This window comes from Pseudomonas sp. LBUM1651 (assembly GCF_059716135.1).
Genome location: NZ_CP166805.1, coordinates 514,149 through 629,491 on the forward strand (window position 1 = coordinate 514,149; position 115,343 = coordinate 629,491).

At 60.2% G+C, this 115,343-nt stretch carries 97 protein-coding genes, 2 tRNA genes, 4 pseudogenes and 1 riboswitch (2 of these 104 cut by a window edge); of the genes and pseudogenes, 68 read left to right on the forward strand and 35 right to left on the reverse strand.

The window, feature by feature from the left end; genetic code table 11:
- Window positions 1-411: the 3' portion of a glycosyltransferase family 4 protein gene (locus tag ACA066_RS02390; protein WP_497697980.1), read on the forward strand. It extends 744 nt beyond the left edge of the window; only the last 411 of its 1,155 coding nucleotides appear in the window; its start codon lies beyond the left edge, outside the window; its stop codon occupies window positions 409-411.
- Entirely contained in the window at window positions 408-1,292 is an 885-nt protein-coding gene (locus ACA066_RS02395; RefSeq protein WP_497697981.1) for a glycosyltransferase, read from the forward strand. Before ACA066_RS02390 ends, ACA066_RS02395 begins: the two co-directional genes overlap by 4 nt.
- 150 nt (window positions 1,293-1,442) lie before the next feature.
- On the opposite strand, the gene ACA066_RS02400 is transcribed toward ACA066_RS02395, so the two are convergent.
- Window positions 1,443-3,305 (reverse strand): O-antigen ligase family protein, encoded by a 1,863-nt coding sequence (locus ACA066_RS02400; RefSeq protein WP_497697982.1) that lies wholly within the window; start codon window positions 3,303-3,305, stop codon window positions 1,443-1,445.
- A 154-nt stretch (window positions 3,306-3,459) separates the two neighbouring features.
- Here ACA066_RS02400 and msbA point away from each other — a divergent pair, with 154 nt between their 5' ends.
- The 5 genes from msbA (at window position 3,460) to ACA066_RS02425 (ending at window position 9,540) form a co-directional block, all read left to right on the forward strand.
- Window positions 3,460-5,262, forward strand: a complete 1,803-nt coding sequence (msbA, locus tag ACA066_RS02405) for a lipid A export permease/ATP-binding protein MsbA (RefSeq protein ID WP_497697983.1) — start codon at window positions 3,460-3,462, stop codon at window positions 5,260-5,262.
- A gap of 176 nt (window positions 5,263-5,438) precedes the next feature.
- Complete coding sequence (hldE, locus tag ACA066_RS02410) at window positions 5,439-6,860, forward strand: bifunctional D-glycero-beta-D-manno-heptose-7-phosphate kinase/D-glycero-beta-D-manno-heptose 1-phosphate adenylyltransferase HldE (RefSeq protein WP_253435453.1); 1,422 nt, start codon at window positions 5,439-5,441, stop codon at window positions 6,858-6,860.
- Between the two features lie 127 nt (window positions 6,861-6,987).
- Entirely contained in the window at window positions 6,988-7,962 is a 975-nt protein-coding gene (locus tag ACA066_RS02415; RefSeq protein WP_497697984.1) for a glycosyltransferase family protein, read from the forward strand.
- 2 nt (window positions 7,963-7,964) lie between these two features.
- Window positions 7,965-8,669, forward strand: a complete 705-nt coding sequence (locus ACA066_RS02420) for a hypothetical protein (protein ID WP_497697985.1) — start codon at window positions 7,965-7,967, stop codon at window positions 8,667-8,669.
- A gap of 64 nt (window positions 8,670-8,733) precedes the next feature.
- Window positions 8,734-9,540: a hypothetical protein gene (locus ACA066_RS02425; RefSeq protein ID WP_497697986.1), complete on the forward strand. Its 807-nt coding sequence runs from the start codon at window positions 8,734-8,736 to the stop codon at window positions 9,538-9,540.
- Between the two features lie 12 nt (window positions 9,541-9,552).
- Here ACA066_RS02425 and ACA066_RS02430 read toward each other — a convergent pair whose 3' ends face one another.
- The 4 genes from ACA066_RS02430 to ACA066_RS02445 all read right to left on the reverse strand — a co-directional run bounded on the left by ACA066_RS02430 (window position 9,553) and on the right by ACA066_RS02445 (window position 13,130).
- A complete protein-coding gene (locus ACA066_RS02430) occupies window positions 9,553-10,518 on the reverse strand; it encodes a metal ABC transporter ATPase (protein ID WP_497697987.1) in 966 nt (321 codons plus the stop codon).
- 33 nt (window positions 10,519-10,551) lie between these two features.
- Window positions 10,552-11,364: an aldo/keto reductase gene (locus ACA066_RS02435; RefSeq protein ID WP_497697988.1), complete on the reverse strand. Its 813-nt coding sequence runs from the start codon at window positions 11,362-11,364 to the stop codon at window positions 10,552-10,554.
- Complete coding sequence (locus ACA066_RS02440; RefSeq protein WP_497697989.1) at window positions 11,361-12,536, reverse strand: NAD(P)/FAD-dependent oxidoreductase; 1,176 nt, start codon at window positions 12,534-12,536, stop codon at window positions 11,361-11,363. The genes ACA066_RS02435 and ACA066_RS02440 overlap by 4 nt, the downstream gene beginning before the upstream one ends.
- A gap of 261 nt (window positions 12,537-12,797) precedes the next feature.
- On the reverse strand, window positions 12,798-13,130 hold the full coding sequence (locus ACA066_RS02445) for a DMT family transporter (protein WP_008027887.1): 333 nt from the start codon (window positions 13,128-13,130) through the stop codon (window positions 12,798-12,800).
- Between the two features lie 103 nt (window positions 13,131-13,233).
- Between ACA066_RS02445 and ACA066_RS02450 the strand changes: the two genes are divergently transcribed.
- Together ACA066_RS02450 and waaA are read left to right on the forward strand one after the other, a co-directional pair.
- Window positions 13,234-14,136 carry a LysR family transcriptional regulator gene (locus ACA066_RS02450; RefSeq protein ID WP_497697990.1) on the forward strand — a complete coding sequence of 301 codons (903 nt, stop codon included), beginning with the start codon at window positions 13,234-13,236 and terminating at the stop codon, window positions 14,134-14,136.
- A gap of 11 nt (window positions 14,137-14,147) precedes the next feature.
- Window positions 14,148-15,425: a lipid IV(A) 3-deoxy-D-manno-octulosonic acid transferase gene (waaA, locus tag ACA066_RS02455; protein ID WP_497697991.1), complete on the forward strand. Its 1,278-nt coding sequence runs from the start codon at window positions 14,148-14,150 to the stop codon at window positions 15,423-15,425.
- Between the two features lie 114 nt (window positions 15,426-15,539).
- Here waaA and ACA066_RS02460 read toward each other — a convergent pair whose 3' ends face one another.
- Entirely contained in the window at window positions 15,540-16,973 is a 1,434-nt protein-coding gene (locus ACA066_RS02460; protein WP_497697992.1) for a TolC family outer membrane protein, read from the reverse strand.
- 196 nt (window positions 16,974-17,169) lie between these two features.
- Window positions 17,170-17,275, forward strand: a riboswitch (TPP riboswitch).
- 168 nt (window positions 17,276-17,443) lie between these two features.
- Here ACA066_RS02460 and thiC point away from each other — a divergent pair.
- Both thiC and cytX read left to right on the forward strand, forming a co-directional pair.
- Window positions 17,444-19,333, forward strand: coding sequence for a phosphomethylpyrimidine synthase ThiC (gene thiC, locus ACA066_RS02465; RefSeq protein WP_497697993.1), 1,890 nt, complete (start codon window positions 17,444-17,446; stop codon window positions 19,331-19,333).
- Between the two features lie 135 nt (window positions 19,334-19,468).
- Window positions 19,469-20,761 carry a putative hydroxymethylpyrimidine transporter CytX gene (cytX, locus tag ACA066_RS02470; protein ID WP_497697994.1) on the forward strand — a complete coding sequence of 431 codons (1,293 nt, stop codon included), beginning with the start codon at window positions 19,469-19,471 and terminating at the stop codon, window positions 20,759-20,761.
- On the opposite strand, the gene ACA066_RS02475 is transcribed toward cytX, so the two are convergent.
- Window positions 20,730-21,476 carry an RsiV family protein gene (locus ACA066_RS02475; RefSeq protein ID WP_497697995.1) on the reverse strand — a complete coding sequence of 249 codons (747 nt, stop codon included), beginning with the start codon at window positions 21,474-21,476 and terminating at the stop codon, window positions 20,730-20,732. The genes cytX and ACA066_RS02475 overlap by 32 nt on opposite strands.
- Before the next feature lie 206 nt (window positions 21,477-21,682).
- Between ACA066_RS02475 and ACA066_RS02480 the strand changes: the two genes are divergently transcribed.
- From ACA066_RS02480 to ACA066_RS02520, 9 genes are all read left to right on the forward strand, one after another.
- Complete coding sequence (locus ACA066_RS02480; RefSeq protein WP_214380393.1) at window positions 21,683-22,300, forward strand: NUDIX domain-containing protein; 618 nt, start codon at window positions 21,683-21,685, stop codon at window positions 22,298-22,300.
- Window positions 22,291-22,743, forward strand: coding sequence for a DUF1249 domain-containing protein (locus tag ACA066_RS02485; RefSeq protein ID WP_497697996.1), 453 nt, complete (start codon window positions 22,291-22,293; stop codon window positions 22,741-22,743). Before ACA066_RS02480 ends, ACA066_RS02485 begins: the two co-directional genes overlap by 10 nt.
- Window positions 22,744-22,841: 98 nt before the next feature.
- Entirely contained in the window at window positions 22,842-23,657 is an 816-nt protein-coding gene (cpdA, locus tag ACA066_RS02490; protein WP_497697997.1) for a 3',5'-cyclic-AMP phosphodiesterase, read from the forward strand.
- Window positions 23,658-23,843: 186 nt separating this feature from the next.
- Window positions 23,844-24,452, forward strand: coding sequence for a YqiA/YcfP family alpha/beta fold hydrolase (locus ACA066_RS02495; RefSeq protein ID WP_497697998.1), 609 nt, complete (start codon window positions 23,844-23,846; stop codon window positions 24,450-24,452).
- A gap of 42 nt (window positions 24,453-24,494) precedes the next feature.
- A complete protein-coding gene (parE, locus tag ACA066_RS02500; protein ID WP_214380396.1) occupies window positions 24,495-26,399 on the forward strand; it encodes a DNA topoisomerase IV subunit B in 1,905 nt (634 codons plus the stop codon).
- On the forward strand, window positions 26,399-27,388 hold the full coding sequence (locus ACA066_RS02505; protein WP_497697999.1) for an esterase-like activity of phytase family protein: 990 nt from the start codon (window positions 26,399-26,401) through the stop codon (window positions 27,386-27,388). The genes parE and ACA066_RS02505 overlap by 1 nt, the downstream gene beginning before the upstream one ends.
- A complete protein-coding gene (locus tag ACA066_RS02510; RefSeq protein ID WP_084320924.1) occupies window positions 27,385-27,909 on the forward strand; it encodes a retropepsin-like aspartic protease family protein in 525 nt (174 codons plus the stop codon). The genes ACA066_RS02505 and ACA066_RS02510 overlap by 4 nt, the downstream gene beginning before the upstream one ends.
- A 7-nt stretch (window positions 27,910-27,916) precedes the next feature.
- Window positions 27,917-30,184: a DNA topoisomerase IV subunit A gene (parC, locus tag ACA066_RS02515; RefSeq protein WP_497698000.1), complete on the forward strand. Its 2,268-nt coding sequence runs from the start codon at window positions 27,917-27,919 to the stop codon at window positions 30,182-30,184.
- 177 nt (window positions 30,185-30,361) lie between these two features.
- Complete coding sequence (locus tag ACA066_RS02520) at window positions 30,362-31,075, forward strand: PqiC family protein (protein ID WP_497698001.1); 714 nt, start codon at window positions 30,362-30,364, stop codon at window positions 31,073-31,075.
- A 265-nt stretch (window positions 31,076-31,340) separates the two neighbouring features.
- Here the strand turns inward: ACA066_RS02520 and ACA066_RS02525 are convergent, their stop codons facing one another.
- Window positions 31,341-32,870, reverse strand: coding sequence for an AhpA/YtjB family protein (locus tag ACA066_RS02525; RefSeq protein ID WP_497698002.1), 1,530 nt, complete (start codon window positions 32,868-32,870; stop codon window positions 31,341-31,343).
- A gap of 135 nt (window positions 32,871-33,005) precedes the next feature.
- On the opposite strand from ACA066_RS02525, the gene serB reads away from it, so the two are divergent.
- Window positions 33,006-34,220: a phosphoserine phosphatase SerB gene (gene serB, locus ACA066_RS02530; RefSeq protein WP_497698003.1), complete on the forward strand. Its 1,215-nt coding sequence runs from the start codon at window positions 33,006-33,008 to the stop codon at window positions 34,218-34,220.
- A 133-nt stretch (window positions 34,221-34,353) separates the two neighbouring features.
- Here the strand turns inward: serB and ACA066_RS02535 are convergent, their stop codons facing one another.
- Window positions 34,354-36,141 (reverse strand): cyclic-di-GMP receptor FimW-related protein, encoded by a 1,788-nt coding sequence (locus tag ACA066_RS02535; protein WP_497698004.1) that lies wholly within the window; start codon window positions 36,139-36,141, stop codon window positions 34,354-34,356.
- 199 nt (window positions 36,142-36,340) lie between these two features.
- Here ACA066_RS02535 and ACA066_RS02540 point away from each other — a divergent pair, with 199 nt between their 5' ends.
- Window positions 36,341-36,742 (forward strand): lectin OAA family protein, encoded by a 402-nt coding sequence (locus ACA066_RS02540; RefSeq protein WP_084320918.1) that lies wholly within the window; start codon window positions 36,341-36,343, stop codon window positions 36,740-36,742.
- A 57-nt stretch (window positions 36,743-36,799) separates the two neighbouring features.
- On the opposite strand, the gene asd is transcribed toward ACA066_RS02540, so the two are convergent.
- From asd to ACA066_RS02555, 3 genes are read right to left on the reverse strand one after another with little or no spacing between them, the layout of a single operon-like run.
- Window positions 36,800-37,660, reverse strand: coding sequence for an archaetidylserine decarboxylase (gene asd, locus ACA066_RS02545; RefSeq protein ID WP_497698005.1), 861 nt, complete (start codon window positions 37,658-37,660; stop codon window positions 36,800-36,802).
- Between the two features lie 18 nt (window positions 37,661-37,678).
- A complete protein-coding gene (locus tag ACA066_RS02550) occupies window positions 37,679-38,494 on the reverse strand; it encodes a rhodanese-like domain-containing protein (RefSeq protein ID WP_497698006.1) in 816 nt (271 codons plus the stop codon).
- A 39-nt stretch (window positions 38,495-38,533) separates the two neighbouring features.
- Complete coding sequence (locus tag ACA066_RS02555; RefSeq protein ID WP_497698007.1) at window positions 38,534-40,072, reverse strand: HDOD domain-containing protein; 1,539 nt, start codon at window positions 40,070-40,072, stop codon at window positions 38,534-38,536.
- A 166-nt stretch (window positions 40,073-40,238) separates the two neighbouring features.
- Between ACA066_RS02555 and motA the strand changes: the two genes are divergently transcribed.
- From motA to ACA066_RS02570, 3 genes are all read left to right on the forward strand, one after another.
- On the forward strand, window positions 40,239-41,090 hold the full coding sequence (gene motA / locus ACA066_RS02560; RefSeq protein ID WP_253546778.1) for a flagellar motor stator protein MotA: 852 nt from the start codon (window positions 40,239-40,241) through the stop codon (window positions 41,088-41,090).
- Between the two features lie 3 nt (window positions 41,091-41,093).
- Window positions 41,094-42,113, forward strand: coding sequence for a flagellar motor protein MotB (motB, locus tag ACA066_RS02565; protein WP_497698008.1), 1,020 nt, complete (start codon window positions 41,094-41,096; stop codon window positions 42,111-42,113).
- A 969-nt stretch (window positions 42,114-43,082) separates the two neighbouring features.
- Entirely contained in the window at window positions 43,083-43,352 is a 270-nt protein-coding gene (locus ACA066_RS02570; RefSeq protein ID WP_497698009.1) for a hypothetical protein, read from the forward strand.
- A 92-nt stretch (window positions 43,353-43,444) separates the two neighbouring features.
- Here ACA066_RS02570 and rsgA read toward each other — a convergent pair whose 3' ends face one another.
- On the reverse strand, window positions 43,445-44,476 hold the full coding sequence (gene rsgA / locus ACA066_RS02575; protein ID WP_150632404.1) for a small ribosomal subunit biogenesis GTPase RsgA: 1,032 nt from the start codon (window positions 44,474-44,476) through the stop codon (window positions 43,445-43,447).
- A 107-nt stretch (window positions 44,477-44,583) separates the two neighbouring features.
- Here rsgA and orn point away from each other — a divergent pair, with 107 nt between their 5' ends.
- Window positions 44,584-45,126 (forward strand): oligoribonuclease, encoded by a 543-nt coding sequence (orn, locus tag ACA066_RS02580; protein ID WP_497698010.1) that lies wholly within the window; start codon window positions 44,584-44,586, stop codon window positions 45,124-45,126.
- A gap of 184 nt (window positions 45,127-45,310) precedes the next feature.
- Window positions 45,311-45,922 (forward strand): trimeric intracellular cation channel family protein, encoded by a 612-nt coding sequence (locus ACA066_RS02585; RefSeq protein WP_017336246.1) that lies wholly within the window; start codon window positions 45,311-45,313, stop codon window positions 45,920-45,922.
- Window positions 45,923-46,026: 104 nt separating this feature from the next.
- On the opposite strand, the gene queG is transcribed toward ACA066_RS02585, so the two are convergent.
- Window positions 46,027-47,091, reverse strand: coding sequence for a tRNA epoxyqueuosine(34) reductase QueG (gene queG, locus ACA066_RS02590; protein WP_497698011.1), 1,065 nt, complete (start codon window positions 47,089-47,091; stop codon window positions 46,027-46,029).
- A gap of 63 nt (window positions 47,092-47,154) precedes the next feature.
- On the opposite strand from queG, the gene ACA066_RS02595 reads away from it, so the two are divergent.
- The 12 genes from ACA066_RS02595 (at window position 47,155) to ACA066_RS02650 (ending at window position 62,156) form a co-directional block, all read left to right on the forward strand.
- Window positions 47,155-48,654, forward strand: a complete 1,500-nt coding sequence (locus ACA066_RS02595; protein WP_497698012.1) for an NAD(P)H-hydrate dehydratase — start codon at window positions 47,155-47,157, stop codon at window positions 48,652-48,654.
- Entirely contained in the window at window positions 48,642-49,112 is a 471-nt protein-coding gene (tsaE, locus tag ACA066_RS02600; RefSeq protein WP_497698013.1) for a tRNA (adenosine(37)-N6)-threonylcarbamoyltransferase complex ATPase subunit type 1 TsaE, read from the forward strand. The genes ACA066_RS02595 and tsaE overlap by 13 nt, the downstream gene beginning before the upstream one ends.
- Window positions 49,113-49,160: 48 nt before the next feature.
- Entirely contained in the window at window positions 49,161-50,540 is a 1,380-nt protein-coding gene (locus tag ACA066_RS02605; protein WP_497699799.1) for an N-acetylmuramoyl-L-alanine amidase, read from the forward strand.
- Window positions 50,537-52,444, forward strand: coding sequence for a DNA mismatch repair endonuclease MutL (gene mutL, locus ACA066_RS02610; RefSeq protein ID WP_497698014.1), 1,908 nt, complete (start codon window positions 50,537-50,539; stop codon window positions 52,442-52,444). The genes ACA066_RS02605 and mutL overlap by 4 nt, the downstream gene beginning before the upstream one ends.
- On the forward strand, window positions 52,444-53,415 hold the full coding sequence (gene miaA / locus ACA066_RS02615) for a tRNA (adenosine(37)-N6)-dimethylallyltransferase MiaA (RefSeq protein WP_497698015.1): 972 nt from the start codon (window positions 52,444-52,446) through the stop codon (window positions 53,413-53,415). The genes mutL and miaA overlap by 1 nt, the downstream gene beginning before the upstream one ends.
- A 94-nt stretch (window positions 53,416-53,509) precedes the next feature.
- Entirely contained in the window at window positions 53,510-53,770 is a 261-nt protein-coding gene (gene hfq / locus ACA066_RS02620; RefSeq protein ID WP_007902656.1) for an RNA chaperone Hfq, read from the forward strand.
- 12 nt (window positions 53,771-53,782) lie between these two features.
- The gene (gene hflX, locus ACA066_RS02625) at window positions 53,783-55,084 is read left to right on the forward strand and encodes a ribosome rescue GTPase HflX (RefSeq protein WP_046056854.1); all 1,302 of its coding nucleotides are present in this window, start codon (window positions 53,783-53,785) and stop codon (window positions 55,082-55,084) included.
- A 96-nt stretch (window positions 55,085-55,180) separates the two neighbouring features.
- Complete coding sequence (hflK, locus tag ACA066_RS02630; protein ID WP_497698016.1) at window positions 55,181-56,350, forward strand: FtsH protease activity modulator HflK; 1,170 nt, start codon at window positions 55,181-55,183, stop codon at window positions 56,348-56,350.
- The gene (gene hflC, locus ACA066_RS02635; protein ID WP_059405812.1) at window positions 56,350-57,219 is read left to right on the forward strand and encodes a protease modulator HflC; all 870 of its coding nucleotides are present in this window, start codon (window positions 56,350-56,352) and stop codon (window positions 57,217-57,219) included. The genes hflK and hflC overlap by 1 nt, the downstream gene beginning before the upstream one ends.
- 316 nt (window positions 57,220-57,535) lie before the next feature.
- Window positions 57,536-58,723 carry an ATP phosphoribosyltransferase regulatory subunit gene (locus tag ACA066_RS02640; RefSeq protein ID WP_497698017.1) on the forward strand — a complete coding sequence of 396 codons (1,188 nt, stop codon included), beginning with the start codon at window positions 57,536-57,538 and terminating at the stop codon, window positions 58,721-58,723.
- A gap of 55 nt (window positions 58,724-58,778) precedes the next feature.
- Complete coding sequence (locus ACA066_RS02645) at window positions 58,779-60,071, forward strand: adenylosuccinate synthase (protein WP_010464193.1); 1,293 nt, start codon at window positions 58,779-58,781, stop codon at window positions 60,069-60,071.
- Between the two features lie 150 nt (window positions 60,072-60,221).
- Complete coding sequence (locus tag ACA066_RS02650) at window positions 60,222-62,156, forward strand: methyl-accepting chemotaxis protein (protein ID WP_497698018.1); 1,935 nt, start codon at window positions 60,222-60,224, stop codon at window positions 62,154-62,156.
- 137 nt (window positions 62,157-62,293) lie between these two features.
- Here ACA066_RS02650 and ACA066_RS02655 read toward each other — a convergent pair.
- The 4 genes and pseudogenes from ACA066_RS02655 to ACA066_RS02670 all read right to left on the reverse strand — a co-directional run.
- A pseudogene (locus ACA066_RS02655) lies at window positions 62,294-63,244 on the reverse strand (ABC transporter permease family protein); the annotation flags it as partial.
- Window positions 63,244-64,252, reverse strand: a pseudogene (locus ACA066_RS02660) (extracellular solute-binding protein). The pseudogenes ACA066_RS02655 and ACA066_RS02660, both read right to left, overlap by 1 nt.
- A 295-nt stretch (window positions 64,253-64,547) precedes the next feature.
- A tRNA-Leu gene (locus ACA066_RS02665) sits at window positions 64,548-64,634 on the reverse strand.
- Window positions 64,635-64,800: 166 nt separating this feature from the next.
- A tRNA-Leu gene (locus ACA066_RS02670) sits at window positions 64,801-64,887 on the reverse strand.
- Window positions 64,888-65,113: 226 nt separating this feature from the next.
- Here ACA066_RS02670 and rnr point away from each other — a divergent pair.
- The 11 genes from rnr (at window position 65,114) to ACA066_RS02725 (ending at window position 82,020) form a co-directional block, all read left to right on the forward strand.
- Window positions 65,114-67,732, forward strand: a complete 2,619-nt coding sequence (gene rnr, locus ACA066_RS02675) for a ribonuclease R (RefSeq protein WP_497698019.1) — start codon at window positions 65,114-65,116, stop codon at window positions 67,730-67,732.
- Window positions 67,729-68,496, forward strand: a complete 768-nt coding sequence (gene rlmB, locus ACA066_RS02680; RefSeq protein ID WP_497698020.1) for a 23S rRNA (guanosine(2251)-2'-O)-methyltransferase RlmB — start codon at window positions 67,729-67,731, stop codon at window positions 68,494-68,496. The genes rnr and rlmB overlap by 4 nt, the downstream gene beginning before the upstream one ends.
- A 315-nt stretch (window positions 68,497-68,811) precedes the next feature.
- Window positions 68,812-69,234, forward strand: coding sequence for a 30S ribosomal protein S6 (gene rpsF, locus ACA066_RS02685; protein ID WP_003217491.1), 423 nt, complete (start codon window positions 68,812-68,814; stop codon window positions 69,232-69,234).
- Window positions 69,235-69,262: 28 nt separating this feature from the next.
- On the forward strand, window positions 69,263-69,493 hold the full coding sequence (gene rpsR, locus ACA066_RS02690) for a 30S ribosomal protein S18 (protein ID WP_002551829.1): 231 nt from the start codon (window positions 69,263-69,265) through the stop codon (window positions 69,491-69,493).
- Window positions 69,494-69,529: 36 nt separating this feature from the next.
- Window positions 69,530-70,423 carry a hypothetical protein gene (locus ACA066_RS02695; RefSeq protein WP_497698021.1) on the forward strand — a complete coding sequence of 298 codons (894 nt, stop codon included), beginning with the start codon at window positions 69,530-69,532 and terminating at the stop codon, window positions 70,421-70,423.
- A 19-nt stretch (window positions 70,424-70,442) separates the two neighbouring features.
- Window positions 70,443-70,889, forward strand: coding sequence for a 50S ribosomal protein L9 (gene rplI, locus ACA066_RS02700; protein WP_008035347.1), 447 nt, complete (start codon window positions 70,443-70,445; stop codon window positions 70,887-70,889).
- 109 nt (window positions 70,890-70,998) lie between these two features.
- A complete protein-coding gene (dnaB, locus tag ACA066_RS02705) occupies window positions 70,999-72,393 on the forward strand; it encodes a replicative DNA helicase (protein ID WP_017336265.1) in 1,395 nt (464 codons plus the stop codon).
- A 203-nt stretch (window positions 72,394-72,596) separates the two neighbouring features.
- On the forward strand, window positions 72,597-74,900 hold the full coding sequence (locus tag ACA066_RS02710) for a YgiQ family radical SAM protein (RefSeq protein ID WP_497698022.1): 2,304 nt from the start codon (window positions 72,597-72,599) through the stop codon (window positions 74,898-74,900).
- 379 nt (window positions 74,901-75,279) lie between these two features.
- Complete coding sequence (locus ACA066_RS02715) at window positions 75,280-78,555, forward strand: transglutaminase family protein (protein WP_497698023.1); 3,276 nt, start codon at window positions 75,280-75,282, stop codon at window positions 78,553-78,555.
- An 88-nt stretch (window positions 78,556-78,643) separates the two neighbouring features.
- On the forward strand, window positions 78,644-81,130 hold the full coding sequence (locus tag ACA066_RS02720; protein ID WP_497698024.1) for a circularly permuted type 2 ATP-grasp protein: 2,487 nt from the start codon (window positions 78,644-78,646) through the stop codon (window positions 81,128-81,130).
- Window positions 81,130-82,020: a transglutaminase family protein gene (locus ACA066_RS02725; RefSeq protein WP_497698025.1), complete on the forward strand. Its 891-nt coding sequence runs from the start codon at window positions 81,130-81,132 to the stop codon at window positions 82,018-82,020. The genes ACA066_RS02720 and ACA066_RS02725 overlap by 1 nt, the downstream gene beginning before the upstream one ends.
- 154 nt (window positions 82,021-82,174) lie before the next feature.
- Here the strand turns inward: ACA066_RS02725 and ACA066_RS02730 are convergent, their stop codons facing one another.
- Both ACA066_RS02730 and ACA066_RS02735 read right to left on the reverse strand, forming a co-directional pair.
- Window positions 82,175-82,366: a hypothetical protein gene (locus tag ACA066_RS02730; RefSeq protein ID WP_017336270.1), complete on the reverse strand. Its 192-nt coding sequence runs from the start codon at window positions 82,364-82,366 to the stop codon at window positions 82,175-82,177.
- A 68-nt stretch (window positions 82,367-82,434) separates the two neighbouring features.
- Window positions 82,435-83,022 (reverse strand): cytokinin riboside 5'-monophosphate phosphoribohydrolase, encoded by a 588-nt coding sequence (locus ACA066_RS02735; RefSeq protein ID WP_497698026.1) that lies wholly within the window; start codon window positions 83,020-83,022, stop codon window positions 82,435-82,437.
- Between the two features lie 343 nt (window positions 83,023-83,365).
- Between ACA066_RS02735 and azu the strand changes: the two genes are divergently transcribed.
- Window positions 83,366-83,812, forward strand: coding sequence for an azurin (gene azu, locus ACA066_RS02740; RefSeq protein WP_214380421.1), 447 nt, complete (start codon window positions 83,366-83,368; stop codon window positions 83,810-83,812).
- A 355-nt stretch (window positions 83,813-84,167) separates the two neighbouring features.
- Here the strand turns inward: azu and nadE are convergent, their stop codons facing one another.
- The 3 genes from nadE to ACA066_RS02755 all read right to left on the reverse strand — a co-directional run bounded on the left by nadE (window position 84,168) and on the right by ACA066_RS02755 (window position 87,290).
- Window positions 84,168-84,995, reverse strand: a complete 828-nt coding sequence (nadE, locus tag ACA066_RS02745; protein WP_497698027.1) for an NAD(+) synthase — start codon at window positions 84,993-84,995, stop codon at window positions 84,168-84,170.
- A 4-nt stretch (window positions 84,996-84,999) separates the two neighbouring features.
- A complete protein-coding gene (pncB, locus tag ACA066_RS02750) occupies window positions 85,000-86,226 on the reverse strand; it encodes a nicotinate phosphoribosyltransferase (protein ID WP_497698028.1) in 1,227 nt (408 codons plus the stop codon).
- Between the two features lie 152 nt (window positions 86,227-86,378).
- Window positions 86,379-87,290 carry a LysR family transcriptional regulator gene (locus ACA066_RS02755; RefSeq protein WP_497698029.1) on the reverse strand — a complete coding sequence of 304 codons (912 nt, stop codon included), beginning with the start codon at window positions 87,288-87,290 and terminating at the stop codon, window positions 86,379-86,381.
- Between the two features lie 174 nt (window positions 87,291-87,464).
- On the opposite strand from ACA066_RS02755, the gene amaB reads away from it, so the two are divergent.
- From amaB to ACA066_RS02795, 8 genes are all read left to right on the forward strand, one after another.
- Window positions 87,465-88,955 carry an L-piperidine-6-carboxylate dehydrogenase gene (gene amaB, locus ACA066_RS02760; RefSeq protein WP_497698030.1) on the forward strand — a complete coding sequence of 497 codons (1,491 nt, stop codon included), beginning with the start codon at window positions 87,465-87,467 and terminating at the stop codon, window positions 88,953-88,955.
- Between the two features lie 154 nt (window positions 88,956-89,109).
- Entirely contained in the window at window positions 89,110-90,393 is a 1,284-nt protein-coding gene (gene amaA, locus ACA066_RS02765) for an L-pipecolate oxidase (RefSeq protein WP_497698031.1), read from the forward strand.
- A gap of 364 nt (window positions 90,394-90,757) precedes the next feature.
- Window positions 90,758-91,891, forward strand: coding sequence for an ABC transporter substrate-binding protein (locus ACA066_RS02770; RefSeq protein WP_497698032.1), 1,134 nt, complete (start codon window positions 90,758-90,760; stop codon window positions 91,889-91,891).
- 171 nt (window positions 91,892-92,062) lie between these two features.
- On the forward strand, window positions 92,063-92,977 hold the full coding sequence (locus ACA066_RS02775) for an ABC transporter permease subunit (protein ID WP_008035385.1): 915 nt from the start codon (window positions 92,063-92,065) through the stop codon (window positions 92,975-92,977).
- 3 nt (window positions 92,978-92,980) lie between these two features.
- The gene (livM, locus tag ACA066_RS02780; RefSeq protein ID WP_214380427.1) at window positions 92,981-94,264 is read left to right on the forward strand and encodes a high-affinity branched-chain amino acid ABC transporter permease LivM; all 1,284 of its coding nucleotides are present in this window, start codon (window positions 92,981-92,983) and stop codon (window positions 94,262-94,264) included.
- The gene (locus ACA066_RS02785) at window positions 94,261-95,133 is read left to right on the forward strand and encodes an ABC transporter ATP-binding protein (protein WP_497698033.1); all 873 of its coding nucleotides are present in this window, start codon (window positions 94,261-94,263) and stop codon (window positions 95,131-95,133) included. The genes livM and ACA066_RS02785 overlap by 4 nt, the downstream gene beginning before the upstream one ends.
- The gene (locus ACA066_RS02790) at window positions 95,130-95,849 is read left to right on the forward strand and encodes an ABC transporter ATP-binding protein (protein WP_497698034.1); all 720 of its coding nucleotides are present in this window, start codon (window positions 95,130-95,132) and stop codon (window positions 95,847-95,849) included. Before ACA066_RS02785 ends, ACA066_RS02790 begins: the two co-directional genes overlap by 4 nt.
- Window positions 95,850-96,702: 853 nt before the next feature.
- Window positions 96,703-97,467: an SDR family oxidoreductase gene (locus ACA066_RS02795; RefSeq protein ID WP_497698035.1), complete on the forward strand. Its 765-nt coding sequence runs from the start codon at window positions 96,703-96,705 to the stop codon at window positions 97,465-97,467.
- 106 nt (window positions 97,468-97,573) lie between these two features.
- On the opposite strand, the gene ACA066_RS02800 is transcribed toward ACA066_RS02795, so the two are convergent.
- The 7 genes from ACA066_RS02800 to ACA066_RS02830 all read right to left on the reverse strand — a co-directional run bounded on the left by ACA066_RS02800 (window position 97,574) and on the right by ACA066_RS02830 (window position 102,853).
- On the reverse strand, window positions 97,574-98,701 hold the full coding sequence (locus ACA066_RS02800; protein ID WP_497698036.1) for an AGE family epimerase/isomerase: 1,128 nt from the start codon (window positions 98,699-98,701) through the stop codon (window positions 97,574-97,576).
- A gap of 192 nt (window positions 98,702-98,893) precedes the next feature.
- Window positions 98,894-99,466 (reverse strand): HupE/UreJ family protein, encoded by a 573-nt coding sequence (locus ACA066_RS02805; protein ID WP_497698037.1) that lies wholly within the window; start codon window positions 99,464-99,466, stop codon window positions 98,894-98,896.
- Between the two features lie 34 nt (window positions 99,467-99,500).
- The gene (gene ureG / locus ACA066_RS02810) at window positions 99,501-100,115 is read right to left on the reverse strand and encodes an urease accessory protein UreG (RefSeq protein ID WP_307337797.1); all 615 of its coding nucleotides are present in this window, start codon (window positions 100,113-100,115) and stop codon (window positions 99,501-99,503) included.
- Window positions 100,116-100,138: 23 nt separating this feature from the next.
- On the reverse strand, window positions 100,139-100,813 hold the full coding sequence (locus ACA066_RS02815) for an urease accessory protein UreF (protein ID WP_497698038.1): 675 nt from the start codon (window positions 100,811-100,813) through the stop codon (window positions 100,139-100,141).
- Window positions 100,810-101,310 carry an urease accessory protein UreE gene (gene ureE / locus ACA066_RS02820; RefSeq protein ID WP_497698039.1) on the reverse strand — a complete coding sequence of 167 codons (501 nt, stop codon included), beginning with the start codon at window positions 101,308-101,310 and terminating at the stop codon, window positions 100,810-100,812. Before ureE ends, ACA066_RS02815 begins: the two co-directional genes overlap by 4 nt.
- 309 nt (window positions 101,311-101,619) lie before the next feature.
- Window positions 101,620-102,252, reverse strand: a complete 633-nt coding sequence (locus ACA066_RS02825) for a TetR family transcriptional regulator (protein WP_010464134.1) — start codon at window positions 102,250-102,252, stop codon at window positions 101,620-101,622.
- A 172-nt stretch (window positions 102,253-102,424) separates the two neighbouring features.
- Window positions 102,425-102,853, reverse strand: a complete 429-nt coding sequence (locus tag ACA066_RS02830) for a hypothetical protein (RefSeq protein WP_150783180.1) — start codon at window positions 102,851-102,853, stop codon at window positions 102,425-102,427.
- A 387-nt stretch (window positions 102,854-103,240) separates the two neighbouring features.
- On the opposite strand from ACA066_RS02830, the gene ACA066_RS02835 reads away from it, so the two are divergent.
- Window positions 103,241-105,316, forward strand: a complete 2,076-nt coding sequence (locus ACA066_RS02835) for an AsmA family protein (RefSeq protein WP_497698040.1) — start codon at window positions 103,241-103,243, stop codon at window positions 105,314-105,316.
- Between the two features lie 104 nt (window positions 105,317-105,420).
- Here ACA066_RS02835 and ACA066_RS02840 read toward each other — a convergent pair whose 3' ends face one another.
- Entirely contained in the window at window positions 105,421-105,951 is a 531-nt protein-coding gene (locus tag ACA066_RS02840) for a ferritin-like domain-containing protein (RefSeq protein ID WP_084319275.1), read from the reverse strand.
- 126 nt (window positions 105,952-106,077) lie between these two features.
- Window positions 106,078-107,022, reverse strand: coding sequence for a LysR substrate-binding domain-containing protein (locus tag ACA066_RS02845; protein WP_497698041.1), 945 nt, complete (start codon window positions 107,020-107,022; stop codon window positions 106,078-106,080).
- A 108-nt stretch (window positions 107,023-107,130) separates the two neighbouring features.
- Between ACA066_RS02845 and ACA066_RS02850 the strand changes: the two genes are divergently transcribed.
- The 3 genes and pseudogenes from ACA066_RS02850 to ACA066_RS02860 all read left to right on the forward strand — a co-directional run bounded on the left by ACA066_RS02850 (window position 107,131) and on the right by ACA066_RS02860 (window position 109,073).
- A complete protein-coding gene (locus ACA066_RS02850; RefSeq protein ID WP_497698042.1) occupies window positions 107,131-107,769 on the forward strand; it encodes an FMN-dependent NADH-azoreductase in 639 nt (212 codons plus the stop codon).
- Window positions 107,770-108,074 (forward strand): annotated as a pseudogene (locus ACA066_RS02855) (DMT family transporter).
- Window positions 108,075-108,182: 108 nt separating this feature from the next.
- Window positions 108,183-109,073 carry an alpha/beta fold hydrolase gene (locus ACA066_RS02860; RefSeq protein WP_497698043.1) on the forward strand — a complete coding sequence of 297 codons (891 nt, stop codon included), beginning with the start codon at window positions 108,183-108,185 and terminating at the stop codon, window positions 109,071-109,073.
- Between the two features lie 96 nt (window positions 109,074-109,169).
- On the opposite strand, the gene ACA066_RS02865 is transcribed toward ACA066_RS02860, so the two are convergent.
- Window positions 109,170-110,057, reverse strand: a complete 888-nt coding sequence (locus ACA066_RS02865; protein ID WP_497698044.1) for a DMT family transporter — start codon at window positions 110,055-110,057, stop codon at window positions 109,170-109,172.
- 97 nt (window positions 110,058-110,154) lie between these two features.
- On the opposite strand from ACA066_RS02865, the gene ACA066_RS02870 reads away from it, so the two are divergent.
- From ACA066_RS02870 to ACA066_RS02880, 3 genes and pseudogenes are all read left to right on the forward strand, one after another.
- On the forward strand, window positions 110,155-110,949 hold the full coding sequence (locus ACA066_RS02870) for an AraC family transcriptional regulator (protein ID WP_497698045.1): 795 nt from the start codon (window positions 110,155-110,157) through the stop codon (window positions 110,947-110,949).
- Between the two features lie 40 nt (window positions 110,950-110,989).
- Window positions 110,990-111,295, forward strand: a pseudogene (locus tag ACA066_RS02875) (PsiF family protein).
- Between the two features lie 236 nt (window positions 111,296-111,531).
- Window positions 111,532-112,545: an AI-2E family transporter gene (locus ACA066_RS02880; RefSeq protein WP_017336301.1), complete on the forward strand. Its 1,014-nt coding sequence runs from the start codon at window positions 111,532-111,534 to the stop codon at window positions 112,543-112,545.
- Window positions 112,546-112,692: 147 nt separating this feature from the next.
- Here ACA066_RS02880 and ACA066_RS02885 read toward each other — a convergent pair whose 3' ends face one another.
- A complete protein-coding gene (locus ACA066_RS02885) occupies window positions 112,693-113,967 on the reverse strand; it encodes an Hsp70 family protein (RefSeq protein WP_084319259.1) in 1,275 nt (424 codons plus the stop codon).
- A gap of 75 nt (window positions 113,968-114,042) precedes the next feature.
- On the reverse strand, window positions 114,043-114,264 hold the full coding sequence (locus tag ACA066_RS02890) for a hypothetical protein (protein ID WP_497698046.1): 222 nt from the start codon (window positions 114,262-114,264) through the stop codon (window positions 114,043-114,045).
- Between the two features lies 1 nt (window position 114,265).
- On the opposite strand from ACA066_RS02890, the gene ACA066_RS02895 reads away from it, so the two are divergent.
- Together ACA066_RS02895 and ACA066_RS02900 are read left to right on the forward strand one after the other, a co-directional pair.
- Window positions 114,266-115,213, forward strand: coding sequence for a DnaJ C-terminal domain-containing protein (locus ACA066_RS02895; protein WP_497698047.1), 948 nt, complete (start codon window positions 114,266-114,268; stop codon window positions 115,211-115,213).
- A 23-nt stretch (window positions 115,214-115,236) separates the two neighbouring features.
- On the forward strand, window positions 115,237-115,343 hold the 5' end (the start) of the coding sequence (locus tag ACA066_RS02900; protein WP_497698048.1) for a chaperone modulator CbpM. The gene runs 199 nt beyond the window's last position; 107 of the gene's 306 nt are visible here — the first part of the coding sequence; it begins with the start codon at window positions 115,237-115,239; the stop codon falls past the right edge of the window.

The window sequence follows — 115,343 nt, forward strand, 5'->3', positions numbered from 1 at the left end:
GAGATCGAGCGTCTGGGCCTGAGCGGGCGTGCACACCTGCTGGGCTTCAAGGAAAACGCCTTGCAGTACGTTCGCGCCTTTGACATCTGGACCATGCCATCGCTGGCCGAAGGTCTCGGGCTGGCATTGCTCGAGGGCATGAGCGGTCATCTTCCGGTCATCGCCTCCAACGTGCCGGCGATGCTGCCGCTGATTCAGGGGGCGGGCGGTCTGGCGATCACGCCAAAGGATGTGCCGAGCCTGGTCGCGGCACTGGATACTTACCTTGGGCTGTCGGATGACGCGCTCAAGGCCAAGGGTGAACAGGCCTACCGTTATCTCCAGGAACAACACGACATCGAGGTGTTCCGCCAGGAATACCTGAACCTGATCGACTCCGGCTTGAGCAAGGCCCGCAAGGAACAATCATGAGCGACGCACAACCCATCGTCACGGTCATCATCGCGTCGTATAACCACGGTCGTTATATTGAGGAGAGCATTCTCAGCGTCCTCAACCAGACCTATTCGAACATCGAGTTGCTGGTGGTCGATGATGGCTCCAGCGATGACAGTGTCGAGCGGATCAACGCCTTGCAGGCGCAATACGGCTTTGATTTCCGTGTTCAGCAGAACCAGGGGCTGACCAACACCCTCAACGGTGCCATTGCACGCGCAAAGGGCAGCCTGATCGTGCCTTTCGGTTCCGATGACATCATGCTGCCCGAGCGCATCGCCACGCAGGTCGCGCACATGGATGGCAAGCCCGAGGTCGGCATCTGCGCCGGTAACATCGAGCTGATGGACGCCGACGGCATTGCGTACCCGGAGGCGCGCCAGCGCCGCGACGTGCCGTTCCGCCGCCTGGACTTCGATGACATGTTCCTGGAGCGCAAGCCCTATCCGCCGGCACCGACCCTGATGATCCGCCGCGAGGCACTGGAAAAGGTCGGCGGGTTCGATCCGAGCATTCGTCTGGAAGATTTGCTGATCGAGCTGAAGGTGACCCATGCCGGTTACTTCATTGATGGCTTGAACGTGCTGATGGCGCGCTATCGCAAACACGCCACCAATTCCTACAAGAATCACCGCTTCATGATCGACAACATCCTGCGTACCTATGCCTTGTTCAGCGATCATCCGCTGTACGAACACGTGCGCTACAAGTTCCTCAGTTCGATGTTCCTGAAGACCGCCAATCGAGACCGCAAGCTGGCGCGCGAACTGCTGGCGCAGATTCCACTCAAGGCGTGGAACAAGAAGACCTGGCGTGGCCTGGGGCGCTTGTATTTCTCGCCTCTGGAAAAGGATTGAGCTACCGCTCGAGCCCACGCCTGGCGCTAATCCTGGAGCGAGGCTTGCTCGCGATGGACCATGAGCGACGCGTTGATTCAGACAAAACGCGCCTTCGTTAATGTCCTTCGCGAGCAAGCTCGCTCCTACAGGTGCCCTTAAGCCGAGGTATCAGTGAACCTGGGCAGGTGAACGGGTAGCCAGCACTTGTTTGTGCAGGGTATCCACAGCAGATTTCGATGCTGTCACGGCATAGCCTTGCAGCAGCGCCTGGAAATGATCTTCGAACAACCAGCGTCGATCGACGGTGTATCGCTGCATATGACGCAGGTTGCGCTGACGCAAAGACAGACTCAGCGACGAAGGGTAGATGCGCAGGTCAGCCACGTCGATCAGACCGAACTCGCCGTCCTCCAGTACCAGCACGTTACCCAGATGCAGGGAGCGGAAATACACCCCTTGCTCATGCAGCTGCGCCATGAACTTGCCGAAGCGTTCCACCAGCGCCTGACGTACATCCGGTGCCGTGATTCCTTGCAGGACCTGACGCAGGGTATTGCCCGGCAGGGGTGTGTAGTGCACGGCACTGCAGCCATCGTCGAGGCGGTAAAGGTCGAGGATCTGCGGCGTCGGGAATCCCATGTTGCGCAGTCGCTCGCTATTGACGGCAAAGCGTTCGGAGTAGGCGTTGAAACTGCCCGAGGTGTACCAGCGACGAGGTCGGAACAACTTGAGGAAGCTGTCATCGACCAAGCGCAGGACCTTCGGTCCCAGGCCATCTTCTTCAATCACCCGTGCGTTGGTGGTCAACGTTTGCAGGGCCGGTTGCGTCAGTTTCTTGATCGAAACGGCCAGCAGGCGACCAGCGCGCTGGTTGATGCTCAGCGCGGCGATCAGTGCCAGGGGAATCCACAGCAGGAACCAGTGTTCCTTGGGGCGCGAAATGATCCCGCCGCCTTCGGTCAGACCCGCACCGATACCGAACACCAGCCAGGTCGAGGCGATGATGAACAGCGGTTGCACTCGATGGCGCCAGCTGCTCAGCAGGCCCCAGGCCTGGAAGAACAGCCACGGGATAAAACCGAAAATACCGACATAGTAGAGAACGCCCAAGGCGAAACTGTGGGGTTCTGCCAGCAGGTAGCCCACGCCCGGATCGACGTTCAGACTGGCGTCGTAGCCATGACCGATCCAGGGGTGTTCGGCGATTTTTTGCAGGACCATCTGCCAGATTTCGAACCGATAGGAATCGCCTCGTCCGAAAATCATGTTCGAGAAAAGCGCAATCACCGACGCTCCGCCGACCAGTATGATGCCCAGCAATACGATGGACCGGCGGTTCCAGCAGATGAAGCCCAGCCACAGCGCGGCCAGTGTCAGGGCAACCAGCGGTGTCCGGGAGCCGGTGGCGATCACCGCAATGAACATGATCGCCATTGCCGGGATACTCAACCAGAGTATCTGCGGGCGCTTGCAGGTCATGCTCAGGCTCAGCCAATAGGCGCAGAAGAAGCCGAACAAATGCGAGCTCAATAATGGATTGTCGAACGCGCCGCCACCAATCAGGCGTCGGCCCGGTTCGTAGATGTGGGCAAACACGTACAGGTTGTAGATCGACGCGATCAGCCCGACTATCGCGGCGCTGAACAGCAGGGGCTGGACGATATCGCTGCGGTAGCGCACCAGCAGGTAGCACCCGACGAACAGCATCAGCGTGTGGAGCGGTGGCTTGAACTTGCCGGAAAATCCTTCATCGCCCGGGCTCCAGCACAGACTCAACAGCGCCCACCCGGTGAACAGCAGCATCGCAATGAAGATCGGCTCGCGTAGCAACTCTTTGAGCTCACGCGGTCGCAGGCAAAGCGCTATCAGCGCTGGAATGCTGAACAAGCCATAGTAGAGCTTATGAAGCAGGCTGCGGTCCGGCAGGAAGAACAGCGAGCACAGAAGCAAAAGATAGCCGAGTGGAAGCATCCACAGGCAAATGAAATCGAAGACTCGATTGGAGGTACTGTTGAAACCGCTGAGTTGCATGCTGAGAAATTCAATCCTGAAGTTGATCGGCCATTCCGGTGATGGCTATATGATACCGCTTGCGCCGTCTAACAATAACAGCCTTTATGCGATTGCCAGAACCTTGAGGAAGCTGTGCTAAAGTCAGCGTCCTTTTTATCGACATTCGCGTGATATGACCGACTCCAGTCTCTCCGCAAGCCCCTCGAGCTTGAAAATCTACTTCCGTCTGCTCGGTTATGTCCGGCCGTACATCAGCCTGTTCCTGATCAGCATCGTCGGATTTCTGATTTTCGCGTCGACGCAGCCAATGCTCGGCTACATCCTCAAGTACTTCGTCGATGGCCTGTCCAATCCCGAAGCGGTGCTGTTTCCCAGTGTCCCCTTTCTGCGCGACCTGCAACTGCTGCAAGCGGTGCCGTTGCTGATCATTTTGATCGCCGCCTGGCAGGGGTTGGGATCTTATCTGGGCAACTACTTTCTGGCCAAGGTTTCTCTCGGGCTGGTCCACGACCTGCGGGTCCAGTTGTTCAATAACCTGTTGGTTCTGCCCAACCGGTATTTCGACAAGCATAACTCCGGTCACCTGATTTCCCGTATCACCTTTAACGTGACCATGGTCACCGGGGCGGCCACAGATGCGATCAAGGTCGTAATCCGTGAAGGCATGACGGTGATCTTCCTGTTTGCCTCGTTGCTGTTCATGAACTGGCGCCTGACCCTGGTCATGGTCGCGATCCTGCCGCTGATCGCGTTGATGGTCCGTACCGCGAGCAAGAAATTCCGCAAGCAGAGCCAGAAGATCCAGGCGGCCATGGGCGACGTGACGCACGTGGCGTCGGAAACCATCCAGGGTTACCGCGTGGTGCGCAGCTTCGGCGGCGAAGTCTACGAAGAGAAGCGCTTCTTCAATGCCAGCCAGGGCAACACCGACAAGCAACTGCGCATGACCCGTACCGGCGCTATCTACACGCCGCTGCTGCAGTTGGTGATCTACAGCGCCATGGCCGTGCTGATGTTCCTGGTCCTTTTCCTGCGGGGCGATGCGTCCGCCGGTGACATGGTGGCCTACATCACCCTGGCAGGCCTGCTGCCCAAGCCGATCCGTCAATTGTCCGAAGTCAGCTCGACCATTCAAAAAGGCGTGGCCGGTGCCGAAAGCATCTTCGAACAACTGGACGTTGAACCGGAAGTCGATACCGGCACCGTCGAGCGCGATGCCGTGACCGGGCGCCTGGATGTGCAGCATCTGAGCTTCACCTACCCTGGCACCGAGCGTCAGGTGCTCGACGACATCAGTTTCTCGGTCGAGCCCGGGCAAATGGTGGCGCTGGTCGGGCGTTCGGGCAGCGGCAAGTCGACCCTGGCCAACCTGATTCCGCGTTTCTATCACCACGACAAGGGCGAGATCCTGATCGATGGCGTCGAGGTGGAACAGTACAAACTGCTGAACCTGCGCAAGCACATCGCCCAGGTCACCCAGCACGTGACGTTGTTCAGCGATACCGTGGCCAACAACATCGCGTACGGCGATCTGGCCGGTGCGCCCCGTGAAGACATCGAGAAAGCGGCGAAAGACGCTTATGCGATGGACTTCATCGCACAACTGCCCGAAGGCCTGGACACTCAGGTTGGTGAGAACGGCGTATTGCTGTCCGGTGGCCAGCGTCAGCGTCTGGCGATTGCCCGGGCCCTGTTGAAGAATGCGCCTTTGCTGATTCTCGACGAAGCCACCTCGGCCCTCGACACCGAATCGGAACGGCACATCCAGGCGGCTCTGGATCAGGTGATGAAAGGCCGGACAACCCTGGTGATTGCTCACCGTCTGTCGACCATCGAGAAGGCCGACCTGATCCTGGTCATGGATCAGGGCCGAATCGTCGAGCGCGGCACGCATGCCGAACTGTTGGCGCAAAACGGATATTACGCCCGCCTGAATGCCATGGGGCTCGATGCCCCGGCTGAAGATATCGCCTGATTCCTGTCGACGTTCGTTTGTCGTGAACGACTGAAAAGAGTCGCAGTCTGTAGTTTTCGAACGTTTACAGGCTGCGATTTTTTTGCTTTTGGCACCCTCGTTCATGCCATGCGCAAGCCCTGCGCCAACCCTGTGCTAATATCCCGCCCTTGTTCATTTTGTATGTGGGTTGCTCCATGAAGTTGTCCATGCCGCGATTCGATCAAGCCCCTGTATTGGTGGTCGGCGATGTCATGCTCGACCGCTACTGGCATGGCGGTACCTCACGGATTTCCCCTGAGGCGCCGGTACCGGTGGTCAAGGTCGAGCAAATCGAGGACCGCCCGGGCGGTGCCGCTAACGTTGCCCTGAACATTGCCGCGCTTGGCGCGCCGGCCTCGCTGGTCGGTGTGACCGGCGACGACGAAGCTGCCGACAGCCTGGCCAACAGCCTCAAGGGTGCTGGTGTGCGCGCACTGTTCCAGCGTATTGCGCACCAGCCGACCATCGTCAAGTTGCGGGTCATGAGTCGTCACCAGCAGTTGCTGCGTATCGATTTCGAAGAACCCTTTGCCACCGACGCCCTGGCGCTGGGCGAGCAAGTTGATGAATTGCTTGAAGGCATCAAGGTGCTGGTGCTGTCCGACTACGGCAAAGGCGCGCTGAAAAATCATCAGGTACTGATCCAGGCTGCCCGTGCCCGTGGCATTCCGGTGCTGGCCGATCCCAAGGGCAAGGATTTCTCGATCTACCGGGGTGCGAGCCTGATTACCCCGAACCTCAGCGAATTCGAAACGATCGTCGGCGGTTGCGCCGATGAGCACGAACTGGTGAGCAAGGGCGCGCAGTTGATGCACGATCTTGACCTCGGCGCGTTGCTGGTGACCCGTGGCGAACACGGCATGACCCTGTTGCGCCCGGATCATCCTGCATTGCACTTGCCCGCCCGCGCGCGGGAAGTGTTCGACGTGACCGGTGCCGGCGACACGGTGATTTCCACCTTGGCGGCTGCGATCGCTGCGGGCGAAGAATTGCCCCACGCGGTGGCATTGGCCAACCTGGCGGCTGGCATCGTAGTCGGCAAGCTCGGCACGGCGGCCATCAGCGCTCCGGAGCTGCGGCGTGCCATTCAGCGTGAGGAAGGTTCCGAGCGCGGTGTGCTGGGCCTGGAGCAGTTGCTGCTGGCGGTTGACGATGCGCGTGCGCACAAAGAAAAGATCGTCTTCACTAACGGTTGTTTCGACATCCTGCATGCCGGTCATGTGACCTACCTCGAGCAGGCGCGGGCCCAAGGGGATCGTTTGATCGTCGCGGTCAACGACGATGCATCGGTAAGCCGTCTGAAAGGGCCGGGACGTCCGATCAACAGTGTCGACCGTCGCATGGCCGTGCTGGCGGGGCTGGGTGCGGTGGATTGGGTGATCAGCTTCCCTGAAGGCACTCCTGAAAACCTGCTGCGCGAGGTCAAGCCGGACGTGCTGGTAAAGGGGGGCGATTACGGGATCGATCAAGTGGTTGGTGCAGACATCGTGACGGCTTACGGCGGCACCGTGAAGGTGCTGGGATTGGTTGAAAACAGCTCGACAACAGCGATTGTCGAGAAGATTCGCAACCATTGATGAGATTGATGACGCCCGATCCATACTGCGTATGAACGGGTTTTATTGTGAGCTTATAACCGTTTACGAGGATGTTGACGGGTATGACCCAATGCTCTTGCCTGCTTTGTCTCGTGGTAAATGATCTATGAAAGTGATGCTCCTGGTAATGGACGAGCAGCGCGTCATTCTGGATCGCCTGTATGAAATCGTGCAGCAGAACTGCCACGAGTGTGTCGTTCATCGCCTGAGCAAAAAGCAGCAAATGAAGCTGGGTCCGTTTCTCGCCTCCGTCAATTACCAGAACTGTGACCGGGTCGTGATCTTCTCCAGGGTCAAGCGCCTCGTCCCTCAACTTAGGGTCCTGAAATGTATCCCCGGCCTGGTTTTTCTTGAGCATGATGCTTATCAGAATTACATGCCCGAGAGTAAATACTTGCGGGTTTACTCGCGTCTTTACAGCCGTCTGCCAAGTTCTCGCGTGCTGGTTTCCGGCGCTGTCGTAGCGCGTCGGATGCAAGCTGAAAACATTGATGCAGTGTTCGTTTCGAAGGGATATGACGAACAAATGCTGCATAACACCGACAGTGTTCGGGACATCCCGGTGGCCTTTCTGGGCAGTCTGAAAAGCACTGAATACGCGCTGCGCAGGGCGCTTCTTGAATCCCTTTCCCTGCGTACCGGCATGTTGGTGGGCCGCACCAAGTCAGGCGCCGAATATCTGGAAATGCTCAATCGCATCAAGATTTTCGTGAGCGCCGATATCGGCATGAATGAGTTCATGATCAAGAACTTTGAAGCGATGGCGTGTGGATGTGTTTTGCTGGCCTGGAGTCAGGGTGAAGAAGACCAATTGCTGGGCTTCCGGGATATGCACAACACGGTTTTCTATCGCTCCGAAGATGAGGCCGTGGAAAAACTCCGGCTGCTGCAGAGTGACCCGTTGCTGACCGCGCGCATTGCCAGTAACGGCCAGGCGTTCGCCGAGAGCCAGTATTCCTTTGCTCGTGTGGGGCGCACACTCGCTGCCGAGATTCAGCGTGAAATGCGTCCCTGGCAACCACCTTCAGTGTTCACTCGCCTGTGGGTAAAGGTGCGTTACGGTATGCAGGTTCCAGAGTAACCATGGAAAATCACCAGTCCCAAGCCGATGAGCCAATGGCGCTGGACGCACTGCCCGGTGGTCATCAGTCTGTTCCGGGCGGGCTGCCGCAGGAACTGAAGGAGTGCCTGCGCAGGGCGCCCCGGGTGCTGCTGGTTGCCAACAATCCAGCCATTACCCGGGACGATTTCCAGGCGCTGAATATCGGCGCCGATGATGTCGTCGTCAGCTTCAACAACTGTGTCCTGGCGACGCTGCTTTCCCCACAAAGCGTTAATCTCTTCGTACATGGTTTCAATTCGCCGGACGCCTATTTTTTTGGCCTTCCCTACGGGCCTGAAGTGCAGCGGCTTTTCAGGCAGGCTGACGCGCGGTGTTTCACGATGTTAGTCGGATGCACCGGGGCCATGTGCCCCTTGCCAGAGGTGGCGCTCTATTGGGAGCGTATTCCGTTGCCGGCATTGTGGAACTACCCGGTCGATCGTCCAGACGGTAAACGCTATGTCGGGCCCTCCACCGGTTTCAATGCGTTGGTGTTGTTTGACTGGCTGCGTGGACAAGCAGGATATGACTACCAACTTCTGACGTTAGGTTTCTCCAACGAAGCGGGGAAACGCTGGAGCGGGCATGCCTGGGATTATGAGCGGGACTGGCTGCAAAAATCAGACGTCATCGTGATACCTCTGCGGCGTCGTCATTGGTGGCAGAAGTTGTTTCGTCGCGGCTGACTTGTCGCCGGGTGCCAGCGGGGCGCCGCAAGATGAGCCCGATTAGTTTTCAAGGGGGGCTGTAGTGTTGAATATTGCGGTGGCTTTTTTTGGTATCCCGAGAAACTCGCAGATCTGTTTTCCTTCCATTCAAGAAAACGTCTTGGCGCTGCTTCCTTCCGACAGCAACGTAAAATGCTTTTACCACCTGTATAAAATCGACGAAGTGCAGAACTCGCGCTCGGGTGAGCAAGGTGAGCTGAAGGCTGACAACTACGAGCCCTTCGAAACCATGACCGGGCAACTGACCTCGACCGAGGGTGTGCTGGAGCGCTGGAACTTTGAACAAGTGAAAGCGCTGGGCGATACCTGGGCTGATGATTACGCCTCACTCAGAAACCTGATCTATCAACTCAATTCTCTGCATACCGTCACGACCATGATGGAGTCGTTCAATCCCGATTTCGTCATCTACGTGCGGCCGGACATTTTCTTTCACTCACCGCTACCCGCGTATGTGTTCAAGCATCCCGAAGCCCGACGGCTTAATACCTACATTCCCGACTGGCAGTGGTGGGGCGGGCTGAATGATCGTTTTGCCATTTGTGGTCGTGACACATACGTCGCGTACGGCAAAAGGATCGAGCGCATTTTTGATTTCAGTAAAGTGACGGGAAGGAAGTTGCACTCCGAGCGGCTGCTCAAGTTTGCACTGCAACAGGCAGGGGCGAAGATCTGCACCCTGCAGACCAAGGCTTCGCGTGTTCGTATCACCGGAGCTTTTGCCGAGGAGTCGTTCTCACCCACGCGCGGCATGGGCAAGCGCGAGAATCGCTATTTCCATTTTTTTGCGCGGTTACGCACCTTGATGGACAGGCAGCGAACAGGATAGATCGCCCCCGACTTATTTGCGCAAACTTTCCTGAACCAAACGAACCAGTCGCAGGGCCTTGACGCTCAGTTTTTTCAGTCTCCGTCGCGGGGCTTTGGGTACTTCCAGTCCTTGTTGTGCAACCCAGTCCTTCCAGCGAATACGTTCCTCGCGAACGGTCCAGCCTTCCTGTATAGCAAAGCTCTCCGCCAGATAAAGTCCACGGGTACTGGCGGATACAAGCTTGTCGCGCTTGAGCGTGTACAGCTCAGGGCGCGGGACGCCATCTACCAGAGGCATCAAGTACAAGTCCGGACGTTTACGATCCAGCCGGGCCACCAGTTGGTCGCCTTCCAGTCGTTCGTCGACATGAAACAGACTCAGGGACTTGGCTTCCTTGGGCACGTCCAGGCGCAAGTCATAGATCAATTGCAGCGATGCTGTCGGCAGGTGCACATACGCCTGCGGACGCTCAATCAACTGCAGGTTGGCGCAACGCACCGGCCGCGCCGCGCCGGATAACGGCGTCAGGCGAAACGGCAACGCCTCGCGATAATGCAGCGCAGACGAGTAGGGCGCCGGCAGCCAGGTGTCGTTGAAACGTCCACCGAGCCAGCCTTCCGGGGTTTCCAGCAGGCACTCTTCGGCTATCTCCTGAATCGCCGTGTGCAGCGGCAGATTCAGCTCGTGGGCCGGCACGTAACCGGAGATCAGTTTGAGCACCACGTCGCCACGGTCCTGCCGACGCTGGCGTACCAGCACCCAGTAATCGCGATTCTGCCAATGCAGAGTCAGGCGCACCGAGACCCCGAGGTTAGCCAGCTCCAGCGCAAACCGCTCGTTGTCAGCCACCGTCACCGGGCGGCGACGTTGCAGGGTCTGGGAAAAATTGAGCGGCATCCCGACGCTCTGATAGCTCAAGCCTTCAGGAGTCGCTTCGACGAATAACGGCAGGGTCTTGAAGTTGCTCGGGTTCTTTCTGATGAGCGTACGCGGCATGTCGGCTCCTGCTTTAGGCCGCGTGGGGCGGCATCAGTTGCTACGTAGGACCTGGGCAACGGTCGCGACGTTGTGGGCGAGGTGCAGCGGATTGATGGTCCCGACAATAGCACTGGCCACACCCGGATGTTCAAACAACAACTCGAAGCTGGCGCGCACCGGGTCCACACCCGGGCTGAGGCAGACATGACCGCTGGCCAGGGCTTTTTTGACCAGGATGGCTTTGCCGTGTGCAGCAGCATAGTCAATGACCGGCTTCTCGTTCTGTTCGTTCAGATTGTAGGTGACCATCGCGCAATCACCTTGCTCCAGAGCCTTCAAACCGCCTTCGACCGTTTTACCGGAGAAACCATAGCCGCGAATCTTGCCTTCGGCCTTGAGCGCGGCGAGGGTCGCGTAGACCTCGCTGTCGTTAAGGATCGCCAGGTCGTTGCCGTCGGAATGCACCAGCACCAGATCGATGAAATCCGTTTCCAGGCGTTGCAGGCTGCGTTCCACCGACAGGCGAGTATGCGCGGCGCTGAAATCATGGCGGGACTGACCGTCGGCGAACTCTTCGCCGACCTTGCTGACGATTACCCAATCCTGGCGCTGACCCCGCAGCAACGGGCCGAGGCGTTCTTCGCTGCGGCCATAAGCCGGCGCGGTGTCGATCAGGTTGATGCCCAGGTCGCGGGCAAGTTTGAGCAACATGCGCGCTTCGTCATCGCCGGGGATCTGGAAGCCGTTGGGGTACTTCACGCCTTGATCGCGGCCGAGTTTGACCGTGCCCAGGCCCAGCGGTGAAACCATCAAGCCGGTGCTGCCCAATGGACGATGCAGATCGTGCAGGGTGGGTTGGCTCATGGCAGCAGTTGCTCCCAGGCGGGGACGCCCATGGGTGGTTTCGGCAATTCGGGCAGTGGCGCCGGATGGCCTGGCTGGATGCCGTCACGTTGCAAGGAGTTGATCACGCGATCGGCGAAGTCCGGCGCCAGCGCCAGTTTGGTGGGCCAGCCGACCAGGAGCCGGCCTTCTTCGGCGAGGAATGCGTTGTCCGGGCGGGTCAGGCCCGATTGCAGCGGCTCGGCGCGGTCCACGCGCAGGGTTGCCCATTGCACGGTGCTCAGGTCAATCCATGGCAGCAACTGGCCGAGTTCTTTCTGCGCGGTGGCAATCTGCTCGGCAGGTTCGCGGGCAACCCCTTCGGCTTCGGCAATGTCACCACCCATGTACCAGACCCATTGGCCATCGGCGGCCGGATGGGTAGTGACCGTGATGCGCGGTTTGGTGCCGCCGCCCAGGCAGTGGGCGTACAGCGGTTTGAGGCTTGGGCCTTTGGCGATGATCATGTGCAACGGTCGGCGTTGCATGGCGGGCTGGCTCAGGCCCAGCGCTTCAAGCAGCGCTGCGGTGCCGGCACCGGCGCTCAAGACGATGCGCTGGGCGCGGATCTCGCGTCCGTCGATCTTCAGGCCCACCAGAACGCCACCGTCCAGCAGCGGTTCGATGTTCTGACCGGCGAGCAAGCCATCACCCGCCAGATCGGCCAGGCGCTGGATCAGGCTCGGCACGTCGATCACCAGTTCCGCGAGGCGATAGACCTTGCCCTTGAAGCGCTTGTCTTGCAGGGCCGGCGGCAATTGGTCGCCCTTGACCTGGTCGACGCGGCCACGCACGGCTTTGCTGGCGAAGAAACTGGTGAGGTTGCCGGCGATCGTGCCGGGCGACCAGAGGTAGTGGGCTTCGGACAACAGACGCACGCCGGACAGGTCCAGTTCGCCGTCGCCGGCCAAGGCTTCACGCCAGCGACGCGGCATGTCGGCGATGGCTTCCGAAGCGCCGGTCAGGGCGCCATGCAGCGCGTATTTGGCGCCGCCATGGATGATGCCCTGGGACTTGACGCTCTGCCCGCCGCCAAGGCTGGCGCTTTCCACCAGCACGGTCGAAAAACCCTGGCGGCGCAGGCGCGCATTCAGCCAGAGGCCGGCGACACCAGCGCCGACAATCAGAACGTCGGTGGAAATAACGGATGGCATGCAGCGACCTCAGTGTTCAAGACGAGGGCGCAGTATACAGACTCGAAGATTGGAGGTTTTGCTGGCGATCAACTGATGACCATACACAAACCCTGTGGCGAGGGGGCTTGCCCCCGTTCGGCTGCGTAGCAGTCGTAAATCCTGCTGGCTCCGAGTGTCGGGAGAAATGCGGTTGCAGGTTTTGGGGCCGCTTCGCAGCCCAACGTGGGCAAGCCCCCTCGCCACACGTGACCGGGTTGCCAAAGGGAATTGCGTTGGCAGTTAATGACCGGCGGTTTTGGAGAAGAGTTGGATCACTACGACTCCCAACACGATGAGCGCCATCCCCAACATCGCCGGCACATCCAGCTTCTGCCCGTAGATAAACAGCGCCGCAACGCTGACCATCACGATCCCCATGCCGGCCCACACCGCGTAAGCCACGCCCACCGGAACGCTGCGCACCACCAGCGTCAGCATCCAGAAGGCGATGCCGTAGCCGACGATCACCAGAATCAGCGGCAGCGGCGTGCTGAAGCCTTTGACCGCTTTCATCGAAACAGTGGCGATCACTTCGGCGCAGATGGCAATGGCCAGGTAGTAGTAAGCGGTCATGGGTGCATCCTCGTGTGAAGTGTTGCTTTCTGAGGTCGGCATTCTAGTGATTCTCCAGATGCGGTAAAGTCATTACCTATCTGTCCTGAAGATGGGTTTGCCCATGAACATGCAATGGAATCTGGAACAACTGCGGCTGTTCGTCAGCGTAGCGGAGCAGCGCTCGTTTTCCGCCGTGGCGCGGGATCAGCGCAAGGCGCAGTCGGCGGTCAGCAGTTCGATTGCGCTGCTGGAGGAGGACCTGGGCGTGAGCCTGTTCGACCGCAGCAGCGGTCGTCAGCCGAAACTCACCGAGGCGGGTAACGCCTTGCTGGAGGAAGCGCGGGAAGTGCTGCGCCAGTGCGAGCGCCTCAACGGCCGGGCGCTGGCGATGATGCGCGGCCAGGAGGCCCGTCTGCGCGTGGCTCAGGATGAGGCGATGCCGTACCAGCCAATCATTGAAAGCTTCGAGGCCCTGGCGCAGAAGTTTCCCAGCCTGGAAGTGCAATTGACCAGCGCGGCCCAGGGCGATGTGGCGCGCAAGCTGGTGGAGCGCCGGGCCGATCTCGGCTTGTTGTTTTATCACGATCAGATTCCCGAGGCGCTCGAACGGCGCGTGCTGGGCAGCGTCGAAATGGTCACGGTGTGCGGTGTCGGGCATCCATTGGCGACGCAGGCTCGGGTCGACTGCCAGCAACTGGCGCAGCATCGGCAGTTGCTGATGTCGACTCAGTCCAGTGTCTATCCCGGCAGCGAGCCGGCCAGCCCGCAGGTCTGGCGGGCCGACAGTTTCTACGTGATGGCTGAGTGGCTGGTGCGCGGTCTCGGCTGGGCCTGGCTGCCGCGACACGTGGTGCAGTATCCGGCGTATCAGGGGCTGATGATCGAACTGGCCAGTGAATGGACACCGCCAGCGCTGGTGGTGGAACTGGTGTGGCGTCGCGACGAGCCCCTTGGTCCGGCGGCCCGTTGGCTGGCGGAACGTTTTGCCGTGCACTTGCAGGCGATCGGCGAGAAAAGCCGATAAACTCCGCCGCCATGAATAGAACTCTCTACACCGCGCTGTTTTACCTGGGGCTGCCATTGGTAGCGATTCGGCTGTGGCTGCGCTCGCGCAAGGCGCCGGCGTATGCCAAACGCATCGGCGAGCGTTTCTCCCTCGGGCTGCCGGCGATGAAGCCGGGCGGCATCTGGGTGCACGCGGTGTCCGTGGGCGAAAGCATCGCTGCAGCGCCGATGATTCGCGCGTTATTGCAACGCTACCCGACGCTGCCGATCACCGTGACCTGCATGACACCGACCGGGTCCGAACGCATCCAGGCGCTGTTCGCCAGCGAGCCGCGCATCCAGCACTGCTATTTGCCTTACGACTTGCCGTGCGCTGCGGCGCGGTTCCTTGATCGGGTCCGGCCAACACTGGCGGTGATCATGGAAACCGAACTCTGGCCCAACCATATCCATCAATGCGCCAAACGCGGGATCCCCGTGGCGCTGGCCAATGCACGGCTGTCCGAGCGATCGGCCAAAGGCTATGGCCGTTTCGGCAAGCTGACCCAGCCGATGCTCGCCGAGATGAGTCTGTTCGCGGTGCAGACCGAAGCCGAGGCCCAGCGCTTCCGTGATTTGGGTGCCCGCGCAGAGACCGTTGAAGTGACCGGTTCGATCAAGTTCGACCTGACCATCGACCCGCAACTGCTCCGGCGTGCCGCCGAGTTGCGCGGGCAATGGCAGGCTCAGGAACGTCCGGTGTGGATCGCCGCCAGCACTCACGACGGTGAAGATGAAGTGGTGTTGGCGGCGCATCGCCAGTTGCTTGCCGGTCATCCCGATGCGTTGCTGATTCTGGTGCCGCGTCATCCGGAGCGATTCAATTCGGTGTTCGACCTGTGCACGCAACAGGGTTTCGCCACGGAGCGGCGTTCCACCGGCGAGCTGGTGACCGCAGGGACTTCGGTGTTGCTCGGCGACACCATGGGCGAGTTGCTGTTTCTGTACGCCCTGGCCGACAGTGCTTTTGTCGGCGGCAGTCTGGTGCCGAACGGTGGCCATAACTTGCTGGAACCCGCCGCCCTGGCGAAACCGGTGCTCAGTGGGCCACACCTGTTCAACTTCCTCGAAATCGCCGCGCAGTTGCGCAGCGCCGGCGCATTGCAGGAGGTGGAGGACGCCGAAGCCTTGGCGCTGGCGGTGCAGCGACTGTTCGAATTGCCGCGCGATGCGCAGCGAATGGCGGAGGCGGGATTGAAAGTGATGCGCACCAATCAGGGCGCGTTGCAGCGGCTGCTGGATCGGTTGGGCAAGTTGATCGAACGCTAACCGGTGGGGACCTTTGATTTCGAACATCCCCGCGATCCGTAGGAGCTAGGCTTGCCAGCGAAGGCGTCAGTGAGATCGCCTTCGCCGGCAAGCCGTGCTCCTACAGGCTCTGCGTCAAGGCCGGGCTTTGAGTTGCTCCGCCGCAGCCTTCGCCAGATCCGGTGGCAGGAAGTCCTTGTCCGGGTTGTAGTCGGCCTTGAGATAGCGCTTCAGATCCTGCAAATCCCCCGGGTTCAACGTGCCGGCGGCCTGCTTCAGGCGCAGGTTGTCGAGGATGTAGTCGTAGCGGGTGTTGTTGTAATTGCGCACCGAGGTGTACAGCTGACGCTGGGCATCGAGCACATCGACGATGTTGCGCGTGCCCACCTGATAACCGATTTCTGTCGCCTCCACCGCGCTCTGGTTGGAGATGATCGACTGCTTGCGCGCCTGCACCTGCTCCACATCGGTGTTCACCGCGCGGTGCAGGTTGCGGGTGTTTTCCACCACTTGCCGACGCAGGCCTTCACGCTGTTGTTCGGTCTGGTCCAGGCGCGAGTAAGACTCGCGAACCTGGGAGCTGGTCAGGCCGCCGCTGTAGATAGGAATGTTCAGTTGCAGGGCCAGCGTGCGTTGCTCGACGTTTCCGCCGTAGGGCTGGCCGAAGCCGTTCGGGTTGCTGAAGCCCAAGGCATCGTTGTCGCCTTTCTCGTACTTGGCCACCGCATCCACCGTGGGGGCGTGACCGGCCTTGCGCTGCTTGAGGGTTTCTTCAGCGGCGCTGACGGCGTAGTTGCTGGCCAGCAGATTCAGGTTCTGTTTGGCGGCGGTGTCGACCCAGGCCTTGGCATCGTTCGGCGCCGGCGGCAGGATCGGCAAGGTGTGGACGATGCCCTGAATCGAGTTGTACTGACGGTTGGTCAGGGTGATCAACGCTTCAAACGCATCATCCACCTGACGCTGGGCAACGATCCGGTTGGCCCGTGCCGTGTCGTAGCTGGCCTGCGATTGCAGCACGTCGGTCTTGTCCGACAGGCCGACATCGAAGCGCTCGTTGGACTGATCGAGTTGGCGTTTGAACGCCGCTTCCTCAGCCTTGGTCGAGGCCAGATTGTCCTGGCTGCGCAGCACGTTGAAGTAGTTTTCAGCAGTTTGCAGAATCAGGTTTTGCTCGGTCGCGGAGAGTTGCAGCGCGGCCTGCTCATTGACGTCCTTGGCGGCCTGATACTGAAACCAGCGATCAGCGCGAAACAGCGGCTGAGCCAGCGTTGCCTGATAGGAATTGGCGCTGCGGTTGGCAATGGCCGCCGGTTGATCGATGTCGGTGCGCACGTTGGCCACCTGGGCGCCACCCGAGATATTCGGCAGCAGGCCGGCGCGGGCCTGGGGCACGACTTCTTTCTGGGCGCCGTACTGGGCGCGGGCGGCGGCCAGGTCGGCGTTGTTGTCCACCGCTTCCTGATAGACGCTGACCAGATCGGTCTTGGTCGATAAGGGCGCTTCTGCTGCCCAGGCCATTCCATTGGACGCACAAGACACGGCAACGGCCAGTGAGAGTTTGCGCAGCATGAGGCGATCCCTAGAAATTGATATGACGCTGATAATTTAGGCGCCAAGGTACGGCGCGGCCCGTACAGCGTCAAGGCGCGGTACGGCGTAGCGAGTGTAGTTGCGCGTACGTGCGGCAACAATCCTGTAATTGCGCCATTCATCATGGTGTTTACTGCGGTGTTGGCGTTCTTTGCCACTTGTGTCTAGACTGGCCGGGTTCTTGTCGGGGTGCCTTGCTATGAGGCTGAGATCGAATAATTTCGGATCCCGTTGAACCTGATCAGGTTAGCGCCTGCGTAGGGAACAAGATTTCTCGTCACCCGGCGAGTCCTCTTGTGCTTCGTCCGGGATGTTGTTCGACAATCGAACACCCCTCGAGCACTGAGCACAGCACCAACAGCTTTGTCATGGCTGATTGGTCGCGTCCATTCGTTACAGGTTCGCTCCGACAAAATTCCACTGCCTGGATGCTGTCTGGAGAGCCCGTGATGACGATAAAACCAAAAAACACTACGAACCTGAGTGACTCGGCCCAAGTCGATCAACAGTCGGTTCAGCCGTTTACCCGCTCGCAAAAAATCTATGTTCAGGGCTCCCGTCCGGACATCCTCGTGCCGATGCGCGAAATCAGCCTCGACGTGACCCCGACCGACTTCGGCGGCGAGATCAACGCGCCGGTGGTTGTGTACGACACCTCGGGCCCCTACACCGATCCCAATGTCATTATTGACGTGCGCAAAGGCCTGGCCGATGTGCGCTCGCCGTGGATCGAATCCCGTGGCGACACCGAGCGCCTGCCCGGTCTGAGTTCCAACTTCGGCCAGGAACGCCTCGCCGATGCGGAGCTGACCAAGCTGCGTTTCGCCCACGTGAACAACCCGCGCCGCGCCAAGGCCGGGGCCAACGTCAGCCAGATGCACTACGCCCGTAAAGGCATCATCACCGCCGAGATGGAATACGTCGCCATCCGCGAAAACATGAAGCTCGAAGTGGCCCGTGCCGCCGGGCTGCTGGACCAGCAACACGCCGGTCACAGCTTCGGCGCCAGCGTGCCGAAAATCATCACCCCCGAATTTGTCCGTGACGAGATCGCCCGCGGTCGCGCAATCATCCCGGCCAACATCAACCACACCGAACTGGAACCGATGATCATCGGCCGTAACTTCCTGGTGAAGATCAACGGCAACATCGGCAACAGCGCACTGGGTTCGTCCATCGAAGAAGAAGTGGCGAAACTGACCTGGGGTATTCGCTGGGGTTCGGACACGGTCATGGACCTGTCCACCGGCAAGCACATTCACGAAACCCGCGAGTGGATCATCCGCAACTCGCCGGTGCCAATCGGCACGGTACCGATCTACCAGGCCCTGGAAAAAGTCGGCGGCGCGGCCGAAGACCTGACTTGGGAGCTGTTCCGCGACACGCTGATCGAACAGGCCGAGCAGGGCGTCGACTACTTCACCATCCACGCCGGCGTATTGCTGCGCTACGTGCCGCTGACCGCCAAACGCGTGACCGGCATCGTTTCCCGCGGCGGTTCGATCATGGCCAAGTGGTGCCTGGCGCACCACAAAGAGAACTTCCTCTACACCCATTTCGAAGACATCTGCGAAATCATGAAGGCCTACGACGTCAGCTTCTCGCTGGGCGACGGCCTGCGTCCGGGCTCGATTGCCGACGCCAACGATGCCGCACAATTCGGTGAGCTGGAAACCCTCGGCGAGCTGACCAAGATTGCCTGGAAGCACGACGTGCAGTGCATGATCGAAGGCCCGGGCCACGTGCCGATGCAGTTGATCAAAGAGAACATGGACAAGCAGCTCGAGTGCTGCGACGAGGCGCCGTTCTACACCCTCGGCCCGCTCACCACCGACATTGCGCCGGGCTACGACCACATCACCTCCGGTATCGGCGCGGCGATGATCGGCTGGTTCGGTTGCGCGATGCTCTGCTACGTGACGCCGAAGGAACACTTGGGCTTGCCGAACAAGGATGACGTGAAGACCGGGATCATCACCTACAAGATCGCTGCGCATGCCGCCGATCTGGCGAAGGGACATCCGGGCGCGCAGATCCGCGACAATGCCTTGAGCAAGGCGCGCTTCGAATTCCGTTGGGAAGACCAGTTCAACCTGGGCCTTGATCCGGACACCGCCCGTTCGTATCACGATGAAACCCTGCCGAAGGATTCGGCCAAGGTCGCGCATTTCTGTTCGATGTGCGGGCCGAAATTCTGCTCGATGAAAATCACCCAGGAAGTCCGTGAGTACGCGGCCAACCAGCGGATCGAAACCGTCGATGCCGAAGTCGCCCAGGGATTGGCGGAACAGGCCGAGCGGTTCAAGCAGGAAGGCAGTCAGCTTTATAAGAAAGTCTAGCTATAAGCTGCAAGCTACAAGCTACAAGCTACAAGCTACAAGCTACAAGCTACAAGAAGAAGCAGATTGCGGATTGCTTCTAACTTGCAGCTTGCAGCTTGCAGCTTTCCACTGCTCTTATCCGAGACAACCCCCTTGAACATTCAACCCAGCACTTACTCTCCTGACATCGCGGTGCCGACCGACAAACGTGTCTTCGGCGGCCGTGATCTGTTTTCCCTGTGGTTTTCCCTCGGCATCGGCCTGATGGTTTTGCAGACCGGCGCTCTGCTCGCGCCAGGTCTGGGCCTGTCCGGCTCACTGTTGGCGATCTTCCTTGGCACGCTGGTCGGCGTTCTGCTGCTGGCCGCTGTCGGCGTGATCGGCAGTGACACCGGCCTGTCGTCGATGGCCGCGCTCAAACTCAGCCTTGGCAAGCGTGGCGCGAGCCTGCCGGCGGTGCTGAACCTGCTGCAACTGATCGGTTGGGGCTCGTTCGAAATTATTGTGATGCGCGACGCGGCGAGCCTGCTGGGTGCGCGGGCGTTCAGCGAAGGCAGCCTGCTGTCCAGTCCGTTGCTCTGGACCTTGTTCTTCGGTGGATTGGCGACCTTGCTGGCCGTCAGCGGTCCGTTGACGTTCGTGCGGCAGATCCTGCGCAAGTGGGGTATCTGGCTGCTGCTGGTGGCGTGCATCTGGCTGACCTGGAACCTGTTCGCCAAAGCTGATCTGGCCGCATTGTGGGCGCAGGCCGGTGATGGTTCGATGCCGTTCGCCGTGGGCTTCGACATTGCGATCGCCATGCCGCTGTCGTGGTTGCCGCTGATTGCCGACTACTCGCGTTTCGGCAAGCGTGCGAAGAATGTCTTCGGCGGTACGGCGATCGGCTTCTTTATCGGTAATTTCTGGCTGATGAGCCTGGGCGTGGCCTACACCCTGGCGTTCGCGCCGAGCGGTGAAGTGAATGCCTTGCTGTTGGCATTGGCCGGCGCCGGCCTGGGGATTCCGCTGCTGCTGATCCTGCTGGACGAGTCGGAAAAAGCCTTCGCCGATATTCACTCGGCGGCCGTTTCCAGCGGGATTCTGTTGCGCTTGAAGGTCGAGCATCTGGCGCTGGCCATCGGTGTAATCTGCACCCTGATCGCCTACCTGGCGCCAGTGGCCCAGTACCAAAACTTCCTGCTGTTGATCGGTTCGGTGTTTGCGCCGCTGTTCGGCGTGGTGCTGGTGGATCACTTCATCCTGCGCAAACGGAGTGCTCAGGTGGCGTCAGCCGCATTGCGCTGGCCGGCGTTGCTCGCCTGGTTGGGCGGGGTGAGCACGTATCACTTGTTGGCTAATCTGTATCCGGACATCGGCGCAACCCTGCCGTCGTTGATTCTGGCAGGGCTGCTTCAGCTGGTGCTGGGCCGGGCCTTCAGTTACGGCCGGGAAACAGCTCGGGCTTGAGAATGCCGTTCAGGCGCGGGTAAGGGATCTTCAGTTCGACGTGGCCCAGCGCGTAAGGCGCGATGGTGCTCACTTCGTACTTGAGGATCACTCCGCCATAGGTCAGCGCCACGTTCTGGGTTTTCTGGAACGGCCAGCTCTTCACGAACTCCGGTTCCTGATCGAGCTTGGTGCTGATCAGCCAGCTGTTGTGCGCCACCTGCGCCGCTTTCCAGAACGCCTCTTCCTGCCCCGGCACCAACATGTCGGACAAGGTCAGCACTTTATGCTGCTGGCGCGAATAGTTGATGAAACTGCGGCCTGGCGTGCCATGCGCGCCGCCGGTGTCCAGGTAGCTGGAAAATTCCACGATCACCAAGCCGTCATGCTGCTCACGTACTTTCGCTTGCAGGTAACTGCTGTAGCGCGGGCCGGCGGTGCGCAAAAATTCATCGCGATACGCCACCAGCGTCGGTGCCACCGGGGCGTCGGGCGAGGTGCGGGTCATTTGCAGCAGGCGTTTTTCGACGATGCCGTCAAGCTGAGGCTCGGCGGGAAAGCGCAGGGTATCGATGTTCACCAACGGGCAGTCGGGCGTTGTGCAGCCCGGCTTCAGCGTTTCTGCTGCATCGCGGGTGGTTTCCAGCGGCGCCCGGTAGTTGGGCTGGAACAGACTCTGGCAAGCGCCCAGGGTCAGGGCGATTGCGGCCACGGAGGCGATTTTAAAAAGCGACATGGGCGTCCTTCATAAAACAGGGAAAGGCGAAAAGTTACCCGCTTCGACTCTCAACGAAGCAGTCAGTTCGCCACTAAGCTAATTAGAGTTGGTTTAGCCCTCACCGTCTATCCCGCTGACGGGAAAGGGGCTGCATCAAACGTCACGGGCGCGTTAGGATGGCGCGAAGTCGAGGCAGGAGCCTCGCTGCACATACGAGGATTGCCATGACTGATTTTGCCAACGCCATTCCGACCGCCGTCGATATCGTCCGGCGCGAAAAGTGCTACGAGGGCTTTTACAAGCTCGACCGTGTGCACTTGCGCCACGAGTTGTTCGCCGGGGGCATGAGCCGCGAAATCAATCGTGAAGTGTTTGTTCGCCACGATGCCGTCTGCGTGCTGCCTTACGATCCGCAGCGCGACGAAGTGGTGCTGATCGAGCAGTTTCGCGTCGGTGCCATGGGCAAGACCGATAACCCGTGGCTGATCGAACTGGTCGCCGGTCTGATCGATAAGGAGGAAGTGCCGGAAGAGGTTGCTCACCGCGAAGCGCAGGAGGAAGCTGGGCTTGTATTCGGGGCGCTGTGGCCGATGACCAAATATTTTCCATCGCCGGGCGGCAGCAATGAATTCGTGCATTTGTACCTGGGGCGTTGCGAGACAACCGGGGTCGGCGGCCTGCATGGGCTGGAGGAAGAAGCAGAAGATATCCGCGTTACGGTCTGGGCGTTCGAAGATGCCCTGCAAGCCGTACGCGACGGACGAATTGCCAACGCAGCCAGCATCATTGCCTTGCAATGGCTGGCATTGAACCGCGTTGAAGTGAGGGGGTTATGGTCGTAAACAAGTTGCGCGATCGTTATAGGGTGGACCTCGTGGGGCTGCAAGCTTCTTGCGAGGCCAACTACGCGCGCCTGATGCGACTGCTGCCGGACATGCGCAACGAACCGGCAGCGCGGCGCATCGCCGTGACCCACGGCGACCAGATGCTCGGCGTGCTGGCCCTCGAAGTGCTGCAGGTCTGTCCGTACACCACCACCCTGCAAGTGCGCCAGGAACACAGCCTGCCGTGGCTGCCGGTGCCGCAACTGGAAGTTCAGGTCTATCACGACGCCTGCATGGCCGAAGTGATCAGCGCCGAACATGCGCGACGCTTTCGCGGCATCTATCCTTACCCGAACGCCGCGATGCATCAGCCGGACGAAAAGGCCCAACTGAATATGTTTCTGGGGGAGTGGCTGAGCCATTGTCTGGCGTGTGGTCATGAGTACGCTGTTGTTCGCTGAGTGTGAACTGCGTCAGGTTCACAGGTTTCCTCTTTTGATCGTCCCCCAGCATAATTGCGGCACTCATCCAATCCCGTGTTCAGCCCTGGGAGAACGCCTTGCCGAGCGTATCCACATTAACCACCACCGATTCGGCGCTGCTGGTGCAGCTATCCGACAGTCATCTGTTTGCCGAGGCCGACGGTACGTTGCTGGGCATGAATACGCGCGACAGCCTGCAAAAGGTCATCGAACTGGTCAGGCTGCAACAGCCGCAGATCGATCTGATCATCGCCAGTGGCGATCTTTCCCAGGACGGGACGCTGGAGTCGTACCAGCAGTTTCGCGAACTGACCCGCCAGCTCGATGCGCCGGCGCGCTGGATTCCCGGTAATCACGATGAACCACGGATCATGGCCGAGGCCGCGGTGCAGAGCGCGCTGCTGGAGCCGGTGGTGGACATCGGAAACTGGCGCATTACCTTGCTCGACTCGGCTGTGCCGGGGTCGGTGCCGGGGTATTTGCAGGATGAGCAGTTGCAGCTGCTGGCCCGCTCGTTGAGCGAGGCACCGGAGCGGCATCATCTGGTGTGCTTCCATCATCATCCGGTGTCGATCGGGTGTGAGTGGATGGAGCCGATCGGGTTGCGCAATCCTGAGGCGTTGTTTGCCGTGCTGGATCGGTTTCCGCAGGTGCGTGCAGTTTTGTGGGGGCATGTGCATCAGGAAATTGATCAGGATCGCAACGGTGTACGCCTGATTGCCTCGCCATCGACCTGCATTCAGTTCGAGCCGGGCAGTGAGGATTTCAAGGTCGGTGAGCAGGCGCCGGGATATCGGTGGTTGCGGCTTCTGCCAAATGGACAGATTGAAACCGGCGTGGAGCGTGTCACCGGGTTCGATTACACGGTCGATTACGGCTCCAACGGCTACTGAATATCTGCGGTGCTGCCATCGCCAGCAGGCTGGCTCCCACATTGAATCTGCGTCGTGCACAAATCCCTGTGGGAGCCAGCCTGCTGGCGATGGCGTCCGCTCAGAAGACATGAATTTCGCGGATATCCCGATTCCCCCGACACGCTGTAAACTCCGCCTTCTTTACCCGACGCACAGGGAGTTCAAATGTCCGGTTCGATCCTTTATATCCACGGTTTCAACAGCGCGCCTTCGTCGAAAAAGGCCACGCAGTTGATCGAAGTGATGGAGCGTCTGGGCTTGAGCGATCACCTGCGTGTTCCGGCCTTGCATCACCATCCGCGCGAGGCCATCGGTCAGCTGGAACAGGCGATTGCCGAGCTGGGGCGGCCATTGCTGGTCGGCAGCTCACTCGGCGGCTACTATGCGACTCACCTGGCCGAGCGCCATGGCCTCAAGGCCCTGTTGATCAACCCTGCCGTCAGTCCGCACCGGATGTTCGACGGGTTCCTGGGGACGCAGAAAAACCTGTATACCGATGAGGCCTGGGAATTGACCCACGACCACGTGACGGCCCTGGCCGAGCTGGAAGTGCCGGCGCCCCGGGACCCGCTGCGTTATCAGGTGTGGTTGCAGACCGGCGATGAAACACTGGATTATCGCCTCGCCCAGCAGTATTACCGGGCCTGTGCCTTGCGCATTCAGGCCGGCGGCGACCATGGTTTCCAGGGTTTTGCCGGGCAATTGCCGGCAATGCTGAGTTTTGCCGGCATCGGCGCAGATTTGTATCAGGCGATCGATTTCACAGCACTGTGAACCTTCGCCTCTATTTCATAGAACATTTGACGACGAGACCCCATGGCCACTCCCAGCGCTAGCTCTTATAACGCAGACGCCATCGAAGTCCTCTCGGGCCTCGACCCGGTGCGCAAACGCCCCGGCATGTACACCGACACCAGTCGGCCGAACCACCTCGCCCAGGAAGTCATCGACAACAGCGTCGACGAAGCCTTGGCCGGGCACGCGACCTCGGTGCAGGTCATCCTGCACGCCGACCACTCCCTGGAAGTCAGCGATGACGGCCGTGGCATGCCGGTGGACATTCACCCGGAAGAGGGTGTTTCCGGGGTCGAGCTGATCCTCACCAAGCTTCATGCTGGTGGCAAGTTTTCCAACAAGAACTACCAGTTCTCCGGCGGTCTGCACGGGGTGGGTATTTCGGTGGTCAACGCCTTGTCGACCGAAGTCCGGGTGCGCGTAAAGCGTGACGGCAACGAATACCAGATGACCTTCGCCGACGGTTACAAGAAAACCGAACTGGAAGTGGTCGGCACCGTCGGCAAGCGCAACACCGGCACCAGCGTATTCTTCGCACCGGACCCGAAATACTTCGATTCACCGAAGTTCTCCATCAGTCGCCTCAAGCACGTGCTCAAGGCCAAGGCCGTTCTGTGCCCGGGGCTGCTGGTCAGTTTTGAAGACAAGGCCACCGGCGAAAAAGTCGAGTGGCATTACGAAGACGGCCTGCGTTCCTATCTGGTCGACGCGGTCAGCGAATTCGAGCGCCTGCCGGACGAGCCGTTCTGCGGCAGCCTGGCCGGTAATAAAGAAGCGGTCGACTGGGCGCTGCTGTGGTTGCCGGAAGGTGGTGACAGCGTGCAGGAAAGCTACGTCAACCTGATCCCGACGGCGCAGGGCGGTACCCACGTCAACGGTTTGCGTCAGGGTTTGCTGGATGCGATGCGCGAGTTCTGTGAGTTCCGCAGCCTGCTGCCACGCGGTGTGAAGCTGGCGCCGGAAGACGTCTGGGAACGCATCGCCTTCGTGCTGTCGATGAAAATGCAGGAGCCGCAATTCTCCGGCCAGACCAAAGAACGCCTGTCGTCCCGTGAAGCGGCGGCGTTCGTTTCCGGTGTGGTCAAGGACGCCTTCAGCCTGTGGCTCAACGCCCACCCGGAAACCGGCATGTTGCTGGCGGAACTGGCGATCAACAATGCCGGTCGTCGTCTGAAGGCCAGCAAGAAGGTCGAGCGCAAGCGCATTACTGCGGGTCCGGCGCTGCCGGGTAAACTCGCCGACTGCGCCGGGCAGGACCCGATGCGTTCCGAGCTGTTCCTGGTGGAAGGTGACTCCGCCGGCGGTTCCGCCAAACAAGCGCGGGACAAAGAGTTTCAGGCGATCCTGCCGTTGCGCGGCAAAATCCTGAACACCTGGGAAGTCGACGGCAGCGAAGTGCTGGCCAGCCAGGAAGTGCACAACATTGCCGTGGCGATCGGTGTCGATCCGGGCGCGGCGGACATGAGCCAGCTGCGTTACGGCAAGATCTGCATCCTCGCCGACGCCGACTCCGACGGTCTGCACATCGCCACGCTGCTGTGCGCGCTGTTCGTCCAGCATTTCCGCCCGTTGGTGGATGCCGGTCACGTCTACGTGGCCATGCCGCCGCTGTACCGTATCGACCTGGGCAAAGAGATTTACTACGCCCTCGACGAAGCCGAACGCGACGGGATCCTCGATCGTCTGGTTGCCGAGAAGAAGCGCGGCAAACCGCAGGTCACCCGATTCAAAGGCCTGGGCGAAATGAACCCGCCACAACTGCGCGAAACCACCATGGACCCGAACACTCGGCGTCTGGTGCAGCTGACCCTGGACGATTTCGAAGCGACTTCGGAAATGATGGACATGTTGCTGGCGAAGAAGCGCGCCGGTGATCGCAAATCCTGGCTCGAATCCAAAGGCAACCTGGCCGAGGTTCTTGGCTGATGCGGGTTGGCTTTGCCCTGGCGTGTGCGTTACTTCTGACCTCTGTTTCGGCGTTTGCCGAACCGGCACCGGAGTTGCGCCTGTTATCCGAGCATCCCGTGGAGGGCATGCGCGGTGGCAATCTGTCGGGGCTGGCCCAGTGTGGCAAAAATCTGTGGACCATTTCCGATCGCGATGACGATCAGATCTACCGACTCGAGACCAACGACACGGTCTGGCAGGCTGAAACCGTGCGCATCGGTGTGCCGCCATTACCGGACGGCGGTTTGCCCTGGGGCTTGCGTTCGCGAACCTGGGCGTCGTCGTTTGTACGTGGCGGGGACCTGGATTTCGAAGGCATCACCTGCGACAGCGCCGGTAATCGCTACATTGTCAGCGAATCCCATGCGGCGATTCTGCAAGTGCCGCCCGTTGGGCCGACGTCCTGGCTGAAGATCTCGCCGATGCTGGTTCGCGAAGCCCGGGCCAGTGGCATGTTGTTGCACTTCAACGCATTGTTCGAAGGCCTGGCGATCAATCCGGCCGGCGATCAGTTGTGGTTGGCCGCCGAGCGCGAGCGCCGTGGCCTGCTGTTGATCAAGCGCCAGCAAACGGTCTGGGATTGCGACGGCGGCTGTGTGCTGCTGAGCGAAGCCGGGATGGAAATGCAGCCGGCGAAATTTCCCAAGGCCAGAGCGGTGTCGCGGGATTTTGCCGATCTGTCCTTGTTCAACGGCAAGCTGTTCACCCTTGAGCGCAATGCGTTCGAGATTTGCCGCCGTGACGCGGTGACGGCCAAGGTCGAGCGTTGCTGGTCGTTTGCTGATGAGGCGTTGCAGGAGAATCGTCGTTATCCACAGGGCTATGGCCTGACGGAAGCGCTGATCGTGGACGCTGACGGGGCGTGGGTCGGTATCGACAACAACGACGGTGCCCGTGTTGATGGCGAATATCGCCCGATCGTATGGCGCTTCGCCGCGCCGGAAGGTGGCTGGAGCGCCAAGCCATGACCCCGCAAACGCCAGGAAAACGCGCCGGTCGGGTGTTTATGGTGCTGGCCTGGTGCGCGGCGCTGTTTCTGGCGACGCGGTTTTTCGGCCAATGGGAGGAGCGTCAGCAGAATCCCAACGTCGTCGTCAGCTCGGAACAGGGCGAAGGTTTTATCGAAGTGAAGCTGGCCAGCAACACCCAGGGGCACTTCGTCGCCAGCGGCCAGATCAACGGCCAGCCGGTGGATTTCATGCTGGATACCGGGGCAACCGACGTGGCGATCCCGGCGGAAATGGCCGAACGGCTGAAACTTGAACAAGGCTTCGGGGTGACCCTGAGCACCGCCAACGGTCGTACCGAGGGTTATCGAACCCGTGTCGACCGACTGCAACTGGGCGACATTGTGCTGCGTGATGTGCGCGCCATCGTCGTGCCAGGCCTGGATGGCAAGCAAGTGCTGCTCGGTATGAGCGCGCTGAACAAACTTGAATTTACCCAGCGCGGTGGCACCATGCTGCTGCGCCAGACAACGAACCGATGAGGCCCGCATGAGCGACTCCCTTGATCTCAGCCTGGACGGTGTAGAACGCCGGTCACTGGCTGACTTCACCGAAAATGCCTACCTCAACTACTCCATGTACGTGATCATGGACCGTGCCTTGCCGCATATCGGCGACGGCCTGAAACCGGTACAGCGCCGCATCATTTATGCGATGAGCGAGTTGGGGCTGGACGCCGATTCCAAGCACAAGAAATCGGCGCGTACCGTCGGTGACGTGCTCGGCAAGTTCCACCCGCACGGCGATTCGGCCTGCTACGAAGCCATGGTCCTGATGGCCCAGCCGTTCAGCTACCGCTACACGCTGGTCGACGGCCAGGGTAACTGGGGTGCGCCGGATGATCCCAAGTCCTTCGCCGCCATGCGTTACACCGAAGCGCGGCTGTCGCGTTATTCCGAAGTGCTGCTCAGCGAACTGGGCCAGGGTACTGCGGACTGGGGCCCGAACTTCGACGGCACCCTCGACGAACCACTGGTGTTGCCGGCACGTTTGCCGAACATCCTGCTCAACGGCACCACCGGGATCGCCGTGGGCATGGCCACCGACGTACCGCCGCACAACCTGCGGGAAGTCGCGACAGCGTGCGTGCGTTTGCTCGATGAGCCGAAAGCCACGGTCGAACAGCTCTGCGAACACATTCAGGGGCCGGATTATCCCACCGAAGCGGAAATCATTACCCCGCGCGCCGACCTGCTGAAAATCTATGAAACCGGTCGCGGTTCGGTGCGCATGCGCGCCGTGTACCACATCGAAGACGGCGACATCATCGTCACCGCGCTGCCGCATCAGGTGTCTGGCGCCAAGGTGCTGGAACAGATCGCGGCCATGATGCAGGCCAAACCGTCCAAGGCCCCGCAGATCGCTGACCTGCGCGACGAATCCGACCACGAAAACCCGTGCCGGATCGTGATCATTCCGGGCGCACGGAAAAACTTTGACCACGACGCGCTGATGCAGCACTTGTTCGCCAGCACCGAGCTGGAGTCGAGCTACCGGGTCAACATCAACATCATCGGCCTGGACGGCAAGCCGCAGCTGAAAAACCTGCGGGCATTGCTGGTCGAGTGGCTGGAATTCCGGGTGCAGACCGTGCGTCGTCGCCTGCAATTCCGCCTCGACAAGGTTGAGCGTCGTCTGCACCTGTTGGACGGTTTGTTGATCGCCTACCTCAACCTGGATGAAGTAATTCACATCATCCGCACCGAGGAGCATCCGAAAGCCGCACTGATCGCGCGTTTTGCCCTGAGCGAAATCCAGGCCGACTACATTCTCGACACCCGTTTGCGTCAGTTGGCGCGACTGGAAGAAATGAAGCTGCGCGCCGAGCAGGATGAACTGCTCAAGGAACAAGCCAAGCTGCAAGCCCTGCTGGGCAGCGAAGCCAAGCTGAAAAAACTGGTGCGCACCGAGCTGATCAAGGACGCCGAAACCTACGGCGACGACCGTCGGTCGCCAATCGTCGAGCGCGCCGAAGCCAAGGCCCTGACCGAACACGATCTGCTGCCCAACGAGAAAGTCAGCGTTGTGCTGTCGGAAAAAGGCTGGGTTCGCTCCGCCAAGGGTCATGAAATCGACGCAACCGGGCTTTCCTACAAGGCCGGGGATGGTTTCAAAGCCTTAGCGGCCGGGCGTTCCAACCAGTTTGCGGTGTTTATCGACTCCACCGGTCGCAGCTATTCGGTGGCCTCGCACACATTGCCATCGGCCCGAGGGCAGGGCGAACCGTTGACCGGTCGTCTGACGCCGCCGCCAGGGGCGACCTTTGAATGCGTCCTGATGCCAGAAGACGATTCGCTGTACGTGATCGCCTCCGACGCCGGTTATGGCTTCGTGGTCAAGGGTGAGGACTTCCAGGCCAAGAACAAGGCCGGTAAAGCGCTGCTGAGCTTGCCGAACAACTCGAAAGTCATTCTGCCGCGCCCGGTGGCTGATCGTGAGAACAACTGGCTGGCCTCGGTGACCACCGAAGGTCGCCTGCTGATCTTCAAAATCAGCGATCTGCCACAATTAGGTAAGGGCAAAGGCAACAAGATCATCGGGATTTCCGGTGAGCGTGTGGCCAGTCGCGAAGAATATGTCACGGACATCGCCGTATTGCCGGATGGCGCTACCCTGGTGCTGCAGGCCGGAAAACGTACCTTGTCACTGAAAGCGGACGACCTCGAACACTACAAAGGTGAACGTGGACGTCGTGGCAACAAACTTCCACGAGGCTTCCAGAGGGTAGATGCGCTGCTCGTCGAAAACCTCAATTAAGCGTGCTAGAGCGCTCGATCTGCGATTTAACGCGTAGATCGACGCTTTGCCGCTGGAGTCGGAACGCATATTCACGGATGATATGGCCTTTCCAAGCGCCGGCGTGGCCGAGCGTTCTTCATATTTTTTGAGTATTTTCACTGTGGTTAGCCTTGTGGCGACCACCTGGATGGGACGATGACTGCTCTGCGCCTTCCTTTTATTTTGATGCTCGCCGGCGTTCTTGGCCTGGCGGGTTGCAGCGTTCACCAACCGGTGTCGCTGTATCAGCTGGACAGCGGAAGTCCGGCTCAGCCTGCGCAAAGCGCGGGCATGGCGGTATTGCTCGGCCCGGTAACGGTCGCCGACTACCTGCAACGTGAAACATTGCTGCAGCGTCAGCCGGATGGCAGCCTGCAAGCTTCGGTGGATGGTCGTTGGGCAGGTAGCCTGTCATCCGATATCGATCAGCTGTTGTTGCGTCAGGTCGCGGGTCATCTGGACAGCCAGCGTGTGGTGCTGGCGCCGGCAACGGTCGGCTTCACGCCGGACGTTCAGGTGCTGCTGACCATCACGCGCCTGGATTCGGGTGAGTCGCAACCGGCGATCCTCGATGCACAATGGCGTTTGATCGACCGTCGCGGTCAGGTTCGCGATAACCGCATCATTCATCTGCAGGAACAACATGCCGGCGGTACAGCCGCGCAGGTTCAGGCTCAGGGTGTGTTGTTGCAGAAACTCGCCGAACAGCTGTCGACCGCGCTCAAGCCACTGGCCAACCAGCCACCGATTGCTGAAGCGCCAAAAAAACCGGCTGTCAAGCCTGTGGCACCGGCGGCGGAACAGGAAAAGCAGCCGAAGATCCCGATGGCTTCGCCGATTCGCACCGATATGGAAGTATTCAGGTTCTAAACCTGGATTGATTTGAAACAGAGCCTGCAGAGATGCGGGCTTCGTTGTTTCTGTGGGGTGAGATCTTCAGTGCTTCTGATGGCCTCTTCGCTGGCAAGCCACGCTCCTACAGGTTCCGTGCCGTACACACACACACACACACACATCGCGTGAGCGACACAACATTTGTAGGAGCATGGCTTGCCAGCGAAGGGGTCGGAACAGGCAACAAAAAAGCCCGCAGACAATCACTTGTCTGCGGACTTCTTCACATCAGGGCTAGCGGTTACGCCCGACGCTCATGCATCCGCGCCAGTTGCCGCTCCAGCATCGACGGATAAGGCTCCATCAACCGCTCTACACAGCACGCACCCTCAGGGCTGGCAATCGGACGGATCCGCGCACGCTGGCGAATCAGCGCGTCGTCACTGATCTTGCGCTCCACCAGCAGCAGATTGCGGCTGTGTTGCGACAGCGCCAGGGCGTCCTGGGCGGTTTCGGTCAGCAGCAGGTCAATCTGGCTCAGGCCGAACAACTCGTCGCCCAGGGTCAGGCCCAGCTGCAGTTGCAGGGTGATGCCGCTGTCCGCGACTTCGATCTGCAACTGATGGCCCAGCGCCCGCAGCAACTCACCGCAGCAAATGGCGTTGGTCAGGTAATCGTCGCCGCTGGCTTCGGTGTGGAACACCATCAGCGTGCTGCCATCGTTCAGGCTATGCAGTTCACCCTCATAGAGCGACGCGGCCTGGTCGAGGCAGTCGCGATAGCGTTTCAGCAATTCCTCCAGACGCGCCCGGGGCAGGCGGCGCAGTTGATCCTGAGCGCCCAGTTGCACGGCCAGCACCGCGCTGTGTTGCGGCACGTTCGATACCTGCGGTTTGACCACGGGCTTCAGTGCGCTCGTTACCGACTCGTCACGCAAATCGGCAAACGCATCATCGTCATCCTCATCTTCTACGGTGCTGACGATGTGCCGTGGCGCAGGCTTGAGGCCAGCAACAGGTTTGGTTTCATCAAAGCTCGGGTCCCGCAGATTGCGCACTTCGAAGGACGGCTCGTCGTCGGTGTCTTCGTAATCGCTTTCGTCGTACTCGGGTTCCGGCTCAGGCTCGGGCTCGGCCGGTTCCGGCGCGAAGTTGGCGTGCAGCTGACGAGCCAGGTCGCCGATTTCGTCCTGACGCCCGGTTGCCGGGGTGTATTCATCGATATTGCGCAGCCACACACGCAATTGCAGCAGCGGCGTGGAGATGTGCCGACCCAGGCGCAGGCTCAAGGCCAACGACAAGGCCAACAGAATCGCACTCAAAATGCCCATGCTTTGCAGGCTGATGGTCATCGGCTGCTGGAACTGATCCATGTCCAGGCTGATGCGCAGTTGCCCGGCAGTCACGTCCTGAAAGGTGATCTTGCTCTGGTACATGCCCTCGGCTTCGCCCAGCAGGCTGTGCTTGGGGCGCTGACCGGCTTCGGCGAGGATGCGGTTATCCACGCTGTAAATGGCAGCGTGGGCCACCAGCTTGTTCTTGGTCAGGTTGTTGAGCAGCACGTTGAGGCTGAGGATGTCGTTGGACACCAACAGCTCCGTGGCGGACGTGGCGGTCTGCGTGGTCAGGCTTTCGCCCAGGGCATCCGCCTGCTCGTGCATGGCCTGCTTGAACTGCAAACCCATCACGCAGGCGTAGATCACCAGGGCCAGAGCGACCAGGATCACGTTATGGCTGGCGATGCGCAATGCAATCGGTACACGGCGGTGGCGCAGTGCACGGAAGATCAGCAGAAAGAAGTTATCGGTTTTTACTGGCGTGGGCCGGTTCACTTGAGCTCGGCTCTTTTGTCCGTGAAGTTGACGCGCAGTATAGCGACAGGCCCTAGACCGGCAAAGCGCTCACGGTGCCCGATGGTCACTGAAAGTGGGTAGAATGCGGTTTTTTTCCACCTGCGGGGGTGCGCCTTGCGCGAAATCGTCCTGATAAACATCACGGGAGTCGACCGTCCGGGTCTGACTGCGGCCATTACCGGTGTTCTGGCCCAGGGTGGTGTGAACATTCTCGACATCGGTCAGGCGGTGATCCACGACACCCTGTCGTTCGGCATCCTGGTTGAAATTCCTGACACCGAGCAAGGCAAGTCGGTGCTCAAGGACATTCTGTTCACGGCTTACAAACTCGATCAGCAGGTGCGTTTCACGCCGGTGTCCGAAGAGGATTACCAGCAGTGGGTCGGCAATCAGGGCAAAAAACGCCACATCGTGACGCTATTGACCCGCAAAGTGACCGCCGGGCAATTGCAGGCCGTGAGCTCGATCACCGCCAAATATGGCCTGAACATCGACCACATCGATCGCCTGTCCGGGCGCATGCCGCTGGACACGCCGGCTGACAAGGGCAAAGGCTGCATCGAGTTTTCCGTGCGTGGCGAAGCGGCGGATCCGCAAGCGCTGCGGGCCGAATTCCTCAGCGTCGCCCAGGAATTGAACGTCGACATCGCCTTCCAGGAAGATTCGCTGTTCCGCCGCAACCGTCGTCTGGCGGTGTTCGACATGGACTCGACGCTGATCGAAGCCGAAGTCATCGACGAACTGGCCAAGGCCGCCGGTGTGGGCGATCGGGTTTCCGAGATTACCGAACGGGCGATGGCCGGCGAGCTGGATTTCCGCGCCAGCTTCAAAGAGCGTCTGGCCTTGCTCAAAGGACTGGACGTCAGCGTGCTGGATTCGATCGGCGCCTCGCTGCGCCTGACCGAAGGCGCCGAAACCCTGTTCGCCGAACTCAAGCGTCTTGGATACAAGACCGCGATTTTGTCGGGTGGCTTCACTTACTTCGCCAAGCAATTGCAGGCCAAGCTGGGCATCGACTACGTGTTCGCCAATGAGTTGGAAGTGGTTGATGGCAAAGTGACTGGCGTGGCGGTCGAGCCGATCGTCGATGCGCAGCGCAAGGCGGATCTGCTGAAGGAGCTGGCGCACAAGGAAGGTTTGCGTCTGGAGCAGACCATTGCGGTCGGCGACGGTGCCAACGATTTGCCGATGCTGGCGATTGCCGGGCTGGGTGTGGCATTCCGCGCCAAGCCGCTGGTCAAGCAGTCGGCGAAGCAGGCGATTTCCACGCTGGGGCTGGATGGCGTGCTGTACCTGCTGGGCTTTCGGGATCGTGACGGGCAGCTCTGAGTTTCCCAGAATTCAGACAGTGCCTTTGTGGCGAGGGAGCTTGCTCCCGCTGGGCTGCGAAGCGGCCCCCAAAAACAGGACTTCGCAGTCCTCACGGGAGCAAGCTCCCTCGCCACAGATGTCTGCTCAATCTTCAAAGCGTCTTCCACAACGAATCAAATTCCTCCTCGTTTCCGACCACGCCGCTCCCCGCGGCGTTTTCGTTTCTGGCAGCCTCCAGCGAGCGATAGGCAAACTGATTAAAACTGTTTGTGCTCGCCACCCGTCGATCCAGCCCGGCCCGGCGTTCCTCGCCGTTGGTGTTGATCAGTACCTTGTTACCTTCCTGAAAGGGCAGGCGCGGGGCGAGCAAGGTGGCCGGCAGGTCTATCGCGCTGATGGCGGGCAGTAGCAGGCCACGCAAGTATTGGCTGTGGTCGTCACGGGTGCGCACCAGTTGCAGGCCGCAAGGTTCGGCGTAGGGCGCGACTTGCTCGATACCCATTTGCGTGCCGCCGCCGCGAACATGGCGGATCCAGCGCACCACCGCGATGCTCCAGCCCGCCCCTGCCATATCCTCGATGCCGACCATCTCGCCAGCCTGCAGCTCGGCCGGCACTGCACCGGGCCAGGCCAGGCAATAACCGCCCGGGCTGTGATTGATCACCGGCAAGGTGTAGGTCGGAAAGTGACGGTTGCGGTCGGACGCTTCGTGACTGTCGTCATTCTGAAGTTGCGGGTATTCGATTTCTTCGTAGGGCAGCAACGCGTCGGCGGTGCCTTGTGGCGCCGCGTCGAAGGCATGGTGCCATTGGTCTTTTTCCCGAAGGGAGGGCGAGGTCGCCGTGAACTGCGCGCGGCCGGCACCGGGATGTTTCAGAATCTCGCTGAATGGACGCTGCCCGCCCAGATAGAAGTGCAGCGCGCTCATGCCCACGCACAAGGTCAAGGTGCCTTGACTGGCCGTGCGCTGGAAACTGCGTTCGGCCGCCTGGCCCCAGGCGGCATTCAGGTGTTGCAGCGTATCCAGGCTCAGTCCTGCCGGCACGGGCAGTGGCACCGGACTGTCGGTTTTTTGCAAATGGGCTTCAATGGCTGTGACCAGCGGCAGCGGATCGAGCCCCAGCAAGCTCTCCTGTTGCTCGGGCCGGAATTTCGAGCGGTAACGCGGTCCGATGTCGAGCTCCGGTGCGACGCCAAACAGTCCGTCGGCCGCAGATTCCGGTTGCAGCTTGATCAATTTGCTCCACGGCTCCAGCACTTCGGCAAGCCGCGCGATCTGGTTCTGGCGCAGTTGATTGCATCGTGCGGCGCCCAGCAGCAATGCGACCACGTACGTCTGTTCGATGCTCAGGGTTTGCGTCTGGCTGGCCAGCTCATCGCGCAGGCTCAGGTGCTGGAGCCGATGGGAACAGGCAATGCGATACAGCTGGTGCAGTTCCAGCCATACACCTTCCGGCACCGGGCAATAGAGCTGGGTGGCGCGGATCAGAGGTCCGTTGAGGCAATGGATCGCCCGTTGCAATGCCTGGGCCAGCAGGGGTGCGCGGTCCTTGCTGAAGCGCGGCGAGATGCGCACGACGATCTGTTTATAGCCAATCGCCAAATGACTTTGCAGCGCCTGGCAGAGGTTGGCGATCTTGCGCGAGCGCTCGTCGAGGACAATCGACTGGTGCAGGAAATGCCGCTCCAGGTGCTTGCAGACGTAATACACCTCGGGCCGCAGTAACTCGAGCAGTTGCAGGCGATTATCGCTGGGTGTCAGTAACTGGTTCAGTTCGCTCAAGCCTTGATAGAGCTGGCGAGCGGTTTCGCCGATGTTGGCTTTGGGCAGGTTGGCGATCCAGCGCTTGAGGTCGCGCGGGGTGGCTTCGCAGAACGACAGGCGCAATTGTGCAGGGATCGGGGCGCGTAGCAGGAGGTGGGGACTGGTCTCATTCATGCCGTGAACAAACTCCAACCGGGAAAAAGGGCAGTGAATGACTTGACTGTAGCAGTTCTGGTCGGCGACCGTTTGTCTGTCAGCCGAGTGAGGTTCGGGCGTGCTACTAATCTGACAGACGTGCGACTGGATACGCACGGTCGTACGGCCTGCTGTCTGTGCTGGGCAGGTCTCTCGTAACTTCAAGGAGATGAAGTTTATGTCTAGATACGTAGTGGCAAATCAATGGGGCGGTAGTTCGGCACCCTGGCATCCGGGCGGAGACTGGACGTTAGGCGCGCGGGACAACCAGAAGGTTGTCGCGATCGAGATCAAGTCGAGCGATGGCGGCAAGAGCTTCACCGGCACCATGACGTACTCGGGTGAAGGTCCCATTGGCTTCAAGGCTCAGCGCACGGGCCAGAACCAGTACAACGTTGAAAATCAGTGGGGCGGCAACGACGCTCCATGGCATCCGGGTGGCAAATGGGTCATCGGAGGCCGGGACAATCAGAACGTTGTCGCGTTGAGCGTGACCTCCAGTGATGGAGGGAAAAACCTCAGTGGCACCAATACCTACGCCAACGAAGGACCGATCGGCTTTCGCGGGCAGATAGAGTAGCGGCACCACCGAAATGTCCGACCCCACGAAGACGTTCGTGGGGTTCGGATCAGGGGATCAGGCTTTTGGCAGGCCCATGCCCTGGCCCATCTGCACCGGCGAACCGGCCGCCAGTTCTTCAGCCCACTGCACTTGATCAGGGCCGAACAGCACAACAGCCGTCGAACCCAGTTTGAAACGACCCAGTTCCGCACCTTTTTCCAGGTGGATCGGCGCACGAGCCGCTTCGTCGTAGCGAAAGGTTTTCAGCTCGCGCTTCGGTGGCGTCACCAAGCCAGCCCAAACGGTTTCGATCGATGCGACGATCATCGCGCCCACCAGCACCACGGCCATCGGCCCGCGCTCGGTGTCGAAAATGCACGCCACACGCTCGTTGCGGGCAAACAATTCCGGAACGTTTTCAGCGGTGGTCTGGTTGACCGAGAAAATCCGCCCCGGAATGTAGACCATCTCGCGCAATGTGCCGGCCAGCGGCATGTGCACGCGGTGGTAGTCCTTCGGCGACAGGTAAATGGTCGCGAAATTACCGCCCATGAACGGCGCTGCGTTGGCAGCGTCACCGCCCAGCAACTCCAGCACGCTGAAGCTGTGGCCCTTGGCCTGGAAGACGCGGCCGTGCTCGATCGGGCCAAGCTGGCTGACGGCGCCGTCGGCCGGGCTGAGGATCGCGCCCGGGGTTTCGTCCAGCGGACGAGCGCCGTCTTTCAATGCGCGGGTGAAGAACGCGTTGAAATGCTCGTAAGCCGTCAGGTCTTCGACCAGGGCCTGGGACATGTCCACCTGATAACGCTTGGCGAACCACGCGGTAAACGCATTCTTGAACCAGCGCACGCGGCATTCGGCGATGCAGCCGGCCAGTCGCGAGAGCAAGTGGTGGGGCAGCAGGTATTGGCTGAGGATAAACAAACGCTTATTCATTAACTGTCCTTAAAAACCTTAAATCTCAACAGGCGTATCGGGATGGTTACCCCATTCGCCCCAGGAGCCGGCGTAGCCTTTGACCCGCGGATAACCGAGGGACTTGGCCACCAGATAGGTGAAGCCAGAACGGTGGTGAGTCTGGCAGTGGGTAATTACTTCTTTGTCTTTGCTGATCCCGAGTTGTTCGAGGATTTGCGGCATGTCCGTGCGGATGCGCAGGTTGCGCGCCCGGTCCATGCCCGCGGTCCATTCGAAATTGACCGCGCCGGGAATGTGGCCGCCCTTGGCCGCGAGGACTTTCTCGCCGGAGTACTCCAGCGGCCCGCGCGCGTCCCAGATGGCCAGGTCGGCGGCACCGAGACGGCTTTGCAGGTATTCGCGGGTGGCGGTGGGTTCATCGTGCAGGGTCAACGCAACCGGGCCGCCGACCGCGGGCGGGATCTGGATCGACATCGGCGAGCCTTCTGCCAGCCAGGCCGTCAGACCACCGTCGATGTAGTGGTACTTGCTGTGGCCGATGACGTCCAGCAACCAGATAAAACGCCCGGCCCAACCGCCGCCTTCGTCGTCATATACGACGTAGACCGCATCGGGATTGTGGCCCAGCTCACCGAACAACGCTTCGAGTGCCGCGTGCGGCGGCATCAAGCCTGGCGCAGGCGGTTGGCCGAGTTGCGTGCGTTTCGGATCGACAAAACGCGCACCGGGAATATGCCCTTCGGCATAGCGGGCGCTGCTGGTCAGGTCCACCAGAATCAGTTCGCGGGCGTCGAGGCGAGAGAGCAAGTCGCTCGGTTCGATCACCAGCGGCAAGCCAGAGAAGTCAGACATGTGAGGTCTCCAGAGCACAAAGGGGAGGATTGTAGCGGGTCATTGGCCGCGATGGCTAAAGCTGTGCAGGGCTTTCTCGATGCACTGCGCGGTTTTGCCAAAGGCCTGCACGGTGATTTCAGAGAACGGCCCGCCGCCCTGATCCGCCACCACGATCATGATCACGCGACCGTTGTTGACCAGCGAGCGCAACAGTAGGTGTTCGCCACCGAACTGTGAACGCAGGCCGGCCGGCAGCAGCGCCGAAAATTGCGCGTTGTTGGCCGGTGTCAGGCGCACCTGGGCCTGTTGCGAAAGCAGGCGTTGCAGCACGGTGCTTTGGCTGACCACGAAATTCAGGCCGGCGGTTTCTTTCGGCAACCCGGCGATCTGGTGCACGCGCAGATTGGCGTGCGTGCGGTCGGCCATCAGGATCATCACCCGACGCATGCCGCACGCGACCAGCGCGTCACGGGCCGAGTTGGTCAAGTGCATGGCATTGGTGAAACGACTCGGCTCTACCAGCAGCTCGGCGCATTGTGTGCGCCACTTGGCCAGGTCCTCGGCGGTCGGTGCGGGGGCGGGCAGCAGACCGGCGTGAACGCGGTTCATGCCCCACGGCCAGAGCAGCGCAACGGCTGGGTGCCAGAGGTCCGGCATGGCGTGTTGGCGCGCACTGTTGGCGGCCTGCTGGTGCAATTGCTGTTGCACCTCGTCCATCGGCATTTGCAGGTAAAGGCTGGTCAGGTATTGCCAGCGTTCACTGTGCGGACTGTCCCAGGCCTGTTGCGCCGACAGCGCCAGGCCGTTGGCCAGCAGCACCGTGTTGGCCGGTTGATTGAGCCAGCGGCGCAGCGTTGGATCGTCATCGAGACGGTTCTGTTGGCGCAATGGATGATCGCTGTCGCGCGCAATGCGCAGGACTTTCACCAGCTCCCGTTGTTCATTAAGCAACAGCTTGTAACCCTGCAGCACCCAGATTGGCAGGTGCCAGATCTCCACCAGCGCCTGAGCGATTTCCAGCAGGGGAACGCCAAACAATTGCTTCTCGACGTTGCGCGCCGACTCGCCTTTATGGATGACCCGCAGCTCCCATTCTTCAAGCAACTGCGGATGGGTGAACGCCATCGGCCACAGCGGCGAAAGAAACAGCAGGCTGCCCCAGTGGATGTCCTGCCACAACCGCGCCAGGCGAGCGGCGAAAAAACCGTTGGCCTGTTGCGTCGCGTGCTGACTGATCATCTGCAACTGACGCAGGGCCACGGGGATTTGCGATTCAGGTTCCGCGGGCAGCCGGGCGAGCAGTTCTTCGGTGCGCTTCAAACCGAGGCGATTGATCGCCACCTCAAGGTTTTCCGCAGGCTCGGTCATGCTGCCGTGGGTGTGCCGGTTGGCTTCGCGGATCACGCTCAAGGCCAGGGCAGGGCTTTCCTGCATCAGCTCGGCGATATCGCGCAGCGAGCTGCGGTCGTCGCGGATGGCCTTGCAGACCCGGTCATGACTGGCCTGCGGAACCGGCAGGCGCACGCCATCGAGAAGCTTTACCCAGCCTTGGAGTGTGGTCGGTTTTGGAGCTGGAACGTTCGTTTCGTTAGCCATGGTTGGACGCGATCACCGTCTGCATTACCTATGCCCGGAGCGGGCCAAATTGGCTTTTCGCCTGAACTGCCTATAGTCTGGCGCAGTTTTGCCGATAAGTAGAAGAAGAGATTTTTTAACTTCCGAATATGACCTTGAACCCGACTCAGTAAGTGCTCTCCTACCTATGGCTAAAATAATCGGCATCATCGTCGTATTCGCGAGCGTGCTCGGCGGATACGTGCTCTCCCACGGCAAGATTGCCGCACTGATTCAGCCCTTCGAGGTGATGATTATCGGGGGTGCGGCCCTTGGTGCATTCCTGCAGGCCAACCCCGGTCACATGACGATGCACGTGCTCAAGAAATCCTTGAGCATGTTCAGTTCACGCTTCAACCATACGTTCTACCTTGAAGTGCTGGGTCTGATTTACGAGATCCTCAACAAGAGCCGCCGCGAAGGCATGATGGCGATCGAAGGCGATATCGAAGACGCCGCCGCGAGCCCGATCTTCGCCAAGTACCCGGCTGTGCTCAAAGATGAACGCATGACCGCGTACATCTGCGATTACCTGCGCATCATGTCCTCCGGCAACATGGCTCCCCATGAGCTTGAAGGCCTGTTCGACATGGAGCTGACCAGCCTCAAGGAAGACCTGGACCATCCCTCCCACGCCGTCAACGGCATTGCCGATGCCATGCCGGGTTTCGGTATCGTCGCGGCGGTACTGGGTATCGTGGTGACCATGGCCTCCCTGGGTGAAAGCGATCAGAAAATGATTGGCCTGCACGTGGGTGCGGCACTGGTCGGTACCTTCTTCGGTATTCTGGCTGCCTACGGTTTCTTCGGTCCCCTGGCGCATGCTCTGGGTCATGATGCCAAGGAAGAACTGAACGTCTACGAAGCCATCAAGGCCTCGTTGGTCGCGTCGGCCTCCGGCATGCCGCCATCGCTGGCGGTGGAGTTCGGCCGCAAGGTTCTGTACCCGGCACACCGTCCTAGCTTCGCTGAGCTGGAACAAGCGGTTCGCGGTCGTTAAGTCATGGAAAACAACCAGCCGATAATCATCAAGCGCGTCAAGAAATACGCGGGCGGGCATCACGGGGGCTCCTGGAAAATCGCCTTCGCCGACTTCGCGACGGCGATGATGGCGTTCTTCCTGGTGTTGTGGCTGCTGTCCACTGCCACACCGGAACAGAAGATCGCCATCGCCGGTTACTTCAAGGACCCGGTCGGCTTTTCCGAAAGCGGCACGCCTTACATCATCGACCTGGGCGGCACGCCGACCCTGGCGCCGGAAAACACCCTCAACCCAGAGGTGAAATCCCAGCCGCAGCCGGACAAGGTGACCATCGACGCCGAACAGGTCGAAGGCATGGCCGAGATGGTCGAGAAGGAGCGCCTCGAACTGTTGCTGCAAGAACTGCAGAGCAAGGTCGAAGAGAACCCGCAACTGAAGAAATTCAAGGACCAGATTCTGTTCGAGATTACGCCGGACGGTTTGCGCATCCAGATCGTGGACGCCGAAAACCGCCCGATGTTCGACTCAGGCTCAGCGCGTCTGAAACCGTATTTCGAAGACATCCTGCTGGCCATGGCCGACACCATCAAGGCGGTGCCGAACAAGATCAGCATCAGCGGTCATACCGACGCCAAGCCGTATTCGGGCACAGGCGACTTCGGTAACTGGGAACTCTCGGCCAACCGGGCCAACGCCGCACGTCGGGCGTTGGTGGCGGGCAGTTATCCGGATAAGCAAGTGGCGCGCGTCGTCGGTTATGCCTCGTCGGCGTTGTTCGATCGCGAGAACCCGCTCAACCCGGTCAACCGCCGAATTGACATTATCGTGCTGACCAAGAAAGCTCAGCGTGCCATCGAAGGTTCGCAAGGCGCGGAGCCTGCTCCGGAGTCGACGCAAGGGCAGGGCGGCCCGGGTGAAGTGCCGGCCGACCCGAACGCGTTGCCGGCAGATAAAGAGCCATTGCCGGCCCATGAGCTGCGCGAGCGTTTGAATCTGTTCGATGACCCGGCACCGAAACCGGGTGAGCCGCCGAAGCAGTGACCCATGGAAAAGCCGACAGTGATGTCGGCTTTTTTTGCTTTGGTTTGGAGGTCACTTCATTTTCAGTATGAGAACGGTCCCTTGTAGGAGCCGGCTTGCTGGCGATGGCGGCCCTATGGCTGGCGTGGGTTTATGGGTGTGGACATATCCATTTCTGCGGTAACGGCCGCCTATGGTTCCGCCCTTACGGCGGGTCACTTGGAAGAGCGCCAAGTAACCAAGCGCTTTTGCCCCTTTCGTTCGGTGCCTCGCTAGTGCTCGGCATGCCCTCGCTCCGGTCCTGCTCCGTGGGCCCGCCGCCATCGGCCATCCATGGCCGGGGGCGGCTACCGCGGCATCCTTGCCGCGGTGCCCACTGCGCAGAACCTCCACTCGGCCTCTCGAGGGGGCGACTACCGCCAAAGCAATCGAGGCGGCCTGCCAGCCGACCTGGTTGCCAGGTTGTACGCGTCCCCCCCTGTAGGAGCCGGCTTGCTGGCGATGGTCGTCAACGATAACGCGTGCTGTCTGAATCAACGCGGCGCACTTGCGTCCATCGCCAGCAAGCCGGCTCCTACAGGATTTGCGCTTATCCCAGTTCCGTCATACGACGTCGAATTCTGCAAGAAAGAATTTTGATCCGCTTGATTGCAGTAAAAATCAAGGAATGAGGAATGTCCGAGAAAAGCGTAGGAAGTCTCCGAAACGCATAAACCGGGTTTTTCTTCGCTTAAGGCTTGCCTATAGTTTGCCCGTCACCGACAAATCGGTGATCGACTTTAGCCGGTCGTAACAGATGATGCACAAGCGCCAGTATAATCGCGGCGCTTTTTGCTGCCTGGCAACTACATGTCTATGGTGGCTGTGCGTGGGACACCTCCGGGTGTGCCGGGTTCATCTGTCCGGTCGGCTAACCCGCGTACAGCTACCACCCCAATTCGTTTAGCCGCGAGAGGGTGGGAGTTTCACCTATCAGATGAGGTTCAAGTCATGCCCAAATACCATCCTCTGCAAGGCAACTTCAGCGTCGGCCCGACGCTGTACATCGACACCGAAGCCCGCGCTGCCGATCTCCTCGAAACCGCCGTCCACCGACTCAAAGCCGCGCGTAATCTGCTCAACAGCGTCACCTGCCTGTGCGTCAAAGAAGCCGAAGGACACGACTTGGAGCATTTCGCCAATGCTGCACACATGTTGATCCAGGACGGCTGTGATGCCCTGGATGTGCTGGGCTGGACCCTGGAAAAAGCTGCACGCTGAAAATGAGAAAGCCGCGAGATGATCGCGGCTTTTTTGTGTCTACGGGACGCTACTGATCATTTTCGTGGCGTCACGAAAATGATCAAGGCTACTTAGTAGCTGCTCTCCGGCAAACTGGCAATGATCGAGCGATAGCTGTTCATCCGTTGCTGCTGCACGCGGCCTTCTTCCAGCGCCTTGAGCAATGCGCAACCGGGCTCGCGGTCGTGCTTGCAGTCGCGGAAGCGGCAGGTGCCGATCAAGTCGTTGAACTCGATGAAACCGGCTTCGACGTCGGCGCGGCTGACGTGGCCCAGGCCGAATTCGCGGATGCCCGGGGAGTCGATCAACTCACCGCCACCGGGGAAGTGGAACAACCGCGCGGTCGTGGTGGTGTGAGTGCCCTGGCCGGACAGCTCGGACAACGGGCCGACGCGGGTTTCGACTTCCGGCAGCAGGCTGTTGACCAGCGACGACTTGCCGACGCCGGACTGGCCGACGAAAACGCTGATGCGCCCGTCCAGTTGTTCCTGAAGTTGCTCCATGCCGTTGCCGTGGTGCGCCGACACTTCCAGCACCGGATAGCCCAGTGTGCGGTAAACCGCGAGCAAGGCATTCAGCGCCGGGGCGTTCTGCTCGTCGATCAGGTCGAATTTATTGAGCAGCAGCAGCGGCCGAATGCCGGCGTGCTCCGCAGCGACCAGATAGCGATCGATCAGATTCGCGTGGGGCTCGGGCAGCGGCGCGAAGACGATGACGATCATGTCGACGTTGGCCGCCACCGGCTTGAGCTGGCCACGGCTGTCCGGACGGCAGAGTTCAGTTTTGCGCGGCAGTTGCGCCACGATCACACCGATGCCCTGGTTGCCGGCACGCCAGACCACCTGATCGCCGGTCACCAGCGCCGGCAGGTTGGCGCGCAAGTGGCAGCGGAACACCTGGCCGGCCAAATCGCCATCGAGGGCTTCGACTTCGACCTGTACACCGAAGTGCGCGATCACCAGGCCCGTCTGTTCCGGACCCAGGTCGCCACCCTCAAGTGCCTCGACAGCCGAGGACTCGCGTTTGGCGGCGCGGGCAGCGCGTTCGCCCTGAATCTTTTCGATGCGCCAGTTTTGACGACGATTGAGTTGGCGTTTGGCCATGGGTGTTCCGTATCAAGAATGCAGCGATTAGGTAAAACGGCCGCGAGTTTAGCACGCCCGGACGCCGCCCTAGGCTAAACTGCGCAGCATTGCCTAGGAGCCCACACATGCAAAACCCGCAGAATCTGATCTGGATCGACCTGGAAATGACCGGTCTGAACCCTGATACCGACGTCATCATCGAGATGGCCACCATCGTCACCGACAGTGACCTGAACACCTTGGCCGAAGGGCCGGTGATCGCGATCCACCACAGCGATGAAATCCTCGCCGGCATGGACGAGTGGAACACCCGTCAACACGGCGGCTCGGGCCTGACCCAGCGCGTTCGCGAAAGTCGCATCAGCATGGCCGAAGCGGAAGCCGAGACCATTGCCTTCCTGGAGAAGTGGGTGCCGAAGGGCAAATCGCCGATCTGTGGCAACAGCATCTGTCAGGACCGTCGCTTCCTTTATACGCACATGAAATCACTGGAAAGCTTCTTCCACTACCGCAACCTCGACGTCTCGACGCTGAAAGAACTGGCCGCTCGCTGGGCACCGGACGTGCGCGACAGCTTCAAAAAGGGCAGCACCCACCTGGCCCTGGACGACATCCGCGAATCGATCGCCGAGTTGCAGCATTACCGCAAGCATTTCATCAAGTTCTGATTGTGCATCGCGGTCCCTGTGTAGGAGCTGCCGCAGGCTGCGATCTTTTGATCTGGCTCTTGAGAATCAAAATCAAAAGATCGCAGCCTGCGGCAGCTCCTACATAGGGGGGGGGCGCGCTTGCCCTCTTTTGGTGCCGGGACTAAATGGCTAGACTGCGCGCCTTCCTGCAAGGACCGCCACCATGTTGCTGATGCTTTACCTGATCGCCATTACCGCCGAAGCCATGACCGGCGCCCTGTCCGCCGGCCGTCGTGGCATGGACTGGTTTGGCGTGGTGCTGATCGCCTGCATCACGGCGTTGGGGGGCGGTTCGGTGCGCGACGTGTTGCTCGGCCACTATCCGCTGACTTGGGTGAAACACCCGGAATACCTGGTGCTGACATCGATTGCAGCCATGTTCACGGTCTTCGCTGCGCGCTGGATGCGCCACCTGCGCTCACTGTTTCTGGTGCTCGACGCCGTGGGTCTGGTGGCGTTCACCCTGATCGGCTGCATGACTGCCCTGGAAATGGGCCACGGCATGCTGGTGGCTTCGGTCAGTGGCGTGATCACCGGGGTATTCGGCGGCATCCTGCGCGACATCTTCTGCAACGACATCCCGCTGATCTTCCGCCGGGAGCTCTACGCCAGCGTGTCGTTCGCGGCGGCGTGGTGTTACATGCTGTGCCTTTATCTGAACGTGCCGGGAGAACAGGCGATTCTGATCACGCTGTTCGGCGGCTTCCTGCTGCGGTTGCTGGCGATCCGTTTCCACTGGGAAATGCCGAAGTTCGTTTACAACGACGAAGCCTGACACAGCCCTTGTAGGAGCGAGCTTGCTCGCGATGGACGTGAACGATAACGCTGCGAACCTGGCACCCCGAGGCGCTCTCTAGTCGATCGCGAGCAAGCTCGCTCCTACAAAAGGCCGTGTTGTTTCAGAGCCCACTCCACGTGTTCACGCACCAGCTCCGACGGATAATCCCGCCGCGCCTTCAACGCTTCCAGCACCGGAATACTCGATGGCGCATTACCCAATCCCACCGCCAGATTACGCAACCAGCGCTCGTAACCGGCGCGCCGTAACGGCGAACCCTCGGTACTGGTGAGGAATTTGTCCTCGTCCCACATGAACAATTCGGCCAGTTCGGCGTTGTCCAGATTGTGCCGTGGCTTGAAGTCGCTTTCGCCGGACGGACGAGCGAAGCGGTTCCACGGGCAGACGATCTGGCAGTCATCGCAGCCAAATACCCGATTGCCGATCAATGGCCGCAAGTCTTCGGGGATCGCACTTTTCAGTTCGATGGTCAGGTAAGAGATGCAGCGTCGGGCATCCAGCACATAAGGGCCGACAAAGGCGTTGGTCGGGCAGATGTCGAGGCACGCGGTGCAGCGGCCGCAATGTTCGGTGCTGTGGGGCGGGTCGACCGGCAGCGGCAGGTCGACAAACAGTTCGCTGAGGAAGAAGTAACTGCCGGCCTTGCGATTCAAGACCAGCGTATTTTTGCCGATCCATCCAAGACCGGCCTGTTCAGCGATGGCTTTTTCCAGCACCGGCGCACTGTCGACGAACGCGCGAAAACCAAATGGACCGATCTCGGCCTGAATCTTATCGGCCAGTTGTTGCACACGTTTACGGATCAATTTGTGGTAATCGCGGCCCAAGGCATAACGCGAAACGTAGGCTTTTTCCGGTTGGGCGAGGCGTTTGGCCATTTCGGTGTCGCCCGGCAGGTAATCCATGCGCAGGGACACCACCCGAAGCGTGCCGGGCACCAGCTCTTCCGGGTGTGAGCGTTTGCTGCCGTGGGCGCCCATGTAGTCCATTTCGCCGTGGTAGCCGGCCGCAAGCCAACGCTCCAGGTGCTGCTCATGCTCGGCCAGATCCAGGCCGCTGATGCCGACTTGCTGAAAGCCCAGCTCGCGGCCCCAGTCCTTGATGGATTGGGCGAGGGCGGGCAGGTCTGTGGTAATTGCGGGCATGAGGCGAGAGAAACCGGAGCTGAGGTGCGTATAATTCTGCCAGACATCGGAGCCCGAAGACGCATGCCGCACACTAAAGATGATTTACCCGACGCGCTGTACAGCGCCGCGCAAGTGCGAGCCCTCGATGCGAGCCTGATTGCGGCGGGCACGCCGGGCTTCGAATTGATGCAGCGTGCGGCGCGGGCGACCTGGCGTGCGTTGGTCCGGCAGTGGCCGTCGGCCCACGAATTGACGGTGGTCGCCGGTCACGGCAACAACGCCGGTGATGGCTATCTGGTGGCGGTCTTGGCCCGGCGTGCAGGCTGGCATGTGCGTGTGTTGGCGGTCGGTGATCCTAAACGTTTGCAGGGCGATGCCGGGCTGGCCCACGCCGAGGCCCTGTCCGAAGGCGTTGCCATTCAAGCCTGGAGCGCGCAATCCGAGTTGCGCGGCATCGTGGTGGACGCCTTGCTTGGCACCGGTCTGACAGGCGAGGTGCGAGAGCCTTACGCCAGTGTCATCGCCGCGATCAATGCCAGCGACCTGCCGGTTGCCGCAGTGGATATTCCTTCGGGACTTTGTGCCGATACGGGACGTGTGCTCGGCGCGGCCGTTCGGGCGGATCTGACCGTGACCTTCATTGGTTTGAAGTTGGGTCTGTTCACGGGCGAGGCGGCGGACGTGGTGGGTGAATTGGTTTTCAACGATCTGCAGGCCTCTCCTGAGTCGTTCAGCGGGGTCGCCATCAGTGCGCGTCGACTGATGGCCGGCAATGTGCCGCGTCTGGCGGATCGCGCGCCGACTGCCCATAAAGGCAAATTCGGCCATGTCTTGCTGATCGGCGGTGATCGCGGTTTCGGCGGTGCCATTCTGTTGAGTGCGCAAAGCGCCCTGCGCAGTGGTGCTGGCATGGTGTCGGTGGCCACCCGCAGTGAGCATGTGCCCGCTGCACTGGCCCGAATCCCCGAAGCCATGGTGCTGGGTACTTCGTCAGCCAATCAGTTGATGGGATTGCTGCAAAAGGTTTCCGTGCTGGTAGTGGGGCCGGGCCTGGGGCAGGCTTCGTGGGGCCGCAGTCTGTTGTCGGCGGCAGCCAATGCGCCGTTGCCACAGGTTTGGGACGCCGATGCACTGAACATGCTGGCCGAAGAACGTGTGAGCTTGCCCAAGGGCTGCGTGATCACCCCGCATCCGGGGGAAGCGGCGCGGTTGCTCGGGATCAGTGCCGCTGAGGTTCAGGCTGACCGTCCATCCGCCGCTCACGCATTGAGCAAAAAATACACAGCTGTAGTGATTCTGAAAGGTGCTGGCAGTCTGATCGCCAGTCCGGACGGGCGCCTGGCGTTGTGTCATCAAGGCCATCCGGCCATGGCCACCGCCGGTCTGGGCGATGTGCTGGCTGGACTGGTTGGCGCGTTGCTGGCGCAAGGCATGAATGCGTTCGACGCCGCCTGTCTGGCGGTCTGGCTGCACGCCAATGCCGGTGCGCAACAAGGTAAATCGGGCCGTGGGCTGGCGGCCAGTGATCTGATTCCAGCCATTCGTCAGTTGTTGGAGGAGCAAGCACCGTGTCTGAAGTAACCCTGTACCTGGCTGATGAAGAAGCGATGACTGCGTTTGGCGCACGTATCGCAAAAACCACTCAAGGGCACGGTCTGATTTTTCTGGAAGGGGATCTGGGAGCGGGGAAAACTACGCTGTCGCGGGGCATCATCCGGGGGTTGGGGCATGTCGGCGCGGTGAAAAGTCCGACGTTCACGCTGGTCGAACCCTACGAGATTGGTGACATCCGCGCCTTCCATTTCGATCTCTATCGTTTGGTCGACCCCGAAGAACTGGAGTACCTCGGCATCCGCGACTACTTCGAAGACGACGCGTTATGCCTGATCGAATGGCCTCGCAAGGGTGCAGGCTTTTTGCCAAAGCCCGACCTGACCATTACCATTAGCCCGCAAGACAGCGGGCGTTCGCTGAAAATTTTGTCCCAGGGCTCGCGTGGCGAGTCGTGGTGTGCCGCTTTGGCATTGGAATCCAATTAAATGATGGGGTCAGGTATGCGCTTTCGCGCGATGGTAGCTGCCGTAGGGATGTTGTTTTTGGCGGTGACCGTCGACGCTGTGGCTGAAACAAAGGTCAACAGCGTTCGCCTGTGGCGGGCGCCGGACAACACACGGTTGGTGTTCGACCTGACCGGGCCGGTGCAACACAGCGTTTTCACCCTGACATCTCCGGATCGACTGGTTATCGACATCAATGGCGCGTCCCTCGGAGCACCACTGAGCGTCAATGCTTCGAATACGCCAATCACTGCCATGCGCTCGGCCCAGCGCACGCCGACCGACTTGCGCGTGGTCATCGACCTGAAAAAAGCCGTCACGCCCAAAAGCTTTACCCTGGCGCCGAACGCCCAGTACGGCAATCGCCTGGTGGTCGATCTGTTCGATAACGCCGCCGACGCCGCGCCGATTCCTGCGCCGACCAACGTGGCGACCGTCGCGCCGGTTCCGGTCACCCCGGTAGATCCACCGGTCAAGCTGCCGCCCGCTCCGGCTGGCAAGCGCGACATCATTGTGGTCATCGATGCCGGCCACGGCGGTGAAGATCCGGGAGCCTCTGGCTCTCGCGGCCAGCGTGAAAAAGACGTGGTACTGGCCATCGCTCGCGAATTGCAGCGTCAGGTCAACGGCATGAAAGGCTTCCGCGCCGAACTGACCCGCACCGGCGACTACTTCATTCCGTTGCGCGGCCGTACCGAAATCGCCCGCAAGAAGGGCGCCGACCTCTTCGTCTCGATCCACGCCGACGCCGCGCCTTCGGCGGCTGCGTTCGGTGCGTCGGTGTTCGCCTTGTCTGATCGCGGCGCGACGTCTGAAACAGCTCGTTGGCTGGCCGACAGCGAAAACCGCTCCGACTTGATCGGCGGTGCCGGCAACGTCAGCCTCGACGACAAGGACCGTATGCTCGCAGGCGTTCTGCTCGACCTGTCGATGACCGCGTCCCTGACCTCCAGCCTGAACGTTGGCCAAAAAGTGCTGAGCAACATTGGTCGCGTGACGCCGCTGCATAAACAGCGCGTGGAGCAAGCCGGGTTCATGGTGTTGAAGTCGCCAGACATCCCGTCGATCCTGGTGGAAACCGGGTTTATCTCCAACGCCAACGAAGCGTCGAAACTTGCGGCGGCCAGCCACCAGCAAGCGCTGGCACGCTCGATCAGCAGCGGCGTGCGTCAGTTTTTCCAGCAGAATCCACCGCCGGGCACTTACATTGCCTGGCTGCGTGATTCCGGCAAGATCGCCCAAGGTCCCCGGGATCACCGGGTCAGCCCGGGCGAAACCCTGGCGATGATTGCCGTGCGTTATCAAGTGTCCCCGGCCACCTTGCGCAGTGCCAACAACCTGAAGAGTGACGAGCTGAAAATCGGTCAGACCCTGACCATTCCCGGCACTGAACTGGCGTCCAAAGAATGAATCAGGTCGTGATCAACGGCGCTCGCATCGAGCTGCTCAGCCCGCGACTGGCGAACCAGATTGCCGCCGGCGAGGTGGTCGAGCGCCCGGCTTCGGTGATCAAGGAGTTGCTGGAAAACAGCCTCGACTCCGGCGCCAAACGTATCGATGTCGATGTCGAGCAGGGCGGCGTCAAGCTGCTGCGGGTGCGCGACGATGGCAGCGGCATTTCTGCCGATGACTTGCCACTGGCCCTTGCGCGACACGCCACCAGCAAGATCCGCAACCTGGAAGATCTCGAACAGGTCATGAGCCTCGGGTTTCGCGGTGAAGCGCTCGCCTCGATCAGCTCCGTGGCCCGCCTGACCCTGACGTCCCGCACCCGCGATGCCGAGCAGGCCTGGCAAGTCGAAACCGAAGGCCGGGACATGGCGCCCCGCGTCCAGCCAGCCGCCCACCCGGTGGGCACTTCGGTGGAAGTGCGCGACCTGTTCTTCAATACCCCGGCGCGGCGTAAATTCCTCAAGACCGAAAAAACCGAATTCGATCACCTGCAAGAAGTGATCAAGCGTCTTGCCCTGGCGCGCTTCGACGTGGCGTTCCATTTGCGCCACAACGGCAAAACCATCCTCAGCCTGCACGAGGCTCGCGATGATGCGGCCCGCGCCCGGCGTGTGGCGGCGATTTGCGGTTCGGGTTTCCTCGAGCAAGCACTGCCGATCGAGATCGAACGCAATGGCTTGCATCTGTGGGGTTGGGTTGGCTTGCCGACGTTCAACCGCAGCCAGGCGGACTTGCAGTATTTCTTCGTCAACGGCCGTGCCGTGCGCGACAAACTGGTGGCCCACGCGGTGCGTCAGGCGTATCGCGACGTGCTGTTCAATGGCCGGCACCCGACGTTTGTGCTGTTTTTCGAAGTCGATCCCGCGGGCGTCGACGTCAACGTGCACCCGACCAAACACGAAGTGCGCTTCCGTGACGGACGCATGGTTCACGATTTCCTCTACGGCACTCTGCACCGAGCTTTGGGCGATGTGCGGCCGGATGACCATTTGGCGGCGCCGGTAGCAACGGCGATCGTGCGGCCAACCGGCATTGATGCGGGCGAATTCGGTCCCCAAGGCGAAATGCGCCTGGCGGCCAATGCGCTGCTGGAGCAGCCTCAGGCACAACCGTCGTTCAACACGGCTGGCTCGGGTGCTGGCGCCGGTTATCAATATCAATACACGCCGCGTCCGCAGTCCGGCGTACCGGCGGCTGAAGCTCAGGCGGCTTACCGTGAGTTTTTTGCGCCGTTGCCGGAAGCCAACGCCGTCGCGCTTCCGGCCGGTCAGGACGATATTCCGCCGCTGGGTTACGCATTGGCGCAGCTCAAAGGCATCTACATTCTCTCGGAAAACGCCCAAGGGCTCGTGTTAGTGGATATGCACGCTGCCCATGAGCGAATCATGTACGAGCGCCTGAAGATCGCCATGGCCAGCGAAGGATTGAGCGGCCAGCCACTACTGGTGCCGGAATCTTTGGCAGTGAGCGAGCGCGAAGGCGATTGCGCCGAAGAAAACGTCGCGTGGTTCCAGCGTCTGGGCTTTGAATTGCAGCGTCTCGGCCCGGAAACGCTGGCCATCCGGCAGATTCCAGCCTTGCTCAAGCAGGCGGAAGCCAATCGGTTGGTCAGCGACGTGTTGTCGGATTTGATGGAATATGGCACCAGCGACCGCATTCAGGCGCACCTGAACGAGTTGCTCGGCACCATGGCCTGCCACGGCGCGATTCGGGCGAATCGGCGTCTGGCCCTGCCGGAAATGAACGGTCTGCTGCGTGATATGGAAAACACCGAACGCAGCGGTCAATGCAACCATGGCCGACCGACCTGGACCCAATTGGGCCTGGACGATCTGGACAAACTGTTCCTGCGCGGTCGTTGATGAGCCAGCTCCCTCCTGCGATTTTCCTGATGGGCCCGACCGCAGCGGGCAAGACCGACCTGGCCATCGAGCTCACCAAGGTCCTGCCTTGCGAGTTGATCAGTGTCGATTCGGCGCTGGTCTATCGCGGCATGGACATCGGCACCGCCAAGCCCTCGAAAGAGATTCTGGCCGAATTCCCACACCGTTTGATCGACATTCTCGACCCTGCTGAGGCCTATTCCGCTGCGGAATTTCGCCGTGACGCCCTCGAAGCCATGGCCGACATCACCGCGCGCGGCAAAATTCCGCTGCTGGTGGGTGGCACAATGCTCTACTACAAGGCTTTGGTTGAAGGTCTGGCGGACATGCCCGCCGCCGATCCGGAAGTCCGCGCGCAAATCGAAGAAGAAGCTGCACGCCTTGGCTGGCAAGCCCTGCACGACCAATTGGCGATCATCGACCCGCAATCCGCAGCGCGGATTCACCCGAACGATCCCCAGCGCCTCAGTCGAGCACTGGAAGTTTATCGCGTCAGCGGTCAGAGCATGACCGAGCTGCGACTGCGACAAAGTGCGCAAAGTACTGAAGCAGCCGCTTCGGGACTGCAACAATTGCCCTATACTGTCGCGAACTTGGCCATTGCTCCGGCAAATCGCCAGGTACTGCACGAGCGAATTAAACAAAGATTCACTTTAATGTTGGAACAGGGATTCATTGACGAGGTCGTAGCCCTGCGTGAGCGAAGTGACCTGCATTCAGGGTTGCCGTCTATACGTGCGGTAGGCTACCGACAAGTCTGGGACTACCTGGATGGCAAGCTGACGCAAGCCGAGATGCAGGAGCGTGGAATCATTGCCACGCGCCAATTGGCAAAACGTCAGTTCACCTGGCTGCGCAGTTGGGCTGATTTACACTGGTTGGACAGCCTGGATTGCGACAATCTGCCGCGCGCCTTGAAATACCTGGGGACCATCTCCATATTGAGCTGAGTCCTTGCAATTGCCGTCTATCCTTGGGGGTGTGACGGCCACAAGCCATCTGTTTACCTATTTTTTATATTGAATCCTTAAAGGAGTGCGGCACATGTCAAAAGGGCATTCGCTACAAGACCCTTACTTGAATACTTTACGTAAAGAGAAAGTGGGGGTTTCCATCTACCTGGTCAACGGGATCAAGCTGCAAGGCACGATCGAGTCTTTCGACCAGTTCGTTATCCTGCTGAAGAACACCGTCAGCCAGATGGTTTACAAACACGCTATCTCTACAGTGGTGCCGGTTCGTCCAATTCGTCTGCCTAGCGCAACCGAATCCGAGGCAGGCGACGCTGAGCCAGGTAACGCCTGATAGGAGTCTCCTTTGTTCTTTGAGCGCCACGGTGGTGGTGAGCGAGTGATCCTCGTTCACTTGGATGGACAGGACCCTGAGGCGCGCGAAGATCCGCAGGAGTTTCAGGAATTGGCTAATTCGGCCGGCGCCGAGACCGTTGCGTTTTTCAACGTGCCGCGTCATCGGCCAACTGCCAAATTCCTGATCGGTAGCGGCAAGGTCGAGGAGCTACGCGACCTGGTCCATGCCGAAAAGGCAGATCTGGTGATTTTCAATCACATCCTCACGCCCAGTCAGGAACGTAACCTCGAACGTGTTTTCGAGTGTCGCGTGATCGACCGCACCGGTCTGATTCTCGATATTTTCGCCCAGCGGGCCCGTACCCATGAAGGCAAGCTCCAGGTAGAACTGGCCCAGCTTGACCACATGAGCACCCGGCTGGTTCGTGGCTGGACTCACCTTGAGCGTCAAGGTGGCGGTATCGGCATGCGTGGCCCGGGTGAAACCCAGCTGGAGACCGACCGCCGCTTGCTGCGGGTTCGCCTGCGACAGATCAAAGGCCGGCTGGAAAAAGTGCGCAGCCAGCGCGAACAGTCGCGACGTGGCCGTACGCGTGCGGATATCCCTACCGTGTCTTTGGTCGGATATACCAACGCCGGTAAGTCCACGCTCTTCAATAACGTGACGAAATCCGACGTGTACGCGGCTGACCAGTTGTTTGCCACGCTGGACCCGACCTTGCGCCGTCTGGAGCTGGACGACCTGGGGCCGATTGTCCTGGCTGACACTGTGGGTTTCATTCGCCACTTGCCCCACAAGCTGGTCGAGGCATTTCGGTCTACCCTCGAAGAATCGAGCAACTCCGACCTGCTGTTACACGTGATCGATGCGGCCGAACCGGATCGCATGTTGCAGATCGAGCAGGTGATGGTGGTGCTGGGCGAGATTGGTGCCCAGGACTTGCCGATCCTCGAGGTCTATAACAAACTCGATTTGCTTGAAGGCGTTGAGCCACAAATCCAGCGCGACGAAAACGGCAAGCCTCAACGGGTCTGGCTGTCGGCGCGTGATGGCAGTGGTCTGGAATTGCTTGAGCAAGCCATTGCCGAGTTGCTGGGCAGTGAGTTGTTTATCGGTACCTTGCGCTTGCCGCAACGATTCGCTCGACTGCGTGCGCAATTCTTCGAACTCGGAGCGGTGCAGAAAGAAGAACACGACGAAGAAGGTGTCAGCTTGCTGGCCGTTCGATTGCCGCGCTCGGAGCTCAATCGGCTGGTCAGCCGTGAAGGCGTTGTGCCGACAGAGTTCATCGAGCAACACACTTTGCAATAAAAGCCTGAGAAAGCGGTTGTGCCGTGGTGGCAGGCATTCTGTAGCATTGGTCGGCGCGCCGTGGGCGCGTCTTTGCTTTATCAGATGGAGAGCGCTATGGCTTGGAATGAGCCGGGTGGCAACTCGAATAATCAGGATCCTTGGGGTGGCAAGCGCCGCAATAACGGCGACCGCAAGGGACCACCGGATCTCGACGAGGCCTTCCGAAAGCTGCAGGAAAGCCTGAACGGGTTGTTCGGTGGTGGTAAGAAACGCGGTGATGACGGCGGTGGTTCGGGCAAGAGTGGCGGCTTCGGCGGCCTGCTCGGCATCGGCCTGGTCGTGCTGGCGGCCGTGTGGCTGTACAGCGCGGTCTACGTAGTCGACGAGCAGGAGCAAGCCGTGGTGCTGCGCTTCGGCAAGTACTATGAAACCGTCGGCCCGGGTCTGAACATCTATTTCCCGCCGCTCGATCGCAAGTACCTGGAAAACGTCACGCGTGAGCGTGCCTATACCAAGCAGGGTCAAATGCTGACTGAAGACGAAAACATCGTCGAAGTGCCGCTGACCGTGCAGTACAAGATCAGCAACCTGCAGGACTTCGTGCTGAGTGTTGATCAGCCGGAAATCAGCCTGCAGCACGCGACCGAAAGTGCCTTGCGCCATGTGGTGGGCTCCACCGCAATGGATCAGGTGCTGACCGAAGGCCGTGAATTGATGGCCAGCGAGATCAAGGAGCGTCTGCAACGCTTCATGGACACCTATCGCACCGGTATCACGGTCACGCAGGTCAACGTACAGAGCGCAGCCGCACCGCGTGAAGTGCAGGAAGCCTTCGATGACGTGATCCGCGCCCGTGAAGACGAGCAGCGTTCGCGCAACCAGGCTGAAACCTATGCCAACGGCGTCGTGCCGGAAGCCCGTGGTCAGGCCCAGCGCATCATCGAAGATGCCAACGGTTACCGTGACGAAACCGTCTCGCGCGCCAAGGGTGAGGCCGATCGCTTCACCAAACTGGTCAGCGAGTATCGCAAGGCACCTGAAGTGACCCGTGAGCGTCTGTACCTGGACACCATGCAGGAAGTCTTCAGCAATACCAGCAAGGTTCTCGTGACCGGCAACAAGAATGGCCAGAGCAATCTGCTTTACTTGCCGCTGGACAAGATGGTCGAAAGTGGTCGCAACACCAGCACAGCAGTGACTGGCGCAGCAGCCACCGGCAATGAAGCGAATGTGCGTGCAGCCGATCTGCAGCAACAGCAAGCACGTACCAGGGAGAGTCGCTGATGAGCAATAAATCGCTGATCGCCCTTATTGTCGGCGTCGTCGTGGCGATCGCAGCCTGGAACTGCTTCTACATCGTGGCTCAGACCGAGCGTGCGGTGCTGCTGCAGTTCGGTCGCGTGGTTCAGGCCGATGTTCAGCCGGGCCTGCATGTGAAAGTGCCTTACGTTAACCAGGTGCGCAAATTCGACGCACGCCTGATGACGCTGGATGCACCGACACAACGCTTCCTGACGCTGGAAAAGAAAGCCGTCATGGTCGATGCCTACGCCAAGTGGCGGGTGAAAGATGCCGAGCGCTTCTACACCGCGACCTCCGGCCTCAAGCAGATTGCTGACGAGCGTCTTTCCCGTCGTCTGGAATCGGGCCTGCGTGACCAGTTCGGCAAGCGCACGCTGCACGAAGTGGTGTCCGGTGAGCGCGATGCGCTGATGACCGATATCACGGCGTCACTGAACAAGATGGCGGAAAAAGAGCTGGGCATCGAAGTCGTCGATGTTCGGGTCAAGGCCATCGATCTGCCGAAAGAAGTGAACCGCAGCGTTTTCGAACGCATGAGTTCCGAGCGTGAGCGTGAAGCTCGCGAGCATCGCGCCAAGGGTAACGAGCTGGCGGAAGGCATTCGTGCCGACGCCGATCGTCAACGCCGCGTGTTGCTGGCTGAAGCCTATCGTGAATCCGAAGAGGTTCGCGGTGATGGTGACGCCCAGGCCGCTGCGATCTACTCCAAGGCCTACGGCCAGGATCAGGAGTTCTACGGTTTCTACCGTAGCCTGCGCGCCTACCGTGAAAGCTTCGCGAACAAATCCGACGTCATGGTCCTCGACCCAAGCAGCGACTTCTTCCGTTACCTGGAAAAAGCCAAGCCTTGATACGACGTTGACCTGAATCATCCCCCGCCTGGCGGCTAAAGCCTCGGGCGGGGTGATCCTTTGGGAAAACGTGTGTATGATGCGGCAGCCGGGAAATTCCCGGCTTTTTTGCGTCTGCACGTTTGATTGCTGTTGTTTATGCAGGCGCCCGAGTTGAATGACTCGACAGGTTTTTCGAGGAAAGTGATTGGCGAAGCTTATTTTCAGGCTTTTCGCCGCGTTGTTTATGCGTGGCTTGTAAACAAAGCCGATCATTTTCTGCTTCACTCAAGGCTCGCCCAAAGGCTGGCCGCCCGGACCATAGGGGAATGGCGTAATGGCAACGGTAGACCGCTGGCTGCTGCCAGATGGCATCGAAGAAGTACTGCCACCGGAAGCGGCGCGCATTGAAGTCGCGCGTCGTCAGGTGTTGGATCTGTTCCAGAGCTGGGGTTACGAGTTTGTCGTGACTCCCCATATCGAGTACCTGGAATCCCTGCTGACCGGTGCCGGCCAGGACCTCGATCTGCGTACCTTCAAGGTCATCGACCCGCAATCGGGCCGGCAGATGGGTTTCCGTGCCGACATCACGCCGCAAGTGGCGCGCATCGATGCGCACACCCTGCGTCGCGAAGGTCCGAGCCGCCTGTGCTATGCCGGCAGCGTGCTGCACGCTCAGCCACGCGCCTTGTCGTCCTCGCGCAGCCCGATTCAACTGGGCGCCGAGTTGTACGGCGATGCCAGCCCGAGCAGCGACGTGGAAGTCATCAGCCTGATGCTGGCCATGCTGCAACTGGCCGATGTGCCGGATGTGCACATGGACCTCGGTCATGTTGGTATCTACCGCGGCCTGGCCCGCGCGGCCGGATTGTCCGGTGAAGTTGAACAACAGTTGTTCGATGCGTTGCAACGCAAGGCCATCGACGAGGTCATTACCTTGACCGAAAGCTTGCCTGCCGATCTGTCGGGCATGCTGCGGGCGTTGGTTGACCTGTGTGGCAGCCGTGAAGTGCTGGAGGCTGCGCGCGTACGTCTGGCAAATGCGCCGGCACCTGTGTTGGCAGCACTGGACGATTTGCTGGCGATTGCCGAGCGTTTGTCCACGCGTTTCCCGGAACTGGCGCTGTACTTCGATCTGGGTGAGCTGCGCGGCTACCACTACCACACTGGTGTGGTGTTCGCGGTGTTCGTACCGGGCGTTGGTCAGTCCATCGCTCAGGGCGGCCGTTACGACGACATCGGCGCCGACTTCGGTCGCGCCCGTCCGGCAACCGGTTTCTCTACCGATTTGAAAACCCTGGTGACCCTGGGGCGTGCTGAAATCGAGCTACCGTCTGGCGGTATCTGGATGCCTGACAGTACGGATGCGGCACTCTGGCAGCAGGTCTGCCAGTTGCGCAGTGAGGGTCAGCGTGTCGTCCAGGCCTTGCCTGGACAACCTATGGCCGCCGCCCGTGAAGCGGACTGCGACCGGCAATTGATTCAGCAGAACGGGCTTTGGCAAGTATCGCCACTGGCTTCTTGAGTTTTCCTGTCGGCCCGTGGCCGACACCAAGTTTGCGCGAATGAGGACAAGTGTTATGGGTAAGAATGTCGTAGTCCTGGGCACCCAATGGGGTGATGAGGGCAAAGGCAAGATCGTTGATCTGCTGACCGAACATGCTGCCGCCGTAGTGCGCTACCAGGGTGGCCACAACGCTGGTCACACCCTGGTGATCGATGGCGAAAAAACCGTCTTGCACCTGATCCCGTCGGGCGTACTGCGCGAAGGCGTGCAGTGCCTGATCGGCAACGGCGTGGTGGTTGCACCCGACGCTCTGCTGCGGGAAATCATCAAGCTGGAAGAGAAAGGCGTACCGGTGCGTGAGCGCCTGCGTATCAGCCCGTCCTGCCCGCTGATCCTGTCCTACCACGTAGCGCTGGACCAGGCCCGTGAAAAGGCCCGTGGCGAGTTGAAGATCGGCACCACCGGTCGCGGCATCGGCCCGGCTTACGAAGACAAGGTTGCACGTCGTGGCCTGCGCATCGGCGACCTGTTCCACCGCGAGCGTTTCGCCGCCAAGCTGGGCGAGTTGCTGGATTACCACAACTTCGTGCTGGTCAATTACTACAAAGAGCCGGCAATCGACTTCCAGAAAACTCTGGATGAGTGCATGGAATACGCCGAGCTGCTGAAGCCGATGATGCTTGACGTCACCGCCGAGCTGCACGAGCTGCGTCGCGCTGGCAAAGACATCATGTTCGAAGGCGCCCAAGGCTCCCTGCTGGACATCGACCACGGTACTTACCCGTACGTCACCAGCTCCAACACCACCGCGGGCGGCATCGCCACCGGTTCGGGTTTTGGTCCGATGTACCTGGATTACATCCTCGGCATCACCAAGGCCTACACCACTCGCGTCGGTTCGGGTCCGTTCCCGACTGAGCTGTTCGACGATGTTGGCGCGTTCCTCGCCAAACGTGGCCACGAGTTCGGTGCGACCACCGGCCGTGCCCGTCGTTGCGGCTGGTTCGACGCCGTCATCCTGCGTCGCGCCATCGACGTCAACAGCATCTCGGGCCTGTGCCTGACCAAGCTGGATGTGCTGGACGGTCTGGAAACCATCAACATCTGTGTTGGCTACAAGAACCAGGATGGTGCAGTGATCGACGCACCGACTGACGCCGACAGCTACATCGGCCTGGAGCCGGTGTACGAAGAGATGCCAGGCTGGACCGAATCCACCGTCGGCGCCAAGACCCTGGAAGAGCTGCCGCAAGCCGCTCGCAACTACATCAAACGCGTCGAAGAGTTGGTCGGCGCGCCGATCGACATTATTTCGACGGGCCCGGACCGCAACGAAACCATCGTTCTGCGTCACCCGTTCGCTTAATAAGTCGTTGATGTAAAAAACAAAGGGCCCTTGATCGGGCCCTTTGTCGTATCTGTCTGCCGGACGGCATGACCTTTGCTGTGAACTTCATTAAGTGCATGACTTCTGGCGTGCCATCAATTTAATGGCGTCAAAGCAGAGGGATATCAAGTGTCGGCCGTTCTCTCATTGTTACAAAGCCGTTTGTTGCGGCCAGTGTTCGTTACCCTTGGTATCGCCCTTTTGGTGCAGGTGCTGGTGGCTGTTGCCCTGACACGGAGCACAGTGACTGCATTGGAAGCCGATTTGGGTGTGCGCCTGGGGGTGGACAGTCAAAAACTTTCTGGCGAGCTGGAGCAGGCGGGACGTGAAGTCACGTCGAGCCTCGATAGCCTCTCCACCAGCACGCGTCAGCGCCTCACGGCCGGTTTGTCCTCGCGACTGGAGGACGAACAGGCACAGTTGCGTGCCACGCTGGAAAAGGACCTGAAGGATTCCGCCAATGATATGGCGCAGCTCCTGGCTTCGGTTGCACCCCGCGCCATGTGGGACAGCGACGTGCCAACCCTGTCTGAATTCGCCCGTCGCGCCCAGCGCAATCCCAATGTGCTGTTCGTGGTCTATGACGACGCGACAGGTCAGCACCTGACGCGCTACCTCAACCGCGAAAACCCGATCAACAAGGCCCTTCTGGAGAAAGGCCAGGGCGAGCGCGCGCTGGATAAAGTGCTGGATGCGGCGAAGAACGATCCTTCGGTCTACTACCTCGAAGCCTCGATCAACCCTAATGGCGTAGAAATCGGCAAGGTTTTGATGGGGGTTTCCACCGCCTCGGTGGAAACCGATCTGGCAGCCCTGGACAAGCGCTTCACCGCGCTGATCGCCAGCAGTGATCAACTGGTCGGCGACAGCCTCAAAGGCGCAGCGGCTGACAGCGCCACCGCGATGCGGGCGCGACTGACCTCCGCTCAGTCCACTGCCTCCGAAATGAAAGCCAACACCACCAGTACCGTGCAGGAAGCTGCGGCGACCTTGCGCTGGCGCATCGGCATGGGCCTGGCGCTGGTGGGTTGCGGCGTATTGCTGTTGCTGGCTGTGGTCCTGGGTCGTCGTGTGGTCAACCGCTTGAAGATGCTGATTGCCGCGATGGACGATCTGGCGGCGGGCGAGGGTGATCTGACCAAGCGCGTGCAGATCAACAGCAAGGACGAAATCGGTGACATGGCCTCAGCGGTCAACCGCTTTGTGGATAAGCTGCAGCCAATCGTGCGTGAGGCGGGCGATGTGGCTCAGCGCACGGGCGTTGAAATCGGTGCCATGACCCTGCGTAACGCCGGTGCCGATGCGGCAGCGGGCATGCAGCGCGACGAGGTTGCCGAGAGCCTGCGCGCATTGTCGCAAATGGCTGACGAAGCCCAATCTGAAAGCCACGCCATGCAGGCGGCCTTGCAGCAGGTGGTGGACATCCGTTCGGCCACCGATGAAAACACCCGGACCTCGGCGAAAGTCGGCAGCCTGATCGAAGCGTTGGCCGGGCAGGTTGATACCGGCGCGAAAGTCATTGAGCGACTGGCGCAGCAGAGTGAGCAGATTGAAGTGGTGTTGACCGTGATTCACGGGATCGCCGAGCAGACCAACCTGCTGGCGCTGAACGCGGCCATTGAAGCGGCGCGTGCCGGCGAGACCGGTCGCGGGTTTGCCGTGGTGGCGGACGAGGTGCGAGCGTTGGCGAGCAAGACCCAGAGTTCCACGGGCGACATTCAGGCGCACATCGTGGCCTTGCAGCAAGGTGCGCGTGAGGCGGTAGCGGCGATTGGGCAGGCCGGGCGTCAGGCCAGCGAAGGTTTGTTGGTGTTGCGCGATAGTGCGCGGTTGCAGCAATCGGTGCAGGCGTCGGTCGAGCAGGTGCATGCGGCAATTGGCCTGGCGACGCAGGCAGCAGCGCATCAGGCGCAAGGCGCGCAGGCGGTGCGGGGTCGGGTTGAAACCATCCATGCACAGGCTGAGAAGGCGGCTCAGGCGGTGGTGGAGACTACGGCGAGCGGCAAGGTGCTGGATGGCTTGGCGGCGCAGTTGAAGGCGAGCCTGGGGCAGTTCAGGGCCTAAGAAGTTTGTTGTTCGTGCTGGCCTCTTCGCGAGCAAGCCCGCTCCCACATTAGATCGCGATTCTCCAGATGGAATGCGTTCGAATGTGAGAGCAACTGTCTTCACCCTGCCATTCGTCACCGCCATTCGGTGCCGTCTCTGAGCATGGCATTCAGTCTGATTAGTAATATTCGCATACAGGCGATCAGCAGCAACGCCGACGTCTGGTACAGCGCCGGCACGTAGTGCAGCGCGAAATACACCAGCGTCAGCGCAATCACCAGCCCTGGCAGCGCATGCAGCAGGTACGGTAGGCGCTCGGCCCAGATCGCCAGTTGGCCTTTGTAGCGCACTACCAGCAACCCCACCGGCACGGCCAGCACCAGGCACAGCGCAGCGCCGCCCAGCGACAACGCCAGGGACGACAGCAATGCCTCGCTGATCGCCGCCACCGGAAACGCCGCTGACGAGCCGACCGCCAGCCAGTACGCCAGCATCCCCAGGGGAATGCCGCTGCCGATGATCGCCAGCGCCAGGCAGTAAGCTTATCCGGCGACTGCCCAAGGCCCTAATCGAACCTGTTCCGCTTGTCGCGCGGCGCCCTGACCGGTGCGCACGTGCCGACCTTTACCGCGTACCCGCAGTTCAAGCCACAGCAGCATCAGGCATAGCGCGAGCAAAACAGCGGAAAGCATCACCAGGATCGCCCCGCCCAAACCTTCGAAGTGGGCGCTCAACGAAACCCAGGTGAAGCTGCTGACAAGCGCCGGCACCGCGAACGGCAAGCACAGAATCACGCCCCACAAGCGCCGTCCGGGCAAGTTGCTGCGCTCTAGCAGCCAGGCCAGCGATAGGCCGATCACGCCACAGGCGACCGTCACGCCGACCATCAACTCCAGCGTATTGCGCAGCAGGCCGAACACATAAGGTCGCCACAACAGATGCAGCGCCTCGGACCAACCGGCCTGCCAGGTCTTGAGTTCGGCGTAAGCCAGCGGCAAAAGGCTGAGCACCACCAGCAGCAAGACCGGCAGCAGCCAGATCGACGGCCGCTTGCTCCGTGGCACGTAAGCTCCGCGAGAAGCAGGGGCTGATAACGATGCGCTCATCAGTTCAAGCCAACGTCGCGTTCCAGGTCCAGGGCTTCTTCGGCGTTGCCGAGGTCGGCCGGTGTGACTTTCGGCGCTTGCAGTTCGCTGAACGGCTGAGGCCGCGATCCGATTGCATACCTTTGTGCAGCGGGTATTCGGCGGTGGTCTGGGTGATCACGCGCAGACCTTCTTCGCTGGCCATGTAGGCGAGGAATTGCTGGGCTTCTTTTGGATGTTTGCTGGATTTCAGTACGGCAGCGCTGGAAACGGTGATCAGTCCGCCGACGTCGCCGCTGGTGAGTAGTGCAGTTTCGAATCGAGCTGGCCTTTTTCGCGTTGCAAGGCGAACCAGTAGCAGTTGTTCACCAGCACGGTGGCGACTTCGCCGTTTTCCACGGCTTTGAGTGCGACCATGTTGTTGCTGTAAGTCTTGCCGAACGCGCGCAGGCCGGTCAGCCATTCTTCGGCTGCGTCCATGCCGTGTACCTTGATGATCGCCACGGCTTGTTCCTGGAATGCGCCGCTGGTGGGCACGAAGCCGACCTTGCCTTGCCATTTCGGGTCGGAGAAATCCATCACCGATTTCGGCAGGTCTTTTTCATCGATCAGCTTTGGGTTGAACGCAACGACCCGGACTCACGCGGTAATCCCGATCCAGGTGCCATTGCCGGCGACGTAGTCTTTGGGCAGAACGGCGAGGGTGGCGGCGTCGGTTTGTGCCAGCAGACCCTGTTCGCCAAGCTTGTTCAGTGGTGGCGATTCTTCGGTGTAGATCACGTCAGCGGGAGAGCGATCGCCTTCTTCGACGACTTGGTTGGCGAGCTGGTTGCTGCTGCCTTTGCGCCCATTGACGTGAATACCGGTCTTGGCTTCAAAGGCCTTGGCGACGGCGTCGCCGACTTCCTTGTGTTGACCGTTGTAGAGTGTCAGGGAAACTGGATCAGCAGCCAGGGTGAGGGGAATGGCGAGTGCCAGGCCGAGCAGGGTGAAGGTCAGGCCGCGGCGCAGGGTATTTCGAAACATCATTCGCAGGGTTCCTCACTGTCGCATTGCAAAAACTTGCAACAATGGTAAACGATATTGTTTCTCAAGTGCGCCTTGCGGGGCTGGGAAGTCTTTGCTAGAGCGGGCTCGGGCATAACGCTCATCCTGTAGGAGCTAAGCTTGCTCGCGATGGCGATCTCAAGGACGCCATCGCCGGCAAGCCGTGCTCCTACAGAAGGCACGCAGGGATTCTCATAAGATTTTTGAAAGCCAGAAACGCAAAAACCCGCTTTCGCGGGTTTCTGTGAAATTCAAGATCGTGACCTTGAATTTGAATTGGTGCCCAGAAGAAGACTCGAACTTCCACGACCTTGCGGTCACCAGCACCTGAAGCTGGCGTGTCTACCAATTTCACCATCTGGGCATAATCTTCAGCGTTGCCGCTGTTGATGTGGCGCACTATACGGAGAGCGTTTTGATCTGTAAACCCCTGATTTAGTTTTAATAAATCAGATGCTTAGAATGCAAAAAACCCGCTTTCGCGGGTTTTTGTGCGAGCCTTGAAATTGATCTAATCTCAAGCTCGAAATTGGTGCCCAGAAGAAGACTCGAACTTCCACGACCTTGCGGTCACCAGCACCTGAAGCTGGCGTGTCTACCAATTTCACCATCTGGGCAGTATCGGCAGCGCTAGTGCGTCGTCGATGGCGCGCACTATACGGAGCGTCTTTTTATCTGTAAACCCCCGGCATCAAAAAAACCTGAAAAATATTACCAGTGGCATTCAAGTAAGCTTTTCGGTGTCGATAAAGGGCTTTAGATGGGCTCTCATAGCCTGAAATTTCCCGTTTCATTACGCCTATGCCAAACTAACCCGCATATAGACAAGGTGAAAACTCTCTAATGGCCGATTGGCAGTCCCTCGATCCCGAGGCCGCTCGTGAAGCGGAAAAATATGAAAACCCTATTCCTAGCCGCGAACTGATCCTTCAGCACCTTGCTGATCGGGGTTCGCCTGCTAACCGCGAGCAACTGGTCGAAGAGTTTGGTCTGACCACAGAAGACCAGATCGAAGCCCTGCGCCGCCGCCTGCGCGCCATGGAGCGCGACGCTCAACTCATCTATACCCGTCGCGGCACCTATGCGCCGGTGGACAAGCTCGACCTGATCCTGGGCCGCATCAGCGGTCACCGTGACGGCTTCGGTTTCCTGGTCCCTGACGACGGCAGTGACGATCTGTTCATGAGCCCGGCGCAAATGCGTCTGGTGTTCGATGGCGACCGTGCACTGGCGCGTGTTTCCGGTCTGGACCGTCGCGGTCGTCGTGAAGGCATGATCGTCGAAGTGGTAACCCGTGCTCACGAGACCATCGTAGGTCGTTACTTCGAGGAGGGCGGTATCGGCTTCGTGGTTGCCGATAACCCGAAGATCCAGCAAGAAGTGCTGGTCACCCCGGGCCGCAACGCCAACGCGCAGATCGGTCAATTCGTCGAAGTGAAGATCACTCACTGGCCGACGCCACGCTTCCAGCCGCAAGGCGACGTGGTTGAAGTCGTGGGCAACTACATGGCGCCGGGCATGGAAATCGATGTCGCCCTGCGCACTTACGATATTCCGCACGTCTGGCCTGAAGCGGTCTTGAAAGAAGCCGCCAAGCTCAAGCCTGAAGTCGAAGAAAAAGACAAAGAGAAGCGCATTGACCTGCGTCATCTGCCGTTCGTGACCATCGACGGTGAAGATGCGCGCGACTTCGATGACGCGGTCTACTGCGAAGCCAAGCCGGGCAAGCTGCGCCTGTTCTCGGGTGGCTGGAAGTTGTACGTGGCAATTGCCGACGTTTCCAGCTACGTGAAAATCGGTTCGGCGCTGGACAACGAATCCCAGGTTCGCGGCAACTCCGTTTACTTCCCGGAACGCGTAGTGCCGATGTTGCCCGAGCAGCTGTCCAACGGCCTGTGCTCGCTGAACCCGCACGTCGATCGTCTGGCCATGGTCTGCGAAATGACCATCTCCAAATCCGGCGAGATGACCGATTACTGCTTCTACGAAGCGGTGATTCACTCCCATGCCCGCCTGACCTACAACAAGGTCAGCGCGATGCTGGAAACGCCGAAACTCACCGAGGCGCGTCAGCTTCGTGGCGAGTACAACGACGTTCTGCCACATCTGAAGCAGCTTTACGCACTGTATAAAGTGCTGCTGGCCGCTCGTCACGTACGTGGCGCGATCGATTTCGAAACGCAGGAAACCCGGATCATCTTCGGGACCGAGCGCAAGATTGCCGAAATCCGCCCAACCGTTCGTAACGATGCGCACAAGCTGATCGAGGAATGCATGCTGGCGGCCAACGTGGCCACCGCCGAATTCCTGAAGAAGCACGAAATCCCTGCGCTGTATCGCGTCCACGATGGTCCGCCGCCGGAGCGTCTGGAAAAACTGCGCGCCTTCCTCGGTGAGCTCGGCCTGTCCCTGCACAAAGGCAAGGATGGCCCGTCGCCGAAGGATTACCAGGCCTTGCTGGCGAGCATCAAGGACCGTCCGGATTTCCACCTGATCCAGACCGTCATGCTGCGTTCGTTGAGCCAGGCGGTGTACAGCGCTGATAACCAGGGCCACTTCGGCCTGAATTACGAAGCCTATACCCACTTCACCTCGCCGATCCGCCGCTACCCGGACTTGCTTACGCACCGGGCGATTCGCAGCGTCATCCATTCGAAAATGGACACCCCGCACGTTCGCCGTGCCGGCGCGATGACCATTCCGAAAGCGCGCATCTATCCGTACGACGAAGCGACCCTGGAGCAGCTCGGCGAGCAATGCTCGATGAGCGAACGCCGTGCCGACGAAGCGACCCGCGACGTGGTGAACTGGCTCAAGTGCGAGTTCATGAAAGACCGCGTGGGCGAATCGTTCCCGGGTGTGATCACTGCCGTGACCGGTTTTGGCCTGTTCGTCGAGCTGACCGATATCTACGTCGAAGGCCTGGTGCACGTCACCGCGCTGCCGGGCGATTACTACCACTTCGATCCTGTGCACCACCGCCTCGCCGGTGAGCGTACCGGTCGCAGCTTCCGTCTTGGCGACACCGTTGAAGTGCGCGTGATGCGCGTCGACCTCGATGAGCGCAAGATCGACTTCGAGATGGCGGAAAAAACCATCAGCGCCCCGATCGGCCGCAAGAAGCGCGGGACTGAAACCGCTGCACCTGCCGCTAAAACGGCTGCTGAGCCGGCGCCGGCGAAAACCGGTCGTCGTCCTGCCAAGGAAAAAGCGGTCGAAGCCTATCGCCCGAGCGACGCTGCGGCAAAAAACGCTGAGCTGCGCAAAAGCCGTGAACTGAAGCAGGCGTTGCTGTCTGAAGCGAAAAGCGGTGGTAAAGCGGCGTCTGGGGGAAAGACCGGACGGTCGGCGCCTGACAAGGCTCCCGGCAGCAAGCCAAGCAAGCACCGTAAAGGCCCGCCAAAAGCGGGTTCGGCTCCAGCCAAAAGCGGCGGGGCGCGTAAACCTAAGGCCAAGTCATGAGTCAGTTGGAAAAAATCTACGGCGTACATGCGGTAGAAGCATTGCTGCGTCACCACCCGAAGCGCGTCAAGCAGATCTGGTTGGCTGAAGGCCGCAGTGATCCGCGGGTTCAGACGCTGATCGAGCTCGCTGCGGAAAATCGCGTAGCCGTCGGCAACGCCGAGCGTCGTGAACTGGATGCCTGGGTTGAAGGCGTGCACCAGGGCGTGGTGGCGGACGTGAGCCCGAGCCAGGTCTGGGGCGAGGCCATGCTCGACGAGCTGCTCGATCGCACCGATGGCGCACCGCTGCTGCTGGTGCTCGACGGCGTGACCGATCCGCATAACCTCGGCGCTTGCCTGCGTTCGGCCGATGCGGCCGGCGCGCTGGCGGTGATCGTTCCGAAAGACAAGTCAGCCACGCTGACCCCGACGGTACGAAAAGTCGCCTGTGGCGCGGCGGAAGTGATTCCGCTGGTCGCCGTCACCAACCTGGCGCGCACTCTGGAAAAGCTCAAGCAGCGCGGCTTGTGGGTCGTCGGTACGGCGGGCGAAGCCGAGCAGAGTCTGTATCAGCAAGACATGACCGGCCCGACCATCCTGATCATGGGTGCGGAAGGCAGCGGCATGCGTCGCCTGACTCGCGATCTTTGCGACTACCTGGTGCACCTGCCGATGACCGGCAGCGTCAGCAGTCTCAACGTTTCCGTGGCGACCGGCGTCTGCCTGTTCGAGGCTCAGCGCCAGCGCAGCGTCAAGGCTGCCGGATCTGCCAAAAAATCCTAAGCCGGTTGTAATCCCTGTGGGAGCGAGCCTGCTCGCGATAGCGGAGTAACATTCAGCATTAATGTTGAATGTTGCGTCCTCATCGCGAGCAGGCTCGCTCCCACAGTGGTTTGTGTCAGGGCGAAAAGTTGCGGTGCGAACGAACTGTTCAAATAATCACCAATTGCCTTGCACCTCTTCTGTCCCTTCTCTACAATTGCGCCCCTTGCTGTGACGGCAGGCACGCATGTGTCTATCGCAAGCAAGTCCATAAGTGTCATTCACTCCTTGTCTGACCGCTTTTGAGCGGCAGGCTACAACCCGTAAGGAGCATTCATGCGTCATTACGAAATCATCTTTTTGGTCCACCCGGATCAAAGCGAGCAAGTCGGCGGCATGGTTGAGCGTTACACCAAGCTGATCGAAGAAGACGGCGGCAAAATCCACCGTCTGGAAGATTGGGGCCGTCGTCAACTGGCCTACGCAATCAACAATGTTCACAAGGCTCACTACGTGATGCTGAACGTTGAGTGCACTGGCAAGGCCCTGGCCGAGCTGGAAGACAACTTCCGCTACAACGATGCAGTGATCCGTAACCTGGTCATCCGTCGCGAAGAAGCCGTTACCGGCCAATCCGAGATGCTCAAGGCTGAAGAAAACCGCAGTGAGCGCCGTGAGCGTCGCGACCGTCCTGAGCACGAAGGCGCTGAAAGCGCTGATAGTGATGACAGCGACAACAGCGATAACGCTGACGAGTAATCCACGGACCTTTTGAGGAGCCTATTACATGGCACGTTTCTTCCGTCGTCGTAAATTCTGCCGCTTCACCGCTGAAGACGTGAAAGAGATCGATTACAAAGATCTCAACACTCTGAAAGCTTACGTATCCGAGACCGGCAAAATCGTTCCAAGCCGCATCACCGGTACCAAAGCACGTTATCAGCGTCAGCTGGCCACCGCTATCAAGCGCGCCCGCTTCCTGGCCCTGCTGGCCTACACCGACAGCCACGGCCGCTGAGACCGGGCAGTCGACACGTAGCAAAGGATTGAAAGCATGCGTGCCTTAGCTGAGTTCATCATGCGCGGCCGTATGCAGGCCACTCTGGTAGTGGCCGGATGCGCAACATTGCCGTTGTTGTATTGGTTGGGTGCTGCCGCCGGATGCCTTGTGCTCCTGCGGCGCGGATTGAAGGACGCCCTTGGCGTACTTGCTCTGGGACTGCTGCCGGCGTTGATCTGGTGGCTTTACTCCGACGACCCACGGGCACTTCTGGTGCTGCTGGGGTCTTCGAGCCTTGCGTTGGTTTTGCGCGCAAGCGAGTCCTGGAATCGCGTGCTGCTGGTCAGCATAGCGATGGGAGTGGTGTTTGCAGTGGTGCTGGGGACAGCTTTTGCTCCCCAAATCGAGATGCTGGCGCAGGCCTTGATAAAGGTCATGCCGTCGCTACTCGGTGATGTCTACCAGAAGTTGTCGGTAGACGAGCAAGCGCATTTTGCGTCCCTGATTGCACCGGTCCTGACCGGCCTGATTGCGGCCTTGTTGCAAATCGTCAGCGTGCTGAGCCTGATTGTCGGGCGCTACTGGCAGGCGTTGTTGTACAACCCGGGTGGTTTTGGTCGCGAGTTTCGCGCCATCCGATTCCCGCTTTTACCAGCGATGTTGCTGCTGGCGTGCATGCTTCTGGGGCCGAACATCGGTCCACAGATGGCCATGTTGACGCCGTTGTGCAGCGTGCCGCTGGTGTTCGCCGGGCTGGCCCTGATTCACGGGCTGGTGGCGCAAAAGCGACTGGGCAGATTCTGGCTGGTGGGGTTGTACGTCACGCTGTTGCTGTTCATGCAGCTGATCTATCCGTTGCTGGTGGTCTTGGCCATCGTCGACAGCCTGATTGATTTTCGCGGTCGTCTGGTGTCGAAAGACCCCGATAACGCGAACGGTGAAGGTTAAAAGTTAAGAGGATTTTCACATGCAACTGATCCTTCTGGAAAAAGTCACCAACCTGGGCAACCTGGGTGACAAAGTGAACGTTAAGGCTGGTTACGGTCGTAACTACCTGCTGCCTTACGGCAAAGCTACCGCTGCGACCCCAGCCAACCTGGCTGCGTTCGAAGAGCGTCGCGCTGAGCTGGAAAAAGCCGCAGCAGACCGTAAAACTTCGGCTGAAAGCCGTGCCGCCCAACTGGCTGAGCTGGAAGTGACTATCACTGCCACCGCTGGTGACGAAGGCAAGCTGTTCGGTTCGATCGGTACTCACGACATCGCTGATGCACTGACCGCCTCTGGCGTTGAAGTTGCTAAAAGCGAAGTTCGTCTGCCGAACGGCACCATCCGCAACGTAGGCGAATTCGACGTAGCCGTGCACCTGCACGCCGAAGTTGAAGCCACCGTACGCGTTGTCGTGGTAGCAGCTTAAGCAGCACTATGTCGGCTGGCACCCTTGGGTGCTTGCCGGTAACATCGGGCACGATCCTGTTTACAGGTCGTGCCCTTTGTCTTTCTGAAACCCCCAATTTCTAGTGGCCATGAACGATATCTCCGCTCCCGAGCAATACGATCTGCAAACCGCTGCCCTGAAGGTGCCGCCGCATTCCATCGAGGCCGAACAGGCCGTGCTCGGTGGTCTGATGCTGGACAACAACGCCTGGGAACGCGTGCTCGATCAAGTCTCCGACGGCGATTTCTACCGGCATGACCACCGCCTGATCTTCCGCGCGATCGCCAAGCTCGCCGACCAGAACTCCCCGATCGACGTCGTGACCCTTGCCGAGCAATTGGACAAGGAAGGTCAGACTTCGCAGGTCGGCGGCCTCGGTTACCTCGGCGAGTTGGCGAAAAACACACCGTCCGTCGCCAACATCAAGGCCTATGCGCAGATCGTCCGCGCGCGGGCGACGCTGCGGCAGCTGATCGGCATCGCTACCGAGATTGCCGACAGCGCCTTCAACCCGGAAGGCCGCACCGCTGAAGAGATTCTCGACGAAGCCGAACGGCAGATCTTCCAGATCGCTGAGGCCCGGCCTAAAACCGGCGGCCCGGTGAGCGTGAATGACCTGCTGACCAAGGCGATCGACCGTATCGACACCCTGTTCAACACCGACAACGCCATCACGGGCTTGTCGACCGGTTACACCGACCTTGATGAAAAGACCAGCGGCCTGCAGCCAGCCGACCTGATCATCGTCGCCGGCCGTCCGTCCATGGGTAAAACCACCTTTGCGATGAACCTGGTGGAAAACGCCGTGCTACGCAGCGACAAGTGCGTGCTGGTGTACTCGCTCGAGATGCCAGGTGAATCGCTGATCATGCGTATGCTCTCGTCCCTCGGCCGTATCGACCAGACCAAGGTCCGTGCCGGTCGCCTGGATGACGACGATTGGCCGCGCCTGACGTCGGCAGTCAACCTGCTTAACGATCGCAAGTTGTTCATCGACGATACGGCGGGTATCAGCCCTTCGGAAATGCGCGCGCGGACCCGGCGTCTGGTGCGTGAACACGGCGATGTCGCCCTGATCATGATCGACTACCTGCAATTGATGCAGATTCCGGGTTCCGGTGGTGACAACCGGACCAACGAGATTTCCGAGATCTCCCGTTCCTTGAAAGCCCTGGCCAAGGAATTCAATTGCCCGGTGGTGGCGTTGTCCCAGCTCAACCGCTCCCTGGAGCAACGACCGAACAAACGCCCGATCAACTCCGACCTCCGGGAATCCGGAGCGATCGAGCAGGATGCCGACGTCATCATGTTCGTGTACCGGGACGAGGTGTATCACCCGGAAACCGAGCACAAAGGCATCGCCGAAATCATTATCGGTAAACAGCGGAACGGCCCGATCGGCACGTCACGACTGGCGTTCATCGGCAAGTACACCCGCTTCGAAAACCTGGCACCGGGTAGCTACAACTTCGACGACGAGTAGCCCGTGTAGGAGCGAGCTTGCTCGCGAAGGACGTCAGGGCGCCGCGTACATCCAGGCAACCCCCGTCATCGTTAGCGACCATCGCGAGCAAGCTCGCTCCTACAGTCGGTTACCCGCAATTTCCGACCATAGCCGTCGGAATTGGTTATTTTTTGTGCTATATTCCGCGCCCGCGATTTTTCATCTCAACACCGGTCATCGTCATGCAAACAGCCAAGCCGTTATTTGACTATCCCAAGTACTGGGCCGAATGTTTCGGTCCAGCGCCATTCCTGCCGATGAGCAGGGAGGAGATGGATCAGCTTGGCTGGGATTCCTGCGACATCATCATCGTCACCGGTGATGCCTACGTTGACCATCCGTCGTTCGGCATGGCGATCATCGGCCGGCTGCTGGAATCCCAGGGCTTCCGCGTCGGGATCATTGCCCAGCCGAACTGGCAGTCCAAAGACGACTTCATGAAGCTCGGCGAGCCGAACCTGTTCTTCGGCGTCGCGGCCGGCAACATGGATTCGATGATCAACCGCTACACCGCCGACAAGAAAATCCGTTCCGATGACGCCTACACCCCTGGTGGCCTGGCGGGCAAACGTCCGGATCGCGCGAGCCTGGTTTACAGCCAGCGCTGCAAGGAAGCCTACAAGAACGTACCAATCGTTCTTGGCGGCATCGAAGCTTCCCTGCGCCGCATCGCCCATTACGATTACTGGCAGGACCGGGTGCGCAACTCGATCCTGATCGACGCCTGCGCCGACATCCTGCTCTACGGCAACGCCGAGCGTGCGATCGTCGAAGTCGCCCAGCGTCTGTCCTACGGTCACAAGATCGAAGACATCACCGACGTGCGCGGCACCGCGTTCATCCGTCGCGATACGCCGAAAGACTGGTACGAAGTCGATTCCACGCGCATCGACCGTCCGGGCAAGATCGACAAGATCATCAACCCGTACGTCAACACCCAAGACACCCAGGCCTGCGCCATCGAGCAGGAAAAGGGCCCGGTTGAGGACCCGAGCGAAGCCAAAGCCGTGCAGATTCTGGCCAGCCCGAAAATGACCCGCGACAAGACCGTGATTCGTCTGCCATCAGTTGAAAAAGTCCGTGGCGACGCGGTTCTTTATGCTCACGCCAACCGCGTGCTGCACTTGGAAACCAACCCGGGCAACGCCCGTGCGCTGGTGCAGAAGCACGGCGAAGTCGATGTCTGGTTCAACCCGCCGCCGATTCCTATGACCACTGAAGAAATGGACTACGTGTTCGGCATGCCTTACGCACGTATCCCGCACCCGGCGTACGGCAAGGAAAAAATCCCGGCCTACGACATGATCCGTTTCTCGGTGAACATCATGCGTGGCTGCTTCGGTGGCTGCACGTTCTGCTCGATCACCGAGCACGAAGGCCGGATCATCCAGAACCGTTCCGAAGAGTCGATCATTCGCGAAATCGAAGAGATCCGCGACAAGGTCCCAGGCTTCACCGGCGTCATTTCCGACCTCGGCGGCCCGACCGCGAACATGTACCGCATTGCCTGCAAGAGCCCGGAAATCGAATCCGCGTGCCGCAAGCCGTCGTGCGTGTTCCCGGGCATTTGCCCGAATTTGAATACCGACCACTCGTCGCTGATCCAGCTGTACCGCAGCGCTCGTGCGTTGCCGGGTGTGAAGAAGATTTTGATCGCGTCCGGCCTGCGTTATGACCTCGCGGTCGAGTCGCCGGAATACGTCAAGGAACTGGTGACCCACCACGTCGGTGGCTACCTGAAGATCGCCCCGGAACACACCGAGGAAGGTCCGCTCAACCAGATGATGAAACCGGGCATTGGCAGCTATGACAAGTTCAAGCGCATGTTCGAGAAGTACTCCAAGGAAGCCGGGAAAGAGCAGTACCTGATTCCGTACTTCATCGCCGCTCACCCGGGCACCACCGACGAAGACATGATGAACCTGGCCCTGTGGCTCAAGGGCAATGGCTTCCGCGCCGACCAGGTGCAGGCGTTCTACCCGTCGCCGATGGCCACCGCCACCGCGATGTACCACTCGGGCAAGAACCCGCTGCGTAAGGTCACTTACAAGAGCGACGCCGTGACCATCGTCAAGAGCGAAGAGCAGCGCCGTCTGCACAAGGCGTTCTTGCGTTACCACGACCCGAAAGGCTGGCCGATGCTGCGTGAAGCGCTGACCCGCATGGGCCGCGCCGACCTGATCGGGCCGGGCAAGAACCAATTGATCCCGCTGCATCAGCCGGCAACCGACAGCTACCAAAGCGCCCGTCGCAAGAACTCGACGCCGGCCGGCAGCCATAAAGTGGCTGGGGAAAAGACCACCAAGATCCTGACCCAGCACACTGGCCTGCCACCGCGTGCCAGCGATGGCGGCAACCCGTGGGACAAGCGCGAACAGGCCAAGGCTGCGGCATTCGCCCGCAACCAGCAGGCGGCCAAGGAGCGCAAGGATGCGGCCAAAGGCAAGGGGCCGAAGCCTGCGCGCAAGCCGGTTGTTCCGCGCTAAGCCTCGATTGAGCTGAACAAAACGCCAACCTTCGGGTTGGCGTTTTGCGTTTCTGGATCGGTGATCACCTGTGGCGAGGGAGCTTGCTCCCGCTCGGCTGCGAAGCAGTCGCAAACCCGGCTAGCGCGTTTCAATGGAAGGAACTCATTGCCTGATTCAGGGCCGCTTCGCGCCCCAACGGGAGCAAGCTCCCTCACCACAATGGCCACGTACACCCACTCCCTCGCCACAAATACGTGCAACTCCCCCAAACCAATTTCCCGCATCGCCCGATTTTGGTGCTGTACTGCCTCAAGCAACCGGAGAAAGCGCCAGCGCCACTGGATGGCATAAGTCTTGCGCGCTTTCGAATACGCTCAAGGCTCGCAGGAGGCACGCCGTGTCGATTCATGTCGCATTGCACCACGTCACGCATTACCGCTACGACCGCGCCGTCGAGCTCGGGCCGCAAATTGTTCGCCTGCGCCCGGCCGCCCACAGTCGCACGCGGATACTGTCGTACGCGCTGAAAGTATCGCCCGAGCAGCATTTCATCAACTGGCAGCAAGACCCCCAGGGCAATTACCTGGCGCGGTTGGTGTTCCCTGAAAAAACCGATGAGCTGCGGATCGAAGTCGATCTGCTGGCCGAAATGGCGGTGTTCAATCCGTTCGACTTCTTCCTGGAGCCTTACGCGGAAAAGATCCCGTTCGCCTACGCCGCGGACGAGCGCAAGGAGTTGGCGCCGTATCTGGAAACCTTGCCCCTGACGCCGACATTCAAGGCGTATCTGGACGGCATCGACCGCACGCCGCTGCCGAGCGTGGATTTCCTGGTGGCGCTCAACCAGCGCCTGAGCGAAGACATTGGCTACCTGATCCGCATGGAACCGGGCGTGCAGACGCCCGAACACACCCTTGAACATGCCTCCGGCTCCTGCCGCGACTCGGCGTGGCTGCTGGTGCAATTGCTGCGCAACCTTGGGCTGGCGGCGCGTTTCGTCTCTGGCTACCTGATTCAACTCACCGCCGACGTCAAAAGTCTCGACGGCCCTTCAGGCACTGAAGTTGATTTCACTGACCTGCATGCCTGGTGCGAGGTCTATTTGCCGGGGGCCGGCTGGATCGGCCTGGACGCGACGTCGGGGCTGTTTGCTGGTGAAGGACATATTCCGTTGGCGTGTAGTCCCGATCCGGGCTCTGCGGCACCGATCAGTGGCCTGGTGGAACCGTGCGAGTGCGAATTCACCCACGAAATGTCCGTGGAGCGGATTTGGGAGGCGCCGCGGGTCACCAAGCCCTACACCGAAGATCAATGGCTGGCGATCCAGGCACTGGGCCGGCAGATCGATGCCGACCTGCTGGAAGGCGACGTACGCCTGACCATGGGCGGCGAGCCGACCTTCGTCTCCATCGACGATCCGGACGGCGCCGAATGGAACACCGCCGCGCTCGGGCCGGACAAGCGTCGCCTGTCCGCCGAACTGTTCCAGCGCATGCGCAAGCGTTACGCGCCCAAGGGCCTGGTGCATTTCGGTCAAGGCAAGTGGTACCCCGGCGAGCAACTGCCGCGCTGGTCGCTGAACTGTTACTGGCGCCGCGACGGCGTGCCGATCTGGCACAACAGCGCGCTGATTGCCGATGAGCAGGAAGACTACGGCGCCGATGGCGAGCTGGCCGGGCGCTTTTTGGCGAGTGTCGCCGAACGCCTGAAAATTCCGACACGTTTTGTGTTCCCGGCCTACGAAGACAATTTCTATTACCTCTGGCGCGAAGGCACGTTGCCGCAGAATGTCAGCGCCGAAGACTCACGCCTGGAAGAACCGCTGGAGCGTGCGCGTCTGCGTAAAGTCTTCAGTCAGGGGCTGGATAAAGTGATCGGCCAGGTCCTGCCGCTGGCCCGCACCGCCAAGGGCGATCAGTGGCAAAGCGGTCGCTGGTACCTGCGCGACGAGCACTGTCGACTGGTGCCAGGGGATTCGCCGCTGGGTTATCGCTTGCCCCTGGGTTCGCAGCCATGGGTGAAGGCCGCCGAGTACCCGTTCATCTATCCCAACGACCCCAACCAGGAATTCCCGGCGCTTCCAGACACTCCGCAGCTGAACAGCCCCGGAGCACCGGCCGAAGCGGTCGAGCGGGATCTGGAGGTCGACGAATCCGCCGACTGGCTGACGCGCACCGCATTCTGCGCCGAGGCTCGCGAAGGGCGCTTGTACCTGTTCATGCCGCCGCTGGAGCGGGTCGAGGATTATCTGGAGCTGGTCACCGCGATCGAGGCCACGGCTCAGGAGCTGCATTGCCCGGTGTTGCTGGAAGGCTATGAGCCGCCGAGCGATCCGCGTCTGAGCAACTTCCGCATCACCCCGGATCCGGGCGTGATCGAGGTTAACGTGCAGCCATCCTCGACCTGGGACGAACTGGTCGAACGCACCGAGTTTCTCTACGAAGAAGCGCGCCAGACGCGACTGACCACCGAGAAATTCATGATCGACGGCCGACACACCGGCACCGGCGGCGGTAACCATTTCGTACTGGGCGGCGCGACACCGGCTGACTCACCGTTTCTGCGCCGTCCGGATTTGCTGCGCAGCCTGATCAGCTACTGGCATAACCATCCGTCCTTGTCCTACCTGTTTTCCGGGCTGTTCATAGGCCCCACGTCCCAGGCACCGCGCGTCGATGAAGCACGCAATGATGCGCTGTACGAGCTGGAAATCGCCTTTGCACAAATGCCTGAACCGGGCGAAGAGTGCGCGCCATGGCTGGTGGATCGGTTGTTGCGCAACCTGCTGATCGACGTGACCGGCAACACCCACCGCGCCGAGTTCTGCATCGACAAGCTTTATTCACCGGACGGCGCGACGGGGCGCCTGGGCTTGCTGGAGTTGCGTGCCTTTGAAATGCCACCGCATGCGCGCATGAGTCTGGCGCAACAGTTGTTGCTGCGAGCGCTGGTCGCGCGATTCTGGCGCGAGCCTTATGCGCCGCCGAAACTGGCGCGCTGGGGCACTGAATTGCACGACCGGTTCCTGTTGCCGCACTTTATCGAGCAGGATTTCGCCGACGTCATCGTTGATCTCAACGCCTCGGGTTACCCGGTGCGGGCCGAGTGGTTTGCCGCACATCTGGAATTCCGTTTTCCCAAGGTCGGCGATTACGCGGTCAGCGGCATCGAACTGGAGGTGCGTCAGGCGCTCGAGCCGTGGCATGTGCTGGGCGAGGAGGGCGCCGTCGGCGGCACGGTACGGTATGTGGATTCGTCCCTTGAGCGTTTGCAGGTCAAGCTCACCGGCCTGCCACCGCAACGTTATTTGCTGACCTGCAACGGCGTCCCGGTGCCCTTGCAGCCCACCGGGCGGGTTGGCGAATTCGTGGCCGGCGTGCGTTTCCGCGCCTGGCAGCCGGCCAATTGCCTGCAACCGACCATTCCCGTCCACGCGCCGCTGGTGTTCGACCTGCTCGACACCTGGATGCAGCGTTCGCTGGGTGGCTGTCAGTACCACGTCGCCCATCCGGGCGGGCGCAACTATGACAGCTTGCCGGTGAACGCCAATGAAGCCGAAAGTCGGAGGATGGCGCGTTTCTTCCGCATCGGACACAGCCCAGGGAAACTTCCTATACCGATTCTGGAAATTAACGACGAGCTACCGATGACTCTCGATTTGCGACGTTTCTAAACCGTACGCGACGCTCGGATTTTTCGTCTATCCGGGCGTCATGAGCCTGCGTTAGTCTGACCGTTCCTTGCTGTCTGCCGAGCTTTCCATGCCTGACCTGCTAGACCGCTACCCGCTGACGGCGGGCACTTATCACGAACTGCTCGACGACAGCGGTGCGGTGCGCCCGCACTGGCGTCGACTGTTCGACCAGTTGCAACGCAGCACGCCCGCGCAGTTGGTGCAGCGTCAGGCACTGCTGACCCGGCAGATTCAGGAAAACGGCGTGACCTACAACGTCTACGCCGACCCCAAGGGCGCGGACCGACCGTGGGAACTGGACCTGCTGCCGCATGTGATCGCCGCTGATGAGTGGGCGCTGTTGTCAGCCGGGATCGCGCAGCGGGCGCGTCTGTTGAATGCCGTACTGGCGGATTTGTACGGGCCGCAGCGGTTGATTGCTGAAGGCCTGCTGCCGGCAGAACTGGTGTTCGGTCACAACAATTTCCTCTGGCCCTGTCAGGGCATCACGCCGCCCGAGGGGGCCTTTCTGCATCTGTATGCCGTGGATCTGGCGCGCACGCCCGACGGGCGCTGGTGGGTCACGGCGGATCGGACTCAAGCACCGTCCGGCGCCGGTTACGCCCTGGAAAACCGCACGATCGTGTCCCGGGCCTTTCCCGAGTTGTACCGCGACTTGAAGGTGCAACATTTGGCGGGGTTCTTCCGCACGCTGCAGGAAACCCTGGCCCGTCAGGCACCGAGCGATGATGAAGTGCCGCTGATCGTGCTGCTGACGCCGGGGCGTTTCAACGAAAGCTATTTCGAACACCTGTATCTGGCGCGGCAGCTCGGTTATCCACTGGTGGAAGGTGGCGACCTCACGGTGCGCGATGCCACGGTTTATCTGAAAACCTTGAGCGGCCTGCGCCGGGTCCACGCGATCATGCGCCGGCTCGACGATGACTTCTGCGACCCGCTGGAACTGCGTACCGATTCGGCGCTCGGTGTGCCGGGCCTGCTTGAAGCCGTGCGGCAGGGACGCGTGCTGGTGGCCAACGCACTCGGCAGCGGCGTTCTGGAATCGCCGGGACTGCTGGGCTTCCTGCCGAGGATCAATCAATTCCTGTTTGGTGAAGAGCTGATCCTGCCCTCCATCGCCACATGGTGGTGCGGCGAAGCGCCGGTGCTGGCCCAGGCCTTGGAAAAGCTGCCGGAGCTGCTGATCAAACCGGCGTTTCCGTCACAGAGCTTCGCGCCGGTGTTTGGCCGCGATTTGAGCGAAAAACAGCGTCAGGCGCTATCCGAGCGCATGCAGGCGCGACCTTACGCCTATGTGGCGCAAGAACTGGCGCAATTGTCCCAGGCGCCGATCTGGCAGACTGAAGACGGTCAGTTACAACCTCGGGCCATCGGTATGCGCGTGTATGCGGTGGCCAGTCGTGACGGCTATCGGGTTCTGCCCGGTGGTTTGACCCGGGTTGCCGCGCAAGCCGACGCCGAAGTGGTGTCGATGCAACGCGGCGGCGCAAGCAAGGACACTTGGGTGCTCGGGGATCGGCCACCCAGCGGCGAACAGTGGAAAGCCCAGCGCAGCATCGGTGTGCACGACCTGGTGCGGCGCGATCCGTATCTGCCGTCGCGGGTCGTGGAGAACCTGTTCTGGTTCGGCCGTTACTGTGAGCGATGCGATGACAGCGCGCGGTTGCTGCGGATCATGCTGGCGCGCTATGTCGATGGTGACGACCCGCAAGCTCTGGAGGCGGCTGTCGAGCTGGGCGAGCGGTTGATGTTGTTGCCTGATGAAGGTGAATTGCCTGAACGGTTGTTGGCGGCGCTGCTCGGCGATGACTGGCCGTTCAGCCTGCGTTCCAACCTGCAGCGCTTGCAGTGGGCGGCTTCGCAGGTGCGCGGCAAGCTCTCGCGGGAAAACTGGCAGGCGCTGGTGGAGTTGCAACGCGAGGCTATCGAGCTGGAAACCGAAGAACCGGATTTCGGTGAGCTGCTGGATTTCCTCAACCGTCTGGTGATGTCGCTGGCGGCGCTGTCGGGTTTTGCCCTCGACGACATGACACGGGACGAAGGCTGGCGCTTCCTGATGATCGGCCGGCGGATCGAGCGCCTGCAATTTCTCAGCGGCAGCCTGGCGGCGTTCCTGCGCGGCAGCGGAGCCTTCGATCAGGCCGGGCTGGAATGGCTGCTGGAACTGGGCAACAGCAGCATCACCTATCGCTCGCGGTATCTGGCGGTGGCGCAATTGATCCCCGTGCTGGACTTGTTGTTGCTCGATGAGCAGAACCCGCACGCGGTGCTGTTCCAACTGAAACTGGTGACCCGCACCCTCAAACGCTTGAACGATGATTTCGGTGTGCCGCGCGAAGCGGGTCTGCCGCAATTGGTGGAGCGGCTGGCGCGCTTCGATCTGGGGTGCCTGGAGAATTCGCTGTTCGGCGAAGCCAGCGTCCGTGCCGCCATTGATGGGCTGGCCGATCTGCTGCAAGAGATCGCCGACGCCAGCGGACAAGTGTCGGATCGTCTGGCGTTGCGCCATTTCGCCCATGTCGACGATGTCAGCCAGCGCACGGTGTCCGTCTGATGAGCGCCCGTTACCAAATTTTCCATGACACCCATTATCACTACGACAGCCCGGTGTCCCTCGCCCAGCAATTGGCGCACCTGTGGCCGCGAACGTGTGCCTGGCAGCACTGCATCGAGCAGCAATTGCAGATCAGCCCCGACCCGACATCGCGCCGGGACGAGCTGGATGTGTTTGGCAACCCGCTGACCCGGCTGGCATTCGAGCGGCCGCACGATGAGCTATTGGTCAACGCCCGGCTCACCGTCGAAGTGCTGTCCCGGCCAACGCTGGATTTCAATCAATCTCCGGCCTGGGAAGAAACCCGCAACGCACTGACCTATAGCAGTCAGCCGCTTTCTCCTGAATTGCTGGAAGCTTGCCGTTACCGGTTCGAATCGCCCTATGTGCATCTGAAGCGCAACTTCGTCGAGTTCTCGGAAAGTTGTTTCCCGGCGGGCCGTCCACTGTTGCTCGGCGTTCAGGCGCTGATGGAGAAAATCTTCAGCGAGTTCACCTTCGACGCCGAAGCGACGCAGGTGGCAACGCCGCTGGTGGAAGTGCTGGAGCGCCGGCGCGGGGTTTGCCAGGACTTCGCTCACCTGATGCTCGCTTGCGTGCGTTCCCGTGGGTTGGCGGCTCGTTACATCAGCGGTTACCTGCTGACTCAGCCACCGCCCGGCCAGCCACGCCTGATCGGTACTGACGCCTCGCATGCCTGGGTTTCGGTTTTTTGCCCGGTGCTGGGCTGGGTGGATTTCGATCCGACCAACAATGTGCAGCCGGCGCTGGAACACATCACCCTGGCCTGGGGGCGGGATTTTTCCGATGTCTCGCCGTTGCGGGGGGTGATTCTGGGGGGCGGTAATCACGACCCGGAAGTCCGCGTCACCGTAATGCCATTGGACTGACAAGATCCCTTGTAGGAGCGAGCTTGCTCGCGATGGACGTCAACGATGACGCGTCCTGTCTGGAAAAACGCGCTGTCTTCGATACCTTCGCGAGTAAGCTCGCTCCTACACACAGATCCGGTGGGCCTGATCAGATCATCGGGCCCTGAGGGTCTCAGGCGTCGGGCGCCTGATCTTTCGGTGCTTCAACATCACTTTCTGCGGCCACTTCACCGTCTGTTTCCGGGTTCAGTGCGGCGGCTTCTTCTTCAGCTGTAGCTTTCTTGCGCTGAAGCTTTTCCTCTTTCTTCTGCTCCTTGGCCAAGTCTCTCTGACGTTTGGCGAAGGAATAATTAGGTTTAGCCATGGGCGATCCTCTGGGGTCGAAGGTGAGGTTGAGCGGCGCATATTCTGCCCTGTATCGGTGCCGAGCCGTTAGCTGGGTTTTTGCTCTGTCCACTTTGGCACCACGGTCGGCTGCCAGGCATCCAGCGCGTCGAGCAGGGTTTGCGGCGATTCGCTCACTTGCAGCATGTCACGGTGTGCTTCGCGAACGAAGCCTTCGCCGACGATATGATCAAGAAAACCGGTCAATTTGCTGTAGAAACCGTTCACTTCCAGCAGTCCCAGCGGTTTGCCGTGGTAGCCGAGCTGGCCCCAGGTCCAGACTTCGAACAGTTCTTCCAGAGTGCCCAGGCCGCCGGGCAGTGCGATAAACGCGTCGCTGAGCTCGGCCATCCGCGCCTTTCGCGCATGCATGCCGTCGACCACTTCCAGACGAGTCAGGCCGCTGTGGCCGATTTCCTTGTCCTTGAGGCCTTGCGGGATGATCCCGATCACCTCACCGCCGGCCGCCAGTGCGGCATCGGCCACAACCCCCATCAGCCCGACGGCGCCGCCGCCATAGACCAGGGTCAGCTTGCGCTCGGCCAATGCTCGCCCGAGGGCGACAGCCGCTTCACGATAAGCCGGATTGGTGCCGGTGCTGGCACCGCAAAATACACAAACGGATGCTAAAGACATGCCTTACTCCAGGGTCAGGATGGCCACAGAGTAAAGGCAGAGGCGCGGCGCTCCAAGGTCTAAACTTCGCGCTGGGACGTTTCACAGGTGCCACTGGCGCCACAGGCGTAGGCGGCGAGCAAACTGCACAAAAAGCTGTTGATGGACATGACAGACGCTCCGGATAAATGCTGATGACCTGATGATAGGGCCGCCCTAGACGTCTGGCTGGTAGATTGTTTCGATAGGTGTCATAGCTCTAAAGTTGTATACAATTTTTGATTCAGGTCATAGGAACTTGCGAAGTTTTCAGGCAGTCTTCTGTCCATTCGCACTTTTGTTAACCCTGCCTTGGAGATTCACCATGTTTGCCAAACTTGTTGCGGTATCCCTGCTGACACTGGCCAGCAGTCAATTGATGGCTGCCGAGTGCAAGACGACCATCGACTCCACAGACCAAATGTCCTTCAACACCAAGGCCATTGAAATCGACAAAAGCTGCAAGACCTTCACCGTTGAACTGACCCACTCCGGCAACCTGCCGAAAAACGTGATGGGCCATAACTGGGTGCTGAGCAAAGAGGCTGACATGCAGCCGATCGCCACTGACGGCCTGGCGGCCGGTATCGACAAGAACTACCTGAAGGAAGGTGATGCGCGCGTTATCGCCCACACCAAAATCATCGGTGCCAAGGAAACCGACTCGGTGACTTTCGATGTGTCGAAGCTTGATGCTGCCGAGAAATACGGCTTCTTCTGCTCGTTCCCGGGCCACATCTCGATGATGAAAGGCACGGTTACGCTGAAATAAGCGAATCGGGCTCATAAAAAAAGCGTCCACTTGGGACTAATGCCGGTCAGTTAAGCAGATTTGTAGGAGCGAGCTTGCTCGCGATGGACTTCAAGGCGACGCGTTTATCCAGAAAATACGCGTTATCGTTAACGTCCATCGCGAGCAAGCTCGCTCCTACAGGGGGCAGCTTTCGCCTAACTGATCGGCATTATCCACTTGGGACGCTTTTTTGTGCCTGACGTTTGACCGTGTAATCGTTCATCGCCAGCAAGCCGGCTCCTACAAGGGTTGTGTCTTTCCGGAATGACGGGAACGACCTCACATTGTAGGCGCCGGCTTGCTGGCGATGACGTCGGTACAAACACCGCCTAATTCACGGCGCAAACGGCATCACTCGCTTGTGATGGGTCTTTTTGTACGTATCGCAAATGATCTTGAACGCTTCTTCACGCACCGGCTCACCGTGCAGGAACGCGTCGATCTCGGCGTAGGTCACGCCGTGGGACGCTTCGTCCGGTTTGCCTGGCGACAGGTCTTCCAGGTCGGCGGTCGGGATTTTTTCCACCAGCGATTCCGGCGCGCCGAAACTGCGGGCTATGGCCCGGACCTGGTTTTTCACCAGGCCGCTCAACGGCGCCAGGTCGCAAGCACCGTCACCGAACTTGGTGAAGAAACCCATCACCGCTTCTGCCGCGTGGTCGGTGCCGATCACCAGGCCATGAGCCGCGCCGGCGATGGTGTACTGGGCGACCATGCGCATCCGCGCCTTGGTGTTGCCGAGGACGAAATCCACCGACAACGCGTGCTTGCCTTCGAAGGCTGCCACTTCATTGGCCAGGGATTTGACCGCGGGGCCGATGTTCACGGTGTGACGCTCGTCCGGCTTGATGAAATCCACCGAAGCCTGTGCGTCGTGTTCATCGAACTGGGTTTCGTACGGCAGGCGCACGGCGATGAACTTGTAGTGGTCATCACCGGTGCGGGTGCGCAGTTCACGCATGGCGCGCTGGGCCAGCAGGCCGGCGGTCAGGGAATCGACTCCGCCGCTGATGCCGAGCACCAGGGTCTTGAGCCCGGAATTGACCAGGCAATCCTGGATGAAGGTAATGCGCCGGGCGATTTCCGCCTCAAGGGCGGCCTTGTCGGCGAATGGTGGTTGAACCTTGAGCTGCTCAGCAATCTCACGCTGTACGGCTTGCATGAATTCACTCCTTGCTTGGTGTGCTGGAAAGGGCGGCAGGAACTTTGAAAACGTGTCGCAAATAGGCGACGAAATTCGGGTCTTTGCAGTGAGTCTTGCCAGGCTCGTCGGAGATCTTTGCCACCGGTTGGCCGTTGCAGGCCGCCATTTTAAGCACGATGCTCATCGGTTCAACACCCGGAATATCGCACGTCAGGTTGGTGCCGATACCGAAGCTGACATTGATCCGACCGCGTAATGCGCGAAATATTTCCAGCGACTTGGGCAGCGTCAGACTGTCGGAGAACGTCAGGGTCTTGCTCATCGGGTCGATGCCCAGCTTTTGATAGTGGGCGATCGCCTTTTCTGCCCAGATCACCGGATCCCCGGAGTCATGGCGCAGACCGTCGAAGAGCTTGGCGAAGTACAGGTCGAAGTCGTTGAGGAAGGCGTCCATGGTGATGCAGTCAGTCAAGGCGATCCCCAGCAGGCCGCGGTATTCGCGGACCCAGCAATCAAGGGCGGCAATCTGGCTTTCGATCAGTCGCGGACCGAGTTGCTGGTGGGCCATGATCCATTCGTGGGCCATGGTGCCCAGCGGTTTCATGTCCAGTTCCCGGGACAAATGCACGTTGCTGGTGCCGACGAAACGTCCAGGGAAATCGTGCTTGAGCACGTTCACCACTTCTTCCTGCACGCGGTAGGAAAAACGACGGCGGGTGCCGAAATCGGCTACTTGCAATTCGGACAATTCGTCGCTGTTGGCGTTGGCGGTCAGCCAGTCGAACTTGCGATAAAGCTGCTCGCGCGCCTGCTCGAGGACGATGTCCCGGTAGCGATAGCGGTTGCGCACTTCGCTGACGATGGACAGCAGCGGCACTTCAAAAAGAATCACATGCAGCCACGGCCCGCGCAGGCGGATAAACAGCTCGCCGTTTTCGATGCCGGTGTGGACGTAGCGCAGGTTGAAGCGGAACAACCCGAGGAAGCGCAGGAAATCCGGCTTCATGAAGCTGATGCGCTCCATGAAACTCAACTGGTCGGCGGTCAGGCTCAACTCGGCGAGGCGCTCGATCTGGAAGCGGATTTCCGCCAGGTACGGGCGCAGGTCTTCACTGTTGCGGCAACGAAACTCCCATTCGACTTCCACATTGGGGTAGTTGTGCAGTACCGCCTGCATCATCGTCAGTTTGTAGAAGTCGGTGTCGAGCAGGTTCTGCACGATGCGATCGGCAAACACACTCTCGCTCATAACGGGGTTCTCCAGGCTGGCCGCGGCCTGTGGCGGCGACGTTGCAGCTGTTTCAATGAATGGAGGCTGCCGGTTTTTGGGGCCGCTTCGCGACCCAACTGGGCGGTGCGGCGTTCCGACAAGCCCCCTCGCCACAGGTGTTGTGTCATATGTCAATTTTGCGGCGCATCCGGGCTATCAATCTGCTCCAGCATCCACTTCACAAAATCCCTCACCTTGGGCACTTCCGCCGAATGCTCCGGGTACGCCAGGTAATAGGCGTCGGAACTGGGCATCGCATGCTGCCAGGGTATGACCAGTTTGCCGTCGGCCAATTCCTCTTCCACCAGAAACCGCGGCAACAACGCCACGCCGCAGCCGACCTGCGCGGCGCGGATGCACATGTAGAAGGTCTCGAAGCGCGGCCCGTGGTAGCTGTGTTCGGTGTGGTAACCCTGACTGTCGAACCAGTCGTGCCAGGCCTGCGGTCGGGAGGCGTTTTGCAGCAGGACCAGGTCGGTGAGTTGGGTGGGATCGGTGAACGGTGTAGCCGGCAGGCTGCCCGGTGCACACACGGGAACAAGCTCTTCACCGAACAGCTTCAGGCATTCGGTGCGGGGCCGTGAGCCCTGGCCGAAATAGAACGCCAGATCGCTGCGACCTTGCAGCAGGTCATCGGCTTCCTGCTCGCTGCACAAGTCCAGATGGATCGATGGGTGACGCAGGCGCCAACCTTTCAAGCGGGGTACCAACCAGCGGGCGCCGAAGGTCGGAGGGGTCGAGACGCGCAGGACTTCGGTTTCCCCGCCGTAGGAACGCAGGTAGTGGGTCGACATCTCGACTTGCGTGAGGATTTTTCGTACCTCAACCAGGTACAAATCACCGGCCGGGGTCATTTGCAGGCGTCGACGCACCCGGCGGAACAACAGGTGCTGCAACAATTCTTCCAGTTGCGCGACCTGTTTGCTGACCGCGCTCTGGGTCAGGTTCAGCTCTTCGGCCGCCCGTGTGAAGCTCAAATGCCGGGTCACGGCCTCGAAACACTGCAGCGCGGTGATCGACGGCAGGTAACGTTTATTCAGCATGGGTTGTCCTTTTTCTTGTTTCTTTCTGACCAGCAATTCGCAGCATGAATAAACGGAATGATATCTCTCTTAAAGGTCGTTTGTTGGGTAACCTCCGGCGAGCTAAAACTACAGGTCTGATCAGTCGTGATTTTCCGGCTGCACGTTTTGTGTTTTTTGCTCGAGGAGTGACCCATGGTTGCCGCATTGCTTGATCGTCTTGGTGTGAACCCGGCCCTGTACCAGAACGGCAAAGTGCCGGTGCATTCGCCGATCGATGGCAGCAGGATCGCCTCTGTGAACTGGGAAGGCGCCGCTGAAGTCGAGCAGCACATCAGTCGCGCAGATCATGCGTTCGAATTGTGGCGCAAGGTCCCGGCCCCGCGCCGTGGCGAGCTGGTGCGTCAACTGGGCGACATCCTGCGTGAATACAAGGCCGACCTCGGCGAGCTGGTGTCCTGGGAAGCCGGCAAGATCACTCAGGAAGGCCTGGGTGAAGTTCAGGAAATGATCGACATCTGCGACTTTGCGGTCGGTCTGTCCCGTCAGCTGTACGGTTTGACCATCGCCTCCGAGCGTCCTGGCCACCACATGCGCGAAACCTGGCACCCGCTGGGCATCGTTGGCGTGATCAGCGCGTTCAACTTCCCGGTGGCCGTCTGGGCCTGGAACACCACACTGGCGCTGGTCTGCGGTAACCCAGTGATCTGGAAGCCATCGGAGAAAACCCCGCTGACCGCACTTGCCTGCCAGGCGTTGTTCGACCGTGTACTGAAAAACTTCAGCGATGCACCTCCGCACCTGAGCCAAGTCATCATCGGCGGCCGCGATGCCGGCGAAGCGCTGGTCGATGACCCGCGTGTCGCGCTGATCAGCGCTACCGGCAGCACCCGCATGGGCCGCGAAGTGGCGCCGAAAATCGCCGCACGTTTTGCGCGCAGCATTTTGGAGTTGGGCGGCAACAACGCCATGATTCTCGGCCCAAGCGCCGACCTGGACATGGCCGTTCGCGCCATCCTGTTCAGCGCCGTCGGCACCGCCGGTCAGCGTTGCACCACGTTGCGTCGCCTGATCGCTCACGAATCGGTGAAAGAAGAAATCGTCACCCGCCTGAAGGCCGCTTACTCCAAAGTGCGCATCGGCAATCCGCTGGAAGGCAACCTGATCGGCCCGTTGATCGACAAACACAGCTTCGACAACATGCAGGACGCGCTGGAGCAGGCCTTGAGCGAAGGCGGCCGGGTCTTTGGCGGCAAGCGTCAGCTGGAAGACAAATACCCGAACGCTTACTACGTCTCGCCGGCCATCGTTGAAATGCCGGAGCAGAGCGACGTGGTCTGCCACGAAACCTTCGCGCCGATCCTGTACGTGGTCGGTTACAAGGACTTCGACGAAGCCCTGCGCCTGAACAACGCCGTGCCACAAGGCCTGTCCTCGTGCATCTTCACCACCGACGTGCGTGAAGCCGAGCAGTTCATGTCGGCGGTGGGCAGCGACTGCGGCATCGCCAACGTCAACATCGGCCCGAGCGGTGCGGAAATCGGCGGGGCGTTTGGTGGCGAGAAAGAGACGGGCGGTGGTCGTGAGTCGGGCTCCGATGCATGGCGCGGGTACATGCGCCGCCAGACCAACACCGTGAACTACTCGCTGGAGTTGCCGTTGGCGCAGGGTATTACGTTCGACTGATCGGTGATCCCCCTGTAGGAGCGAGCTTGCTCGCGATGAACGTCAACGATGACGCGGGTTTGCTGTTTAAACGCGTTGCCCCGACGTTTTTCGCGAGCAAGCTCGCTCCTACAGTTAAATGGTGTGATGGTTAGGTTTCTGTTGGAGTCTGGCAATGCCGTTACGCGAAGAGTGTCTGTGGGAAAAACTGACGCCGCAAAGGCCTGATAACGCGGCGCTCAAGGGTGAAGTAACGGTCGATGTCTGCGTCATCGGCGCCGGTTTCACCGGTCTGTCGGCGGCGGTGCATCTGCTGGAACAAGGCAAAACGGTGTGCGTGCTGGAAGCCCATCGCGCCGGCCATGGCGGTTCGGGGCGCAACGTCGGGCTGGTCAATGCCGGCATGTGGATTCCACCGGACGACATCGAAGCCGGGTTCGGTGAAGCGGTCGGCAGTCAGCTCAATCGCATGCTGGGGGCGGCACCTTCGTTGGTGTTCAGCCTTGTGGACAAGTACAACATCGATTGCCAGTTACGCCGCGAAGGCACGCTGCACATGGCGCATAACGCCCGTGGTGAAGCGGATCTGCGCAGTCGTGAGGAACAATGGAAGCGTCGCGGTGCACCGGTCGAACTGTTGACCGGTCAAGCCTGCGAACAGGCAACCGGCACCAAGAAGATCGCCGCCGCACTGCTTGATCGGCGTGCTGGCACGATCAATCCGATGGCGTACACCACGGGGCTGGCCAAAGCGGCCATCGGTCTCGGTGGTCAGTTGTTCGATCATTCGCCCGTGACTCGACTCGAACGTCAGGGTCAGAAGTGGTCAGTGCAGACCGCACAGGGTTCGGTGCTCGCCGAGCAGGTGGTCATCGCCTCCAACGCTTACACCGAAGGCGACTGGACGGAGCTTCGGCGCAATTTCTTCCCCGGTTATTACTATCAGGTGGCTTCGGTGCCGCTGACTGAAGACTCTGCACAGCAAATCTTGCCCGGTGGCCAGGGTTCCTGGGATACACGGCAGGTTCTCAGCAGCATTCGTCGCGATAAAGACGGGCGCCTGTTGCTCGGCAGTCTGGGTAATGGCAATCAGAAGCCGACCTGGTTCCTCAAGGCCTGGGCCGATCGGGTTCAGCAGCACTATTTCCCTTACCTCAAACCGGTGGAATGGGAGTGCACCTGGACCGGTTGTATCGCCTTCACCCCCGATCACTTGATGCGCCTGTTCGAGCCAGCGCCCGGTTTAGTGGCAGTCACTGGTTACAACGGTCGGGGCGTGACCACTGGCACTGTAGTCGGCAAAGCCTTTGCCGATTATTTGTGTAACGGAAATCCTCAGGCACTGCCGATTCCCTTCGCGCCCATGCAGCCACTGGCTGGGGTGGGACTGCGTAGCTGTCTGTATGAAGCGGGATTTTCGCTGTATCACGCGGGCCAGTGCTTGCGGGTCGTGATTTGATTGTTGAAATTTGTTGCGGGGGGCGGCGCTTTTCGGCGCAGCGACTAGCCTGTAAAAGGTGCGGGTTGTAGCAGTACCGCACCAGCAGTGTGCACTTCGGTGACGCACGTTGTTACAGGCTGGTTGCACGTCGTTTGGCGCTGCGGTTGCAATGATGGCGCATGTGGGTTGCGCCTTTAAAAATAAATGGTTTCACCTTCCGCGGTTTAGACGGTTGCACGCCCAATGAAAATGGGCTCGAAACAGTCGAAAAAACAATAATGCAGCGACTTTTTTCAGAATAAAAAACCGATGGCACGGCCCTTGCTCTGAGCATTCAGAGAAGTCGCAGTGCCAACTAAAAAAAACCTTGGAGCACCACCTCATGTCCCAGACGTTTTACAAGAAAGGCTTTCTGGCCCTCGCAGTGGCAACTGCGCTGGGTGTTTCTGCGTTTGCACAGGCTGACGTAAAAATCGGTGTTGCGGGTCCTATGACAGGCGCCAACGCGGCATTTGGCGAGCAGTACATGAAGGGTGCACAGGCAGCGGCCGATGCGGTCAACGCAGCGGGCGGCGTCAACGGGGAAAAAATCGTACTGGTCAAGGGCGATGACGCCTGCGAACCGAAACAGGCTGTGACGGTCGCCAAGGACCTGACCAACCAGAAAGTGGCGGGCGTGGTCGGTCACTTCTGCTCCTCGTCGACCATTCCGGCCTCCGAGATCTACGACGAAGCGGGCATCATCGCAATCACCCCGGGATCCACCAACCCGGCGGTTACCGAACGTGGTCTGAGCGCCATGTTCCGTATGTGCGGGCGTGACGACCAGCAAGGCATCGTGGCCGGTGACTACATCGTCGACGTGCTCAAAGGCAAGAAAGTCGTGGTTCTGCACGACAAAGACACCTATGGTCAAGGTCTGGCGGATGCCACCAAGGCTCAGCTGTCCAAGCGCGGCGTAACGCCGGTACTGTACGAAGGTCTGACCCGTGGCGAGAAAGACTTTAGCGCCGTGGTGACCAAAATCCGTGCAGCCGGTGCCGATGTCGTCTATTTCGGCGGCCTGCACCCGGAAGCCGGTCCACTGGTTCGCCAACTGCGTGAACAAGGCCTCAAGGACGTCAAATTCATGTCCGATGATGGCATCGTGACTGACGAACTGGTCACCACCGCTGGTGGCCCTCAATTCGTCGACGGCGTACTGATGACCTTCGGCGCTGACCCGCGCATGCTTCCAGACAGCAAGACCGTGGTAGATACCTTCCGCAAGGCTGGCACCGAGCCAGAAGGCTACACCCTGTACGCCTACGCTTCGGTTCAGACCCTGGCGGCTGCTTTCAACGGCGCCAAGTCCAACAGCGGCGAAAAAGCGGCCGAGTGGCTGAAGAAAAACCCGGTTAAAACCGTGATGGGCGAGAAGACCTGGGACGCCAAGGGCGACCTGAAAGTCTCCGACTACGTGGTTTATCAGTGGGACAAGGATGGCAAATACCACCAACTGGAAAAACAGAAGTGATATGAGCTGCTGATCTACCCGGTGCCTTGTGTACCGGGTAGTCAACCAACATGTCCGTGCAGTACCTGTCTTTTCTCGTAGAGCTGCACACAACCGTGTTGCGCGGGTGGCTGAACCCCGGTCCGTCGCACCCGGCTTCTGTGCAGTCTCTCAAATGCGTGAGATTGCGTTATGGATGGTATTTTTCTGCAGCAACTGGTCAACGGCCTGACCCTCGGGTCGGTCTATGGCCTGATCGCCATCGGCTACACAATGGTCTATGGCATCATCGGCATGATCAACTTCGCCCATGGTGAGGTTTACATGATCTCCGCTTACCTCGCGGCGATCAGTCTGGCTCTGCTGGCATACTTCGGTATTGAATCCTTCCCTCTGCTGATGCTTGGCACACTGGTCTTCACCATCATCGTCACGGCGGTGTATGGCTGGGTCATCGAGCGTGTCGCCTACAAACCCCTGCGTAACTCCACCCGACTGGCACCGCTGATCAGCGCCATCGGTATTTCGTTGATCCTGCAAAACTATGCACAGATCGCCCAGGGCGCCCGGCAACAAGGCGTACCGACTTTGCTGACCGGTGCTTGGCGAGTGGAAGTCGGAAGCGGCTTCGTCCAGCTCACCTACACCAAGATCTTCATTCTGGTCGCCGCATTCGCCGGTATGGCCCTGCTGACCTACGTCATCAAGTACACCAAGCTCGGCCGCATGTGCCGCGCCACCCAGCAAGACCGCAAGATGGCCTCGATCCTGGGGATCAACACCGACCGCGTGATTTCCTACGTGTTCATCATCGGTGCGGCAATGGCGGCTCTGGCCGGCGTGCTGATTACCATGAACTACGGCACGTTCGACTTCTACGCAGGCTTCGTCATCGGCATCAAGGCGTTCACCGCAGCGGTACTCGGCGGGATCGGCTCGCTGCCTGGCGCGATGCTCGGCGGGATCATCCTCGGGATTTCCGAGTCGCTGTTCTCGGGTCTGGTCAACTCGGACTACAAAGACGTTTTCAGCTTCTCGCTGCTCGTTCTCGTTCTGGTCTTTCGGCCCCAAGGCCTGCTCGGCCGTCCTCTTGTGTCGAAGGTGTAAGCAATGTCTTCAACCACTAAAAAAACCATTGATCTCAAAAGAAGCCTGGTTGACGCGATTCTTGCCGGTCTGGTCGCTCTCATTGTGTTCGGCCCGATTGTTGGCGTAGTCCTCGACGGCTACGGCTTCAATCTGGAAACGACCCGAGTGGCGTGGATTGTCGCCATTGTCATGGCCGGCCGCTTTGCCCTGAGCCTGTTCCTGCAAACCCCGAAAGGCCTGAGAATTCTCGAAGGCTTTGAAAGCACCGGTTCAGGGGTTCATGTACTGCCACCCGATTACAAATCCCGGCTGCGCTGGATCATCCCGCTGATGATCGTCATCGCCGTGGTGTTCCCGTTTTTCTCCAACTCCTACCTGCTTGGCGTGGTCATCCTCGGGTTGATCTACGTGCTGCTGGGGCTTGGCTTGAACATCGTGGTCGGCCTGGCCGGCCTGCTCGACCTCGGTTACGTGGCGTTCTACGCCATCGGGGCCTATGGACTGGCGCTCGGCTATCAATACCTGGGGCTGGGTTTCTGGACGGTGCTGCCTCTGGCGGCGATCACGGCGGGGTTGGCCGGTTGCATCCTCGGTTTCCCGGTGTTGCGCCTGCACGGTGACTACCTGGCGATCGTGACCCTGGGCTTCGGTGAAATCATCCGCTTGATCCTCAACAACTGGCTGACCCTGACTGGTGGCCCGAACGGCATGGCGGCGCCGCTGCCAACCTTCTTCGGCCTCGAGTTCGGCAAACGGGCGAAGGACGGCGGCGTTCCGTTCCATGAGTTTTTCGGCATCGCCTACAACCCGGACGTGAAGTACTACTTCATCTACGCGGTGTTGTTCCTCGTGGTGCTGGCCGTGCTGTACATCAAGCACCGTTTGACCCGTATGCCGGTCGGTCGCGCCTGGGAAGCCTTGCGTGAAGATGAAATCGCCTGTCGCTCCATGGGGCTGAACCACGTGCTGGTCAAGCTTTCGGCGTTCACCATCGGTGCATCGACGGCCGGGCTCGCGGGCGTGTTCTTCGCCACTTACCAAGGGTTCGTCAACCCGACCTCGTTCACCTTCTTTGAATCGGCCCTGATCCTCGCCATCGTGGTACTCGGCGGCATGGGCTCGACCATCGGCGTGGTCATCGCAGCCTTCGTGCTGACCGTGGCCCCGGAACTGCTGCGTGGTTTCGCGGAATACCGCGTGCTGCTGTTCGGCATCCTGATGGTGTTGATGATGATCTGGCGACCGCGCGGCCTGATTCGGATCAGCCGTACCGGTGTGACCCCGCGTAAAGGAGTAGCGCCATGAGCGAAGTCGTACTCTCGGTCGAGAAGCTGATGATGCACTTCGGCGGCATCAAGGCGTTGAACGATGTCAGCCTGAAGGTCAAGCGCAACTCGATCTTCGCCCTGATCGGCCCCAACGGCGCCGGCAAGACCACCGTGTTCAACTGCCTGACCGGGTTCTACAAGGCCTCGGGCGGCAAGATCGAACTCAACGTGCGTGGCGAGCGGACCGATGTCATCAAAATGCTCGGTGAACCGTTCAAGGCCACCGATTTTGTATCGCCGAAAAGCTTCCTCAGCCGGCTCCACTACAAGATGTTCGGCGGCACTCACCTGGTGAACCGCGCCGGCCTGGCGCGGACCTTCCAGAACATTCGCCTGTTCAAGGAAATGTCGGCGCTGGAAAACCTGCTGGTGGCCCAGCACATGTGGGTCAACCGCAGCATGCTGGCCGGCATCCTCAATACCAAGGGTTACCGCAAGGCCGAAAGCGATGCGCTGGACCACGCTTTCTACTGGCTGGAAGTGGTGGACCTGGTGGACTGCGCCAACCGTCTGGCCGGTGAACTGTCCTACGGTCAGCAACGTCGTCTGGAAATCGCCCGGGCCATGTGCACGCGGCCGCAGATTATCTGCCTCGACGAACCGGCCGCCGGCCTCAACCCTCAGGAAACCGAAGCGCTGAGCGCGATGATCCGGCTGCTGCGCGACGAGCACGATCTGACCGTGGTGCTGATCGAACACGACATGGGCATGGTTATGAGCATTTCCGATCACATCGTGGTGCTGGACCACGGCGTCGTTATCGCCGAGGGTGGACCCGATGCGATACGCAATGATCCGAAAGTGATTGCAGCCTACCTGGGCGCCGATGAAGAGGAGCTCGTATGACTAAGGGTGCCATCCTCGAACTCAAAGACCTCGATGTGTTCTACGGGCCGATCCAGGCCCTGAAGAAAGTCTCGCTGCACATCAACGAAGGGGAAACCGTCAGCCTCATCGGTTCCAACGGTGCGGGCAAGTCGACCCTGCTGATGTCTATCTTCGGTCAGCCACGGGCGGCAGACGGGCAGATCATCTATCAAGGCGTGGACATTACTCACAAGTCGTCCCACTACATCGCGTCCAACGGCATTGCGCAATCGCCGGAAGGCCGGCGGGTGTTCCCCGACATGACCGTCGAGGAAAACCTGCTGATGGGCACCATCCCGATCGGTGACAAGTACGCCAAGGAAGACATGCAGCGCATGTTCGAGCTGTTTCCGCGGCTCGAAGAGCGGCGCACCCAGCGCGCCATGACCATGTCCGGTGGTGAGCAGCAAATGCTCGCCATCGCCCGTGCGCTGATGAGTCGGCCCAAGCTGCTGTTGCTCGACGAGCCGAGCCTGGGTCTGGCGCCGATCGTGGTGAAACAGATCTTTGCCACCCTGCGGGAACTGGCCAAGACCGGCATGACCATCTTCCTGGTCGAGCAGAACGCCAACCATGCGCTCAAGCTGTCGGACCGGGCGTATGTGATGGTCAACGGCGAGATTCGCATTACGGGCACCGGCAAGGAGTTGCTGGTGAATGAGGAGGTACGTAACGCATACCTCGGCGGGCACTGAGTTCACCGTTGTAATCAACAAGCCCTGGCGAGCAATCGCCGGGGCTTTTTTACATCTCCAATACACCCCCAATCCCTTGTAGGAGCGAGCTTGCTCGCGAAGATCTTCAGCACGACGCGTTTATCCAGAATGCTCGAGTTATCGTTGACGTCCATCGCGAGCAAGCTCGCTCCTACAGGGGCATCGGTGTGCTTTCTGGAAATTGTGGAAAACAAATTCACCAAGCTCTGAAAGCGCGACATAAAGCCGCTGCAAATAGTTGTTTTATCACGGTTTTGACTTGTCCCCGTTTGCTGTGGAGCTGGCTGTGAATAACGTGGGAGTAGCTGGCTGAGGGCCTTTAGATACGTGGCTTGCAGAGATGTGGTTGTTTTTTGATCAGTGGTTTTTACTCGGCCGAAGCTCGGCTTTGTCAATCTTTTTATTGGCCGCGAAATCAGTCTGAAACGGAGGGGCGATGCCTGTGGATAAGTCTGTGGTTAAACTCTGGAAAGAGTCGGCTGAGGGCCGTAGTTACTGGCTCGGCGCCATCGCTGGTTTACCGGGGCGATCGTGCAAAATGCCATGGGCTACACAGTGAGCGCTCCAGGGTCAAGCAAAAAACTTTGTAATCTGCCCGCAAAGCCTTGTGCACAGCGGCTTTCAGCTTTTTTACTTGCCCCCGGAAACTGTGGGCCGGCCTGTGGATAACGTGCGCGTATATGGCTGCAGGCCACGGGAGATATGGTGCCGCTGGCTCTGATCGTTTTTTGTACAGTTTTTGTGGTGGTTGCCGCTGTCGGCAAGGCCGGGCATGCTGCCAGCTGATTTTCTATTCCAATGGCTGCCCTTCGGCCGAAGCAAGGAGAACACGATGTCCAACACCCTGTTTATTACCGGCGCGACTTCCGGTTTTGGTGAAGCCTGTGCCCGTCGTTTTGCCGAGGCTGGCTGGAAACTGGTGCTGACAGGTCGTCGTGAAGAACGCCTCAATGCCCTGTGCGCCGAGTTGTCGAAGCAGACCGAGGTCCATGGCCTGGTGCTCGACGTGCGTGATCGCAAGGCCATGGAGGAAGCGATTGCCAACCTGCCGCCGTCCTTCGCCAAGCTGCGCGGGCTGATCAACAACGCTGGCCTGGCGCTCGGCGTGGACCCGGCGCCGAAGTGCAACCTTGATGATTGGGACACCATGGTCGACACCAACATCAAGGGCCTGATGTACAGCACTCGTCTGCTGCTGCCGCGCCTGATCGCCCACGGTCGTGGCGCCAGCATCGTCAACCTCGGTTCCATCGCCGGCAACTACCCGTACCCGGGCAGCCACGTGTATGGCGCGAGCAAGGCGTTCGTCAAACAGTTCTCGCTGAACCTGCGCTGTGACCTGCAGGGCACAGGCGTGCGTGTCAGCAACATTGAACCGGGCCTGTGCGAGAGCGAATTCTCGCTGGTGCGCTTTGCCGGTGATCAGGAGCGGTACAACGCGACCTACGCCGGTGCCGAGCCGATCCAGCCGCAAGACATCGCCGACACCATTTTCTGGGTGCTCAATGCGCCGGCACACATCAACATCAACAGCCTTGAGCTGATGCCGGTGAGCCAGACGTGGAGTGGGTTTGCGATTGAGCGTAATAAGGCGTAAGACCGCGTAACGGCTATTCGCGGGCAAGTCGGATCGCCGCCCGCCCGCTCGCTCAGGTTCAGCGTGATCCCTGGAGCGAGGCTTGCCCGCGAAGTCGGTCTGTCAGTCAACGAAGGTATTCAGCCAATCCGCGATAGCAGGTCGCCAAGTGATAAGGCGTGGTCGAAGGCATGTCCTGACGGCTCACTTCACCATTCTCATCGCGACACTCATGCCAGCCCCCCGCATGCAGAGAGCGCTGTTGCAGCGCCTGCAATTGGCGCAATACCGATGCCCCGCTGTCTGGACGCAAGGTCAGCGCACGCAAGTATTCAGCCTGAGCCCAGATGCGTTGGGTGCCATCCTTCGATTGCCCGTCCAGCGTGAGCATTGCCCGCACCGCCCCACTCGATTGATCGACACCCAACTGCTCGGTGTACGCAAAGGCGCGTTCCAGGGAAGCGTGCAGTCTGGAACCGCGCAACAACGGCGAAGACTCCAGCAGGAAATACCACTCGAACTGATGCCCCGGTTCAAACCAGTTATCCACAGCACCCAGCGGTTTTTCCATCAGCACACCGTGCTGCGGATCGATAAAGCGCTTCTGCATGGCTGTGCATAACTCAACGAGCGCGCGCTGAACGGCGAGGTCTTCACGCACCGACAGCGTGGCGAGGAAGGCTTCGGCCAGGTGCATCAGCGGGTTTTGCAGCGGCCCGGTATTCAGCGACGACCAGTCACGTTCAAGGCTGGCTTCGTACAGGCCGTCGCCCGTGGCGAAACGCTGCGCAACCACGTCCAGCACGGCGTTGAGTACCGATTCCACCAGCGGCTCGCGAACCTTGTCCCAGTAATGAGCGCAGGCGAAGAGAATGAAGGCGTGGGTGTAGAGATCCTTGCGCTGATCCAGCGGCGCGCCTTGGGGATCGATGCTGTAGAACCAGCCACCGTGTTCGGCGTCATGGAAATGTTGCTGCAACGAGCGGAACAACGCCGCGGCACGCTCTTCGGCGCCCGGCACCTGGCCGATCAGGCTGGAAAACAGATACAACTGCCGCGCGCAGGCCATGGCCCGGTAGCGTTGAGGTGGCAAGGGTTGATGGCCGGCGTCCAGCGCCTCGTAGGGCAGCGCCAATCCGGCATTCCAGCCGGGGCCTTGCCAGAGGGGCACGATCACGTCCTGGAAATGCGCTTGCACAGTGGCAAACAGAGCGGTCAAGTCAGGCTGGGAGGCGGAGCGGGAAACAGGTGGCATTAGCTGGCGTCGTCACGGCAGGGTTGATTGCGCGACATGTTATCAGGCCTGAGAGATGTGGTGTCTGTCAGACCGCCTTCGCGAGCAAGCTCGGCTCCTACAGGTTTTGCGTCGGATCGCGATAATGTGAACGACGCAAAACCTGTAGGAGCCGAGCTTGCTCGCGAAGAGGCCATCACAGGTGCTACAAAATCAACCCGCCAACAACCACACCCCAGCCGCCGCCGAAGCCGCACCCGTTAAACGAACCAACGGCGCCGCCGCCTGCGGCAACACTCGAACCACCGCATAACCCGCCGCGTGCAAGGCCGCCGTCGCCACCACAAACCCTGCGGCATACGCCCACGGACTCGACATGTCCGGCAATTCCAGCCCATGCGCCACACCATGGAACAGCGCAAACAGCGCCGTCGCGCCCACCGCTAAACCCAACGGCGGACGCACCGCCAGTGCCACCGCCAGGCCCAGCGCCAGCACCGACGCGGCGATCCCGCTTTCGAGCGCCGGCAGGTTCAGCCCTTCAAAACCCAGCAGTCCGCCGATCAGCATGGTGCCGACAAACGTGCAGGGCAGCGCCCAACGCGCCGCGCCTTTCTGCTGTGCCGCCCACAACCCGACCGCAACCATCGCCAGCAAGTGATCGAGGCCGCCAATCGGGTGGCTGATGCCGGCGATCAAACCATTGTCGCCGTGACCGGGGTGGGCAAGGGCGATGGCCGGGGTCAGCAGCAGGGCCATGGCGCCGAGTATGCGTTTAAGTGACATGGATAAGCTTCCTTGTTGATAAGTTTGGTCGTGATCAGGCTGCGGTCAGCAGGCCCTGGCGTTCGATGAAAGCGATGATTTCTTCCAGGCCCAGCCCGGTTTTCTGGTTGCTGAAGACAAAAGGTTTGCCGTTGCGCATGCGCTTGGTGTCGCTGTCCATCATCTCCAGCGACGCGCCCACCAAGGGGGCGAGGTCAATCTTGTTGATCACCAGCAGATCGGATTTACAAATCCCCGGCCCGCCCTTGCGCGGCAGCTTGTCTCCCGCCGAGACGTCGATCACGTAGATCGTCAGGTCCGACAGTTCCGGGCTGAACGTGGCCGACAGATTGTCGCCACCGGATTCCACCAGGATCAGGTCCAGCCCCGGAAAGCGGCGGTTCAGTTGGTCCACGGCTTCGAGGTTGATCGAGGCGTCTTCACGGATCGCCGTGTGTGGGCAGCCGCCGGTTTCCACGCCGATGATCCGTTCCGGTGCCAAAGCTTCGTTGCGCACCAGAAAGTCGGCGTCTTCGCGGGTGTAGATATCATTGGTCACAACGGCCAGGTTGTAGCGGTCGCGCAGCGCCAGGCACAAAGCCAGAGTCAAAGCGGTTTTGCCGGAACCGACCGGGCCGCCGATGCCGACGCGCAGAGGTTGTGTGTTCATGTGGTTCTCCAAAATAAAAGGCCCTAGGAGCGGAACAGACGGCTGTACTGGCGCTCATGGGCCATGCACGCCAGGGACAGGCCGAAAGCGGCGCTGCCATAGTGTTCGGGGTTGATTCGGGTGGCGTTCTGTTGGGCTTCCTGCAATAGCGGCAGCAATTCGCTGGTCAGGCGTTGCGCGGCTTGCTGGCCCAGCGGCAAGGTTTTCATCAGCACCGCCAGCTGGTTTTCCAGCCAACTCCAGAGCCAGGCGGCCAACGCGTCCTGCGGACTGATGCGCCAGGCGCGCGCGGCCAGCGCCCAGCCGAGGGCCAGGTGCGGTTCAGGACGTTGCTCGAGAAAGCTGCGGGCCGGCGCATCGAGTTCCGGCAAACCGTTGAGCAGTTGCTGCAAGGAATAACCCATCTGCCGGCTTTCCTGATGCAACTCGCGGGTTTCCCGGCTGGCGCGGTGTTCTTCGCAGCGTTGCAGCAATTCGCCCCAGTTTTCTGCGGCGGCGGCCACGCAATGGGCGAGCAACAGCGGCGCCTCGAAGCGCGCCAGGTTCAGCAGCAACTGATCGCTGATCCAGCGCCGGGCACTGTCGGAATCGCTCACCCGGCCGTTATCCACCGCCATTTCCAAGCCTTGGGAATAGCTGTAGCCGCCAATCGGCAATTGCGGACTGGCCAGGCGCAGCAGCGCCCAGGCCGGGTTCATAGGCGTACGCCGAACTGGTGCAGTTTCGGCGGGTAGTTGAAGTCCTCGTCGCCATGCCGCGAATGGTGATGGCCGCCGCCATAGGCGCCGTGCTCCGGCTGGAACGGCGCCTCGATGTTTTCGGTGCGGGCACCGAGTTGTTCGAGCATCGCCTTGAGCACGTAATCGTCGAGCAGGCGCAGCCAGCCATCGCCGACTTGCAGGGCGACGTGGCGATTGCCGAGGTGATACGCCGCGCGGGTCAGCTCGAAAGCGTTGGCGCAGGTGACGTGCAGCAGTTGTTCGGGGCGGGCGCAGACGCGAACGATGCGACCATCCTCGGCTTCCAGGCATTCGCCGTCATACAGCGGCGACTGACCGCGCTCCAAAAACAACCCGACGTCTTCACCCTCGGCACTGAAACAGCGCAAGCGGCTTTTGCTCCGGGCTTCGAAGGTCAGGTGCAATTCAGCGGCCCAGACGGGTTGAGGGTCGATTCTGCGATGAATCACCAGCATCGGAAGGCTTCCAGCAATGGACATTGCTGTGTTTAGAGCAAGGGGCTTGCCAATCGGGGGATGTGTAGGAAATGCCTGTCGGAGCGACGGTTATGTTTCAGATTGTTGCGGTAATTTGGTGCGCGGCATTGTTGGGTGCACCAAATGATGGCGTGCGGTGTGCTCCAGATCAGTCGCGCGTTGCACAACTTTGTAGGAGCCGGCTTGCTGGCGATAGCGGCGGGCCAGGCGACGTTGTTGTCGACTGACAGGACGCTATCGCCAGCAAGCCGGCTCCTACAGGAGATAGGTGTTGTTATGGAAGCGGGGTTATTCGGTGCTGCCGAGGCCTTGCCAGTGTTTCAGGCCGATGAAGATAAAGCGTAGTTGCTGAGTGATTTTCGCCTGCGGCGTCAGGTGCTCCGGCAATGCTTCTGCCGGCGGATCAATGATGTCCGGCAAGGTCGCGAACACACTTTTAACAATCAGGTCAGCCATGACACTCAGGCCGGCGATGTCGAGATGTTGCAGCTTGGGCATCAGCGACAAGTCGGCCGCCAGGTCCGAGCTGATGTCTTCGCGCAGCCGTCCGATGGCCTGGCGCACCGGCAGCGAACCGCCGTACTGCTCGCGGGCGAGAAACAGGAACTGCGAACGATTGGCCGACACCACGTCGAGAAATATCCGCACCGAGGCATCGATGATGCCGCCCATCACGAATTCGTTGTGGCGCACCAGGCGGATGGTTTCGCGGAAGGTCTGACCGACTTCGCTCACCAGCACCAGGCCCAGTTCATCCATATCGGCAAAATGCCGGTAGAAACCGGTGGGAACGATGCCGGCGGTTTTCGCCACTTCGCGCAGGCTCAGGCTGCCGAATCCTCGGCCGCATTCCATCAAATGGCGGGCAGCGTCCATCAGGGCGTTGCGGGTTTGTTGTTTCTGTTCGGCGCGGGGCAGCATCGCAAGGGTGTTTTCTGAACAAGACAGCGGCGCACTCTAGCAAATCGGCTTTGCTGGCGTCGAACGACTATCGGGGAACAACTGTCAGGAGAGGGCTAGCGGGGAAAGGGTGCATCTATAAAATCAAAAGCCCAATCCGTGGATTGGGCTTTTTTTCAAGGCCGCCATAGGCTTAGCTCAAAGCGCTGTTGCGTTCGATCACGCGGTCACCACCACCTTCAGCCAGGGTTTGACCTTGTGGAGTGCGATCGGAACCATCGGCTGCCAGGGTTTGACCTTGTGGAGTGCGGTCGGAACCGTCAGCGGCCAGGGTTTGACCTTGTGGAGTGCGATCGGAACCGTCAGCGGCCAGGGTTTGACCTTGTGGAGTGCGGTCGGAGCCGTCAGCTGCCAGGGTCTGGCCTTGTGGAGTGCGATCCGAACCGTCCTGAGTGATCAGGCCTTTTTCTTTCAGGCGATCGTTACCACCTTCGGCAACGGTCTGGCTGAACACCGAGTGGCTCGATTTAACTTGTGGGGTTGCCTGATCTGCAGCTGGCAGAGCGAAAGCGGTGCTGGCCAGCATGGAGAGGGTAAGGCTAAGCAGTAATTGGCGTTTCATGATTGGGTGCTCCCTAGGAGGGCGATAAAGTGGGTACGAGGGCAATGCTACTCTCGATAAGTCGATATAAAAGTTCATAAACGCAATGGTAATAATCAACGGAATTGATTGTTCCGTGCGAAGGCTCTAGATCGGGCCTTTTCGGCGGATGTTTTTGCACAGAAGTGGGTATTTTCGACTCACTTGCGCCACGCAAAAGCGCGGGGCGGTAACGCCGGATTTGCGAGAGCAGGGTGTCCCCGACCGATTATTTGAGCGTTAAGCGCATTTCGGTTAAACCTGCGCGCCGTTTCCCAGTCCTAGGTTTCATGGCAGGCCGGTTCTGGCCTAACGTTTCACACGTGCGTCGCGGTCAGGGCGCTCAGCTGTATTCAGGAGCCCTGTGCAATGACGCGCACCCCCAAGATTTTTGCCTGGACCTTTGCCAGCCTGGTTGTTCTGCTGGCGATATTGGTTCTGATCATCGTGTTTTTCGATTGGAACCGGATCAAACCGACCATTAACAACAAAGTCTCCGAAGAACTGCATCGACCGTTTGCCATCAATGGCAACCTCGCGGTGGTCTGGCGGCGCGAGCTTGACGAGGGCGGTTGGCGGGCGTGGGTGCCCTGGCCGCATGTTGTGGCAGAGGACCTGAGCCTGGGCAACCCGGATTGGTCGAAGCAGCCGCAGATGGTCACGCTCAAACGCGTCGAGCTGCGCCTATCGCCGCTGGCCTTGTTGGCTCAACGCGTGACGATCCCGCGCATTGACTTGACCGAGCCGAACGCAGACCTCCAGCGTCTGGCCGATGGCCGCGCGAACTGGACGTTCAAGTTCGACCCGAAAGACCCGAACGCCGAACCTTCCAACTGGGTGGTAGACATCGGCGCAATCGGCTTCGACAAGGGCCACGTTACCCTTGACGACCTGAGCCTGAAAACGCAGCTCGACCTGATCATCGACCCACTGGGAAAACCGATTCCGTTCAGCGATATCGTCGGCGACAAAGCGGCGAAAAGCGCGCAGGACAAAGGCGCTGCACCTCAGGACTACGCGTTTGCGCTGAAGGTCAAAGGCCAATACCACGGGCAGAAGCTCGCTGGCGAAGGCAAGATCGGCGGTTTGCTGGCCTTGCAGGATTCGGCCCGCCCGTTCCCGCTCCAGGCTCAGGTCAAGATCGCCGACACCAGTGTCGAATTGGCAGGCACGTTGACCGATCCACGCAATCTCGGCGCGTTGGACTTGCGGTTGAAACTGGCCGGCAGCAGCCTGGGCAACCTCTATCCGCTGACTGGCGTGACCCTGCCGGATACACCGCCCTACGCCACCGACGGCCACTTGATCGCCAAGCTGCACGAGGCGGGTGGCGCGGTGTTCCGTTATGAGGAGTTCAACGGCAAGATCGGCGAGAGCGACATTCATGGCAGCCTGGCCTACGTCGCCAGCGAGCCACGGCCGAAACTCAGTGGTTCACTGCTCTCCAATCAGCTGCTGTTTGCCGACCTTGCACCCTTGATCGGCGCCGACTCCAACGCCAAACAAAAGGCCCGTGGCGGTGAAAGCAAGCAGCCGGCGGACAAGGTGTTGCCGGTCGAAGAGTTCAAGACCGAGCGCTGGCGCGACATGGACGCGGATGTCGAATTCACCGGCAAACGCATCGTTCACAGTGCCAAACTGCCGTTCAATGACCTTTATACCCACTTGGTGTTGACCGATGGCGTGCTCAGCCTCGAGCCCCTGCGCTTCGGCGTGGCTGGCGGCAAGCTGGAGGCGCAGATTCGCCTGAACGGTCGCACCGAGCCGTTGGAAGGCAATGCCAAACTCACCGCGCGCGGGTTCAAACTCAAGCAGTTGTTCCCGACCTTTGAACCGATGAAGACCAGTTTCGGCGAGCTTAACGGCGATGCCGACATCAGCGGTCGCGGCAATTCGGTGGCCAAACTGCTGGGCACCGCCAATGGCAATCTGAAGATGCTGATCAACGACGGCGCGATCAGTCGTGAGTTGATGGAGCTGGCCGGACTCAACGTCGGCAACTATGTGGTCGGCAAGATCTTTGGTGACAAGGAAGTGAAGATCAACTGCGCGGCGGCCGACTTCGACATCAAGACTGGCCTGGCCACCACGCGGCTGTTCGTCTTCGATACGGAGAACGCGATCATCTATATCGATGGCACGGCGAACATGGCGACTGAGCAACTGGACCTGACGGTTACGCCGGAATCCAAGGGCTGGCGTTTGATTTCGTTGCGGTCGCCGCTGTATGTGCGGGGCAAGTTCATCAAGCCGGATGCCGGTGTGAAAGCGGTGCCGCTGATATTGCGCGGTGCGGGGATGGTGGCGTTGGGTGTGATTGCGGCGCCGGCGGCGGGATTGCTGGCGCTGGTGGCGCCGAGTGGTGGCGAGCCGAATCAGTGTGCGCCGTTGTTGCAGCAGATGAAGGCGGGGAAGGCGCCGGTGACCGTTAAACCCACCAAATAAATCTGAGGCGTCTGTGAAGACGCCATCGCGAGCAGGCTCGCTCCCACATTGGATCGCGGTCCAATGTGGGAGCGAGCCTGCTCGCGATGACGATGTATCAGGCGCTACAGATCCTTCAGAATGTCCGCCATATCATCCGCATGCTCTTCTTCCTGAGCCAGGATGTCTTCGAAGATGCGCCGGGTGGTCGGGTCTTTCTCGCCGATGTACTGAATGATCTCGCGGTAGCTGTCGATGGCGATGCGCTCGGCGACCAGGTCTTCGTAGACCATCTCTTTGAGTGAGTTGCCGGCCACGTACTGCGCGTGGGAGTTTTTCGACAGCAGGTCAGGGTTGAATTCAGGCTCGCCGCCCAGTTGCACGATGCGCTCGGCCAATCGGTCGGCATGCGCGGCTTCCTGGTTCGCGTGCTCAAGGAACTCCTCGGCGGCGACGTGGGCTTTCAGGCCGTTGGCCATGAAGTAGTGACGCTTGTAGCGCAATACGCAGACCAGTTCGGTGGCCAGCGATTCGTTGAGCAGACGCAGCACTTCGTCGAGGTCGGCGCTGTAGCTTTCGGTCACCGCGCCATTTTCGACGTTCTGGCGGGCACGTGCGCGAAGGGTCGTTACATCAGACAAATGCATGTCACTCATCTCGTTCTCCTTGGAGGCTAATCCGGGATTGCGTCACTTTCTGGGGAAGTGATCACTCCTTAGGAGTGAGTGATGAGCGCAGCGAAAAGTTTGATGTAATTTGCCAATCGAAAAAATCGCAGGTTCCTAAACCGGAATGCGTTTTCTCGCGGGCTGCGATCTCGGCAGTAGCCCAGACAATGCGGCCTCTTCCTGAAGCCAGGCAAAGAACGCACGCACGGGCGGATGGCGCTCGCGCCCCGGAACGCAAAGCGCGCTGTAGCCGGCGCCCTCCACCTGAATGTCACTCCGGTAAGCCACCAGCAAACCGCTGGCCACACTCTCCGACACCAGAATATTGCTCGCCAGCACCAGGCCTTGCCCGGCGATGGCGGCTTGCAGGGCGTAATGTTCTTCATCGTATTCCCGGACGGCCGGTTGCCCCGCCAGCCAGGTTTCGCCGGATTGCGCGCACCACGCTTCCCAGCCATGGGCGTACAGCTTCGAGTTATGCCAGCGCACGCTGATCAGCGTCGGCGTGCGCTTGGCCGCGAGCGCAACCTGCTCGGGCGAGCCATAAACGCCGAACGATTCATCGAACAGGCACAGGCCATAAAGGTTTGGATAGTCCTCGAGGCTATAACGCACCGCCAGATCGACGCTGGCGTCCTGATGCAAATCGATCACTTCGCAATGGGTGTCCAGGCGCAGGCTGATGTTCGGATGTCGGGCATAAAAACGCCCCAATCGCGGCACCAGCCACAGCGCGGCAAACGCGGCGGTGGTGGAGATCGTCAGGCTCGCGCCGCTGCGTTGCGGGCGCAGGGTGTCGACGCTTTGGGCCACTTCGAGAAAGGCGCCGTGCAGGCTGTGGAACAGACGCTCACCGCATTCGGTCAGGCGAACCTGCCGTGGCAGTCGCTCAAACAGCGGCACACCGAGCCAGCTCTCCAGCGAACGAATCTGGTGGGAAACCGCCGTTGGCGTGACGGACAGTTCTTCGGCGGCGGCCTTGAAGCTCAACAGGCGAGAGGCCGATTCAAAGGCGCGCAGGGCGGTCAGCGGCAGCGAGGCAAACATTGAAGACTCCATGGGTGAAATGAATTCATCCAGACTGATTTTTACTCATTTGAGGCGAGACGGCGGCGAGCTCAACCTGCACGCCACAAGCCGTTTGAGTTTAGTCATCAGGAGATTCAGATGAACAGAGTTCTTGCCATTCACGCCAGTCCACGGGGCGAACGTTCCCACTCCCGTCGCTTGGCCGAAGTGTTTCTCAGCGCCTGGCAGGCGCGCCATCCGCAATCACAACTGACCCGCCGCGAAGTCGGTCGGGCGTTGATTCCACCGGTCAACGAAGCCTTTGTGGCCGCCGCGTTCTACCCCGAACCCGAGGCACGGCCGCTGTCGATGCAGGCCGATCTCGCGTTCAGCGATCAACTGGTGGGTGAATTGCTGGGCCACGATTTGCTGGTGATCTCCACGCCCATGCACAACTTCAGCGTGCCCAGCGGCCTCAAGGCGTGGATCGATCAGGTCGTGCGGCTCGGCCTGACCTTCAATCACACGCTGGACAACGGCGTCGCCCAATACGAGCCGCTGGTACAGGGCAAGAAAGCGCTGATCGTCACCAGCCGTGGCGGGTTCGGCTTCGGCCCCGGGGGTGAACTCGAAGCCCTGAACCATGCCGATACATTGCTGCGCACGGCGTTGGGTTTCATCGGCATTACCGATGTCACCGTGGTCGCCGCCGAGGGCGAAGAGTCCGCCGAGCGCACCTTCGAGGTCTCCGTTGCCGACGCCGAGCAGCGTTTGCTGACGCTGGCCAGGGCGTTCTAGATGGCCTGGGTGTTTTGCTGATCGCCGCCGGGTTCGAAGTCACCTTCGCCATGGGCATGAAGTACGCCGAAGGTTTCACCCGGCTCTGGCCGTCGCTGATCACGGTCGTGGCGGCGGTGGGCGGGATCTACTTCCTGACCCTGGCCATGCGCGAATTGCCGGTGAGTATCGCTTATCCGATCTGGACCGCCATCGGTTCGCTGGGCACGGTGTTTCTCGGGTTTGCGTTGCTCGGCGAAAGCCTGACGGCGGTCAAACTGGTGTCGGTCGGGCTGATCGTGGCGGGCGTGGCAGGGCTGAAGTAGAACGGATGTCATAGACTGGTCGTCGAGTTGTCATTTTTGATAACGATGCTTGGCTGATGTCTTGCATTCAGCCTTGCGTCACCTCACCGATCACAAGGACGTCCTCCCATGTCGCAAGGTTCTGCCACGCGTTATCCGTTGGTGCTGGTCCCGGGAATGCTCGGGTTTATCCGTCTGGTGTTGTATCCGTACTGGTACGGGATTGTCGCGGCGCTGCGCCAGGGAGGGGCGACGGTGATTGCGGTGCAGGTTTCGCCGCTCCACTCGACCGAGGTGCGCGGCGAACAATTGCTGACGCGCATCGACGAGATCCTGCAGGAAACCGGTGCCGAGAAGGTCAACCTGATCGGCCACAGCCAGGGCTCGCTGACCGCCCGTTACGCCGCCGCAAAACGTCCGGATCTCGTGGCGTCGGTCACGTCGGTGGCGGGACCCAATCACGGCTCGGAACTGGCGGATTACCTGCACAAGCATTACCCGGCGGACAGCGTGAAGGGGCGGCTGCTCGCCTTTTTTCTTTGGATCATCGGTGCGTTGATGAGCCTGCTGGAAACCGGCTATCGCGGGCCGAAACTGCCGGTGGATATTCACGCTTCCCATGAATCCCTGACGACGGCCGGGGTGACGCTGTTCAATCAACGTTATCCACAGGGCTTGCCTGACACCTGGGGCGGGCACGGGCCGGAAGAGGTCAATGGCGTGCGCTATTACTCGTGGTCCGGCACCTTGCAGCCGGGCAAGACTGATCGCGGGCGCAATCTGTTCGACGGGACCAATCGCAGTTGTCGGCTGTTTGCCAAAACCTTCGTGCGCGAAGTCGGGCATTGCGACGGGATGGTCGGGCGTTACAGCTCACATCTGGGTACGGTGATTGGCGATGAGTATCCGCTGGATCACTTTGACATCGTCAACCAGTCGCTGGGGTTGGTGGGGAAAGGCGCCGAGCCGATACGGTTGTTTGTCGAGCATGCGGCGCGGTTGAAGGCGGCAGGGGTTTAACCCGCAGACCGCGTTATCGTTCTTCGCGGGCAAGCCTTGCTCCTACAGAAGATCACCGAACCTGTAGGAGCAAGGCTTGCCCGCGAAGGCGTCATATCAGGCGACGCCAACCTTACGGCCCAACACCGTGGTCCAGCGCTCCGAAAGAATCACCCCACCCAACGTCAACACCCCGCCCACCAGGTGATACATCGCCAACTGCTCATGCAGCACCAGCGCGGCAATCAGCGCCGTCAGCAACGGCAGCAGATTGAAAAACTGCGTGGTCCGGCTCGGCCCCAGGCGCACCACCGCCTGCATCCACGCCAGCGGCGCAACCATTGAAGCCAGCAGGCAGGCATACAGCACCAGCGGAATGTTTTGCAGCGTCGGGCCGATTTTCGGCGACACGGCGAACAGCGGAAACAGCACCACCACCGCCACCCACACCTGCAGATACAACAACACCAGCGGCGGCAAACGCAGCTGCCACTTTTTCAGCAGCGTGCTGTAGATCGCGTAGGCCAGCGTGGCGATCAGCATCATCGCATCGCCCAGATTCACCCCGTGCTCCAGCAAAGCACCGAGGCTGCCGGACGACACCACCACCAACACCCCGGCAAACGACAACACGGCACCGGCCAGCGCTCCCGCCGTCAGACGCTGGCCGAGGCTGATGATCGCCATGGCCAGCGACATCAACGGCATCAGCGACAGGATGATTCCCATGTTGGTGGCGGATGTCAGCGTCGCCGCGAAATACGCCAGGCTCTGATAAACCGCCATACCGAGCACGCCGAGGATGAAAATCTTCCCCAGGTTCGGGCGGATGGCCGACCAATGGGCGATGACGGGTTTGAGCATGAAAGGCGTGAACAACAAGCCGGCCAGCAGCCAGCGGTAAAAACCGATCTCGGCGGGGAAGATCGCCCCGGCCGACATTTTGGTGATTACGGTGTTGCCGGCCCAAATGAAAATGGCCAGCAGGGGATAAGCGTATTGCATCGGAAAAAACCAGAAACGTTAATGAGGGGTGATTATCGCCTGTCTGGATGAAAGCCTATACTTCGATCCAGACAACCCGCCCCGGATGACGGACAGCATGACCAGTAAACACATCAACCTGCTGGACTTCAGCGAACTGCCTTCGCCGGTCTACTTCCGTTATGCCGACTTCGATACCCACGAATATGCCTCGGCCCACCGGCACCCCTGGGGCACGCTGGAGTATTCGGCCAACGGTGTCTTGCACATGGAAATCGGCAGCAGCCGGTTCATGTCGCCACCGCAATATGCCGTGTGGGTGCCGCCGCAGATCGAGCACAGTTTTTACAGCAATCAGCCGATCAACTACCGCGCGGTCTGCCTCTCGCCGGCGCTCTGCCAGGCATTACCGCAGCAGGCCTGCACCCTGGCGATCAGCGACATTCTCAAAGCGATCCTCAAGGACTTCGCCGCACGTGACGTGAAGATTCCCGAACAGCCTGCGGACCAGCGCCTGGCCCAGGTGCTGGTGGACCAGCTGCAACAGGCGCCCGTTCACGAGTGCTACTTGCCCTACGCCAGCAGCCCCGGGCTGCTTGGAATACTGGAAGCCTTGCAGGCCGAACCCGGGGATAACCGGCCGCTGTCGGCGTGGGCTGCGCAGATCCACGTCAGCGAGCGCACGCTGGCGCGGCAGTTTGTGCGCGAGTTGGGCATGAGTTTCGGCGAGTGGCGGCAGCGCTTGCGCTTTCTGGCAGCGATCGAGGCGCTAGACAGTCACCGCAGTATTCAGGAGATCGCTTTCGACATGGGTTACAGCACCGGTTCGGCGTTCATCGCGATGTTTCAACGTCAGGCCGGGTGCACGCCGGAGCAGTATCGCCGCAGCCATCTCGAGAGCAGGAAGGTGTAACAGGCTTTGTCTACACTCCAGAACGAGGCCGTGCCCCTCGGTGCGGCACTTGCGTGTCCCTTTGTTGATGATCGGTTTGCTGCTCTGTTCCTAAGGCTTCGCCGCCACAGCCCAACAGAACAAGATGACCACCTGCAATGCCGACGCTACCGCGAAGAGCCTCAAGGGCGATGAGCGCAAAGCCTTCATGAGCACCTGCCTTAAAGCCGCGCCAGCCGCCAATGACGCGAAAGCCCTGACCCCGCAGCAAGAGAAGATGTAAACCTGTAACGCCGATGCGGCGACCAAAGCCCTCAAGGGTGGTGAGCGCAAGGCGTTCATGAGTGATTGCCTGAAGAAAAAATAGCATTGGGGTGGGATATGTGGCGGCTGTAAGGGCCTCTTCGCGAGCAAGCCCGCTCCCACAATTGATCAGTGTACGCAGGACAAATGTGGGAGCGGGCTTGCTCGCGATGGGGCCGGCAAGGGCACTGCAAAAAAACGCCCGAGCCCGCGACCAAGGTCGCCCCACACAATCCCTAGTGCTGGCCCCCGAACGCTGGCAGACTGCCAATCCTTTTACGCCGTTCGTTTTGAGGCTGTATGCCAACGTTTTCTCAACGCCAAGTTTTGCTGCTGATCAGTTGGGTCATCATCTTTGGTGGTTTGCTGCTGGTGATCCCGCTGCGCTTGCTGCCGAGCCTGCTCGCCGGTCTGCTGGTGTTCGAACTGGTCAACATGCTCACCCCGCAATTGCAGCGGCTGATCGAAGGTCGGCGTGCGCGCTGGCTGGCGGTGGCGTTGCTGGGAACGCTGGTCGTGAGTGTGCTGGCGCTGATCTTTGCCGGGGCCATCAGTTTTCTGCTGCACGAGGCGGAAAACCCCGGGGCTTCCCTCGATAAATTCATGGGCGTGGTCGACCGTGCGCGCGGGCAATTGCCGCCGTTCATCGACGCCTACCTGCCCGCCAGCGCCGCCGAGTTCCGCGTGGCCATCGGCGAATGGATGAGCAAACACCTCAGCGACTTGCAGCTCGTCGGCAAAGACGCGGCGCACATGTTCGTGACGCTGCTGATCGGCATGGTGCTGGGGGCGATCATTGCCTTGCAGCGCGTGCCGGACGTGACCAAGCGCAAGCCGCTGGCCGCCGCGTTGTTTGATCGTTTGCACCTGCTGGTCCAGGCGTTCCGCAACATCGTGTTCGCCCAGATCAAGATTTCCCTGCTCAACACCTTCTTCACCGGGATTTTCCTGGCGGTGGTCCTGCCGATGTTCGGTATCAAGCTGCCGCTGACCAAGACCCTGATCGTGCTGACCTTCCTGCTCGGCCTGCTGCCGGTGATCGGCAACCTGATGTCGAACACGCTGATCACCATCGTCGGTTTGTCGCTGTCGATCTGGGTGGCGGTGGCGGCGCTGGGTTATCTGATTGTTATCCACAAGCTCGAATACTTCCTCAACGCGCGCATTGTCGGCGGGCAGATCAGTGCCAAGTCGTGGGAGTTGCTGCTGGCGATGCTGGTGTTCGAGGCCGCGTTCGGCCTGCCTGGGGTGGTGGCGGGACCGATTTATTACGCGTATCTGAAGAGTGAGTTGAAGCAGGTGGGGATGGTTTGATCCACTGTTGATCTACTGTGGCGAGGGGGCTTGCCCCCGTTGGACTGCGCAGCAGTCCCCGCATTTAGCTATAAGGGGGCTGCTTCGCAGCCCAACGGGGGCAAGCCCCCTCGCCACAGACAAGCTCTCTCGCCACAGGGTTTCGGATCAGTCCATCGGGCCGTAACGCTTGGCCGCTTCGATCGCCAGGCCGCTGCCGATGCTGCCAAAGATGTTCCCTTCCACATGCCGCGCATTCGGCAACATCGCCGACACGCTGTTGCGCAACGCCGGAATCCCGCTCGAACCGCCGGTGAAGAACACCGTATCCACCTGATCGACCCGCACGTTGGCGTCATTGAGTAACTGGGTCACGCTGTTGCGCACGCGCTCCAGCAGGTTGTCGATGGCCGATTCGAACAGCGCCCGGCTCAGCTCCACGCTCAGGCCCGGTTCGATGCGGTCCAGTGGCACATGGCGGCTGTCGGCGTGGGTCAGCTGGATCTTGGTTTCTTCCACTTCCATCGCCAGCCAGTGCCCGGCGCGTTGCTCGATCAGCTTGAACAGACGGTCGATGCCGCCGGTGTCTTCGATGTCGTAACGCATGCTGCCCAGGGCCAGGGTCGACTTCTGCGAGTACACCGAGTTGATCGTGTGCCAGGTCGCCAGGTTCATGTGGTGACTGGTCGGCATGTAGGCGCCGCTCTTCATGCGGCTGCCGTAGCCGAACAGCGGCATCAGGCCTTGCAGGCTCAGCTGCTTGTCGAAATCGGTCCCGCCGATGTGCACGCCGCCGGTGGCGAGGATGTCATCGTGACGGTTGTCGTGGTTGCGGCGCTCAGGCGACAGGCGCACCAGCGAGAAGTCGGACGTACCACCGCCGATGTCGACAATCAGCACCAGCTCTTCTTTTTCGATGGTCGACTCATAGTCGAACGCCGCCGCAATCGGCTCGTACTGGAACGACACATCCTTGAAGCCGATGGCGCGGGCGACGTCCACCAGGGTGTTTTCCGCTTCCTGGTCGGCCATTTCGTCGTCATCGACGAAAAACACCGGGCGGCCCAGCACCACTTCGTCGAACTCGCGACCGGCGGCTGTTTCGGCGCGCTTCTTCAGCTGGCCGATGAACAGCCCGAGCAGGTCCTTGAACGGCATCGCCGTACCGAGGACGCTGGTGTCGTGCTTGATCAGCTTGGAGCCCAGCAGGCTCTTGAGCGAGCGCATCAACCGGCCTTCGTAGCCTTCCAGGTACTCGTGCAGCGCCAGCCGGCCGTACACCGGGCGGCGTTCTTCCATGTTGAAGAAGACCACCGACGGCAGGGTGATCTTGTCGTCCTCCAGCGCGATCAGCGTTTCCATGCCGGGGCGCAGCCAGCCGACGGTGGAGTTGGACGTGCCGAAGTCGATACCACAGGCACGGGCTGGAGATGCGTTTTTCATGTCTATCAGGTTCCGGTTAAAAAACGGCCGCGCAGTGTATGCCAGTGCGGCGCAGATTCGAAGGCCGACTATCCGCTAAATCTCGGCCAATAGCGCCTTGATAAGCTGGCACGATGCCCCAAACTTGTCTGCATCGAGCCTGGCAGCCATCGGACGGTCGCAAGAACCGCCCACCGCTGCCGATAAACTTCTGATACGCGCCCCGGTCACAACCTTGAGATCGGTCAACCTGGCAGCTGCCGACAAGCGCATGCTGCCGGTGACGGCGCGATTTTGATAACGGATGGTGATTCCCACGATGGACTTCAAAGACTATTACAAGATTCTCGGTGTGGAACCGACCGCGGACGATAAGACGATCAAGGCGGCTTATCGCAAGCTGGCGCGCAAATACCACCCCGACGTCAGCAAGGAAAAGGACGCCGAGTCCAAGTTCAAGGACGCCTCGGAGGCCTATGAAGCGCTGAAAAGCGCCGACAAGCGCGCCGAGTACGACGACTTGCGCAAATACGGCCAGCACGGCCAGCCGTTCCAGGGCCCGCCGGGTTGGCAGGGGCGTGGTGCCGGTGGTTTCGGTGGCGGTCAGGACTCGGGCGACTTCTCGGACTTTTTCAGTTCGATCTTCGGTAACCGTGGCCCTGGTTTTGGTGGTGGAGAGTCGCGTCGCAGTGCCGGACGTCGAGGGCAAGACGTGGAAATGGAACTTGGGATTTTTCTGGAAGAAACCCTCTCGAACGAATCGAAGAAGGTCACCTTCCAGGTGCCGCAGTACAACGCGGCCGGCCAGCACGTCAGCAACACCAGCAAAAGCCTGAATGTGAAGATCCCGGCCGGTGTCGCCGACGGCGAGCGCATCCGCCTCAAGGGCCAGGGTGCACCGGGCATCGGTGGCGGGGCCAATGGCGACCTGTACCTGACCATCCGGTTTGCGCCGCACCCGAAATTCGATGTCGAAGGCGAGAACCTGATCATTACCTTGCCGTTGGCGCCATGGGAATTGGCATTGGGCACCGAAGTGGCTGTGCCTACACTGACAGGCAAGATCAACCTCAAGGTGCCGGCCGGCAGCCAGAACGGCCAGCGCATGCGCGCCAAGGGACATGGTTTGCTGAACAAGGCTGGCCATCGGGGTTATCTGTTCGTACAACTCAAGGCCGTCATGCCTAAAGCCTCGGACGATGAAGTGAAGGCGTTGTGGCAGGAGCTGGCGAAAAAAGCGGCTTTCAACCCGAGAGAAAATTTCTGATCCAAGAGACGGAGTAGCCCATCATGAGCAACCCCCTGATCGTTCAACTGGACATGGCAGAATTCTGTGAGGCGACCGACCTGTCGGACGTCTACGTGATCGAAATCGTCGAGCACGGCATCCTCGAACC

Excerpts from the sequence above, each read along its gene's own strand:
- ACA066_RS02395 (WP_497697981.1), top strand. The coding sequence starts at position 408 with ATGAGCGACGCACAACCCATCGTCACGGTCATCATCGCGTCGTATAAC.
- ACA066_RS02400 (WP_497697982.1), bottom strand. The coding sequence starts at position 3,305 with ATGCAACTCAGCGGTTTCAACAGTACCTCCAATCGAGTCTTCGATTTC.
- msbA (WP_497697983.1), top strand. The coding sequence starts at position 3,460 with ATGACCGACTCCAGTCTCTCCGCAAGCCCCTCGAGCTTGAAAATCTAC.
- hldE (WP_253435453.1), top strand. The coding sequence starts at position 5,439 with ATGAAGTTGTCCATGCCGCGATTCGATCAAGCCCCTGTATTGGTGGTC.
- ACA066_RS02415 (WP_497697984.1), top strand. The coding sequence starts at position 6,988 with ATGAAAGTGATGCTCCTGGTAATGGACGAGCAGCGCGTCATTCTGGAT.
- ACA066_RS02420 (WP_497697985.1), top strand. The coding sequence starts at position 7,965 with ATGGAAAATCACCAGTCCCAAGCCGATGAGCCAATGGCGCTGGACGCA.
- ACA066_RS02430 (WP_497697987.1), bottom strand. The coding sequence starts at position 10,518 with ATGCCGCGTACGCTCATCAGAAAGAACCCGAGCAACTTCAAGACCCTG.
- ACA066_RS02435 (WP_497697988.1), bottom strand. The coding sequence starts at position 11,364 with ATGAGCCAACCCACCCTGCACGATCTGCATCGTCCATTGGGCAGCACC.
- ACA066_RS02440 (WP_497697989.1), bottom strand. The coding sequence starts at position 12,536 with ATGCCATCCGTTATTTCCACCGACGTTCTGATTGTCGGCGCTGGTGTC.
- ACA066_RS02445 (WP_008027887.1), bottom strand. The coding sequence starts at position 13,130 with ATGACCGCTTACTACTACCTGGCCATTGCCATCTGCGCCGAAGTGATC.
- ACA066_RS02450 (WP_497697990.1), top strand. The coding sequence starts at position 13,234 with ATGAACATGCAATGGAATCTGGAACAACTGCGGCTGTTCGTCAGCGTA.
- waaA (WP_497697991.1), top strand. The coding sequence starts at position 14,148 with ATGAATAGAACTCTCTACACCGCGCTGTTTTACCTGGGGCTGCCATTG.
- ACA066_RS02460 (WP_497697992.1), bottom strand. The coding sequence starts at position 16,973 with ATGCTGCGCAAACTCTCACTGGCCGTTGCCGTGTCTTGTGCGTCCAAT.
- thiC (WP_497697993.1), top strand. The coding sequence starts at position 17,444 with ATGACGATAAAACCAAAAAACACTACGAACCTGAGTGACTCGGCCCAA.
- ACA066_RS02475 (WP_497697995.1), bottom strand. The coding sequence starts at position 21,476 with ATGTCGCTTTTTAAAATCGCCTCCGTGGCCGCAATCGCCCTGACCCTG.
- ACA066_RS02480 (WP_214380393.1), top strand. The coding sequence starts at position 21,683 with ATGACTGATTTTGCCAACGCCATTCCGACCGCCGTCGATATCGTCCGG.
- ACA066_RS02485 (WP_497697996.1), top strand. The coding sequence starts at position 22,291 with ATGGTCGTAAACAAGTTGCGCGATCGTTATAGGGTGGACCTCGTGGGG.
- ACA066_RS02495 (WP_497697998.1), top strand. The coding sequence starts at position 23,844 with ATGTCCGGTTCGATCCTTTATATCCACGGTTTCAACAGCGCGCCTTCG.
- parE (WP_214380396.1), top strand. The coding sequence starts at position 24,495 with ATGGCCACTCCCAGCGCTAGCTCTTATAACGCAGACGCCATCGAAGTC.
- ACA066_RS02505 (WP_497697999.1), top strand. The coding sequence starts at position 26,399 with ATGCGGGTTGGCTTTGCCCTGGCGTGTGCGTTACTTCTGACCTCTGTT.
- ACA066_RS02510 (WP_084320924.1), top strand. The coding sequence starts at position 27,385 with ATGACCCCGCAAACGCCAGGAAAACGCGCCGGTCGGGTGTTTATGGTG.
- parC (WP_497698000.1), top strand. The coding sequence starts at position 27,917 with ATGAGCGACTCCCTTGATCTCAGCCTGGACGGTGTAGAACGCCGGTCA.
- ACA066_RS02520 (WP_497698001.1), top strand. The coding sequence starts at position 30,362 with ATGACTGCTCTGCGCCTTCCTTTTATTTTGATGCTCGCCGGCGTTCTT.
- ACA066_RS02535 (WP_497698004.1), bottom strand. The coding sequence starts at position 36,141 with ATGAATGAGACCAGTCCCCACCTCCTGCTACGCGCCCCGATCCCTGCA.
- ACA066_RS02540 (WP_084320918.1), top strand. The coding sequence starts at position 36,341 with ATGTCTAGATACGTAGTGGCAAATCAATGGGGCGGTAGTTCGGCACCC.
- asd (WP_497698005.1), bottom strand. The coding sequence starts at position 37,660 with ATGAATAAGCGTTTGTTTATCCTCAGCCAATACCTGCTGCCCCACCAC.
- ACA066_RS02550 (WP_497698006.1), bottom strand. The coding sequence starts at position 38,494 with ATGTCTGACTTCTCTGGCTTGCCGCTGGTGATCGAACCGAGCGACTTG.
- ACA066_RS02555 (WP_497698007.1), bottom strand. The coding sequence starts at position 40,072 with ATGGCTAACGAAACGAACGTTCCAGCTCCAAAACCGACCACACTCCAA.
- motA (WP_253546778.1), top strand. The coding sequence starts at position 40,239 with ATGGCTAAAATAATCGGCATCATCGTCGTATTCGCGAGCGTGCTCGGC.
- motB (WP_497698008.1), top strand. The coding sequence starts at position 41,094 with ATGGAAAACAACCAGCCGATAATCATCAAGCGCGTCAAGAAATACGCG.
- ACA066_RS02570 (WP_497698009.1), top strand. The coding sequence starts at position 43,083 with ATGCCCAAATACCATCCTCTGCAAGGCAACTTCAGCGTCGGCCCGACG.
- rsgA (WP_150632404.1), bottom strand. The coding sequence starts at position 44,476 with ATGGCCAAACGCCAACTCAATCGTCGTCAAAACTGGCGCATCGAAAAG.
- orn (WP_497698010.1), top strand. The coding sequence starts at position 44,584 with ATGCAAAACCCGCAGAATCTGATCTGGATCGACCTGGAAATGACCGGT.
- ACA066_RS02585 (WP_017336246.1), top strand. The coding sequence starts at position 45,311 with ATGTTGCTGATGCTTTACCTGATCGCCATTACCGCCGAAGCCATGACC.
- queG (WP_497698011.1), bottom strand. The coding sequence starts at position 47,091 with ATGCCCGCAATTACCACAGACCTGCCCGCCCTCGCCCAATCCATCAAG.
- ACA066_RS02595 (WP_497698012.1), top strand. The coding sequence starts at position 47,155 with ATGCCGCACACTAAAGATGATTTACCCGACGCGCTGTACAGCGCCGCG.
- ACA066_RS02605 (WP_497699799.1), top strand. The coding sequence starts at position 49,161 with ATGTTGTTTTTGGCGGTGACCGTCGACGCTGTGGCTGAAACAAAGGTC.
- mutL (WP_497698014.1), top strand. The coding sequence starts at position 50,537 with ATGAATCAGGTCGTGATCAACGGCGCTCGCATCGAGCTGCTCAGCCCG.
- miaA (WP_497698015.1), top strand. The coding sequence starts at position 52,444 with ATGAGCCAGCTCCCTCCTGCGATTTTCCTGATGGGCCCGACCGCAGCG.
- hfq (WP_007902656.1), top strand. The coding sequence starts at position 53,510 with ATGTCAAAAGGGCATTCGCTACAAGACCCTTACTTGAATACTTTACGT.
- hflK (WP_497698016.1), top strand. The coding sequence starts at position 55,181 with ATGGCTTGGAATGAGCCGGGTGGCAACTCGAATAATCAGGATCCTTGG.
- hflC (WP_059405812.1), top strand. The coding sequence starts at position 56,350 with ATGAGCAATAAATCGCTGATCGCCCTTATTGTCGGCGTCGTCGTGGCG.
- ACA066_RS02640 (WP_497698017.1), top strand. The coding sequence starts at position 57,536 with ATGGCAACGGTAGACCGCTGGCTGCTGCCAGATGGCATCGAAGAAGTA.
- ACA066_RS02645 (WP_010464193.1), top strand. The coding sequence starts at position 58,779 with ATGGGTAAGAATGTCGTAGTCCTGGGCACCCAATGGGGTGATGAGGGC.
- rnr (WP_497698019.1), top strand. The coding sequence starts at position 65,114 with ATGGCCGATTGGCAGTCCCTCGATCCCGAGGCCGCTCGTGAAGCGGAA.
- rlmB (WP_497698020.1), top strand. The coding sequence starts at position 67,729 with ATGAGTCAGTTGGAAAAAATCTACGGCGTACATGCGGTAGAAGCATTG.
- rpsF (WP_003217491.1), top strand. The coding sequence starts at position 68,812 with ATGCGTCATTACGAAATCATCTTTTTGGTCCACCCGGATCAAAGCGAG.
- rpsR (WP_002551829.1), top strand. The coding sequence starts at position 69,263 with ATGGCACGTTTCTTCCGTCGTCGTAAATTCTGCCGCTTCACCGCTGAA.
- ACA066_RS02695 (WP_497698021.1), top strand. The coding sequence starts at position 69,530 with ATGCGTGCCTTAGCTGAGTTCATCATGCGCGGCCGTATGCAGGCCACT.
- rplI (WP_008035347.1), top strand. The coding sequence starts at position 70,443 with ATGCAACTGATCCTTCTGGAAAAAGTCACCAACCTGGGCAACCTGGGT.
- dnaB (WP_017336265.1), top strand. The coding sequence starts at position 70,999 with ATGAACGATATCTCCGCTCCCGAGCAATACGATCTGCAAACCGCTGCC.
- ACA066_RS02710 (WP_497698022.1), top strand. The coding sequence starts at position 72,597 with ATGCAAACAGCCAAGCCGTTATTTGACTATCCCAAGTACTGGGCCGAA.
- ACA066_RS02720 (WP_497698024.1), top strand. The coding sequence starts at position 78,644 with ATGCCTGACCTGCTAGACCGCTACCCGCTGACGGCGGGCACTTATCAC.
- ACA066_RS02725 (WP_497698025.1), top strand. The coding sequence starts at position 81,130 with ATGAGCGCCCGTTACCAAATTTTCCATGACACCCATTATCACTACGAC.
- ACA066_RS02730 (WP_017336270.1), bottom strand. The coding sequence starts at position 82,366 with ATGGCTAAACCTAATTATTCCTTCGCCAAACGTCAGAGAGACTTGGCC.
- ACA066_RS02735 (WP_497698026.1), bottom strand. The coding sequence starts at position 83,022 with ATGTCTTTAGCATCCGTTTGTGTATTTTGCGGTGCCAGCACCGGCACC.
- azu (WP_214380421.1), top strand. The coding sequence starts at position 83,366 with ATGTTTGCCAAACTTGTTGCGGTATCCCTGCTGACACTGGCCAGCAGT.
- nadE (WP_497698027.1), bottom strand. The coding sequence starts at position 84,995 with ATGCAAGCCGTACAGCGTGAGATTGCTGAGCAGCTCAAGGTTCAACCA.
- pncB (WP_497698028.1), bottom strand. The coding sequence starts at position 86,226 with ATGAGCGAGAGTGTGTTTGCCGATCGCATCGTGCAGAACCTGCTCGAC.
- ACA066_RS02755 (WP_497698029.1), bottom strand. The coding sequence starts at position 87,290 with ATGCTGAATAAACGTTACCTGCCGTCGATCACCGCGCTGCAGTGTTTC.
- amaB (WP_497698030.1), top strand. The coding sequence starts at position 87,465 with ATGGTTGCCGCATTGCTTGATCGTCTTGGTGTGAACCCGGCCCTGTAC.
- amaA (WP_497698031.1), top strand. The coding sequence starts at position 89,110 with ATGCCGTTACGCGAAGAGTGTCTGTGGGAAAAACTGACGCCGCAAAGG.
- ACA066_RS02770 (WP_497698032.1), top strand. The coding sequence starts at position 90,758 with ATGTCCCAGACGTTTTACAAGAAAGGCTTTCTGGCCCTCGCAGTGGCA.
- ACA066_RS02775 (WP_008035385.1), top strand. The coding sequence starts at position 92,063 with ATGGATGGTATTTTTCTGCAGCAACTGGTCAACGGCCTGACCCTCGGG.
- livM (WP_214380427.1), top strand. The coding sequence starts at position 92,981 with ATGTCTTCAACCACTAAAAAAACCATTGATCTCAAAAGAAGCCTGGTT.
- ACA066_RS02785 (WP_497698033.1), top strand. The coding sequence starts at position 94,261 with ATGAGCGAAGTCGTACTCTCGGTCGAGAAGCTGATGATGCACTTCGGC.
- ACA066_RS02790 (WP_497698034.1), top strand. The coding sequence starts at position 95,130 with ATGACTAAGGGTGCCATCCTCGAACTCAAAGACCTCGATGTGTTCTAC.
- ACA066_RS02795 (WP_497698035.1), top strand. The coding sequence starts at position 96,703 with ATGTCCAACACCCTGTTTATTACCGGCGCGACTTCCGGTTTTGGTGAA.
- ACA066_RS02800 (WP_497698036.1), bottom strand. The coding sequence starts at position 98,701 with ATGCCACCTGTTTCCCGCTCCGCCTCCCAGCCTGACTTGACCGCTCTG.
- ACA066_RS02805 (WP_497698037.1), bottom strand. The coding sequence starts at position 99,466 with ATGTCACTTAAACGCATACTCGGCGCCATGGCCCTGCTGCTGACCCCG.
- ureG (WP_307337797.1), bottom strand. The coding sequence starts at position 100,115 with ATGAACACACAACCTCTGCGCGTCGGCATCGGCGGCCCGGTCGGTTCC.
- ACA066_RS02815 (WP_497698038.1), bottom strand. The coding sequence starts at position 100,813 with ATGAACCCGGCCTGGGCGCTGCTGCGCCTGGCCAGTCCGCAATTGCCG.
- ureE (WP_497698039.1), bottom strand. The coding sequence starts at position 101,310 with ATGCTGGTGATTCATCGCAGAATCGACCCTCAACCCGTCTGGGCCGCT.
- ACA066_RS02825 (WP_010464134.1), bottom strand. The coding sequence starts at position 102,252 with ATGCTGCCCCGCGCCGAACAGAAACAACAAACCCGCAACGCCCTGATG.
- ACA066_RS02830 (WP_150783180.1), bottom strand. The coding sequence starts at position 102,853 with ATGAAACGCCAATTACTGCTTAGCCTTACCCTCTCCATGCTGGCCAGC.
- ACA066_RS02835 (WP_497698040.1), top strand. The coding sequence starts at position 103,241 with ATGACGCGCACCCCCAAGATTTTTGCCTGGACCTTTGCCAGCCTGGTT.
- ACA066_RS02840 (WP_084319275.1), bottom strand. The coding sequence starts at position 105,951 with ATGAGTGACATGCATTTGTCTGATGTAACGACCCTTCGCGCACGTGCC.
- ACA066_RS02845 (WP_497698041.1), bottom strand. The coding sequence starts at position 107,022 with ATGGAGTCTTCAATGTTTGCCTCGCTGCCGCTGACCGCCCTGCGCGCC.
- ACA066_RS02850 (WP_497698042.1), top strand. The coding sequence starts at position 107,131 with ATGAACAGAGTTCTTGCCATTCACGCCAGTCCACGGGGCGAACGTTCC.
- ACA066_RS02860 (WP_497698043.1), top strand. The coding sequence starts at position 108,183 with ATGTCGCAAGGTTCTGCCACGCGTTATCCGTTGGTGCTGGTCCCGGGA.
- ACA066_RS02865 (WP_497698044.1), bottom strand. The coding sequence starts at position 110,057 with ATGCAATACGCTTATCCCCTGCTGGCCATTTTCATTTGGGCCGGCAAC.
- ACA066_RS02870 (WP_497698045.1), top strand. The coding sequence starts at position 110,155 with ATGACCAGTAAACACATCAACCTGCTGGACTTCAGCGAACTGCCTTCG.
- ACA066_RS02880 (WP_017336301.1), top strand. The coding sequence starts at position 111,532 with ATGCCAACGTTTTCTCAACGCCAAGTTTTGCTGCTGATCAGTTGGGTC.
- ACA066_RS02885 (WP_084319259.1), bottom strand. The coding sequence starts at position 113,967 with ATGAAAAACGCATCTCCAGCCCGTGCCTGTGGTATCGACTTCGGCACG.
- ACA066_RS02895 (WP_497698047.1), top strand. The coding sequence starts at position 114,266 with ATGGACTTCAAAGACTATTACAAGATTCTCGGTGTGGAACCGACCGCG.